Genomic DNA, 115,343 nt, shown 5'->3' with positions numbered 1-115,343 from the left:
ATGACCGATGCCCAGCGCAAGGCGTTGATCGAGCACATCTATGCCGATGTGCTCGACGGGGGGCGGCTGCTTGAGAACAAGTCGGTCTGGCGGCGTTTCGATGCCAGGATCGCCGAGCGCTGGACCGACGGCCGGGCGGTTCTGATCGGCGACGCGCTGCGGGTCGCGCATTTCTCGATCGGCTCGGGCACGCGGCTTGCCATGGACGACGCCGTGGCCCTGCATGACGCGCTCGTCGAGGGCGGCTCCGTGGCCGAGGCCCTGGACCGTTTCGTCGCCGCGCGCAAGCCGGTGCGCGATCTGTTCACCGATGCGACCGCCCGAAGCTATGCGTGGTACGAAGACGTCCGCGGTGCGATGCAGACCGACCTGGTCAGCTTCGTCCATGATTTCCTCACCCGGACCGGCCGGGTCGATGACGAGCGGTTGAAGGCCTATGCGCCGGAATTCTATGCCCGCCACATCGTGCCGCGCCACGCGCACAACATCGCGCTGGGGCTCAGCGCATGACGGCGGCATCCGACGGCTCGCCCGGTCTGCCGCCGCCGCAGGAGGCGGTCGTGTCGATGCGGCCCTTCACGGTGCGCCGTTGCGTCCGCTGGTCGGATTGCGACCCGGCCGGCGTGGTCTATGCCGGGAGGTTTCCGCTCTACATGCTCGATGCCTGCCAGCTCTTCGGGCAGCACGTGGTGCAGCCGGCCCTGCCGGCGGGCGTTCAGCACCGGGCACCGGGAAAAGGGCTTGAGATCGAGTTCCTGAGTCCGCTCTGGCCCGGCGACGTCTTCGACATCGAGATCCATCCGGGCGGGATCGGCACCCGCACGGTGCATCTGCTGGCGGCGGCACGGCGGGTGGATGATGGCCGCCCGGTCTTCATCGGCCGGGTCACTTCCATCCATGTGTCTCCGGACGATCGCACCATTGGCGTGGATGTGGCGCCTGACTTGCGCGCCGCGCTTGAAGATCAGGCCGCGCATTCGGGGCCGCTGCCCCAGATTCTGCACCGGCTTTCCCCCGTCACGCGGTTCGCGAAGGGATAATCTCCATGACCGACCAGACGACCGCCGCCCCCCATGCCGGGGCACCCGTGATCCGGCAGGCGACCACCACCGCCGGCCTGCACGGCACCAAATGGGATCCGGACCGGCTGCCCGCCGGCACCACCATGACCGCCCATGCCCTCACCACGGCCGACGGTGCGCCGGTGACCGGTTTCCTGTTCCGCCGCGGTGGCGAGCGCAGCGTCGTCTGCCTGATGCATCCGCGGGAGATCGGCGTGACCCAGTACATCGTGCCGGACCTGCTGGCGGCCGGGGTCGCGGTCTGGGTGCAAGGGTCGCGCGCGCCCGGCAATGATCTCAGGTTGGAGCACGAGACCGCGCTGCACGACATGGCGGCCGGCCAGGAGTTTCTGCGCCGCACGGCCGGTTTCGGGCAGTCCGTCCTGCTCGGCATTTCAGGCGGCGGACCGCTTGCCGCCTTCTACTGCCAGCAGGCGGCGCTGGAGCCCGCCGCACGGATCGCCCGCTCCCCCGGCGGCCGGCCGACAGGCCTGCACCGGGCGGCGATGCCGGCGCCAGAGGGCGTGATCCTGGTCTCGTCGCATCTGGGCCAGGGGGCCTTGATGCTGGCCTGCATCGACCCGTCGGTCACAGACGAGGACGATCCGTTTTCGAACGACCCGGCGCTCGACCCGTTCTCGGCCGTAAACGGATTTCGCCCGGCCCCCCAACCGGCCAGCTACACGCCAGAATTTCTTGAGCGCTATCGCGCGGCACAGGCGGCGCGGGTGCGTCGCATCGACGAGAAGGCGACGGCGTTGCTGGCCCGCAAGGCCCGGGCACGTGCTGCGGCCAAAGCGGGCGGTGGCCGTGCGGATGAGGTCATGGCCGCGTTCTCGCCGATCTTCCAGGTCTGGCGCACCGATGCCGATCCGCGCTGCTTCGACCTCTCGCTCGATCCGTCGGACCGTGCCTATGGCACGCTGTGGGGGGCGAACCAGACGGTCAGCAATTACGGCTCGATCGGCTTCGGGCGCGTCTGCACCCCCGAAAGCTGGCTGTCGAACTGGTCGGCCTTTTCCACCAAGGCCTCGATGGCGGCATGTGCGCCGGACATCCGCCAGCCGGTGCTGATGGTCGAATACACCGGTGACAACAGTGTGTTCCCTGCCGATGCCGAGCACCTGTTCGGCCTGATCGGCGCTGCGGACAAGTCAAGGCTGCGCGTCCACGGCAACCATCATGGACGCGCCATCGATCCGGACCAGCCCAATGGACAGGTCGTGGCCGGCGATGCCATCGCGGCCTGGCTGTCCGAAAAGGGCTTTGCCTGACCCCGCCCATAAGAGGACCGTTCAGATGACCGCTGATCTCATCCACAAGAAGGCACGTCAGGAGACGGCCTTCTCGACCAACCGCGCATACCGGACCGATGGCATCGATGTCGCGGCCCTGAAGCCTGCTGCCGAAGACGGGGTGCAGCTCCGCCTGCATGGCGTCGATCATACCGCGCGCCCGACGTGGAAACTGCGCGAGACGGTGACCTTCTATCGCGACATTCTGGGCCTGCCGCTGATCCACACCATCAGCGCCCGCGGCTGGGGGCAGCCCGGACATCCCGACTTCCTGCACTTCTTCTTCGATGCCGGCAACGGCGCGACGATTGCCTTCTTCTACTATATCGGCACCGAGCGGCCCGAGAAATACCTGTCCGAGGATCATTACTTCTATGCCGCCACCCATACCGCATGGGGTGTCGAGAACCGCCAGGAGCTGGAGCGGTGGAAGGAGACGCTGGAGGCCCGGGGCATCGCCGTCTCGCCCTATACTCAGCATGAGGGCATCGAGTCGATCTATTTCCTGGACCCCAACGGTTATCCGCTGGAGGTGACGTTGCGGTTGCGCGATGTGGAGCGGATCGACGCGCGGGATGCCGAGTTGACACTGCGTGCCGCCATTGACCTTGAGGACGCGGCCCGTGCCTCCGGCACGCGGATGACCGATATCGATGCCGTGTGGCGGCGCAAGGCCGCGCTGGTCGACGCCTGGCTGGAGGACGCGTGATGCCCCGTCTTTATGTTGTGGATGTGCCCGAATTCAAGCCGCTGGTCGAGACATCGCGCGGCCGCGACGGCTATCGCGTCTCGGACCCCCGCAAGGGGTACTGGATGATCGAGACCGACGGTCCGATGACCTTCGAACGCAAGGCGCTGGGGATGAAGCCGGCCCTCTGGTACGGGATGTTCACCGGCGGGCTCGATGGCGAGGTCGCCGACTGGGGGCGCGACACCGTGACCGTCATCGGCACCAACCGTCCGCTCTGATGTCCGGTCGCCGGCCTGCCTCTCCCCTTACAGGCGGCGATCTGGTCGGACTGGTGCGCCCGGCGGCCTCCCTGCCGGGCGCATCCTTGTCCCCGCCTCGATCCGGTTCCGGCGTGGCCTCATCGCCGGGCGAGGGTCACGCCTCGCCGCGATCGGCTGCCATGAGCAGGGCGAGCTGCTCGACATCCTCCCGCAGTGCCGCAAGTGCCGCCTTCGGGTCCAAGATCTGGCTGCGTCCTGCGCGCGGCGAGATGACGGCCTGCACGGCCATGTCGGCGATCTGGCGCGCAACCGCAGGGATATCGGCGCCGCGGCCCGGCGTATACCAATGCACCGTCCAGTTGACCATGCCGATGATGGCGAGGGCGGCCACACGCTGATCCTGTGCCCTGAACACGCCCTGTTCCATGCCGTCGCGCAGGATGGCGCGGTATTCGGCCAGCACCCGCCGCTTGGCCTCGATATGCCGCTCGGCCATCTCGGGGGGCAATATGGCCTCGGTGACATCGATCATCCGCATCCTGAGCGGGTGCGAGAGGATGCCGCGCACCCGCATATCGACAAAGCTGCGCAGGCGGTCGACCGGATCTTCGGGCGCGGTCTTGCGCCATGCGGCGCTTGCGGCCAGCGGCGCGGCTGTCGCCTCGACCACGATGGCTTCGAGCAGCGCTTCCTTGTTGCGGAAATAATAGTAGATCGCGGCCCGGGTCAGACCGACGGCGTCGGCGACATCGGTCAATGTGGTGCCGTCGAAGCCCTTGCGGGCGAACAGGATGCAGGCCTGTTCCATGATCTGCTTTTCGATCAGTCCCTTGCGCATGTCGCGGGGACTGTCGGCTGCCTCCGTCTCCTGCACCGCCGGCATTCCGATCGTCCCGACCTTCGCCGATCTGGCCATGCGCCTCGCTCTCCTTTGCCGATCACTGCCTCTGTCCTATCACGCCGGCCCGTCTATGCGCATCGCATTCCGGCGACATCGTCAAAAATTATACGATATCGTTGATTATTTGACGCATGTGAATGTAGCCTCGATGCGATCCACAACCGCCGCGATCATCGCCACACGAACCCAGAGGACCACCGATGACCCCCAGGATCCACCGGATCGGGCAGATCGTGCCCAGTTCCAACACCACCATGGAAACCGAGATCCCCGCCTTTCTGAACGCTTGGGCGCGGGCCCGTGAGGATGTCGGCTTCACCTTCCACGCCTCGCGCATGCGCATGAAGCATGTGACGATGGACGAACTGGCGGCGATGGATGCCGACAGCCGGCGCTGTGCCGCCGAGCTGTCGGATGCACCGATCGATGTCGCGGGCTATGCCTGCCTGGTCGCGATCATGGCGATGGGGCAGGGCTATCACCGCCGTTCGGAAGCGGCGCTCGGTGCGATCGCGGCGGAAAATGGCCGGCCGTTTCCGGTCGTCACCTCTGCCGGCGCCCTCTGTGCGGAACTGGCGCAGATGGGGTATCGGCGCGTGTCGCTGCTGATGCCCTATGCCGACGGGCTGGCGAAGATCGTCGCCGACTATGTCGCGGCCGAGGGGATCGAGGTCATCGACTACCGGAATTTCGGCGTGACCGACAATCAGGAAGTGGGCCGCATCCCGGGCGACCGCCTGCTTGCTGCCCTCGACGACCTTGAAACCGACGGTGCCGACTGCGTCGTCATGTCGGCCTGCGTCCAGATGCCGAGTTTCGGCGTGCTGGCGGCGGCCGGCCGCAAGCTGGGCAAGCCGGTGACGTCCACCGCCGAATGCACGGCACGGACCATGTTGCGGCGTCTGGGCTATGAACCCGGCACGCTGACGGCCGGACTGATGACGGCCTGAGGGGCGCGAGCCCCGGTCACCAGACCGGCCGGTTCAGCCGGGCACGGCGGGGATGTCGAGACGCAGATCCGGCTCGGTATGGATGAACGGATGCCTGATCAAACACCGCCGGCATGGTGTGGAACATATCCGTCACTTCGCGGCGGTGCCTTCCGCCGGCAGCGACAGCAGGTCGCTCAACCGGGCGCGATAGAACGCGCGGGCCTCGACGGCGTCATCCGGATCGGGCAGGTCCGGCTTGGCGCTGAGCGTGTTGCCGCCGAACAGGAAGCTGAAATCGGTGCCGCCGAGTTGGGCATTGCCGTGGCAGCCCATGCAGCCGCCCATCTGATAGGTCTTGAAGCTGTTCCCCTCCGGCAGGTAGACGTTCTGGAAGTTCGGCTGGTTGCCGCCTTTGGGATAGTCGGTCGGTGCATTGTCGTCGGCGATGCGGCCGCTGAACTGCTGAAGGGTGTAGTCGGTCTCGACCACGATGTTGGCCTGGTAATAGCTGCCCCGCTGGCGGGTGCTGTTGAAGGTGGTGACGATGTCGGATTTGTTGAACGGCACGGCCTGAACGCTGACCAGCTTGTAGTTCAGCCAGGGCGAGGTGCTGAGGCCATTGCTGGTGTTATAGTCCTGGATCTGCTTCTGGACGATGGTGTTGATCTGCTGGATCTCGTAGGCAATCGGCTCATAGCGTTTGTTGACGCAGATATTGCCGCCGACCGGCGTGCCCTGGACATCGCCCGCCGCTGGAATCTCGTGATAGTACAGGCGGCTGCCGATATTGTCGCAATAGGCATCGTTGGTTCCGACGAACGGATTGTTGGCGCGATCCTGATAGAACAGATACGGCGTGGTGGGCGTGGCCCAGACCGGCTGTTGCACCATGGCGCCCGCAGCGTTTTCGATCGGCGTTCCGTCGGGCTGGACGATGTTGTCGGCCTGCTCGAAGGTCGCGAAGACGAAATAGGGCGCCGATGGCGTCTTCTGGATGATGTGCAGCGCCGCCAGGGCCCATTCCGCCTGCCAGTAGCAGGGCACGCCCGAGGCGTCGGCTTCGTAATAGCGGACCGTGTTGGTGTGATAGCGGCTGGCATCCTCGCCCGGCGCCAGCATGCGCCATGCCGACTTCACTTCGATGGTGCCGGCGGGCAGGGTCACGACGCTGCCCGGATCGGCCGGCACGCCGGCGGAGACGCCGGCCGTCCATGCGTCGATGCGGGTCTGCAGCGGGGTATTCGGACCGGCATACCAAAGGTTCTGGTCGACGACGTAATTGTATTCGGCGCTGTTGGCCTTGGCCAGATAGCGGAATTGCGTCGGCGCGGAGTTGGAGGTGGACGGCGCCACATTGCTCAGCACGCCGGCATACATGTCGGTCAGGCCGATCTCGCTGGTTTCGTCCAGGTTGATCCAGGGCGCCTGGGCCACCACCGGTTGACCGGGGCAGGCATCGACTTGCCCGCCTCTGGGATAGACCGTCGGCGAATAGACATAGACCGGCGGTGCGCTATAGCCATGCGGATCGCCGGGCGTGCCGCTGTTGTAACCATGTGGCGGATCGGATGGCGAATTGCTGCCGGGGAAGATTTCCACTTTATGGCGGAAGGTCTCCCAGACCAGCGGACCGGAACCGGGGCTGCCGAACACCGCCTGCGGATCGGGCTGATCACGAACCACCTGGCCATTCCGTTGCAGCGCCGGCCAGTTCAGGGCGATGAATTCCTGCCAGGCGAAAGCGCTGGCATCCACCAGTCCGGCATTGCCGGCACCGCCCGGAATATCCGTGGGCGGCGTGGGCGATACGCTCAGGTTCAGGCCCTGGAACAAGGCCTGCCGGCTGGCCTCGTCGGGCGGCGCGTCCGCGGCCAGCGCCGGTGTCAGCATGGTTGCAACAACGATCAGGGGCATGGCGCCCGTCCGCAACGGATGGCGTTTCATCGCGCATCTCCTTAAGGGGCCTATTCTAGGACAATCCTCGGTCACAATTACATCATGGGCGCGCATGATGTTCATCCAAAAGTTGATAATTTTGTAATCCGTGCTTCGCTGACGCGTGTTCTATTCCGATCGGGCATCGACCGGATCAGGGGCGTATGATGTGAGGGAGGCAGGTGGCGCGCGCATGCGGCGCAGACATGGCGGTGCAGGGCGATATGACCGGACTTGAACAGATACGCGGCTGGATCATCGACGCGGGGCTTGCGGGGCTGGACGAGCAGAGGCTGCTGTCGGGCGTCGGCACGCGGCTGGTGGCGGCGGGCCTGCCGCTCGCCGGCATCACCCTTGTCTCCGATACGCTGCATCCGATTCTGGAAGGCCACGCCTTCCTGTGGCGGCACGACGAGCCCGATATGGCGCCGATCGCCTATGGTCGCGATTATGATGTCGCCGGCTGGGAGGCCAGCCCTTTCAGCCATCTGGATCGCAGCGGCGACCGGGTCCTGTTGCGGCGCCTGACACCCGCGACGGATACGGAGTTCAATTATCTGTCCGGGCTGCGCGCCGAAGGGCATACCGGCTATCTGGCGGTGATCGAACGCTTCGGCGGCACCGGTCTGGACGGGATCGGCGTGGGCGGCATGGATTGCGTCTACATATCGTGGACGACGCGCGCAGATGGCGGTTTCGACGATCACCAGGTTGCTGCCATCCTGTCGTTGACCCCGTCTCTGGCGCTGGCGATCCGCAGCGCATCACTGGCCGGCATCGGCCATACGATCGCCCGGACCTATCTGGGCCGCGATGCCGGCGCGCAGGTGATGGCCGGGCGGATCATGCGCGGTGTGGCCGATCGGATGGATGCGGTGCTGTGGTTCAGCGATCTGCGCGACTGGACGCGGATCAGCGGCGCCATGCCGCCGGATCAGGTGATCCCGTTCCTGAACGACCATGTCGAGCCGGTGGTTGCCGCGATCCACGCCCAGGGCGGCGACGTGCTGAAGTTCATGGGCGACGGCATCCTGGCGCTGTTCGCGGCCGGCGACCGCCCGTCTGCCGCCGTCCGGGCATTGACTGCCGCGGCCGAGGCATCTGATGGCCTGCAGGGGGTGGCGGCGCGCCGTGGCGCCGAAGGGCTGCCCTCCACCGGGCTCTATCTGGCTCTGCATGCGGGCCCGGTGTTCTATGGCAATATCGGCGGCCCCGACCGGCTGGACTTCACCGCCGTCGGTCCGGCCGTGAACGAGGTTGCCCGCATCGCCGCCATGTGTCGGTCGGTCGACCGGCCAATGCTGTTGTCGGAGGCCTTTGTCGAGACTTTGGACCGCGACCGCCATCCTGTCGCCTCCGTCGGCCGCTTCGCGCTGCGCGGCGTCGACGGCGCCCAGCATCTGTACACCCCCGACACCCGCTGACGCCCAACCCGTCCTTTTGCGATGTCCACCATCGAGGGAGGACCGGGGCAGGCCATCCAACCTCGCGGCTATTGCCACGACAGCGATGGCAGTATCATCTTTATTCACAAGGGTACGTGTTGCAATTGCCCGGCATCCCCGTATATATGATGCTCGTGTGTGGATTATGCCGTGAAACAACACTGATCACGGCGAATTGCCCCTTCACCATCGCCGCCGTCCCCATGGCCGGCTGATCGGTGGTGAGCAGGAGTTCGGGTTATGAGCTTGAGTGTCATTTCCGCCAACCGTCTGACCGATGGTGTCGCCGTCTGGCTGAACGAAGCCGGCGACTGGGTGGAACGGGTCGATGGTGCCGCCGTGTTCGACGATGCGGCGCTCGACGCTGCGCGCCTGCAGGCGGCCGAGGGCGAAAAGCGCCAGATCGTCGTGGCGGTGGCCGAGGCGCCGGTGCGCCTGGACGACCAGACCCGTACACCGCTGACCCGTCGCGAGCATATCCGCACGCTGGGGCCGAGCGTGCGCAGCGACCTTGGCAAGCAGAGCGGCGACCGCCCCGAACCGCCAGTGCCGCCGGTTTCGGCGGCGCCGCATCCGCGCCGCCGGGCCAATGCCGGCATCTATAATTATGACATCGAGGATCGCGATTTCCTGAAGGATCGCGCGGCCGTGTTCCGTCGGCAGGTGGAACGGCGGATCGCCGGCGAACTGACGGAAGAGGAATTCAAGATCTTCCGCCTGATGAACGGGCTCTATCTTCAGCTCCATGGCTATATGCTGCGGGTGGCGGTGCCCTACGGCGTGTTGAGTTCCGATCAGATGCGGCAGTTGGCCTATGTGGCGCGGGTCTACGACAAGGGCTATGGCCATTTCACCACCCGCCAGAACATTCAGTTCAATTGGCCGAAACTGGTCGATACGCCGGATATTCTGGACGTGCTGGCCGATGCCGACATCCACGCCATCCAGACCAGCGGCAACTGCATCCGCAACGTGACCACCGACCAGTTCGCGGGTGCCGCCGCCGACGAGGTGGTCGACCCCAGGGTCTATGCCGAAATCCTGCGCCAGTGGTCGACCGACCATCCGGAATTCACCTTCCTGCCGCGCAAGTTCAAGATCGCGATCACCGGCAGCCCGAACGATCGTGCCGCCGTGCGCCTGCATGACATCGGGGTTCTGGCCCGACGCAACGAGGCGGGCGAGGTCGGCTTCGAGATCCATGCCGGCGGCGGCCTTGGCCGCACGCCGATCGTGGCGACCAAGGTCCGCGACTGGCTGGCGGTGCCGGATTTCCTGCGCTATATGGAAGCGATCCTGCGGGTCTATAACGCCTTGGGCCGCCGGGATAATCTCTACAAGGCCCGGATCAAGATCCTGGTTCGCGAGACCAGGCCCGAGCGTTTCATCGCCATGGTGGAAGAGGAATTCGCCGCCATGGATCCGGACGCCTATCGTCTGGAGCCCGAGGTGGTCGAGGCGATCGCCCGGCGGTTCGTGGCACCCGACTTCCAGAGCCTGCCCGCGGTCTCCGACCGTTTCGAGGCGGCCCGCGCCGGTGATGCCGGTTTCGCTGCCTGGGTGCGCACCAATACCCATCCGCACAAGCAGCCGGGTTACGTCTCGGCCGTGCTGTCGCTGAAGCCGGTGGGCGGCATTCCGGGCGATGCCACCGATGCGCAGATGGATCTGGTTGCGGATCTGGCCGACCGCTATTCCTTCGGTGAAGTGCGGGTGGCTCATGAACAGAACCTGGTTCTGCCCCATGTCCGTCTGGATGACCTGTATGCGCTGTGGCAATCGCTGGCCGGCAGCGGGCTGGAGACGGCCAATATCGGTCTGGTGAGCGACATTATCGCCTGCCCGGGTATGGATTACTGCGCGCTGGCCACCGCACGGTCGATCCCCGTGGCCCAGCGGATCGCCGAACGCTTCGCCGATATGGACCGGCAGCATGACATCGGCAAAGTGACGCTGAACATCTCGGGCTGCATCAATGCCTGCGGTCATCATCACATCGGCAATATCGGCATTCTGGGGCTGGACCGCGCCGGCGTGGAGGCCTATCAGATCACGCTGGGCGGTGCGGCCGACGACCATGCGGCGGTCGGCACAATCATCGGCCCATCGGTGTCTTACGAAGACGTGGTCGATGCGGTGGAAACCATTCTGAACGTCTATGTCGCCCGCCGCGACCCCGGCGAGGCCTTCGTCGACACCTATCGCCGTCTTGGCATCGCACCGTTCAAGGAGGCGCTTTATGCCCCTGGTAAATGACAAGGGACTGCCGATCGCCGACGTCTGGCAGACGGTCGGGGCCGACGAGGTGGTGACGGGCGTGCGAACGATTCTGCCGCTGGCGCGGTTCGTGGCCGCGCGCGGTCCGGCGCCTGAGCTTGCCGGCGACGAGCAGGCACGGGGGGTGGCTCTGGCGTCGAGCGACCGGCTGGACGCCCTGGTTCCGCATCTGACGATGCTCGATCTGGTGGCCATCGATTTCCCCAAATTCCGCGATGGTCGCGGTTTCACGATCGCCCGCAGCCTGCGTGAGCACAGGGGCTTCGACGGCGAGATCCGAGCGACGGGCCACCTGTTGCCCGATCAGTTCTCGATGCTGCTGGAATGCGGCTTCACCACGGTGCAGGCACCTGATGACCGGCCGGTCGCGCGCTGGTCCGAGATCCTGAAGATCCAGCCGCACGGTGCCGCCCCGGCACGCCCGGTTCAGTTGTTCCGGCGGCTGGTGCCACGCGCGGCCGAAGGCTGACGCAGCCGGCGACCTCGCGATTGGTTCCAATGACACACAGGCATGTTGCAGCGCGGATGATTGGGCTATCATCCGCGCTGTCTGCGTCCAACTCCGGTGTGTCCCTGTCCATGACGTCACGATTCATCTGCCATAAGCTTCAGGCCTGTCGCTCGGCCGTCTTCAGCGGCCTCGCCCACACCGGAGGGGCGTCATGACGGCTCTGGCGGGCTATTGGCAGGCCGACGGCAACACCGATGGTGATGACGCCTGCCATCGCATGCTTTCCGCCCAGGCGATGTATGCGCCGGGCATGGCGGACCGCGACTGGGGCGACGATCAGGTGACGCTGGGCATTCGTCTGAACCGGCTGTTGCCGGAAGACGCCCACGACCGTCAGCCGCTGGAGGGCGGCGGCGGGCGGTTCACCCTGATTGCCGATCTGCGGCTGGACAATCGCGAGGATCTGGCCCGGGCGCTGGACATCACCGCCGATCGTCTGCGGATGCTGTCCGATGCGGATGTGCTGCTTGCGGCGTTCGAGCGCTGGGATGTGGAGTGCGTGCACCGACTGCGCGGCGCCTTTGCGATCGCGGTCTGGGATGCGGTGAACCGCCGGCTGGTGCTGGCGCGTGATCATCTGGGGCAGCGGCCGCTGCATTATCATCGTGGCCGCCGCAATGGCCGCGGCTTCTTTGCTGTTGCCAGCATGCCGAAAGGGCTTCTGGCCCTGCCTGACTTGGCGCAGGCCCCCGACATGACCCGTATGACCGGGTTCGTGGCCCTGTTGCCCGAGAACGGCACCGCTTCGTTCTTCGAGGGCGTCGAGCGGGTCGAGGGCGGCCATGTGGTGGTGGTGACGGCCGATGGCCTCACGGCGCGGCGATACTGGAATCCGGCGCCGGAGATATTGAACCTGCCGAGCCATGAGGCCTATGCCGAAGGCCTGCGCCATCATCTGGACCGGGCGACCGCGGCATGCCTGCGGGGTGCTGGTGGCAGCGTGACCTCACATCTGAGCTCCGGCTTCGACAGCGCCGCGGTGACCGCGACGGCGGCGCGGCAGATGGCGGCGCGCAATGGCCGGGTCACGGCATACACGTCGGTGCCAAGGCCCGGCTTCCGCGGCAAGGTGACGCGCGGTCGATATGCCGATGAGGGGCCGTTGGCGGCGAGCGTCGCGGCGCTTTATCCCAACATCGATCATGTTCTGGTTCCCCCCAACGGTACCTCGCCGCTTGATCGGATCGATTTCGGCTTCCAGTTCTGTGATCGCCCCATCTTGAATCCCTGCAACCACGTCTGGATAAACCGGATCAACGATCTGGCGCAGGCTGCGGGCGATCGGATCCTTCTGTCCGGCCAGATGGGCAATATGGGGCTCAGTTATGGTGGTGATACGCTGTATCAGGAACTGCTGTCGCAGCGCCGCTACCTGGCCCTGTTCCGTGAGATGCGCGCGAGTGTCCGTCGTGGGCGCTGGCGCTGGCGTGGCGCGGTGTTTCATGCCTTTGGCCCGGTGATGCCGCGATCGGTCTGGGAGGGGCTGCGTCGTGTTACAGGGCAGGAGGTGGCAATCGATCACGTGACGCTGATCAATCCGGCCAAAATCGAGATGGCCGAGGAGATGGCACGCGGCGCGGATTTCGATCTGGGATATCGTCCATGGGCGGATGGCATCGCCATGCGGATGATGGTCCTGCGGCGTATCGACGGGGGCAATTTCCATAAAGGCGCGCTGGCCGCCTGGGGGCTGGACAGTCGCGACCCGACCAGCGATATCGATCTGCTGGAATATTGTCTGTCAGTGCCGACGGAGCACTTCCAACGCAATGGTGTGGCGCGGCGGCTGGCCCGGACGGCGCTGGCCGACCGCCTGCCGGCGCCGCTGCTGAACGAAGACCGCCGCGGCTATCAGGCAGCAGACTGGTACGAGGCGGTGAAAGCGGATGCCGGCGGTATCGCCGACATGGCCGAGTCGATCAAGCGGACCCCGCTCGCCCGCGAGGTACTGGATGTCGACCGCCTGGACCGGCTGGTGGCGGCACTGCCCACCACGGATCTGGCCACGGCCAGGGGGGCGGTTGCAAGCTATCGCCTCAGCCTGCTGCGCGGCGCCGCCGTCGGGGATTTCGTCCGGCGCGCATCGCGGGTGAACTGACCGTGCGCGGCCACGTCTATGGTATTGATCCATATCAAGGATGAGGTATGGCGGATCGTCCATGCTTCTGTCTTGTCCCGGAGCCGCGGCCATCCGGCCATGACGGGTTCCGGTGGCCCTGGGTGGAGGACAGATCGACATGATCGCAATGCCGTTCCAGACCACAGACAGATCGCAGGCGACGAAGCTGATGCCGCCCGTGTCTTTCGATACCCTGCTCGGTGTTAATCGCGCGGCGTTTGAAAGCTGGATGGTCATGAACCGCGCATTGGCGTCGGCCGCTGGCCGTATGGTTCACGAATATGGTGCCTTCGTGGCGCGCCGGCTGGCCGATGACGTCGACTGCCAGAAGCAACTGGTGGCATGCCGCACACCGGGTGATGTCGTGGATCTGACCGGACGCAGTGCCCAGACCGCAGTGCGCGACTATATGGACGAGGCCACGCGCCTGTCGGTGATCGCCGCCGAGATGGTACAGGCGATCGCCCGGCCTGCCGGCGTGGCGGCACCGGTTGCGGCCGATCCCGAACCGGAGGCACCAGCCCCGGCTGCATGATCGCCGCCATATCCGCCAGATGACGACCTTGACGCAGGGCGCCGGATACCGATCCGGCGCCCGTTTTGTCACGATCGGTCGTCGATTGGCGTGGCCGGGGACAAGTTATGTCCTGCAGAGGCGAGCGGCCGGTGCTATAACCCAAGGCGAAAGCGGCCTGTCCCGGCCGGTCGGGCGGGGCAGGCGGCGGTCGCATCAAAGGGGCCGGGCCGGGCCGCCGGGGCCCTTCGAGCGGCCCCGGATGATGGATGGCCACCAAACGAGCGTTTGCTTTTCAGGCCGATGGCTGGCAGCGCCGCGCCCTGGCCGCCGCCGCCGCCGCATCCGACAGCCCCGGACACGCCCGCTCGTGTTCAACGACTGATACAAGGCCCACGACGTCAACACGGCCCTTGAGACCCGAGGACATCATGTACGGTTACACCGCTCCCATCCGCGACATGCGCTTCGTGATGCGCGAGATCGTCGACATCGAAGGTCTGTCGCAGCTTCCCGGCTGTGATGCCGCGACCCCCGACACCGTGGATGCGATCCTCGAAGAAGCGGGGAAGCTGGCGGGGGGCGTAATCGCGCCGCTGAACCGCACCGGTGATCAGACCGGATCGACGATCGAAAACGGCGTGGTCCGCACCCCTGAGGGTTGGCGCGACGCCTATCGCCAATTCGTCGACGGCGGCTGGAATTCCGTGCCGTTCGAGCCGGAATTCGGCGGCCAGGGCCTGCCGATGGCGGTGGCGTCGGCCTGCGCGGAGATGTGGAATTCGGCCAACATGGCGTGGGGGCTGTGCCCGCTGCTGACCATTGGTGCCGTCGAGGCGCTGACGGCGCATGGCTCCGACGCGCAGAAGCAGACCTATCTTGAGAAGCTGATTTCCGGTGACTGGACCGGCACGATGTGCCTGACCGAGCCGCAGGCCGGTTCCGATCTGGCGCTGCTGCGGTCCAAGGCGGTCAGGCGCGACGACGGCAGCTATGCCATCACGGGCACCAAGATCTTCATCACCTATGGTGAACACGACCTGACCGACAACATCGTCCATCTGGTGCTGGCGCGCACGCCGGATGCACCGGCGGGTGTGAAGGGCATCTCGCTGTTCATCGTGCCCAAATTCCTGGTCAACGCCGATGGCAGCCTTGGACAGCGCAATGATCTGCGCTGCGCCAGCCTTGAACACAAGCTGGGCATCCATGGCAGCCCGACCGCGGTGATGCAGTTCGGTGACAATGACGGCGCCACCGGCTTTCTGATCGGCGAGGAAAACCGCGGCCTGCAATACATGTTCACGATGATGAACAATGCCCGCCTGAATGTGGGTATCCAGGGCTATGCGATTGCCGAGCGCGCCTATCAGCAGGCGCTGGCCTATGCTCAGGACCGCCGCCAGGGCCGCGCGCCCGGCGAGGAGGGCGCCGCGACCCTGATCCATCACCCGGATGTGCGCCGCAATCTGATGCTGATGAAGTCGCAGACCGAGGCGATGCGGGCGCTGGGCCTGTACACGGCCGCGATGATCGACCGGTCGCGCCATGCCCCTGAGGTGGAAGATCGCCGGATCGCCCAGCGTCGCGTCGAGGTGCTGATCCCGATCGTGAAGGGCTGGTCGACCGATCTTGGCTTCGAGCTCGCCTCGACCGGCGTTCAGATCCATGGCGGCATGGGCTATATCGAGGAAACCGGCGCCGCCCAGCACATGCGTGATGCCCGGATCTGTCTGATCTATGAAGGCACCAACGGCATTCAGGCCATGGATCTCGTCGGCCGCAAGCTGTCGATGGATCAGGGCACCTCGATCAAGGCGCTGGTGGCCGAGATCAAGGCCGTGGCCGAGACCATGGCGGCCGCACGTGGTGACGATGCCCAGGTGATCGCGGCGGCGCTGGCCGAGGCGTCGGCCGCCGCCGATGACGCCACCGACTGGCTGATCGCGCAGTCGGGGCAAGATGCCCAGGCCGTGCTGTCGGGCGCCACCGCCTATCTGCGGCTGATGGGCACGGTGTGCGGCGGCTGGATGCTGGCATTGTCGGCTGGTGCGGCGCTGCGCGGGCTGGAAGAGGGCGCCGATGACGCGTCCTTCCTTGAGGCCAAACTGGTCACCGCCCGCTTCTATGCCGAGCAGGTGCTGCCGCAGGCGGCCGGCCTCGCCCGGTCGGTCAAGGCGGGTTCGGCCAGCGTGATGGCGCTGAGCCCCGACCAGTTCGCGGCCTGATCATCCGGGCGGACGGCAAGACGGACCAGATCTGAACGGCGATTCGGACGTCGGACAGTGGCGGCCCCCGGCACGGGGGCCGCCCTGGTCTGATCGGTCAGGATTGCTGATATGTTGACGCAAGCCCCTTCAGGGCGGAGGCTTGCACCACCGGACCAGACGGCGGCCAGTGTCTACGAGCCGCCCGCTCCGGAAGCCAGTCGGCCGGACCACGCGCCCGCAGAGGCGCGGATCCGCCGGCAAGGCATGGCCGCAGGGCCTGCCGATCGTATTCGCAAGAGGGGGAGGTGATGCTAGGAAAGGCAAAATCATGGATCGTGCCGCCGGGATTGTCTATCCCCTCGACACCCGCCCGGAGCCGGGACACAGTCTAGAAGTCGCACCAGGCATCTATTGGGTCCGGATGCCGCTGCCATTTGCGCTCAACCACATCAATCTGTGGCTGGTGGATGAAGGCGAGGACGGCTGGGCCGTCGTCGATACCGGCATCAACACCCGCATGACCACCGATATGTGGGAGCAGGTCTTCGAGGCCACGCTTCAGGGGCGTCCGGTCACCCGGGTCGTGGTCACCCATTTCCATCCCGACCATATGGGACTTGCCGGCTGGATGGTGCGCCGCTGGCCCGGCGCGCGGTTCCATGCCTCGCTTGGCGAATGGCTGATGGCGCGGTCGGTCTGGTACGAGGTCGCCTCGGGCAACCACGACGCCAGGCTTGCCTATTATCAGAAGGCGGGTCTGACGCCTGACGAGATCGAGGGCATTCACGGCCGCACCAGCGGCTATCGCAAGGGTGTGTCTGAACTGCCGCAGAGCTTCACCCGCATGTCGCGTGACGCGCCATTGCGCATGGCCGGCGATGACTGGCAGGTGCTGATCGGCCGGGGCCATGCGGTCGAGCATGTGTCGCTGTATTCGCCGGCGCGCCGGGTGCTGATTTCAGGCGATCAGGTCCTGCCGCGGATCAGCCCCAATATTGCGGTCTGGCCGGCCGAACCCGATGGCGATCCGCTGGCCATGTTCCTGGCCGACATGCCGCAATTCCTGGAGCTTCCCGAAGACACGCTGGTTCTGCCATCGCATGACGCGCCGTTCCATGGTCTGCATTTCCGGGTGAATGCCCTGGCGGCCCATCACCGCGACCGGCTGGATGCCATCCTGACCGCCTGCGGCGAGCGACCGATGACGGTGCGCGACACCTTCCCGCTGCTGTTCGGCAACCGGACGCTGGATGCACAGCAACTGGTTTTCGCCACCGGCGAGGCGCTGGCACATATCAACAACCTGGTTCACCAGGGGGTGATCCGTCGTGAGATCGGGACGGACGGTATCTGGCGGTTCGTGCGGCGCTGATCGGGCGGCGCCGGCACGCGCTTCCGCGCCGCGCCGGCGCCCGAAGATCATGATCATTGATACGTTCGACGGCATGGAAATTTTCTTACCCGTGGGTAAACGGGATTGACGAGGCTGCGACAGTTTCCTAGCCTGAAGACACGGGAGCGGTTCCGAAAATAATAAAGACCGCCCCGTGAGGGAGGGAGACATTACCGGTGAACGATTGCACGCGACGACATGCCGGGGGGCATGCCGCAGGGGCGGGGGAGGTGCGTCCGGCGCATCCGTCCGGCCGCCGGTGCCGATCATGACCGCTGTCCTGGAAGTTGAGGGCATCGGATTGAAATTCGGCGGCGTGGCCGCCCTGACCGATGTATCGCTGACCGTCGAAGAAGGCTCGATCACCACGGTGATCGGCCCCAACGGCGCGGGCAAGACCTCGCTGTTCAACGCGATATCGGGGTTCTACAAGCCCGATATCGGGCGCGTGCGGTATCGCGGGCGCGACATCAGCCGGCTGAAGCCGCCGGCCCGCGCGGCGCTGGGCCTGGCCCGCACCTTCCAGAACATCGCCTTGTTCCGCGGCATGACCGTGCTCGACAACATCAAACTCGGCGCACATGTGCATCTGAAGACCGGGCTGGTGGACGCGCTGATCTATGGCGGTCGCGCCCGCGCCGAGGAAGCACGGCTGCGGCGCGAGGTCGAGGAGCGGATCATCGATTTCCTGGAAATCGACCATATCCGCGGTCTGCCGGTCGGGGCCCTGCCATACGGCCTTCAGAAGCGGGTGGAACTGGCGCGTGCCTTGGCGATGCGGCCATCGGTGCTGATGCTGGACGAGCCGGTTGCGGGCATGAACCGTGAGGAACGCGAGGACATGGCCCGCTTCATTCTGGACGTGAAGGATGAATGGGGTGTCACCGTGCTGATGGTCGAGCACGATATGAGCCTGGTGATGGATATCTCCGATCATGTCGTGGTGCTGAATTTCGGCCGGCAGATCGCGGCCGGGCGCCCCGCCGATGTCCAGGGCGATCCTGAGGTGATCCGTGCCTATCTGGGCGCCGGCGATGTCGGCCTGATGCGGGAACGTTTGATGGCGGGACAGGAAGCGGCCTGATCCGGCGGCGACCCGGCGACCATCGCCATTGGCACAGTGGCGGATTTCCATGCGCGAAGGGGGAGGCGGCCGTTGGATTGGCTGTTCTTCGGGGAGGTCAGCCTTGCAGGGCTGGCGACCGGCGGGCTGTATGCGCTGATCGCGCTCGGGTTCGTGATCATCTACAAGGCGACGCGGGTCATCAATTTCGCCGTGGGCGAGATGATGATGATCTCGGCCTATCTGTTCCTGACCTTCGCCGGCCTGCTGGATTGGCCATGGTATGTGTCGCTGCCGCTGGCGGTGATCGGCGGCTCGCTGCTGGGCGGGGTGATCGAGCGGGTGGCGATCCGTCCGATGCTGGGCGAGAATCCGATTTCGGTGGTGATGGTCACGATCGGCATCGCCAGTGTGCTGATCGGGCTGGCCGAGATGCTGTGGACCGCCGATCCGCAATTGCTGCCCGACTTTCTGCCCGGCGAGCCGCTGTTTATCGGCGAGATGTATGTGGCGCCCAAATCGGCCTGGGCCTTCATCATCGCCGCCTGCGTGATCGCCATCTATCTGCTGTATTTCCGCTTCTCACGCGGGGGCGTGGCGCTCAGGGCCACGGCATCCGATCAGGCGGCGGCCTATTCCATGGGCATCGCGGTGCCCAAGGTGTTCTCGGCGGCCTGGATCGCCGGGGCCTTCGCGGCAGCCATCTCAGGGATACTGGTCGCGGCCAGCGGCGGCCTCAGCCCGCAGATGGGTGTGGTCGGGCTGTCGATCCTGGTGATCGTGATCCTGGGCGGGCTGGACAGCATATTGGGCGCGCTGATCGGCGGTTTGTTCGTCGGCTGGTTCGAAACCATCGCCGGTACCTATCTGGGCGGCGAATATCGCCAGCTCGCCACCTTCTCGCTTCTGGCTCTGATCCTGATCGCGCGCCCCTATGGCCTGTTCGGCACCCGCGAGATCGAACGGCTGTAGAAGCCCACCCCGCGCCACGCCACCGGAGACATGACCCGCGATGCGTATCGGTGACGCCAAGACCAGTTATATCGCCGACGAGCAGATCCTGGACACGCCGGTGCGCCGGGGCTGGTTCATGGGCCTGCTGGTTCTGATCGCGGTGTTCCCGCTGATCGGCAATGACTACACGATCTATCTGGCCTGTCTGGTCGCGATCAACGTGATCAGTGCCACCGGGCTGAACATCCTGACCGGCTTCACCGGCCAGATCTCGCTGGGGCAGGCCGCTTTCATGGGGCTTGGCGGCTATACCGTGGCGGTGCTTGCCAGCCGCTGGGGGGTGCCGTTCATCGCTACCCTGCCGATGGCGGGGCTTGCATCGGCGGCCTTCGGGGTGCTGGTCGGCCTGCCGTCGCTGAGGGTCAAGGGCCTGTATCTGGCGATCGCCACCCTGGCCGCCAGCGTGATCCTGCATTTCGTGTTCGCGCATTGGGATCCGGTCACCGGCGGCATCGGCGGCATCAGCATTCCGCCGGCATCGCTGTTCGGCTATGTGCTCGACAACGACCGGGACATGTACTGGCTGATCATGGCGCTGGCGGTGCTGGCCTGCATGGGCGCGCGCAACCTGTTCCGTACCCGGGTGGGGCGCGCCTTCATCGCCATCCGCGACCGCGACATCTCGGCCGAGGTGCTGGGCATCGATCTGCTGCGCTGGAAGCTCTATGCCTTCGCGCTCAGTTCGTTCTATGCCGGTGTCGCCGGCGGGCTGTTCGCCTATTTCTTCCGGGTGGTGACGCCTGAGAGCTTTCCGCTGACCATGTCGATCTTCTTTCTGGCGGCGATCATCGTCGGCGGCATGGGCACGATCATGGGCGGCATTCTGGGCGCGATCTTCATGACCCTGGTGCCTGAGGCGCTGCGCTTCATCACCTCGGCGGTGACGCCGTTCTATCCGCAGGCGCCGGTGGTGCTGTCGCCGATGCGCGAGGTGGTGTTCGGCCTGCTGATCGTGCTGTTCCTGATCTTCGAACCCCATGGGCTGGCCGAAATGTGGCGCCGGCTCAGACGGTTCTTCCATCTGTGGCCGTTCCGGACCTGATACCGGCCGATGGGGCCACGGCAACGACATGCATGCACGACCGCCGGCACGAACCGGTGGCGCATTGGGAGGAGACATATCATGAGCAGGATCATGAGCACGGTTCAGGGGGCCGCCTCGCGGCGCGACGTGCTGAAATATGGCGGGGCGGCGGCGGCGCTGGGCCTGGCGCTGAAGACCGGCTTCGGCCCCCGGATCGCGCTGGCGGCCGACGAGATCGTGATCGGCGGCTCGCTGCCGATGACCGGCGTGTTCGCCTTCGCCGGCATCGCCGGCCATCAGGGCCTGAACGACTATGTCGAATGGTTGAACGAAAACGGTGGCATCGACGGCCGCAAGGTCCGCTATGTCATGGAGGACACCGGCTATAAGGTCGATGTGTCGGTCGCGGCGTTCAAGAAGATCACCGCCGCCCACAAGCCGCAATTTTATTTCGGCGACAGCACCGGCTTCGAGAAGGCGATTGCCTCGGAACTGAACCAGCTTGGCAGCACGGTGATGTCGGGGGCGAGCTTCGCCTCGGAACTGGCCGATCCGCAGCGCTACCCCTTTCATTTCATTGCCGGCCCCAGCTATGCCGAGCAGGTCGGCATCCTGCTGGAATACATCAAGGCCGAGGCGAGCGGAGGTGCGGCACCCAAGGTCGCGCTGGTTTATAGCGACACCGAATTCGGCCGCGATCCGATCGCGTCGGCCAAGGCGCGGATCAAGACGCTGGGGCTGGAACTGGTCGACGAGATCGTCACCAAGCCGGGCAGCGTGGACGTGTCGGCCGAAGTGCTGAAGCTGCGGCGGTCGCGGCCTGATTATGTGATCTTCCACGGCTATGTGCTGTCGCCGATCAATGAATTCATCGTCCAGATGAAGCAGATGGGCCTGAAGACCAAGTTCATGGGCACCTATTACACCATGGACAAACTGCTGATCGATCAGGTCGGCGAGCCGTCGGATGGCTTCATGGGCGTGATGCCCTACAATTATTTCGACAGCGATGCCAGCGGCCCAAATCTGGATGCCATGCGCGCCTATACCAAGAAGGTCGCGCCGGACGTGACCTATCGGCCGGTGCCCTATGTCGCGAGCTGGTTCACCGGCATGATCTTCGCCGAAATCGCGCGCCGCACCTTGGCTGCCGGCGGCGACATGTCGGCCAAGGCCATGAAGGCGGCGCTGGAGGGTATTGATGGCTGGGATACCGGCGGCATCATGGGCCTGCCGGTGTCGCTGAAGGGCCATTCGGTGCCGGTCGGCCGGATCTATCAGGTCAAATTCTCGGAAAAGCGCTACGTCCCGGCCTCGGACTGGATCGCGCTGACCTGAGCATTGTCATCATCCGCCGGTGGCCCTGGCGCCCGGTTCGGGGCGCGCGAGGCCACCGGCCCCCGATCTGGAAGTCCGCCCGATGACCGTTGCCGCATCCCGTTCAGATCCCGCAGGCAAGGCAGGGGATCACGCGCCGCCGCTGCTCGACATCGAGAATATCGAGGTCGTCTATAATCACACGGTCCAGGTGCTGCGCGGTTTGTCGATCCGGGTCGCACCCGGCGCGATCGTGGCCCTGCTTGGCGCCAACGGGGCCGGCAAGTCGACGACCCTCAAGACCGTGTCCGGCTTGATCCGGCTGGAGAATGGCGGGCTGACCGCGGGCCATATCCGGTTTCGTGGCCACGAGGCCTGGGGGCGGGCGCCCGACAGCCTGGTGCATGATGGCCTGTTCCACGTGATGGAGGGCCGGCGGGTGTTTGAGGATCTGACGGTCGAGGAGAACCTGATCGCCGCGACCTACGCCCGTAAAGGCGGCCGGCGCGCGTCCGGTGCCGATGCGGGCGATCCGATCGAGATGGTTTATGGCTATTTCCCGCGGCTGAAGGAACGCCGCAAGGGGCTGGCCGGCTATCTGTCGGGTGGCGAACAGCAGATGCTGGCCATCGGCCGCGCCCTGGTCGCCGATCCGCAACTGATCATGCTGGACGAGCCGTCGCTGGGTCTGGCGCCGATGGTGGTGGAGGAGATCTTCTCGATCGTGCTGCGGATCAACCGCGAGCGCGGGACGGCCGTGCTGCTGGTGGAGCAGAACGCCGCGATCGCGCTGGCGGTTGCCGATTACGCCTACATCATGGAAAGCGGCCGGGTGGTCATCGACGGTACGCCGGCCGAGCTTGCAGCCAACCAGGACGTCCAGGAATTCTATCTGGGCCATGGCGGCGAGGACGGTGCCGGCCGGTCGTTCCGGGACATCAAGCATTACAAGCGGCGTAAACGGTGGCTGTCATGACCGAACGGGAGCAGGCGCGCAAGCCGGAAACCATGGCGGTGCCGGTTCTGACCATGCCGCAGATGTTGCGTGAGCATGCACGCCATCAGCCGTCGACGCTGGCGATCCGCCAGAAGGATTTCGGCATCTGGCAGCCGATCACCTGGTCGGGCTATTTCGAGCGCGCCCGCGCTTTCGGCCTGGGGCTGGAGGCGCTGGGGGTGACGGCGGGCGGCCATGTCGGCGTGCTGTCGGAAAACCGCGCCGAATGGGTGATCGCCCAGATGGGGGCGGGGATCATCCACGCGGTCACGGTCGGGGTCTATCCGACCAGCCCGGCCAATGAGGTCGCCTATGTGCTGGCCCATGCCGATGTCGACGTGGTGGTGGTGGAGGATCAGGAACAGGCCGACAAGGTGCTGGACTGCCGGGCGGACCTGCCGCGGCTGCGCCGGATCGTGGTCGTCGACATGCGCGGGCTGAAGGCCTATGACCACCCCGACCTGATCCCGTTCGACGAGGTCGAGCGGCTGGGGGCCGAACGCCACGCGGCCGAACCTGAGCGTGCCGACCGGCTGCTGGATGCCCAGACGCTGGATGACACGGCACTGATGATCTACACCTCGGGCTCGACCGGCAAGCCCAAGGGCGCGGTGATCACCTGGCGCAACATCGTTCACGTGGTGCCGGGGCTGATCGCGCGGCTGTCGCTGGGGCCGGCGGCATCGAGCCTGAGCTATCTGCCGCTGTGTCATGTGGCGGAACAGGCGATGACCAATTTCGCGCCGGTCTATCTGGGCAGCCTGATTTCCTTTGGCGAAAGCCTGCGCACGGTGCAGTCGGATCTGCGGGAAGTGGCGCCGACCTTCTTCATGGGGGTGCCGCGGATCTGGGAAAAGTTGCATGCCGCCATCCATATCAAGATGGCCGAAACCGGGGGCTGGCGCAAAGCGCTCTATGACCGCGCGCTTGCCGATGGCATGGCGTTGGCCTACAAGCCGCGCCGGCAGTGGACCCTGGCCGAACGGTTGCGGTTCCAGATCTGGTATCTGCTGGTCTATCGTGCCCTGCTGAATTTCATCGGGCTGCGGCGCACGCAGATCGCGCTGACCGGTGCGGCACCGATTTCAACCGACATCCTGCGGTTCTTCCGGGCGATCGGCGTGCCGCTGGTCGAGGTTTACGGCCAGACCGAAACCGCCGGCGTGGCGCTGGGGCAGTTGCCCGAGGATCCGCGCCCCGGCACGGTCGGCACGGCGGTCGACGGGGTGGAGGTGAAGCTCGATCCGACCACCAGTGAAATCCTGGTGCGCGGCGGATCGGTCTTTGCCGGTTATTACAAGAACGAGGCGGCGACCCGCGATACGATCCGCGACGGCTGGCTGCATACCGGCGATGTCGGCGAGGAGGTCGACGGCCATATCCGCATCGTCGACCGGATCAAGGACATCATGATCACCGCCGGCGGCAAGAACCTGTCGCCGACCGAGATCGAGAACGCGGTCAAATCCAGCCCCTATCTGAAGGAATGCGTGGTCATCGGCGACCGGCGCAAATTCGTCTCGGCGCTGATCCAGATCGATTACGACACGGTCGCGCGCTGGGCCGAGGAACAGGGCATCGCCTATACCACCTTCCGGTCGCTGGCCGAAAATCCGCGCGTGCGGGCGCTGGTGGAGCAGGAGGTGGCTCGCGCCAATGCCGGCCTGGCGCCGGTCTCGCATGTCCGCCGTTTCCATCTGCTGACCAAGGAGCTGGACCACGACGACGACGAGGTCACGGCGACGATGAAAATCCGGCGCAGCAATGTCTATCGGAAATATGCCGACACCATCGAGAGCCTGTACGCCTGATCTGGCAGGTGATGCCGGATAAAAAAACGGCCCCGACGGGGGAGGCGTCGGGGCCGTTCATGCGGGGTCCGGTTGACTTGCGGCGGCGACGCAATGCCCCTGGGGAGGGGGCCGACGGGCGGGCCGAGGGAGGGCGGCCGGGCCGTCGTTCAGAGCATCGCCGGGGGATCGCAAGTGGGGATCAACCGGCTCCGTCGTCTGGTGTCGCGCAGCTCTCGTGCCCCTGAGGGAGGGCAGGGGGCGAGGCGCAGCAGACACCGTCCTGGTGGTGGAGCCCGCCATGCCGAGGGAGGGCGGCGGAGGGCTCCGGTCGTCTGAAGCGGGGGAAGCGCTTCAGTTAGGCGCGTCGTCGGGCCGAGGGAGGGCAGCCGTTCGACGCGAAACTTGTGACGTCCACGATCAGGCAGGCGCGGCGATCAGGCAGCGGGCCGATCGCCGGCCATTCGTCTGATCAGGCGCCGAAGCCCGCAGCCTCATGGCCATGGCGGCCATGCGAGGCGACCGAGCGGATCTCGCCACGCGAGATGCCGATATCGGCCAGCATGCGGTCGTCGAGCGACTTCAGCTCGGCATAGGTCCGACGCTCCAGGCGCCACCGGACCGTCCGGGCGATCAGGTTCTTGAGCGAGATGACGCCGGGAATGAAGGCGGTCATGACTTTAGTCTCCTTGGTTGCGCCGTCATCGTCCGAGTGATGCCTCTCGACCGGTCGCGTGCCGGCGGGGGGCCGGTCGCGGTTGCTGGGGGCTCGGTCGGGGCGCCTCGTCGGCGGCGCGTCGTATCGTTTCGATGAGCTAGAGATACGCCTGATCGACCGGTTCCGGGAGGGGTCTATTTCGCACTGCAACAATGCAGCTTCTGCATGGCACCAGACCCGTGCGCGATCTGCATGGCTCGTCCATCGTGCCTGCGGCGAGTGATCGGGCTTTGGGAGCGGGCATGTGCCGTGCATAATGAGGCCAGCCGGAGCCGGGGAGGCGCGCCGGCATCCGCCATGTGGAGATGGTGACGGGTGCGGGCGTGCATGGTTCATGGCTGTCGGACCGGCGGCATCAAGGGGCTGCGGACACCGCGGCACTCACAGGGTGATGCGCTGTCGGCATGCCGGCCACCCGGTTCCGATCACAATGACGATCGCAACCAAAATACGAGAGATGGGGAAGCGATGAAGCTCAATCCGATCCGGACCGCCACGGCGGCCGTTGCAGCCACGATGATCGTCGCCGCGGCACCGGCCTGGGCGGCCGGGGCCAAGATCGGCGCCCTGATGCCGCTGACCGGCGACCTGCAGGCCTATGGCGTGGCCTCGGTCACCGGTGCCGAACTGGCACTGGAAGAGATCAACAGCCAGGGCGGCCTGCTTGGCGGCAAGCTCGGCCTTGAGGTCGCCGACACCCAGACCAATGCCCAGGCAGGCGTCGATGCCGCCCAGCGGCTGGTGTCGGTGGCGGGTGTGAACGGCCTGGTCGGTGCATTGTCGTCGGGCGTCAGCATTCCGGTGGCGACCACGGTGTCGGCCACCCGGTCGGTGCCGCAGATTTCGCCGGCCTCGACCTCGCCTGTGATCACCTCGCTCGACGACAAGGACTTCATGTTCCGCTCGGTGCCGTCCGATGCCCTTCAGGGTACCGTGATGGGCAAGCTTGCAGCCGATGAGGGCTACAAGACCGTGTCGATCATGTACATCAACAATGATTATGGCCAGGGTCTGGCTGAAGAGTTCACCAAGACCTTCGAGAAGAATGGCGGCAAGATCGCGGCGTCTCTGGCCTTCGAGGCCGGCAGCGCATCCTATCGCGGTGAGCTCAGCAATGCGTCGAAGGATGGTGCCGAGGCCCTGGTGCTGATCGCCTATCCCGAAAACGGCACCACGGTCGTGCGTCAGGCGCTGGAAGAGGGCCTGTTCAGCAAGTTCGTGTTCTCCGACGGCCTGAAGGCACCTGAGATGTCGTCGGCGATCGGCGAGGAATACCTGAAGGACACGGTCGGCATCGCGCCGGAAGCCCTGGCCGACAGCCCGGCCGCCAAGCTGTTCCGTGAAGCCTATGAGGCGAAGTACAAGGAACTGCCGCCGAAGCCCTATATCGACACCACCTATGATGCGGTCTATGTCCTGGCGCTGGCCATGGAGAAGGCCGGTTCGACCGATGGCACCAAGATCCGCGACGCGCTGCGCGAGGTCGCCAATGCGCCGGGCGAGAAGGTGATGCCGGGTGAGTGGGAGAAGGCGGTGAAGCTGCTGAAGGACGGCAAGGACATCGATTATGTCGGCGCATCGGGTTCGCTCGATTTCGATGCCGCGGGCGATGTGTCCGGCACCTTCGCGATCTATGAGTTCAAGAACGGCACGGTCGAGACGCGCGAGATCGTCGAGCCCAAGCTCTGACCTTCCACACGCCGACAAGCCCCGGCATGCCGGTTCCGACATAACGGGGCCTGCGGTCTGACGAAAACGGCAGCCGGTGCGGTCCGGCTGCCGTTTTCGTGCTTTTCGAGGCCGGCTGGCCTACACAGACAGGCATCAGCAATATATCTTAAAGATGCACCGTCTCTTAGAGATGTGCCGTCCCGTTTCGCGCCGGCCCGTCCCGTTTCGCGCCGGCCCGTCGTTGAAGGCTCCGATTGTCATGCGCCTGACCACGTTTTCCGACTATGCGCTGCGCAGCCTGATCTTTGTGGGCGTGGCACCGGGGCCGCTGGTGACCATCGGCCAGATTGCCGAGGCCTATGGCATCTCGCGCAATCATCTGATGAAGGTGGTCCATCAGCTTGGCCGGCTGGGCTATCTGGAGACCGTGCGCGGCAAGGGCGGCGGGCTCAGGCTGGCCCGTCTGCCGGCCGATATCCGCGTGGGTCAGGTTCTGCGCGAGACCGAGCGGGACAGCAGCCTGCTTGAATGTTTCGAGCCGGGCGGTCATTGCGCGATCCTGCCCGCCTGCACCCTGCGCGGCGCGCTGGCCGAGGCGGAGGAGGCGTTCTTTGCCCATATGGACTGCTATACCCTGGCGGATCTGATCCGGCCGCGCTGCGATCTCGCGGCCCTGCTGCGGCTTCAGGTGCCGGCCGACGCCGCCTGAGGCGTGGCAGGGGGCTGGCTCAGCACCGGCCGTCGCCAAAGGCCGTGGCCATTTATGACGCGCCGTCTTCAACGCCCGGCGTGGCAGCCTTGATCGCCGCCCAGCCCAGGCCGAAGCGGGCCAGATATTTGCGCAGCCGGTCGGCGTCGTTGGGCGCGGTCCTGGCGGCGCGGGAGACAGGAAACAGCACGCGGCCGGCGGCGCTCAGGCTCGGTACCGCCCGGCAGACCCGCACCACCTCGGCAAGCTGCACCCGGTCGAACGGGTCGATCATGGCCAGCCGCCCGGCATCGAGCACGGCCGACAGATCATCGGTCGGGGCTGGTGGTGTGGCTGCCCGCCATTGGCTGGCCAGCCGCGCGATTTCCTCGATCACCACCGCTTCGGTGATCCGCCCCGATGGAGCAAGAGTTGCCATGCGGGTGATCGAGGCGCCGAGATCGCGGAAATTGCCCGACCAGACCGCCGCGGGGCTGGTGGCAAAGGTCAGATAGCGCTGCCGCGCCTCACGATTGAACGACACCTGCCGGCCCTCGCGCTCGGCATGGCGGCGCAGCTCGACATCGATGTTCGGGTCGATGTCTTCAGGGCGGGCGCGCAGGGCCGGCAGGTCGAAACTCCACAGATTGATCCGGGCCAGCAGGTCGTCGCGGAAGCGGCCGGCGTGCACCGCCTGGCCAAGATCGCGATTGGTGCCGGCGATCAACTGGAACCGGCTTTCCGCCTCGCGATCACTGCCGACCGGCAGGAAGCGGCGATCTTCGACCGCGCGCAGGATCATGGCCTGTTCATCCAGGCCCAGTTCACCGATTTCGTCCAGAAACAGCACACCGGCATTGGCGGCTTTCAGCAGGCCGGCGCGGTCGGTGACGGCGCCGGTGAAGGCGCCGCGGACATGCCCGAACAGGGCCGACATCGCCGCATCGCCGCGCAGCGTGGCACAGTTCACCTCGACCAGCGGTCCTGCGATCTGCCGGCGGGCCTTCTTCAGCGCATAGATCCGCCGGGCCAGATGCGATTTGCCGGCGCCGGTGGGACCGGTCAGCAGCACGGGTGCCGCCGACCGGATCGCCACCTGTTCGATACGGTCGATCAATTGGTTGAACGCGGCATTTCGCGTCTCGATACCGGCTTTCAGGACCGACACACCCTCGGCCTCTTCGGCGCGGAAGCGCGTGGCGATCCGGTCATAGCGCGACAGATCGATATCGACGATGGTGTGGCTGCCGGGGCTGTCATCCCGGTCACGCGCCTTGGGTGGTGAGATCTGCAACAATCTGGCCGGAATATAGCGGGCTTCGACCAGCAGGAACCAGCAGATCTGCATCACATGCGTGCCGGTGGTGATGTTGATCAGATAGTCTTCCGTCTCGGTATCGAATGGATAGCGGCGCGCGAAATCATGCAGAGCCGCATAAACCTCTTCCAGATCCCACGGGTTGGTCAGCGATATCAGATGCGGGCGTAGCGTCAATGCCGGTGCCACCTCGGCGATGTCACTGGCCAATTGCTGATACAGACCCTGCGAATGGGTGTCATGGATCAGCTCCAGCCGATCGAGCCCGATGGCGGCCGCCTGCTGGCAGAGCGAGATGGTCGGTCGCCAGCGCTTCCAGCGGGCAGGCGTGCGGCCGGCATCCAGCGTGGTGCCGACAAAACCCAGAGCGACACGGCGCTTGGCCATAAGGGCGATCCCACAGGATAAGAAACGAGACAGGTGGATAATTCACGGGCCCGATGCGGGATGCAAGCCCGGCGCATGCGGTTGCTGTTTATAGATGTCGGAACAAGGTGTTATGGCGTGGCGCGCGCGGCCGGGCCTGAACCGGCACGCTTCTGGCAAAGCTGGCCCTGTTGACACCTCTTGAGACGACCACCGGGCAGCCGTCCGACCAGAAGGATCAAAACCATGAGCGGCAGCTATGATCTGTTGAGCCAGGTCTATGAACCCGCGCGCCATGCCGGTGCCGCACCGGTGAAGATGTGGACCCGGGGCGTGCCGGTGGCGGATCTGCCGATGCAGCAACTGCTGAACACGGCCTCGCTGCCCTTCATCTACAAATGGCTGGCGGTGATGCCCGACGTTCATTTCGGCAAGGGATCGACCATCGGATCGGTGATCCCCACCCGGGGCGCGATCATTCCGGCGGCGGTGGGGGTGGATATCGGCTGCGGCATGATGGCGGTGCGCACCTCGCTGACCGCGGCCGATCTGCCGGACACGCTGGCACCGTTGCGCACGGCGCTGGAGCAGGCCGTGCCGCATGGCCGCCATGTCGGGCGGGGCAAGCGCGATACGGGATCCTGGGCCGTTCCGCCTGAGGCCGCCACCCGTGCCTGGGCGGATCTGGCGCCGGATTTCGACCGGATCACCGATCGTCATCCGGCACTCGCCAAGGCCAATGCGCTGGTGCATCTGGGCACGCTCGGCACCGGCAATCACTTTCTGGAAATGTGCCTGGATGAAGCCGACCGGGTCTGGTTCATGCTCCATTCCGGATCGCGCGGCGTGGGCAACATGATCGGCACCCATTTCATCGCGTTGGCCAAGCGTGAGATGGAGCGGTTCTTCATCAACCTGCCCGATGCCGATCTGGCCTATCTGGCCGAGGGCACCGAGCATTTCGACGATTATGTGCAGGCGGTGGACTGGGCGCAGCGTTTCGCGATGGCGAACCGCGCGGTGATGATGACCCACGCGATCGCGGCCGCGCGCCAGGTCTTCGACCGGCCGTTCACGGCGCATCTGGAAGCGGTGAACTGCCACCACAACTATGTGGCGCGCGAGCGGCATTTCGGCCAGGAGGTGCTGGTGACGCGCAAGGGTGCGGTGCGGGCGGCCGAGGGGGTGATGGGCATCATCCCCGGATCGATGGGGGCGAAGTCCTTCATCGTCCGCGGGCGCGGCAATGCCGACAGCTTCTGCTCGTGCGCACATGGTGCCGGTCGGGTGATGTCGCGGACCGAGGCTCACCGTCGCTTCACGCTGGATGACCATCTGCGCGACACCGCCGGCGTCGAATGCCGCAAGGATGCCGGGGTTCTGGACGAAACCCCGCGTGCCTACAAGGATATCGACGCGGTGATGGCGGCTCAGGCCGATCTGGTCGAGATCGTCCACACGCTGAAGCAGGTGGTGTGCGTGAAGGGGTGAGGGCCGCGCCCCGTCAGATCACGCCGATCAGGCGCAGCCACAAGGCCTGTAACGGCCACAGGACCAGGATGGTGATGGCGGCGGTGATCAGGCACAGCCGCGCCACATCCCGCGCCGGCAGCGGCCCGATCAGGATCGCCATCATCAGCGGCGGCGCCTGATAGGGCAGAACGACGGTGGAGAAGCCCGCGACCTGGGCCGCCAGGATGGCGGCGGTGCTGAGCCCGGTGGCGGCGCTGAGATCGCTGGTGAGCGGCGTGAGAACCGCCGGCACGCCGGACAGGGTGGTTGCAAAGGCGATCGCGGTGGCAAGCCCGCTCATCCGGGCGAAATTGCCGATCGCCTCACCCGGCACCAGCCCGGCCGCATCCAGCAGCACGCCGGCCAGCCAGCCGCCGAGCCCGGCATGGACGATCAGCGCGCCAAGGCCGATGATGCCGGCCGCATAGAACACCGGTTCCATGTTCAGCGTCTGCAGGGCACGCGGCGGCAGGAAGCCCGATCGCGGGATCAGGCAGATCACCGCCACCGTCATGCTGATCCAGGCCGGCGAGATGTGGTGCAGCGCGTCGGTCATCCAGAAGCACAGCGCCAGACCCAGCAGGCCCGCCAGCCGGCGCTGCGCGTGCGTCATCGGCGCCGGGGTCGCGGGGCGGCCGGCCATCGCCACCCGGTCGCGGCCATAGAGCGCCAGCAGCACACCGGCCAGCACGACCGTCTTCAACAGCCCGAGCACTGGAAAATTCGTCACCAGATAGGACGAGAAGGTCGGCACCGGCCCCGATGCCGCCTCGATGATGCCGACCATCACATTGTTGGGCACATTCGCGGGCAGGATGGTGAAGGATGGCAGGAAGGTGCCGATCACCCCGGCCAGCATCAAGCCGGTGTGGCGGCGCGTGCCGGCCGTGAAGCCCAGATGTTCGCCCAGAGCGGCCAGAACCGGCAGGATCAGCACGATCCGGCCCATGGCCGAGGGCATCAGGAAGGCCATGACCAGCCCGAAGATCAGGCAGCCGAGCAATGCGCCGCGATAGGTGCCGCCCACCCGCCGGGCCAGATGGCCGGCGATACAGGCGCCGAGCCCGCTCTGGCGCACCGCGACCCCGATCACCAGCCCTGAGAAGATCAGCCAGAAGGCCGAGGAGGTGAGCCCAGAGAACACCACCTCGGGTGGTGCCAACCCGGTGAGCATCGCGATGGTGAAGAAGCCGAGGGCGGTGACCGCTTCAGGCAGCAGCCCGGTCGCCCACAGCCCCAGCGTCGCCACGACAAGCGCCGCGGCGGTGGCCGCCTCCGCCGTCAGCCCGCCGGGATGCAGGCCCAGTTCCGGCAGCGCGCGCACGCTCAACGATGCGATCAACAACAGGCCGGCGATGATGGCGGGCAGACGCGGGCGGCGGGCTGAAACGGCATGCATCGCGGTCTCGATCTGTGGGTGGAACGACGAGACCACAGGATTTCCGGTTCCGCCGCCGCCTGCAAACGCCGGTATGCCATGGCAGGGATGCGCGGCGGTCGGCGCGCATCCCGAAACAGGAACGGGGATGGCACGATCGCCATCCCCGTTCCTGGCTTTCTTGATCAGCGATCCGGTCAGCGCACCATGCGGCGATGCGATTTCGGGTCCGCCTGCGCGGTCCGGCCGCGACGATACAAGCCTTCTTCCGACAGCAGGCCGGCGGGGCGGGTCAGCAGGATCACCTGCAACAGAATGCCGATCAGCAGCAGGCGCAGGGCGCCGGCCTGGGTCGTCAGACCGGCCGGCAGAACCTGACCGATGACGAATTCGCTGCCCGACCACAACACCCAGATCGCGAAGGCGCCAAGGATGGCACCGCGGTTGTTGCCGCTGCCGCCAGCGATCAGCATCACCCAGACCAGGAAGGTGCCGACTTCCGGCATGAAGGCTTCCGAACTGATGAAGCCGATGAAATGAGCATAGAGCCCGCCGGCCAGCCCCATCAGCGCCGCGCCGAACACGAAGGCCTGGATGCGGAAACCGACGACGTTCTTGCCGGCGGCCGCCGCCGTGTCCTCATTCTCGCGGATCGCCCGCAACACCCGGCCCCAGGGCGACAGGCGGGCGCGTTCGATCAGCAGATAGACCACCACCACCAGCACCAGAACCAGTGCCAGATAACCCAGCTCGAAATAGCCGCTGTCGAAGAATGGCCGCGGAATACCGGGCACGCCGCGCACGCCATTGGTCAGCCAGGCCTCGTTCTTCAGGAACAGGCGGACGATCTCGGCGATGCCGATGGTGGCGATGGCCAGATAATCGGCCCGCAGATTGAGACAGATCAGCCCGATGAACAGGCCGAGCAGCCCGGCCACGATCATGCCGCCGATCAGCCCGACCGGCAGGGGCAGCCCGAAGCCGCCCAGATAGGTGCTGCTGGGTGGGCCGGTCAGGATCGCCGAGGTATAGGCGCCCAGCGCATAGAAGGCGACGATGCCGAAATTGAACTGTCCCGACAGCCCCCATTGCACGTTGAGCGCCAGACAGACGATGGCGTAGATACCAACCGAGGTAAGGAAGAAGACCGCATAGGTGGTAAGGCCCCCCATTTCCATCAGACCTTCCTCCCCGAGAACAGGCCGGTCGGGCGGACCAGCAGCATCAGAACCATGATGGCGAAGGCGACCGCCGGCTTATAGGCCGGCGATATGAAGGTGGTCGACCATTCCTGCACGATGCCGATCACCAGCCCGCCGGCGATGGCGCCGTAAGGGCTGCCGATGCCGCCCAGAATGGCGGCCGCGAACACCGGCAGCAGGATGTTCCAGCCCATGGTCGGGTGCAGGCGGGTGTCCATGCCCAGCAGCACGCCGGCGGTGGCCGCCAGCGCGATGCCGATGCCCCAGGTCCAGACCACGATCCGGTCGACCGAGATGCCGGTGACCTGCGCCAGATCGCGGTTGTCGCTCATCGCGCGCATCGCCTTGCCGACCCGGGTCTTCTGCAGAAACAGATGCAGCGCCAGCACCAGGGCCGCGGCAATGCCGACGATCATGAAATGCGCCGGCTTGATCCGGAAGTCGCCGAAGCGATAGGGCATCTGGATGCCCGACTGATAGACCTGGGTTTCCGAGCCGAACACCATCTGCAACAACGCCCGCAGGATCAGAGCGGTGCCGACCGACGAGATCAGCAGGATGACCGGCTGGGTCTTGCGCAACCGGCGATAGATGGTCTGGTCGATGGCGATCGCGAACAACACCGCGCCCGCGGCGCCGAAGGGCAGGGCGATGATCGGCGGTATGCCGAAGGTGGTGACGATGCCTAAAGAGATATAGGCGCCCAGGGTCATGAAGTCGCCATGGGCGAAATGTGGGAAGCGCAGGATGGCATAGATCAGAGACAAGCCAACCGCGCCCAGCGCGAAGATGCTGCCCAGAACAATGCCATAGATGGTGAGCTGAATAAGATCGGTCATTCTGCCTGACCTCCGCCCAGGAACATCTCGGCCACCTCGCGATTGTCGAGCAAGGCCGACCCGGTGTCGGTGAAGCGGTCGCGACCCTGAACCAGAACATAGCCGCGATGCGACATGGCCAGGGCCTGCTTGGCGTTCTGCTCGACCATCAGGATGCCGACGCCCAGTTTGTTGATCTTGATGATGTTCTGAAACATCTGGTCAATGATGGCGGGTGCGAGACCCGCGGTCGGTTCGTCCAGCAGCAGCAGCTTGGGTTCAAGCATCAGCGCCCGGCCCATCGCCACCATCTGGCGTTGACCGCCCGACAGGGAACCCGCCGGCTGGCGGCGCTTTTCGCGCATCACCGGGAACAGGTCATAGATCCGTTCCATGGTCGGGCGGATGTCATCGCGGCGGATGAAGGCGCCCATTTCCAGGTTTTCCTGAACCGTCAGGGTCGGGAAAACATTGTTTTCCTGCGGCACATAGCACATGCCGTGATGGACGATGCGGTCGGGCCGCAGATTGGTGATATCGGTGCCCTGAAAGCGGACATGGCCCTGGCGGATCTTCACCAGACCGAACACCGCCTTCATGGCCGTCGACTTGCCGGCACCGTTGGGGCCGATGATGACGACGATCTCGCCCTCATCCACCCGCATGTTGATGCCGTTCAGGATGTCCACTTCGCCATAGCCGCCGCGGACGCCCTCGACTTCGAGCAGAGCCATTCTGTTCCTCGTTCGACTGCGTGTGCGTCACGCCTTGCGGCGGAAGGCTTCCGGATCACCGGCCGATCCCAGATACGCATCCAGAACCGTCTGGTTGGCGCGGATCTCGGCCATGGTCCCCTGGGTCAGCACGGTGCCCTGCGCCATCACGATCACCGGATCGCACAGTTCAGCCACCAGGTCCATGTCATGCTCGATGATGCAGAAGGTCATGCCGCGCTCGCGGTTGAGCGTGCGGATGACATCGGCCAGCTTGACCAGCAGGGTGCGGTTGACGCCGGCCCCCGGTTCATCCAGCAGCACCAGCTTGCAGTCGTCGACCATCATGGTGCGGCCCAGTTCCAGCAGCTTCTTCTGTCCGCCGGACAGGTTGGCCGCCAGCTCGCCGGCAACATGGGTGATCTCCAGGACGTCGAGCACCTCCATCGCCTTGCGGCGGATGACGGCATCCTGTCGCTTCACCCGGCCCCAGGCGGTCCAGGCGGCGATCAGGCTTTCGCCCGCCTGATTCGGCGGCACCATCATCAGGTTTTCGAGCACCGTCATCCGGCCCAGCTCATGCGGGATCTGGAAGGTGCGCACCACGCCCATGTCGAACAGCCGGTGCGGCTTCATGCCGGTGATGTCGCGGCCTTCCAGCAGCACGCGGCCGCTGGTCGGCGGCAGGGCACCGGCGATGATATTGAACAGCGTGCTCTTGCCGGCACCATTGGGCCCGATCAGGCCGGTCACGGAACCTTTCGGCACGTCGAGCGAGCAGTCATCGACGGCCGCAAGGCCCCCGAAGCGCTTCACGAGGTTTTGTACGGAAATCAAGGCCGACATCGCTTCCATATGTCGAAGTTGGCCGCATGTCGCCGCATCGTCCCGCGGGGGCCGGACGGCGGGCGACGGTTGCCCCTGATGGAATGCTGCGCGCTCAGGTTTCGCGCGTCCAGCCGTTACATGATCGGACAGGCTTGCGGTGCATCATTTCTCCCCCAGCACCGGGCCGATCCATGCCCTCCCTGGAAGGCTTCGGACCTAAGTAACCAAACCGCCGCGCGGTGGCAACACCGAAACCAGCGCGCTGCGTTCGACATCGATTCCGAGGTTTCGGCCGCATGTTTCGCCAATTCAGGCGGCGGTTTGCGTCCTGTTTATTTCAGAGGGACATGTCGCGGTCTGGGCGGCGGATCAGAAACGTGCCGTTGTGCGCCGCAAAAGAAATTTTGTGCGCCGGCAGGCCGTCCTTCGACCTCACTTTGTTCAAGAATTGGTATACCGAAATGCGGCCTGTCATTGCAGCGATCCTGTGGGAGCAGGCAAGGAACCGACCGCCGCATGCGGGGCAGAGCCGGCCTTTCGACCGTCACGTCTACATCCATAACATGAAATATATGTCATGACATGCGACTTAAGATTGCTGTATCGCAGCGAATTCGCCGACATATAATGCAGCGCCTGGGCGCATTCGCTACCGGGTTGCCGGATGCGGCACAGGCCTCCTTCCTGGCAATGATGGGCTGTCATACATGCTGAAGTCGGCATTGAGCCGTTTGACCGGCACCCTGCACCGGCCGGTGCATGTCAATCGACCTTCGCTGCAGGTTTTCCCGTCGCTCGACGTGACCCGTGTCGCGACCGAATTGCGCCTGGAGGCGGAGGGGCGGACACGAGGCGCCGCCGACCAGCCCCCGACCGACAGTCTGGTTCCTGACGACATGGAGGCGCGGGTGGCCGAGGAGGTCAGCGCCCAGAACAACCGCGCTTTTGAGATCTATGAGGAACAGCTTCACACCTATTCCGAGCGGCTGGGCGGGCTGGCCTTCGAGGACCGCTTCAACGAGATCCGGCTGGCCGCGCCGGAATGTCTGTCGGAATTCCGTGCCGAGGCGGCCAAGGGGCTGGACGAGCTTCACGGCCTGCGCCGCCATCTGCGCGAGACCGAGGCTGAGCGCGACGACTTCCGATCCCGCCATGGGTTGAAACGGGTGGCGCGGGTGCACACGCCCCTGCGTCGCGGCCTGTCGATCGCGGTGATCGTGTTGCTGCTGCTGATCGAGACGATCGCCAATGGCAGCTTCCTCGCGGCCGGCAATCAGGCGGGGTTGCTGGGTGGCGCCCTTCAGGCCCTGGTGTTCGCGGCGTTGAACATCGGTGTCGCCTTCTTTCTGGCGTATTGGGGGGTGTCGCGTCTGGCGCATCGCCATGGCGCCGTCAAGATCGTCGGCGTTCTGGCGTTGCTGCTGTATGTGATACTCGCGGCGGTGATCAATCTGGCGCTGGCCCATTACCGAGAAGCGGCGGAGATGCTGACGGATGGCGCCGGACGCGAGGTGATGCGGCGACTGATCGAGGCGCCGTTTGTGATGGGCGACATCCAGTCATGGATCCTGTTCGGCATCGGCCTGCTGTTCTCGATCGCGGCCTTCGCCGACGGCTGGCAGTTCCGCGATCCCTACCCGGGTTATGATGGCGTCCAGACCCGCCTGGATACGGCCCGTGCCGCCTATACCAGCCGCAAGATCGATCTGATCGACGCCCTCGATGATATCCGGAAGGGCTATGGCGAGAGGCTGGGCGAGGTGAGCCGCGACCTGTCGGAGCGGCGCAAGGATTACGACACCATCATCGCCAGCCGCCAGCGTCTGCAAAGCCTGTTCGAGCAATCACAGGTTACCCTGGATGCCGCCGGCACCGCGCTGCTCCGGATCTATCGCACCGCCAATCAGGCGGCGCGCACGACACCGCCACCAGCGCGGTTTGCCGAGGGCTTCGGGCTTCAGCGGATCCCGGCCACGATTTCAAGGTTGGATGAGACCGATCGCGAGGCGTTGAACGCGGCGATCCGCAGCGCCCAGCAGGTGCTGGAGGCGGGCATCGTCGAGATCAACGATGCCTTCACACAGGCGGTGGAGAAGTATCGCCAGCTCGATACCCTGGTGCGGGAGGCCGAAGATGGCACGGCGGCGTAGACGGCGTGGCGCCGCCCGTGATGTCGGCGGCCTGATCGGGCTTGCCGTGGTGACCCTGGCGGTATGCGGAATCCTGGGGGGCGGCGCCTATCTTTGGGCGACCAGCACGCCGCGGCCCGATCTGGACCCGGTGACCCTGTGCCCGGTCGACGGGCCGCGCGCGATCACCGTGATCCTGATCGACAGTTCCGACCCGCTGCCCGACATCACCCGGCGCGAGGTGCTGGTGCATCTGTCGGACATCGCCACCACCGCCCCGGAACATGGCCGGGTGGATCTGCGGGTTCTGGTGCCGGAGGCGGCCGAAAGCCGCTTGCTGTTCAGCCGCTGCAATCCGGGTGACGGCAGTGGTCTGGATGAGTGGACAGCCAATCCGGCGATGGCCCGCAAGCGCTGGGTCGCCGCGTTCGAGACGCCGCTTGCGGCCGCGCTCGACAAGAGCCTGGCGCCGGTGGAGGGTGCTGTGTCGCCGATCATGGCCACCATCCAGCAGATCGCCGTCGACAGCTTCACCGGCCGGGCGGTGAAGGATCTGCCCAAGACCCTGGTCGTGGTGTCGGACATGATCGAGAACACGCCGTCTTATTCACAATATCGCGGCGATCTGTCGTTCAGCCGCTTCGCGGCTTCTCCGGCCCATCGCCGCTATCGCACCGATCTGACCGACGCTGCGGTGACCCTGTTCTATCTGGAGCGGGCGACGGCACGGATCGACAGCGTCGCCCATGTCGAATTCTGGGCCCGATGGGTGACCGAGAATGGCGGCAGTTTCACGCGGGCGCGCAAATTGCAGGGAGCCGGGTGAATGGCGGGGCATCGCACCGAGACCCTGACCGGGCCGGTCGTCTTCGGGTTGTTCGTGATCGCCGGCATGGGCTTCATCGGCACGGCCAAGCTGCTGATGCTGGGGCCGGTTCTGGTGACCGGCCTGCCGGTCGCGATGATGCTGATCTATGCCGGCTGCCTGATCGCGTTCCGGCGGCTGCGGCTGCGCAGCGATCAGGCGGGCGACAACCTGTATTACATGGGCTTCCTGTTCACGCTCACCAGTCTTGGCGTGTCGCTCTATCAGTTCACGGCCGATGGCTCGGCCGATGACATCATCCGCAATTTCGGCATCGCTCTGGGCTCGACCATCGCCGGGGTGCTGCTGCGGGTGATGTTCAACCAGATGCGGCCGGACCCGGTGGAGGTGGAGCATGTGGCGCGCATCGAGATGTCCAACGCCGCCCGCCGGCTGCGCCGCGAACTCGACGACACGGTGCGCGAGTTGTCGCATTTCCGCCGTGCCACCGAACAGGTGATGGCGGAAGGCTTCGACGAGATCCTCACCACCACCCGCACGGTTTCCGAGCGCCTGCTGGCCGAGATTACCGAGACCAGCCAGCGCGTGGCCCAGCCGCTGGAGGCCGCCTCGCAATCGTCGCGCGCCACGCTCGACACGCTGACCACCCGGGTGTCCGACACGCTGGGCGGTGCCGCGCGCAAGCTGGCCGACGATACCGACGGGCTGTCGGCCAATGCCGGGCGGGTGTCGTCGTCGCTTGCCGCGACCGCCGAGCGGCTGACCGCGATGCAGACCCCGGAACAGGTGATCCAGATCCGGCTGGAGCCGGCGGTGGAGGCACTTGCCGCCGCGGCCCGGTCGGTGGGGGCCAGCACGCGCGAGAATACCGAGGCGCTGGCGACGGTTCTGGCGCGCAGCGACGCCCAGACCGCCGCCCGCGATGCGGATGTCGCCCGGCGCGACGAGGACCGCGACGCGCTGATCAGCCGGCTGGAGGCCACATTGGGCCAGACCGCCGCGGCGTTGACCGCCCTGAATACGCAAAGCGAGACCCAGGCCCGCCGCCACGAGGCCGAGGCCGCACGCATCATGGGCGCGGTGTCGGGGCTGGCTGCCACCACAGCCGCCGATCGGGCGCGCGATGCCGCCCGCGACGATGCGCGTGACGCCCTGCTGCGCGAGGTGGCCGCCGTGATGCAGGCGACGTCGCAGCGCGTGGTGGCGCTGGCGGCGCGGGCCGACAGCCAGTCGGCCGAGACGGTCGCCATGTTCGAAACCATCCAGAACGTGCGCGGCCGGTTGGACACCCTGCAGGCCGAAAGGGCGGCCGATGATGCGGCGCAGTAATGCCGGCTTCTCCCATGGTGGCCCATCCGATGGCGGCCCATCCGATGGTGCGGTGCGGAGCAACGCCGCATCCTATCGCCGTGGCATCGTGCTGGGTCTCACCATGGCCGAGATCATGCTGCTGCTGGTGTTCTGTCTGATCATCGTGGCATCGGCGGTGTTCGCGCGCGATGCCCGCACCATTGCCCGGATGCGCGACGATCTGGCCGAGGCGCGGGTCGAGCGCGAGCGTCTGCTGGCCGAGGCGCAGGTGATGACCCAGATGCTGAACACCCGCCCCGAAATCCCGGCCGACTGGCAGGAGGTGACCCGGGCCGCGGCCGCGGCCCGGCAGTTCGCGCAGACCGGGCTGACGGTGAGCGAGGCCGCGCGGGCCGCCCCCTATTGGCAGGCATTGGCGCCGGCGGCAGAGGCCGGCACCAGCCCGGCCGCGATGGTCGGGCAACTGGCCGAGGCCGCGGCCCTCGATGCCGCGCGCGCGGCGCATGACCTTACCGGCATGACACCCGACGAGATGGCGTCACTGGCGGCCGAGGCGCGCGCGGCCCGAACCGCCGCCGCCGAGCGGTCGGGCGACGGCGAACACCGCTGGCCGCCGATCATCAATCTGAGCGAGGCCGGAGGCTATTCCTTCGCGATCGGCAGCGCCCGGATCGCGCCGGACTTCCAGGCGATGCTGCAAGGCGATGTGGTGAAACAGTTGCTCGACCTCACCAGCCGCTATCGGGTGGATGTGATCGAGGTCATCGGTCATACCGACGAACAGACCATGGGCCGGGGCGTCTCGAACCTGGATCGCACGCTGCTGCCGGTCCTGCAGGCGCGCGCGCAGCCGGGCCAGTTGCAGCCCGGCGACAATGCCGGGCTCGGCATGGCGCGCGCGGCATCGGTGGTGGATATCCTGAAGGCCGATCCGCGACTGAAGGGGCTGACCATCCTGCCATTGTCGGCCGGACAGGCGATCATGCCCGGCGATCATCTGGCCGATGGCACCAGCACCGGCGACGTCAAGGAACGCCGCCGTATCGAAATCAGGGTGCGGCGATCGACGGCGATGGAAGGATGACCGGGCGAGGCCGGGGCGGCTGCGTCATCCGGCGCCGAATGCGGCGGCCCGCGCAAGGATGCGCTCAGACCGCTTGAGATGGGGCACGTCGACCATGCGGCCATCGAGCGCCACGACGCCGCTGCCGGGCGCGTTGCGAAACGCATCGACGATCCGGCGCGCCATGGCGATATCCTCGGCAGACGGCGTGAAGCAGCGGTTGATGACCGGCACCTGCGCCGGGTGGATGGCCATCTTGCCGGTGAAGCCATCGCGCTGTGCGGCAAGGCATTCGGCTTCCAGTCCGGCCAGATCGCGGATATCGGTCCAGACCGTGTCGACCGGCTGGACACCGGCGGCAACGGCGCCGGCCAGCATCAGGTTGCGGGCCAGGGCATAGGGGCCGGTCAGCCGGCCGTCGCCGTCACGGGATGTGGCGCTGCCAAGATCGGCCGAAAGGTCTTCGGCACCCCAGGCGAGGCCGGCAAGGGTGTTGCCGAGCCCGCCATAGCTGCCCAGCCCGAACAGGGCGGACGCGGTTTCCGTGGCGATGGCCAGAACCGGCGGGCAGGCCGCGCCCACAGCGTCGGTCAATGTCGCCAGTTGTTGAATGCAGGCCCCGCCCAGCGCCTTGGGCAGAACCAGCCCGTCGGGCCGGCCGGCCATGACGGCGGCGATATCCGCTTCCGCCAGCCCGCTTGTCAGCGCATTGATCCGCACCCACAGCTGAACGCCATCCCGTTCCATGTCGAGCGCCGCGCGGCAGGCATCACGGGCCCCGGGCTTGGCCTCCGGGGCCACGGAATCCTCCAGATCGATGATCACGGCATCGGCGCCGGCGCGGCGCGCTTTCGCGATCATCGACGGCCGGTCCGCCGGTACGAACAGCCATGATCTCATCACATCGCTCCATCGTCGGGTCGCGCGCGCATCAGACCGGTGCGCCGGCAACTGGCAACCAATATGCCATCCTGATTGTAGGCGCGGTGGTCGAAGTCCACGATCCCCTGTCCGGGCCGCGACCGCGAGGGCCGCGCCGAGATGATCGTGGTCTCGACCCGGATCGTGTCGCCGTGAAACAGCGGGTGGGGAAACCGCACATCGGTCATCCCCAGATTGCCCAGCGTGGTGCCGAGCGTGGTCTCGTGCACCGAGATGCCGATCATCATGCCCAAAGTGAGCAGGGAATTGACCAGCGGCCGGCCCCATTCGCTCGCCGCCGCGAAATGGCGGTCTATATGCAGCGGCTGCGGGTTCATGGTCTGCACCGAGAAGCCGACATTGTCGGCCTCGGTGATCGTGCGGGTGATGGCGTGCCGGATGACGGTGCCGGGCACGAACTCTTCAAGCCAGAGGCCGGCCATGGTGTCAGATCTCCGCAATGGTGCTGGCGAGCCGCACGATGCCGCGCGCGGCCAGATCGCGGGTATCGGCGGCAGCATAGCCCAGTTCGGTCATCAGGGCGCCGGTATCCGCGCCCAGTTCCGGCGGTGCCTGGTCTGCGGCCAGGTTTATGCCGCGCATGGTGACGGGCTGGGGGACCGACCGGACGCGGGCTGGGAGCGGGTCGGTCGGCTGGAAGAAACCCACCGCCGCGAGATGCGGGTCGGTCAGCAGATCCTGCAGCGAACTGACCCGCGAATGGGGCACGTCGAGCCGCTGGAAGGTCGCGATCCAGTCGTCGGTGCTGCGCGTGAGCATGGCTGCGGCGAGCACTTCATACATCTGGGCCGCATGGCGGGAGCGGTCGGTCGCATCGGCGAACCAGGGCTGCCGGACGACGTCGTCCTGGCCGAGTTCGGCGAAGGTCCGCCGCCAATGCGCCTCGGTATAGGGCAGCACGGCAAGCCAGCCATCGGCTGTCTGGAACGGCCGGCGCTGCCGGTTCAGCAGGCGCTGATAGCCGGGGGCCGCCGTCTCGGAAAAGCTGGCGGCGGCAAGATGCTCGGTCATGACGAAGGCGCTCAGCACCTCGAACATCGGCACCTCGATCTCGACGCCCCGGCCGCTGTCGCGGCGGCCATACAGCGCCATCGCGATCGCGTTGGCCGCATAGAGGGCGGCGATCTTGTCGGCGATGACCCCGGGGACATAGGCGGGCTCGCCGCCGATATGGACCGGCAGCCCGGCAATGCCGGATGCCGCCTGGATCACGTCGTCATAGGCGGGCCGTGCCGCATAGGGCCCCCGGCTGCCGAAGCCGATCGCCGAGCAATAGATCAGGCGGGGGTTGAGCGCGCACATCTCGGCCGGGCCGAAGCCCAGGCGGTCGATGGCCGCCAGGCGCATATTGTGCAGGAAGACATCGGCCCTGGCCACGAGCCGCCGCAGCACCTCGCGGCCTTCCGCGGTCTTCAGGTCGATGGCGATGCTGCGCTTGTTGCGGTTGCAGTTGACGAACATAGCGCTTTCGCCGGTATCGGCGCGCGGATCGACATAGCGCGCCAGATCGCCTTCAGGTGCCTCGACCTTGACGACCTCGGCACCGAAATCGGCGAGAATCTGACCGGCCATCGGCCCGAGGACGATGGTCGACAGCTCGACCACCCGGACGCCCTTCAGAAGATCCAGCATATCGCCTCCTTGTCAGTGGATCGGCGGCGGCCATGGAGCCGCCGCCGTCCGGGTCAGTTGCCCTGCTTGCGCAGTGCGGCGACTTCGGCACGGAAGTCGGCGAGGATCTCGCTGCCCTTCTTGCCGCGGGCGTCCAGCGCCTTTGCCCAGTGGTCGGCCACGCTGGAGAAGCCGTTGTTCAGACGGGTCTTGTCGTCGGCGCTCAGCGTGAAGACATCGGCGCCGCCGGCGGCGAGCTTGTCGGCCAGTTCACCCTCGGCCTGATCGAAGGCTTTGCAGGCGCTTTCCGTCACCGCGCGCCCGGCCCGGGTCAGCACGTCCTGCATGTCGGCGGGCAGGCTGTCCCACTTCTTCTGCGAGATGGAATAGGTGATGCCGACGGTTCCGAAATTGGCGCCGCGCGTGGCCGAGCCGACAATCTCGTCGAGACCATAGGAATAGGTCGAGGTGAAGGGCAGAAGCGCCCCGTCGATCGTGCCCTTGGTCATGGCATCGAAGATCTCGGGCGGGGTCATCCGCACCGGGACGCCGCCGATCGCCTGCAGCGATAATTCCATCGCGCCGGGGTTGGAGCGGATCTTCTTGCCGGCGATGTCGCCAAGCGACCCCACGCCGGCGCGCTTCGAGAACACCGCCTGATAGGGCGACAGCGCCACGTTATAGAGCACCCGCACGCCGTTGGGCCTGAATTCGAGCGTGTCGAGTTTGCCGCCCGGACGCACGAGTTCGGCAAAGGCCAGCGAGCCCTCGCAGGATGACGCGATCTCGCCCGGAAGCTCGACGACACCGCCAAGCGGCATCTTCTCCGACACATAGGACGGCACGATATAGCCGATATCGGCGATGCCGGCCTGGGTGATGGCCAGCATGTCCTTGGCCTTGGCCAGTTGCTGGGCCGGGTAGTGCTCGAAGGCGATCCGGTCGCCCAGTTCCTGTTTCACCGTCTCGATGAACAGGTTGGTCGTGTTGCGGGTGATGATGTGATCGGCCGGCAGGCTGTCGGCGATCTTCAGCGTCACCTCTTGTGCCAGCGCCGGTGCGGCGGTGACCGTCAGCGCCGCGAGGCAGCCCAGGATGCGGAATGCGGGTGTCATTCTTGTTTGTCCTCCCTTGTGTCGTTCGTTCGGGTGTCTGTCAGCACTCGACCCGGGCGCCCTCGCCATAGGGCGGGCCATAGGCGATCAGCACCCGCACCGGCTCGTCGCCGATGGCGATGAAGGTGTGCGGCATGTCGGCGGGGAAGAAGCACGACTGGCCGGGGCCGATCTCGCGGGTGAACCCGCCGACCTCGACCCGGGCATGGCCGTCGAGCATCCAGCAGAACTGCTCGATCCCCGGGTGGTAATGCGGCGTGGCGCCCTGGCCCGGCTCGATGGTGCCGATCAGCACCTCCAGATGGGTGGCGCCGGTATCCGCCGACACCAGCCGGCGGTTGACGGTGCCGCTATGCCCCCGGGGTGTGTATCCCGCCACCTGTGCTTCCTGCGGGAAGAAGCGGTCGGCGCCTGCATCTGTTGGCGATTGCGTGGCCATGGGGTTCATCCTCTTGTCGATTATTGGATTGTGCCGGGCAGCCACAGAACCAGTCCGGGCAGTGCCACCAGCAGCGCCAGCACGATGAGGTGGGCGATGACATGGGGCATGACGCCGCGAAAGATCTCGGCCAGCGGGCGGTTGGCATAGCGCGCCACGACGAAGATGTTCATGCCGAGCGGCGGGGTGATCATGCCGACCTCGGCCGCCACCACCACCAGCACGCCGAACCAGACCGGATCGAAGCCCAGGCCGACGATGGCCGGCACCATGACCGGCACGGTCAGGATCAGGATCGCCATCTGATCCATGAAGCAGCCGAGCACCAGATAGAACAGGATGATCCCGGCCATCACCACGTAAGGCGAGACGTCGAGCCCGGTGATCCAGGCGACGAAACCGGGCGTGATCTGGCCAAGCGTCAGCACATAGCCGAAGACATGGGCGCCGATGATGATCAGGAAGATCATGCAGGTCGCCCGCACGGCCCGGGTCAGCGCGCCCCAGGTCGTGGACCAGGTGAGCTTGCGGAAGGCGGCGGCGATGACGAAGGCGCCGAAAGCGCCGAGGCCGGCCGCCTCGGTCGGCGTGGCGACGCCCAGATAGATCGATCCGGTAACGCAGAGCAGCAGCACCAGCATCGGCGCGATCTCGCGCATGGCCACCAGCTTGTCGCGCCATGACCAGGATCGTGCCGTGGGTGCGATCGTCGGATCGCGCCACAGCAGCACATAGATCGTGGCGATGATCGCGAGCGTGACCAGTATTCCGGGGATCACCCCGCCGATCAGCAGATCGGCGATATTCACCTCGACGATGATCCCGTAGAGGACCAGGGCGATCGAGGGCGGGATCAGCATCGCCAGCGTTCCCGACACGGCGACCACACCGGCCGAGAATTTCGGCTCATAGCCGGCGCGCTGCATCGCCGGGATGGAGGTTGACGACAGCGCCGCCGCGGCCGCCGTCGATGAGCCGGAGATGGCGCCGAATCCGGCACCGGCGAGCGCGGTGGCAACAGCCAGACCGCCGGGCGTGCGCCCGACCCAGATGGTGATCGCCTGGAACATCCGGTCGGCGATGCCACTGACCACCACGAATTCGGCCATCAGGATGAACAGCGGGACCGCGATCAGTTCATAGCCATTGGTCGTGGACAGCGGGGTTGTCGCCAGAACCGACAGCGCGCTGTCGAAACCGGTGACGGCGCCAAGGCCGAGCAGGCCGGTGAAGGTGAGCGCGAAGCCGACCGGCACGCCGAACAGAAGCAGCACCAGCAGGCCGAGGACGACGAGGATCGAGATCATGCCCGTGCCTCCGGCTCGCCCGGCCGACCAGCGGGCCGGGCGCCGGTCACCATCATCCTGATCGCGTCCGCAAGACGCGCCGCACAGACCAGAACCATGGCGGCCGAGCCCGCCGGCACCAGCAGATAGCTGGCCCATGCCGGCCAGGGCACGATGCTGGCAATGACCTCATCACGCAGAAAGCTCTGCCAGAAGCGATCCCACGAGCACCAGACCAGCAGGGTGAAGACCGCGAGGCCGATCGCGGCCGCCAGCATGTCCGACATCGCCCGCAGCCGCGGGGGCAGCCGAAGCGTCAGAATATCGACGGCGAGATGCTCGTTGCGCGCATAGGTCGGGCCGACGCCGAAGAAAAACACCGCTGGCGTCAAGTAAAGGCCGACCAGATCATGGGCGAAGAAGATCGGCATGCCGAGGCCATAGCGCAGCGTCACATCGGCGACGATCAGCAAGGTCATCGCAGCCAGCGCGGTGGCGGCCACCGCCGAGAAGGCGGTGTCCACCCAATGCGTTATCCGGCGGATCATGCGGTGGCTCCGCCATCGGCGATCTGATCCCGGATGGCGGCGACGCTGGCTTTCAAAGCCGCCGCGATCTCTTCGTGGCGCCCCTGCATCCGGTAATTCGGGCCGGCGACCGACAGGCCCAGGGTCTGGCCGGCAACCTCCAGAAGCACGCCGACGCCCGAGACATCGGGCGTGTATTCGGTGGCGTTCAGAAACCAGCCGCGGGCACGGGCCTCGACGATGGTTTCGAACAATCGTGCCGGGTCGGTGACCGAGGTCGCCGCCGCCCCCGAATAGTCGAGGGTGGTGAGGTCCGCCATCAGGGCGCGGTCGTCCTGTGCCGCCAGGATCGCCTTGCCCGACGAAATCGCATAGATCGGCCGGCGTTCGCCCGGCCGGGCCGAATACCGCACGCCCTTGGTCGATTCCAGCGCGTCCAGATAGATGATCTCGTCGCCATCGCGCGCGGCCAGCAGCACGGTTTCGCCGGTGCGGCTGCGCAGCAGTTCCATGTGCTCGCGCACCAGCCCCAGCACCGGGTCGCCGTCCAGGATGGCCGCGCTGACGTCATGGATGCGGCGGGTGGGATAGAAGCCGCCCCGCCGCCGGACCTCGAACAGATAGCCGCGTGCCCGCAGGGTCGCGATCAGATTGCTGGTGCTCGACAGCGGAAGATCCAGCGTCTCGGCCAGCTGCGTCAACGTCGCCGGCTGCTGCTCCGCTGCAAAATACTCAAAGAATTTCAGAACGTTGTCTGCTTGGCGGACGATCATTGGCTTCTCCTGGATGAGCCGGGCGGCCATCGGCGCGCGGCCGGCCCATCATGCCCTCGTTGCTGGTCGTGGGTGCGGCGTGCGGCCCGTTCTTCATGATCATGAATTATTATTCCTATATATGAAGAAAAATTGCAAGCCATGTGCCGACCAGGTCGGGTCATCCTTGACCAGCGCCCTACTGGAAGGTAGGCTGCGAGATATGAGCACGCCTGCAAACACCTCTGATGACATCATCCGCGTCGCACGCTCCCTGATTGTCGCGGGCGGGTATAATGGCTTCAGCTATGCCGACATCGCCGATGTCGTCGGGATCCGCAAGCCAAGCATCCATCATCATTTCCCGACCAAGGCCGACCTCGTGCGCACGCTGGTCTCCCGTTACCGGGAGGAGGCGCAAACCGGCCTTGAGCATCTTGAACGGCAGTTTTCCGACCCGCTGGCGCAGCTTCGGGCCTATGCGGGTTTCTGGAAGGCCTGCATCACGGACGCCAGCCTGCCGTTCTGCGTCTGCGCTCTTCTGGCAAGTGAGCTTCCGGTCCTCCCGGCCGAGGTCGCGCTTGAGGTCAAAGCCTATTTCCGCTCATTCTCGGCCTGGCTGGCATCAGTGATGGCGCGTGGCCGGAACGAGGGAAAACTGACGCTGACGACGTCTCCGCAGATCGAAGCGGACATCTTCATGGCGACCGTTCATGGGGCGATGCTCTCGGCCCGCGCTTACGACGATCCCGCGATGTTCGGGATCATCATGGACCCGGTGATCGACCGGCTGTCCATTGGGCATTGAGCCGCGATCGACATGGACCGGAGCGGGCTGTGTTCGCCCGGTTCACGACCTGCGATCTGATCTGCTGGTTTGACCTGCATCGTCCTCTGCCGGCTCCGGCATCGCGAGAGCGTCGGTGAACGATATCGAGCCGGGCGACTATGTCGGCATCGCATCGCTGCCGAAGGCGGACGACGGCGACGGGGCTCTGGACGTCCTGATCTTCCCGCCGGCTCTCAAAGGAGATCGGGGAAGGGTGCTACGGATGAAAAATGCCCGCCAGCCCCGATCGTGCAGGGGCTGGCGGGCATGGCTCAGGCGTTCGGCTGACGACAACCCAGGATGACGGGGGCCGTTACCTCTGGTGGGTATGCCGGCCGATCACGAGCAGCCGCTGGTCGAGCCGCAGGTGACGCATTTCAGGCAGGTGCCGTTGCGCACCAGGGTCATGTTGCCGCATTCGCCGCAGGGGTCGCCCTCGAAGCCCTTCATGCGGGCGACGCGGATGGCCTCCATCTGCTCGTCGTAAGGATTGGCCTCGGCCGTCCGGGGCTGGCCCAGGGTGGTCGGGGAGTTGTCCTCATAGGCATGGTGGTGCGGTTCGGCATAGGCGGTGGCGGTGTTGCCACCGGCGCCGCCGCGCAGCACATACAGATTGCTGCGCACGAAACCGGCGCTGGCGAGGCCCATGGCGGCGGCGACCGCCGGGGTGGGGCCGGTCTTGCCCAGACCGCCATCCTCGCGGCTGCCTTCACGCACCCCGCGCCCGACACTGTCGGGCAGCAGATCCGCCGGCTGCACCGGCTGGACATGGGCCAGATCGGTGCGCCCCAGATACGAGATCGCCAGTTCGCGGAACACATAGTCGAGGATCGACGTCGCCATCTTGATCGCGTCATTGCCCTCGACGATGCCCGAGGGCTCGAAGCGGCTGAACACATAGGCGTCGACATATTCCTCAAGCGGCACGCCATATTGCAGGCCGATCGAGATGGCGATGGCGAAGGCGTTCATCAGGCTGCGGAAGGCGGCGCCTTCCTTGTGCATGTCGATGAAGATCTCGCCGATCTTGCCGTCTTCATACTCGCCGGTGCGCAGATACAGCTTGTGGCCACCGACCACCGCCTTCTGGGTATAGCCCTTGCGGCGATGGGGCAGGCGGCGGCGCTCGCTCAGATACTGGGTCACGATCCGCTCGGCGACCACACGGGCCTGTTCGGCCGCGGGCTTGGCCACCAGCTCGGCCACGGCTTCCTCGACATCCGCGACGTCGTCGTCGCCCAGGATCATGGCGTTCAGGGGCTGGGAGAGCTTCGAGCCGTCGCGATACAGCGCATTGGCCTTCAGCGCCAGACGCCAGGACAGCATATAGGCTGCCTTGCATTCCTCGACCGTGGCGCCATTCGGCATGTTGATGGTCTTGGAGATGGCGCCCGAGATGAAGGGCTGGGCCGCCGCCATCATCCGGATATGGGCTTCGGCCGACAGATAACGGGTGCCGGTGCGGCCGCAGGGGTTGGCGCAGTCGAACACCGGCAGATGCTCGTCATCCAGGCCCGGAGCGCCTTCCAAGGTCATCGCGCCGCAGACCCAGATATTGGCGGCGTCGATCTCGTCCTTGGAGAAGCCCAGCCCCTGAAGCATGTCGAAGCTGGGATCGTCGAGCTGCGCATCGGTGAAGCCCAGCCCGTCGCGGCAGAACTCGGCGCCGAGCGTCCACTTGTTGAAGGCGAATTTCAGCTCGAAGGCCTGACCCAGCGACTTCTCAAGCCGCGCGATCGCCTCGTCGTCGAAGCCGCGGGTCTTCAGTGCCGCATGACCGATGGTGGGCGAGCCCTTCAGCGTGCCGCGACCGACCGCATAATCGACGATCTGGCGGATATCGGCCGCGCCATAGCCAAGCTTGGTCAGCGCCTCGGTGACGGTGCGGTTGATGATCTTGAAATAGCCGCCGCCGGCCAGCTTCTTGAACTTCACCAGCGCGAAATCGGGCTCGATGCCGGTGGTGTCGCAATCCATCACCAGCCCGATGGTGCCGGTGGGGGCGATCACGGTCGACTGCGCGTTGCGGAAACCATGGGCCTCGCCCAGTTCCAGCGCGGCATCCCAGGCGCGGCGGGCGGCATCGCCCAGGCGCGGATCGGGAATATTGGCGTGGTCGAGTGCCACCGGCGTGGTCGACAGGCCTTCATAGCCATCGGCCAGACCATGGGCCGCGCGACGATGATTGCGGATCACCCGCAGCATCGCATCGCGGTTGGGGGCGAATTTCGGGAAAGTGCCCAGTTCCGACGCCATCTCGGCCGAGGTGGCATAGGACACGCCGGTCATGATCGCGGTCAGGGCGCCTGAGAGCGCCCGGCCCTCATGGCTGTCATAGCCAAGGCCCGATGCCATCAGCAGGCCGCCCAGATTGGCATAGCCGAGGCCAAGGGTGCGGAAATCGTAAGAGAGCTGCGCGATCGTGGCCGAGGGGTACTGCGCCATCAGCACCGAGATTTCGAGCGTGATGGTCCACAGCCGGACCGCGTGCTCGTAAGCCTCGATGTCGAACGTGCCGTCGGCGGTGCGGAAGGTCATCAGGTTCAGCGACGCCAGATTGCAGGCGGTGTCGTCGAGGAACATGTATTCCGAGCACGGATTGGACGCGTTGATCCGGCCATGGGCGGGGCAGGTGTGCCAGTCATTGATCGTGGTGTCGAACTGGATGCCGGGATCAGCGCTCGCCCAGGCGGCGTTGCCGATCTGCTCCCACAGCTCGCGCGCCTTGATCCGCTTGACCACGACGCCATCGGTGCGCCGGGTCAGCTCCCAGTTGCCGTCGGCGAGCACGGCGTTCAGGAAGGCATCGGTAACGCGCACCGAATTGTTCGAATTCTGGCCCGACACGGTCAGATAGGCTTCCGAATCCCAGTCGGTGTTGAACACCGGCACATGGATCTCGGTATAGCCCTGGCGGGCGAACTGGATGACCCGCTGGATGTAGTTTTCCGGGATCAGCGCCGCGCGGGCCGCCTTCACCGCGCTGCGCAGGGCGCTGTTGCGGCGCGGATCGAACCGGTCATCCTCGGCGACCGTCAGGTCGGAGGCCGCCCGGATCACCGCGTTCATGTGCTTGTTGGCGAGCTTCGAGCCGGTGACCAGCGCCGCCACCTTCTGCTCTTCGATCACCTTCCAGTTGATATAGGCCTCGATATCGGGATGATCGACATCGACCACCACCATCTTGGCGGCGCGGCGCGTGGTGCCGCCCGACTTGATGGCGCCGGCGGCGCGGTCGCCGATCTTCAGGAAGCTCATCAGCCCCGACGAGCGGCCACCGCCCGACAGCGGCTCGCCTTCGCCACGCACCGACGAGAAATTGGTGCCGGTGCCCGAGCCGTATTTGAACAGCCGGGCTTCGCGCACCCACAGGTCCATGATCCCGCCCTCGTTCACCAGATCGTCGGACACCGACTGGATGAAGCAGGCATGGGGCTGGGGATGCTCATAGGCGGTTGCCGACCGGGTCAGTTCACCGGTCTGGAAGTCGACGTAATAATGGCCCTGCGCCGGCCCGTCGACACCATAGGCCCAATGCAGGCCGGTGTTGAACCATTGCGGCGAATTGGGGGCGGCCATCTGGTCGGCCAGCATCCGGCACATTTCGTCGCGATAGGCGGCGGCATCGGCTTCGGTGTCGAAATAGCCGCCCTTCCAGCCCCAATAGGCCCAGGTGCCGGCCATGCGGTCGAAGACCTGGGCGGCGGTCAGCTCGCTGCCATAGCGCTTGTCTTCGGGCAGCCTGGCCAGTGCCGCGTCATCGGGCTCGGACCGCCACAGGAAGTCGGGCACGCCGTCCTCAGGCACGCGCCGGGTGATGGCGGGAATGCCGCGCTTGCGGAAGTACTTCTGCGCGATGATGTCGCTGGCGACCTGCGACCACGAGGCCGGAACCTCGATGTTTTCGAGCTTGAAGACGACCGAGCCGTCGGGATTGCGGATCTCGCTGGTTGCGGTCCGCATCTCGATCCCCGCATAGGGGGACTTGCCTTCGACGGTGAACTTGCGGGCGATCCGCATCGTATCCTGCCTCCATCATGCACACGGGCCACCAAAGGCGACCGGTTGCCGGGAAAAATCTCGTGAGCGGCCACGGGTCATGCACCCGGCACGGAAACACCCCGAAGCCTGGCGCGCGATGCATGGCTCTTGCATCGGGCATGCCCGGGCGGCGGGGTGTGCGGGGGGCGGGTGACGCAGTGGTCGGTTAAAGTTTGTGATCAGGGTGCTGCCAGCACATCCGGCGCAACACGTTCATATCCGGTGCAATGGTTCGTCTCTGGCGCAAAAGCCCCGGCAAAGCATGGCGGCATGCAGTCCATGCCTCTTTGCCACCGGCTCGTCATCCTGGGTGTCTGAGCCGGATCGTAAGCCCGGCCTCGGTCCGCCGCAAGCGTTTTCGTCACAGCCTGCGATCAATATCTAGGGGTATTTCGCCTCAGTTTTATCTATATGGTGTGGTTGCATGTGGATAATCTCCCGGCGCTTCCGTCAGGCCTTTGTGGCCTCCAAATACCCGGAGGGCCTGCGTTTCCGGCTGATCGGGCCGGATTGACCGTCGACTTATCCACAGATGATGTGGGGATAAGAATCTGCCGGCTGTTGACGGAAACCGTCGTGTGTCGTGCGCCCGCGCCCCATATGATGGGCAGCACCAACGGGATGGCCGGGCAACCCTGCCGGGTCATCTTCCGCCAAGGCTTGCGCCCGCCGGCCCCAGCCCCTATCTTTGCCGCGGCCAGCCATCCGGACAGTGGACCCATGACCAATTTCGCTACGCGTCTCTTTACCATGCGCTACGGCACCGCCGTCGGCGAGGACGAGTTCGGGAACCGGTACTTCCGGCACAAGAACAAGCCGTCCAAGCGCTGGGTGACCTATGCCAAGGCGGTCGACCCGACCAGCGTGCCGCCCGAATGGCACCGCTGGCTGCATGGCACGACCGACAAGACCCCCTCGGAAGCGCCTCTGCCGCGCCAGAGCTGGGAAAAGCCGTTCGAGCCGAACCACACCGGCAGCGCCGACGCCTATCTGCCCCAGGGCCATCTGCTGGCCACGGGCGAACGGCCGAAGGCCACCGGCGATTACGAGCCCTGGACCCCGTCCTGAACCGCCCGTCCTGAACCGACAGCCCGGCCACTCGGCCAGAAGGATCAAGAGCTTGCAGCGCAGTGTCGTTGAAACCCTGCTCGGCGCGGCCGTGATTGCGATCGCGGTCGGCTTCGCCGTTCAGGCCTATACCGGCGCCGGACGGGGTGGCAGCGGCGGCGGCTATGCCATCACCGCCGCCTTCGACAGCGTCGATGGCATCGTCGCCGGCTCCGAAGTCCGCATCGGCGGCATCAAGGTCGGCACGGTCACCGATCAGCATCTCAATCCCGAAACCTATCGGGCCGAACTGACCCTGGCGATCAACCCCCAGATCAAACTGCCGGCCGACAGCTCGGCCGAGATCGCAAGCTCCGGCCTGCTCGGCGACAAATATGTCTCGGTGGTGCCGGGTGGCGATGACCGCATGCTCAATCCGGGTCAGGCGATCACCTATACCCAGTCGTCGATCAGCCTGGAATCGCTGATCGGGCGGTATATGTTCTCGTCCGGCGGCAATGAGGCCGAGGGTGAGAAGGCCGGCGGCGGTGCCGCCCCGGCCACCAAGCGTGACCCCTTCGCCGAATGAGCCCGCGCCGCGCCATCGCCGCTCTGGCGGCCGTCGTCTCGCTGGCACTGGCGGCGGCACCCTCGGTGTCGCCCGCGCTGGCGCAGCAGTCGGGCATCCCGGCGATCCCCGGCAAGGTCGCGGTGTTCAATGGCTTGAACAAGGTCACCGCCCGGATCAGCCGGATCGTGGCTCCGGTCGACCAGCCGGTGGAATTCGGCTCGCTGGTCATCACCGCGCGCTATTGCGAAAGCGCCCCCCCGGAAGAGGCGCCCGAGGCCCGGGTCTTCGTCGAGGTCGATCAGACCACGGCCACGGCCCCGACCGAGCGGGTGTTCGATGGCTGGATGTTTGCGTCATCGCCCGGCATCAACGCGCTCGACCATGCGATTTACGACATCTGGCCGGTGAGCTGTTCAGACCAGCCGCCGAAGCCCGAGGCGGAAGAGACCACCGCGGCCAAAGGCTGACCGCGCCGTCGGCTTTCAGATTTCCACCACGATGGCGTCGGCATCGTCATGAGGGCCGCGGGGGCGCCGGACCGGAAGGGCGACCGGGCCGTCGATGGCCGTCAGCACCTGATCGGGCGTGCCCGCTGCCAGGCTGAAGGGCAGGGGCGTGAAGCTGGCCCGGATGCCAAGCGCCGCGCGCAGCCGGTCCTGATACAGCCCGCGGGGAATCTCCATCGCGCCGAAACGCATCAGATGCTCGGTCACGAACTGGGTGTCGAGCAGGCGATAGCCGCCGCGCTTCAGCCGGGCCACCAGATAGGCCAGCGCGATCTTGCTGGCATCGGTGCGGCGGCTGAACATGCTTTCGCCGAAAAAGGCACCGCCCAGCGACACGCCATACAGCCCGCCGACCAGATCGTCACCCTCCCAGGCCTCGATGCTATGGGCATAACCCAGCGTGTGCAGGGTGGTATAAAGCTCTAGAATCTCACCATTGATCCAGGTCCGCGCCCGCCCGGGGGCGGGTGCGGCACAGCCCAGCATCACGCCTTCGAAATCACGGTCGATGGTGATGGTGAAAGGCTGGCGGCGGATGGTCTTGCGCAGCTTGCGCGGCAGATGAAAGCCGTCCAGCGGCAGAACGCCGCGATGTTCGGGGTCGATCCAGTACAGGTCCGGGGACTCGCCCGACTCGGCCATGGGAAAGATGCCGCAGACATAGGCGCGCAGCAGCAGATCGGGCGTGAGGTGCATGATGGCAAGCTGTCTCCCTGACCGCAGGACCGAACCCGCCTTTCCGTCATGAATGTGGGCGCAGACCGCGTCTTTAACAACCATGACCGCCGCAACCGGTTTCCGGCGCCGGGCGTGAAGGATGGCCGCCTATCCGGCCCGCTGGCCCGACAGCATGCGCATCATATCACGCCTGAGATCGGCGGTCCGTGGCCGTGCCACGGCCTGGAACGGCAGCGGGCGGCAGGCCTCGATGGCACCCAGGCCGATACGCGCCGCCACCAGACCGTTGACCACGCCCTGGCCCAGCCGGGCCGAAACCGCCGCGGCGATCCCGCCACCCAGGGCATCGACCGCCATGTCCTGGCCGGCCTCGCCGACACCGGCCATGGCCGCCGCACCCAGGCTGCGGCGCACGATCCTGAGGCTGGCGATCCGCCCCGGCCGCACACCATAGAGGGCCGCGACCTCGCGGACCAGCCGGGCATTGCGCCACAGCACCACGGCGGCATCCAGCAGGGCCGCGGGGCTTGCGGCCGTGGCAAGGGCGGTGTCGCGTGCCGCCAGCAGCACCAGCCGCCGGGCCTCGGCATCGATCGGGGCCAGCAGCAGGCGCTCGGTCAGGGCCAGCGCTTCCTGGGCGTCATGAGCATCGGTCAACTGGCTGGCGAATTCGGCCTGGGCCGTGGTCAGCCCCGGCCGATCGGCATAGAGCGCGGATATCCGTGCGGCCAGGGCGGTCGCATCGGCCGCCGCCGCCGGATCATCGGTGGCGGCGGCAAGGCGGGCCGCCGCGTGGCGCAGGCCGTCGACCTTCGACAACCGGCGCAATGCGCTGATCTCCAGGGCGCCGAGCGTGCCGAGCCCGGCAAGCGCCGCGCCGCCGAGCCCTGCCACGGCCCAGCCCAGCCAGTCGGCCTCGATGAAGGCGCGGTTGACCAGATCCCAGGTCTCGAACCCGATCACCGCCACCACCAGACCGGCGATCCCGCCCAGCAGCAGGCGCCGGCCGGTCCGGCGCAGCGGACCGGCGGTGCCCGCCGCCGGCATCAGCCCGCGTCCCGACACCACCGCCGGCAGATCGTTGCTGTTGTCCTCGGCGAGACGGGCGGTGCGGGCGGCATCGTCGGGCAACTCTCCGGGGCCGGTGGTGGCGGCATCGCGATGGCTTGCGGCCGCCTGCACCGGCTTCACGTCGACAATGCGCGGTTCATCGAAGATGCGCGGGCGATCGCTCATGCCAGACGGTCTCCGATCAGATGATCCAGGGCCTGATCCAGCCGGATATGCGCCAGACCGTGGCCGTCGCGCACCAGACCGGCCGGCGGCACGAAGGGGGGATAGTCGAAACCACGGCCGGCGGCGCGGGCGATCGCCTCGGCCGGATCGGCCGGCAGATCGCCCGGATAGACCACCGATGCCTGGGCGCGCCCGGTCAGCCAGCCGCGCACACAGGCAAGGTTGCGACCATCATGCTCGGCAAACACGCTTTCCGCCGCCTTGACCGCGGCGATCGCAAGCGTGCGGGTCTCGGCGCCGTCGAAGCGGATCGCGCGGGCGGCATCGGCGACCATCGCCTGCATCAGGCCATCGAGCCGGGCATGCTGGCTGGCGGGCACCTGATCGGCCTTGGTGGCGGCGAACAGCACCCGATCGATCCGCACACCCGACAACAGCCGGCCGATCATGCCGCTGCCGCGACCATAGCGGAAGGCGCCGAGCGATTCGGTCAGCGCCAGTTTCAGATCGTCGATCGCCGCCGGCCCGGCACTCAGCGCGCCGGGCAGATCGACCAGCACCACCTGCCGGTCCAGCCGGGCGAAATGGTCGCGAAAGAACCGGCCGACGATGCGCCGACGATATTGATCGAAGCGTTCTTCCGCCACCGCATACAGGCTGCCCGACGGCGCGCGGCCCGCAGGCTCCGGCAGGGGCGAGAAGGCGAGCACCGGCGCGCCCTCCAGATCGCCGGGCACCAGGAAGCGGCCGGGGCCCAGCCGCGAGACCGCAAGCCCGGCCTCGCGGCAGGCGATCAGATGCGCGCTCCAGGCGCGGCCCAGTTCGGCCAGCACCACATCATCGGCGGGGGCCGCGGGGTCGAGGGTCGAGAGCCGGTCGAGGAAAGGTCGCGCCAGTTCGGCACGCGGGCCGCTCCGCGACCGCGACAGGGCCTCGGCGGACCAGTCGGCGAAGCCGCGCTCGATCAACGCCAGATCCAGCAGCCATTCGCCGGGATAATCGATGATGTCGAGGGTGAGGTCGCGCACCGGCCGGATGCGGCGATCGACCAGCCCGGCGGGCTTCCAGCGCAGGCCGATGCGCAATTGCGACAGGGTGCGGGTGGATGCGGGCCAGCCCGGCGCGTCGCCATCGCTGCCGGCGATGCGGGCCAGATGGGTTTCATAGGCGAAGCGTGGAATTTCGGGGTCGCCGGGCCGGCGCAGTTCCGCCCCGATCAGCCGGCCATCGGCGCGGGCCTGCAGAAAGGGCAGCCGGTCGGGAAACAGCAGCGCGCGGGCGATGGCGGTGGTGAACACGGTCTTGCCCGACCGCGCAAGGCCGGTAACCCCCAGCCGGAGCGGCCGGTCGAGAAGCGACGCCGCCTCGTCCGCCAGCATCTCGGGTGAGAAGCGGCGGGCGAGGCGGCGTGCCGTTGAACCCAGGCGGTCGAAGGACGATGCGGACAAGCGGTGGAGTTCCGGTTTCTGTGGGCGCCGAACAGGCTGAGACTGCCCTTCAGATCGGAAGCCCGCGGGCGGGGTTCAACCGGAGGCGGCGAATCATCGCCGTGTCATCGGTTGACGAACGTGCAGGCACCACTCACCAGCCGCCGAAACGCGGCCAGATGACGGGTGTCGCGCCGGCTTTGGCTGGGATGACGTGGAAGGCGTCGAACTGCGCCGCGGTGGCGCAGGCATGATTGGGCAGGATGCGCAGCACTGCGCCGACCGGCAGGTCCGGCAAAGGACCGACGGCCCCCGCGCGCAGGGCGAGGATGCCGTGTTCCTGATTGGCGCCCGTGACGATCAGGTCTGGAATGACCCGGCCTGCGGCATCACAGACCAGCCCATAGCCCTGGTCGACGGTGTGGCCCGCTGTGCCGCGATCGCGGGAGAGCGCCATCCAGCCGGCATCGACCATGATCCAGCCCTGGTCGCTGCGATGGCCGATCACCGTGGTCGCGACCGAAAGTGCTATGTCCTCCACCGCGCAGACGCCGATGCCGGCCATCACCAGATCGAAGAACACATAGACCCCGGCGCGGACTTCGGTCACGCCCGCAAAGTCGCGGGCGGCGAGGGCGGTGGGTGTCGAGCCGACGCTGACCACAGGGCAGGGCAGGCCGGCCAGGCGCAGCCGCTCCGCCGCCGTCACCACGGCCAATCGCTCGCGCTCGGCGAAGGCGGCATGGGCGTCCGTGCCCGAGACGTCGTAGCTGCCGCCCGCATGGGTCATCACGCCGCGCAGCTCCGCACGGCTCTCGTGCAGGATCCGGCCGATCTCGGGGAGTTGCGGGGCGTCGGGGGCGAGGCCGGCGCGCTTGCCGTCGCAGTCGATCTCGATCAGTGCCGGGATCGGCGCGCTCGCGGAGGCCGCCGCCACCGCCCGGGCCTGCTCGACGGAATCGAGGATGACCGCAAGATCGCAGCCGGCGGCCCTGAGGGACTGGACCCGGTGGAGCTTTGCCGGCGCGATGCCGACCGCATAGAGGATGTCGCGCACCCCCGCCGCCGCGAAGACCTCGGCCTCGCGCAGGGTCGAGACAGTGGCGGGGCCGCCGGAATCGGGCAGCATCCGCCGGGCAATGTCGATCGATTTGGCCGTCTTGAGGTGCGGGCGCAGCCCGACCCCGAGCCCCGCGATCCGCGTGTTCATCCGGGTGATGTTCGCCGCCATCCTGGCCTCGTCGACCACGAGGCACGGGGTCTGAAGATCGGGGGAGAGACCGTTCATCGGAGGGCTCCGTGGGAAGATGGCGGGAAAACGGCAACGGGCGGGCCGAACGCATGTCCGGCCCGCCCGTTGCCACGGTGATGGATGGATCAGTTTCAGCCGCGATTGGCGACCAGGGCTTCCAGCCAGCGGATGTCGTAGACGCCGTCGACGAAATCCGGGTGGCGGGCGATGCGCTGATGCAGCGGCAGGGTGGTGTCGATGCCGGCGATCACATATTCGTCCAGCGCCCGGCGCAGCCGCATGATGCATTCATTGCGGTTGCGGCCATGGACCACCAGCTTGGCGATCAGGCTGTCGTAATGCGGCGGCACCCGATAGCCCTGATACAGCCCGCTATCCACCCGCACGCCCAGGCCGCCCGGGGCATGATAGGTATCGACCCGGCCGGGCGAGGGCGCGAAGGTGTCGGAGTTCTCGGCATTGATCCGGCACTCGATGGCATGGCCCTGGATGCGCACGTCGCTCTGCGTGAAGCCCAGCGGCTGGCCGGCCGCGACACGGATCTGCTCGCGGACCAGATCGATCCCGGTGATCGCCTCGGTGATCGGATGTTCGACCTGAAGCCGGGTGTTCATCTCGATGAAGTAGAATTCGCCGTTCTCGTACAGGAATTCCACCGTGCCGACGCCGCGATAGCCCAGCTTGCGCATCGCATCGGCCACGACCTCGCCCATGCGGGTGCGGTCGGCGGCGTCGATCGCCGGCGACGGCGCCTCTTCCAGCACCTTCTGGTGGCGGCGCTGAAGCGAACAGTCGCGCTCGCCCAGATGCACCACCGTGCCGAAGGTGTCGCACAGCACCTGGATCTCGATATGGCGCGGATTGGCCAGATATTTTTCCAGATAGACCGCATCCGAGCCGAAGGCGGCCTTGGCCTCGGCGCGGGCGGTCTGCAGGGCTTCGCGCAGGCCTTCGGGGTTCTCGGCCACCTTCATGCCGCGCCCGCCGCCGCCGGCCGCGGCCTTGACCAGCACCGGAAAGCCGATCTCGATGGCGATCTTCATCGCCTCGCCTTCATCGGTGACCGGCCCGTCGGTGCCGGGCACCAGCGGCAGGCCCAGATCCTTCGCGGCGCGCTTGGCCTCGATCTTGTCGCCCATCAGCCGGATATGGTCGGGCGTCGGGCCGATGAAGGTCAGGCCGTGGGCTTCGACGATGTCGGCGAAATGGGCGTTCTCGGACAGGAAGCCGTAACCCGGATGAACCGCTTCGGCGCCGGTGATCTCGGCGGCGGCGATGATCGCCGGGATGTTGAGATACGAATTGCGCGCGGCCGGCGGGCCGATGCACACGCTCTCATCCGCCAGCCGGACATGCATGGCATCCGCGTCGGCGGTGGAATGGACCGCGACGGTGCGGATGCCCATTTCCCGGCAGGCGCGATGGATGCGCAGGGCAATTTCGCCGCGATTGGCGATCAGCACCTTCTCGAACATGGGGGTCGATCGCTCCAGCGTCACTCGATGATTGCAAGCGGCTCGCCGAACTCGACCGGCTGACCGTTCTTCACCAGCACCTGGGCGACGACGCCGCCGCGCGGGGCACGGATGTGGTTCATGACCTTCATCGCCTCGATGATCAACAGGGTCTGGCCCTCGCGGACCGTCTGCCCCTCGGCGATGAAGGCGGCGGCACCCGGTTCAGGCGACAGATACACCGTGCCGACCATCGGCGACGGCACCGCACCCGGATGGGATGCGGGGTCGCTGACGGCGGCGACCGGGGCCGCGGCTGCGACCACCGCGGCGGCAGCCGGTGCCTGGTACATCATCTGGGGCGCCGCCATCTGCGCCGCCTGCCGCGCGATGCGGATGCGGCTTTCGCCGGCGCCGACCTCGATTTCGGTCAGGCCGGTTTCGTCGAGCAGCAGTGCCAGTTCGCGGATCAGGGCGGTATCGACGGCATGTGCCTTGGTGTCAGACATGCGATTGGTCCTTCGTGGCCGCAAGGGTGCCCGCCTGGCGGAGCAGCCCGGCCATCGCCTCGACCGCCAGCGCATAACCTGTGGCCCCCAGGCCGCAGATCACGCCGACCGCCGCCGTCGACACATAGGAATGATGCCGGAACGGCTCGCGACGATGGATATTCGACAGATGCACCTCGATCACCGGAAGCGCCGTCGCCGACAGCGCGTCGAGCAGGGCGACCGAGGTATGAGTGTACGCGGCGGGATTGATGATGATCCCTGCCGCCGAGATGCGGGCGTCCTGGATCCAGTCCACGAGAACGCCTTCGTGGTTGGTCTGGCGGAAATCCACGGCAAGGCCGACGCCGGCCGCGCGGCTTTCGCACAGGCAGCGGATATCGTCCAGCGTCGTGTGCCCGTAGATAGCGGGCTCGCGGCTGCCGAGCAGGTTCAGATTGGGTCCGTTGAGGACCAGGATGGTCGGCGCCATGCGGGCTGTCTATACCCCGTGGACGGTGATTAGGAGAGGACGCCACGTCAGCCCTGCGTTATAAAGCACCCGTGCCGCGGGGCGCAACGCCGTTCGAACGGCTCCATCCGCCTCATGGCACGCGCCGGTTGCGCCGGCGGGCGCGAACGACCGCCGGATGTCTGCCACCGGAGCATACCGGGATAGGCGACGGCGGGGCCCGCTTCCGCGGCCAGCCTGGCGTTGCGGACCTTATCTGGATGCGGAGACTGCTGGCATGCGACTGATGATCAATGGCGAGCCACGCGAAATCGACGGCACACCGTCGGTGGCGGAGCTGATCGGGCAGTTGGGGCTCGATGTGCGCAAGATCGCCGTCGAACGCAATCTGGAAATCGTGCGCCGCACCGAGTTCGATCAGGTCCGGGTCGCCGATGGTGACCGGCTGGAGATCGTGCATTTCATCGGCGGCGGCAGTGGTGCCGCGGCACCCCAGGCGGCGCCGGCCGATGACGACCCGTTCACGGTCGCAGGCCGGCGCTTCACCTCGCGCCTGCTGGTCGGCACCGGCAAATACAAGGATTTCGAGGAAACCGCCCGCGCGATCGAGGCATCGGGCGCCGAGATCGTGACCGTGGCGGTGCGCCGGGTGAACGTGACCGATCCCAACGCGCCGATGCTGATGGATTATGTCGACCCCAAGCGATACGTCTATCTGCCCAACACGGCCGGCTGTTTCACCGCCGACGATGCCGTGCGCACGCTGCGGCTGGCGCGTGAGGCCGGCGGCTGGAATCTGGTGAAGCTGGAAGTGCTTGGCGACCAGAAGACCCTGTATCCCGACGTGACCGAAACCCTGAAGGCAGCCGAGGCGCTGATCCGCGACGGGTTCGACGTCATGGTCTATACCAGCGATGATCCGATCGTGGCGAAGCGGCTTGAGGATCTGGGCTGCTGCGCGATCATGCCGCTGGCAGCCCCCATCGGCTCGGGTCTCGGCATTCAGAACCCGGTCAACATCCGGATCATCATCGAACAGTCCAGCGTGCCGGTGCTGGTCGATGCCGGCGTCGGCACGCCGTCGGATGCGGCGGTGGCGATGGAACTTGGCTGCGACGGCGTGCTTATGAACACGGCGATCGCCGGTGCCCGCGACCCGATTCTGATGGCGCGGGCGATGAAGGCCGCGATCGAGGCCGGCCGGCTCGGCTATCGGGCCGGGCGGATGCCACGGAAATTCTATGCCGATCCGTCCTCGCCATTGGCCGGCCTGATCTGAATGGATGCCTGATCTGACCGGAGACATGGCCCGCGGACGCGACCCCGGCTCACCGCCTATCGAGGACGCCGAGCGCGATGACCATGGAACTGTATTACTGGCCGGGCCTGCCCGGCCGCGGTGAATATGTCCGGCTGGTGCTGGAAGCCGTGGATGCGCCCTGGCGCGACATGGCGCGGCTGCCGGAACGCCAGGGCGGCGGGATGGCGGGATTGACCGCCATTCTGGGCGATCCGACCGAGCCGTTCACGCCCTTTGCCTGCCCGGTGCTGAAAGTGGGCGACATGCTGATCGCCCAGACGCCCTTGATCTGTGCCTATCTGGGCGAGACCTTCGATCTGGCGCCGGACACAGAGCCCGAGCGGCTGTTCGCCCGTCAGATCGCGCTGACCACCGCCGATCTGGCGGCCGAGGCGCATGATGTCCATCATCCTCTGGGCTCGTGGGCATATTACGACGACCAGAGACCTGAGGCGCAGCGTCGGGCAGCAGGTTTTCGCAGCCAGCGCATTCCGAAGTTTCTCGGCTGGTATGAACGGGTGCTGACCCGCAACCGCCATGGCGCCGACTGGCTGGTGGGCGCGCGGATGAGCTATGCCGATCTGGGCCTGTTCCAGACCGTGGCGGGTCTGCGCTATGCTTTTCCCCGCCGGATGGCGGCATTGGACGGGCAGTTTCCGGCGGTCGCGGCTGTGGTCGGGCGCGTGGCGGCCAGCCCCCGGATCGCCGCCTATCTGGCCAGCGACCGGCGGCTCTCCTTCAATGAAGACGGGTTGTTCCGGCATTATCCGGAACTCGACGGCACCGAGTGACCCGCGCGGCGTGGGGCATGCCATGCCCCGCGCCGCGATCTACCACAGGTTTCGTATCGCGGCCATAAATGCATCGTGGCGATAGACCAACCCCTGATAGAATGATATGGTCCGCGAGAGCTTGATGATCGATGGATCGCGGCGGTATGCCAACGATCCGTTCGCTTTGCCGCCGAGGAACCATGGCCCTGACCGTCGCCTTGCAGATGGATCCGATCGAAAGCATCAATTTCGACGGGGACACCACGCTGATGCTGGGGCTGGAAGCCCTGCGGCGCGGACATGAGCTGTATTACTACCTGCCGTCGGGCATGAGCCTGGCGCCGGATGGCGTCGTTGCCGAGGCCTGGCCGCTGGGCCTTCAGCGCGTGAAATCCGATTACTTCCGCCGTGGCCCGCGTGAGCGGGTGCGGCTGTCGGATATCGACGTGGTGCTGTTGCGCCAGGATCCGCCCTTCGATCTGGCCTATATCACCAGCACCCATCTGCTGGAGCATGTGCGGCCGCAAACGCTGGTGACCAACAATCCGGCCGAGGTGCGCAACGCGCCCGAAAAGCTGTTCATCACCCGTTTCCCCGATCTGATGCCGCCGACCCTGATTTCGTCGTCGAAGGACGAGATCGCGGCATTCCGCGCCGAGCATCGCGACATCATCCTGAAGCCGCTCTATGGCCATGGCGGTCTTGGCGTGTTCCATCTGAAGCCGGATGACGAGAACCTGTCGGCGCTGCTGGAGCTTTATGCCGAACGCGGCCGCGAGCCGCTGGTGGTGCAGAAATATCTGCCGGCGGTGCGCGATGGCGACAAGCGCATCATCCTGATCGATGGCGAGCCGCGCGGCGCCGTGCTGCGTGTGCCGCAATCGGGCGAGGCCCGCGCCAACATGCATGTCGGCGGCCAGCCGGTGAAGACCAGCCTGACCGCGCGTGATCATCTGGTCTGCGAGGCGATCGGGCCGGAACTGCGCGCGCGCGGCCTGACCCTGGTCGGCATCGACATGATCGGCGACCACCTGACCGAGATCAACGTGACCTGCCCGACCGGTATCCAGGAAATCAACCGCCTCGACGATGTCACCCTGGAACGGGATGTCTGGGATGCCATCGAAACGCGGCTTGGGGCCCTGCGCGCCACAGGCTGACGCTGCCGCCGTTACCGACCTTCCACCGACCAGCACGCACCCGATAAGGGGCGGCCAAGAAGAACAATCAGACAATCCGACATGATCGGGGCGGGCCCGGGCCCGGCCGACGGGGGACGATCGCGTCCGGCCCCCGACGGTCGACCTGTGCCTGAACGCGCCCGGACATGACGATGTGGTGTTGTATCTGGAGCTGTTGACGATGGAGCAACATGCCGCGAAAAGCCGCGTGCCCGCACCCATGTCGGGCCGTGACCGCAGTGTCTGCCACCCCCTGCCGGCGCTGGCGCCGCTGAACCGGCCGCTCGCGGCCATCCTGACCGCCACCCTGGCCGCATTGGCCTTCCGTTGGCGGGGCGGCACGCCAGGGGTCGTGATCGATGTCGCCGAATCAGGCGCACCACCGCGACGTGTGACGCTGGATGTGACGGCAGGTCAGACGCTTGCCCGGCTTGCCGATGCGGCGGTGCTGGCGGCAGGCGGGCGGGGCGACGATCAGGGGCGGGGCGACGATCATGGGCGGGGCGACGATCATGGGCCGGACATGGCCGATGTCATGCTCGATCTGGGCGGCGGCTCCCAGCGCCGGATCGCGGCGCCGATCGCCTGCCGCATCGACGCCCTGTACTGGAATGGCGAAGGGGCGGGATTGTCGATCATGATCGATCGCGGCCGCTGCCGGACGCCGCTCGACGAGGCGGATGTCGAGGACATGGCCGATGCCGCCCTGCGCCTGTTGACGGCGGCGCTCGACGATCCGGAGTGTCCGGTGGAACAGGTCGATCTGGTTGGGCCGGCCTTGCGGCATCGCCTGCTGGTCGAGACCAACGGCCCACGCATGCCCTATGCCATCGACACCACCGCCCTGCATCTGTTTCAGGATCAGGCCGTCCGGCATCCCGAGTGGCCGGCCCTGACCCATGACGGTGTGACGGTCAGCTATGGCGCGCTGGATGATGCGGCCGATCTGCTGGCCCGGCAGTTGCAGACCGCCGGTGTCGCCAAGGGCGATCTGGTGGCGATGCTGATGCCCAATGGCCTGGACCTGCCCCTGGCGATGATCGCGCTGATGAAACTTGGTGCCGCCTTCGTGCCGATGGATGACGGCTGGCAGGGACCACGGGTGCGCGACCTGCTGGCGGCGCTGTCGCCGCCGCTGGTGCTGTGCCGCGATCCGGCGCTGGTGCCGGAGGCGTTTCCGGCCGTGCGGGTGGATCTTGCCGATTTGCTGGCATCGCCCGATCTGCACGCGGCCCGGCTGCCCGATCAGGGGGTGGTGGCCGGCGATCTGATCTATGGCTTCTATACCTCGGGCTCGACCGGCCTGCCGAAATGCGCGCTCAACCTGCATCACGGCCTGCTGAACCGTTTCGGGGTGATGACCCGGCGTTTCGCGGCCAATGGCGCGGCGCCGGTGGTGCTTCAGAACAGCCGCCATGTCTTCGACAGCTCGATCTGGCAGTTGCTGTGGCCGCTGACCATCGGCGGCCATGTGGTGATCCCCAAGACCGGCGGCGTGCTCGATCTGGCATCGACCATCGCCACCATCCAGGCGCACCGGATCGAGATGACCGATTTTGTGCCGTCGATCTTCAACGCCATGGTCGATCTGCTGGCCGCCGAGCCCGATCAGGCACCGCGTCTGGCATCGCTGCGCCATCTGCTGATCGGTGGTGAGGAAATCGACCCGCGGGCGGTGCGCCGTTTCCGCCGGATGCTGCCGGGTGTCGGTATCGTCAACACCTATGGCCCGACCGAAGCCTCGATCGGATCGATCTTCCATCATGTCACCGATGAGGATGACCGGGCGATCCCGATCGGCACGCCGATCGACAACACCTTCGCCGTGGTTCGCGACGAACGCGGTCTGCTGGCACCGCCGGGGGCGATCGGCGAGATCCAGATCGGTGGCGATTGTCTGGGCGCCGGCTACCTGGGGGAGCCGGACAAGACCGCGGCGGCGTTCATCGACAACCCGTTCGCGGAGATCCCCGGCCACCAGCTCTATCGCACCGGCGATCTGGGTTTCTGGCGCCGCGACGGCCGGCTGGGCTATGTCGGGCGCCTGGACAATCAGGTCAAGATCGGCGGCGTGCGCATCGAACTCGCCGAAATCGAGCTGGTTCTGGCCGGGCATCCCGATATCCGCGCCACCCGTGTGGTGGTGTTCGATCAGGGCGCCACCCGGGAGCTGGTCGCCTGCGTGGTGCTGCGGGGCGATGCCGCGGGCCGCGACCAGGATGCCATCGCATTGCGCCGCTTCCTGGCCGGCCGGCTGCCGCGTTACTGCGTGCCGCAGCGCGTCCTGTTCCTGGACGCACTGCCGTTGAACCCGAACGGCAAGGTCGATCGCAAAGCTCTGGCGCGGATCGCCGCGGACCGGGTGCAGGATGCGGCCGGTGCGCCGGCATCGCTGGGCGACGACACACTTGCCGCCGTGGCGGGGCGCTGGCGGTCGGCGCTGCATCTGGCACCCACGGCACCGGATGACGGCTTCTTCGACCTGGGCGGCACCAGCCTGACGGCACTGGTCCTGGCCCTGGACCTCAGCCGCCATTTCAGCCTGCGGATCACCGCCGAGGACATCTTCCGGCATCAGACGCTGGGCGCGATGGCGGCGCTGATCGATCACCGCCGGCTGCGGCCGGATGTTGCTCTGGGGCGCGGGGACATGGGCAAGGCATCCGATGCCGGTCAGGTGCCCGATATCGTGCTGGCGCCGGATATCCGGCCGGCGCTGCCGGGGACCCCGCGGGCAGACGGGCGGGTGCGCGTGCTGTTGACCGGCGCCACCGGTTTCGTCGGGGTGCATCTTCTTCAGGCGTTGCTGGCGCGACCGGCGGTGGATGTCGTCTGCCTGATCCGTGCCGGCGATGCGGCGGCGGCGGCGGCCCGGCTGGAGGCGGCGAGCCGTGCCGCCGGCTATGCGTCGCCGCCGGGCGCCGCTCGGGTGCGGGTGCTGGCAGGCGATCTGGCCTCGCCGGCGCTGGGTCTTCCGCCTGCGCCATATCAGGCCCTGGCGGACGAGATCGACGAGATCGTTCATGCCGGTGCGCTGGTCAACATGCTGCACGGCTATGACGCCCATGCGGCGGCCAATGTGGGTGGGGTCGAAACGCTGCTGCGTCTGGCGGGGCAGGGGCGACCGAAGGTGCTGCATCACCTGTCGACCTTGAGCGTCTTTGCCCGCGAGCCCGGCCCCGGGCCGGTCACCGAGGCCATGACCGCCGATCGCCGGGTGTTGCCGCGCGACGGCTACAGCCAGTCGAAATGGGCGGCCGAGCACCTGGTCGATCAGGCCTGCAGGCGCGGCTTCGCCGTCACCCTCTATCGCCTGGGCGAGATGCTGCCCCATGGCACCAGCGGCCATGGCAACCCCCGCGCGGTGCCCGATCTGCTGATGGCGGCCTGCCTGCGGCTGGGGCTGCGTTTTCCGACCGCGCTGCGCTTCGATTACAGCCCGGTCGATATCGCCTGCCGGTTCATCGCCGGCCGGGTGGGCGGCGCAGCCGATATGGCCGATGACGCGGCACGCTTTCACCTGCACGGCCTGTCGACACCGTTCGCGGCCGTGCTGGACGAGGCCGAGGCCCAGGGCTTCCGCCTGTCGCGGGTGAGCTATCCGGTCTTTCACGCCCGGTTGACCGATGCGTTTGAAACCGGACGCGACATCGTGCTGGGGGCGGCGCTGGCGGTGCTGCCGCAGCCGGCGCCGGGTAGCGGTGCGATCGATGACGACGCGGTGGCCGGGCTGATCGTCGACAAGGATCTGATGTTCGGCTGCACGGCGACCCGCGCCGCCATGGCCGATGCCGGTCTGGTCTGGCCGCCGGTGGATCGGGCGCTGCTGGCGCCCTGGTTCGACCGGCAGCGCGATCTGGTGGTGGCGGCAGATGCGGCGTCGGTGGGCGTGCCCTGACAACCGCCACCCATTGACCCATCGACCTTGCAAGGGGCGTGACATGGAGTATCGGAAACTGGGCCGGCTGGGCTGGATGGTCAGCGAGATCGGCTATGGCACCTGGGGGATCGGCGGCGGCGAGGGCGGCTGGACCGGCAATGACGACGACGCCAGTCTGGCGGCCTTGCACGAGGCGGTGGAGCGGGGGGTCAATTTTTTCGACACCGCCTGGATCTATGGCCGTGGCCACAGCGAGGTGCTGCTGGGCCGGCTGCTGCGCGAGTTGGGAGGGCCGCGCGTTTATGTGGCGACCAAGATCCCGCCCAAGGACCGCAACTGGCCCTCGACCCGCCAGTCGCGGCTGGCGGATGTCTATCCGCCCGATCACATCCGTGACTATACCGAGCGCAGCCGCCGCAATCTGGGCGTCGACTGTATCGACCTGATGCAGTTCCACGTCTGGGAGGATAGCTGGACCGACGATCCGTCATGGCAGGACACCATGGCCGATCTGAAGGCGCGGGGGCACATCCACGGCCTTGGCATCAGCATCAACCGCTGGGAGCCGTGGAACGCCCTGAAGGTGCTGCCGACCGGGCTGATCGACGCGGTGCAGGTGATCTACAACATCTTCGATCAGGCGCCGGAGGATGCGTTGCTGCCGCTGTGCCGGTCGCTGGATCTGGGCGTGATCGCGCGGGTGCCGTTCGACGAGGGCACGCTGACCGGCACGCTCTCACGCGACACCACCTGGCCCGAGGGCGATTGGCGCAATTCCTATTTCGTGCCCGAGAACCTTGAGGCGAGCGTCGCGCATGCCGAACGCCTGCGGCCGCTGGTGCCCGAGGGCATGACCATGGCCGAACTGGCCTTGCGCTTCATTCTGGCCAACCGGGATGTGCACACGATCATTCCGGGCATGCGGTCCAGCCATCATGTCCGCAGCAACACCGCCACCAGTGACGGCCGGGCGCTGCCGCCCGATCTTGTGGCCGCCCTGCGTGATCATCGCTGGGACCGGGAACCGACGGCGTGGTCGCAGTGACCAGGATGTCCGTCAAAGACGTGTCGCAGACAGGAGGGAGCGCATGAGCAGTGCTGCAGCCGACCATCCGACCAATGGGCATCCGACCAATGGGCATCCGACCAATGGGCATCCGACCGACGGGATGTTGATCGATCCGGCCGATATCGACCGGCTGATCGCCGATCGCATCGCCGAGGTGGTGACCGACGAGGTTCTGGCCGGGTGGCGGCGACGCTTCCTGGCGGAAGGGCTGGTGGTGGTGTCCGAGATCTGCCCCCCTGAGGTGATGGCCGCCTTGCGCGCCGATGTCGAGGCGCTGATCGACGGCTATGCCGTGCGCCGGCATATCCGGCTGCCGACGACGTCCAACACGCCGCGACGGCTGAGGTCGGTGAAGCGCGGCTATATCGCCGAGCACAGTCTGCTGATCCCGACCCTGTATCGTGCGGCCCCCCTGCTGGCACTGGCCAGCCGGATCGCCGGCGAAGAGGTGGTGCTGTGCCCCTATGACGAGGAACAGTTCGTCATCTCGCGGATGAACCAGCCGGGCGACACCCATGGCTGGCATTGGGACGATTATGCCTATGGCATGGTCTGGGTGCTGGAGGCGCCGGCGGTTCAGGATGGCGGCTTCATTCAATGCGTGCCCGGGACACACTGGGACAAGAACGACCCGCAGTTGTTCGAAACCCTGTGCCGGCACCCGATCCGGTCCTATGGCCTGACATCGGGCGACATCTATTTCCTGCGCTCCGACACCACCCTGCACAGCGTCTATCCGCTGCAGAACCCGACCCAGCGGACCATCGTCAACCTGGCCTGGGCGAGTGTCGCCGACTGGAGCCGCGAGATCGACCACGAGACCACCGAGATGGTCTATACCGATCTGGATGCGGCACCCGGCCTGGATGCGCCGGCCAATGATCTGGCGGCCGATGACGTCGCCGGATCGGAGCGGCAGCCATGACCGACGCGGTGATGCCAGGGGGGAGCGTGGCGGCATCTCATGGCCGCGCCATCGCGGAACCGGCGGGGGCCGAGGCGGGGGCGGCGCTGGCGGAACGGCGACTGGCGCCCGAGCGGCTGCGGATCGCGGCCGATGCCGGTTTCATGCGCATCGACAGCCGGCGGTTCGTCTTGCGGATGCTGGAACAGGGGCTGATCTGGGGGATCGGCGCCTGGGCGGTTCTGGGCAGTGGCCATCTGGCGGTGCAGGTTCTGGGCGCGGTGCTGATCGGCATCGTCTATGCCCGCAATCTGGAATTCGCCCATGAATGCATGCATTTCATCGCCTTCCGCAGCCGGGCGCTGAACCGGCTGGTCGGCACCGCCCTGGCGATCCCGATGCTGACCAGCTTCGAGGAATGGCGGGTCAGCCATGCCCGTCACCATGTCGATGTCCGCGACGAGGCCTTCGCCTATAAGCCCGAGGCGATCCATAGCTGGCTGATCCTGTGGCGCAACCTGCTGTCGATCGACCATTTCCGCGCGGCGCTGGGCAAATGCTGGCGGGCGGTGCGCGGCCCCATGCCCGCGCGCAACCGGTCGGAGCGCCGCATCCGCAGCAGCTTCCGGATCATGAGCGGCTGTCTGGTGGCGGCGGTCGCGATCGATCTGGCGATCGGCCGGCCGGTCTTCCTGTGGCTGTGGTTCATTCCGCTGATCCCGGCGGCGATTCTGAACTTTCATATTCAACTACCGGAGCATTTCGGCTGTATCATGGACAACGGCAGCGCGCTTCTGAACAGCCGCCGCATCGTCACCCATCCGGCGGTCAGCTGGTTCGTCAACGGCAACAACTTTCACAGTTCGCATCACTGGCTGGCCAATGCGCCGATCGCGCGGCTGGCGGCGATCGACCGCATCATCCAGGCCGATGTGATCTATAGCGAGCCATCCTATCGCGCCTTCTTCAGCCGGTATTATCGCGACGTGTTGCGCAACATCAGACAGAAATGATGCGTCCATGAGCCAAGATCGTGCCGCCGCCGACGGCTCGCCCTCCGATATCGCAATGACGCCCGATGCCGACAGCTACCGGCATGCGCGGCCGCTGGTGATGCTGGGGATCGGCGCGATCCTGGCCTATAACGTCACCAGCGCCGCCAAAGAGGTCTATGCCGGCCATGTGCTGCAGACCGCCGATCCTTTCGTGCTGATCACGCTGTGTTTCGGGCTGGTGGTGGTGGTGTTCCAGATCCTGCACCGGCTGGAGCGGGGCGGCAGCCGGGTGCAGCCAGGCCCGGTGCCGGCCGCATCCGTGCTGCGGCTGTTCATCGTGATGAACCTGACCACCACCGGCGCCTGGCTGGGGCTGTATTTCGCCCTGCGTTATCTGGAACCGGCGGTGGCGGGCGGGTTGAGCGGCGGTGTGGGGCCGCTGGCGGTGTTGTTGTGGCGCCGCTGGACCGGCCGCCCGATCGGCGGAGACGAATTGTTGAGCGGGCTCGGCATCCTGGCCGCCTGTCTGTTGCTGGCCTGGAGCGCCACGGCCGGACAGGGGCTGGTGATCGACGCCACGCCCGCCCAGACCCTTGCCGGCCTCGCCTCGGCAACCGCGGGCGGCATCTCCGCCACGCTGGCCAGCGTCTGGGCCAAGAAGCTGTCGGGGGCGGGGATGTCGCCGGTGGGCATCATGGCGCATCGCTTCTATGTGCTGGTGGCCCTGGCGGCGGTGCTGGCTCTGGTGCTGGGCCGCTTCGCCCTGCCGCTGCCCGATCTGGGCGGGGTGGTGATCATCGGCCTGTTCGGTGTTGCAGCCCCGCTTTATGCCTTGCAGGTGGGGATCAAATACTGCCGGATCTTCCATGTGAACATCATCATCGGCCTGTGTCCGTTGTTCACACTGGGCTTCCAGGCGTTCAGCGCCTGGGTGCACTGGTCGGGGCTGACGGTACTTGGGGTGGTGATGCTGGTGGTTTCCGGCTATGTGGGCCTGTTCCGGATCAGGCGCCCGTCGCGCGTGGCGGCGGCGGGGGTGGAGCCATGACCGATGGTGGCACGACCGGTGACGACAGACCGGTGGCGGTGATCGTGGATGGCTATTCCACCGGTGCCGCGCTGGCGCCGGAATTCGCCCGCCGGGGCTGGGCCTGTGTCCATGTGTCGAGCCGGCCCGATATCGATCCGGTCTATCAGGCGGTGCATCGACCTGAGACCTATCGCGCCGGCATCACCCATCGCGGCGATCTGGCCGAGACGCTGGCGGCGCTGGCGCCGTTCCGTCCGCGTGCGGTGCTGCCGGGGGCCGAGATCGGGGTGGAACTGGCCGATGCGCTGGCGGAAGGCCTGGGGCTTGCCGGCAATGGCACGGCACTCAGCGCCGCGCGCCGCGACAAGTTCCTGATGGCGCGGGCGGTGGCGCGGGCGGGGCTTGCCACCGCGCCGCAGTTTCGGACCGGCGATGCCCCGGCCGCGCGCGACTGGGCGCGCGATCAGGGCCGGTGGCCGGTGGTGGTGAAACCGCTGAACAGCGCCGGCACCGATGGCGTCACCATCTGCCAGACCCCGGACCAGTTGGATCAGGCCTTTGCCCGCATCCATGGCAAGCGCAACCGGCTGGGGCTGATCAATGACGACGTGCTGATCCAGGGGTTTCTGCAGGGCCGCCAGTATTTCATCAACACCATCAGCCTGGCCGGCCGCCATCTGGTGGCCGAGATCTGGGTTGAGAGCAAGCGCCAGGTCGCCGAGGCCGCGTTCATCAACGATCTGGAAATGCTGCTGCCGGCCGACGGGCCGGTACAGGCGCTGCTGGCCGATTACACCATGGCGGTTCTCGATGCCCTGGGCATCAGCCACGGGCCGGCACATACCGAGGTGATGCTGACCGATGCGGGGCCGGTGCTGATCGAGACCGCCGCCCGGCTGATGGGCACGGTTGAACAGCGTGCGGTGATGGCGGCACTGGGCGAGACCCAGGTGACGCTGGCCGTGGATGCCTGCACGGATCCTGAGGGGTTCAGCGCCCGACTGGACCGGGCGGCGGCGGACGTGCCCTATCGCATGCAGGGCCATCTTTGGTGCGTGGCGCTGATATCCGGGCAGACCGGCCGGATCACCAGCCATCAGGGCCTGTCGCGGCTGGAGCGGCTTGCATCCTATGTCTCGCGGATCAACATCGCCCCGATCGGCAGCCTGCTTGCGCCGACCGTGGATTTCTTCAGCAGCCCCGGCGTGGTCTATCTGCTGCACGAGGATCAGGCGGTTCTGGCGGCGGATTATGCCTGCATCCGCGCCTGGGAGCGTGACGGCCTGCTGTTCGACGTGGCGCCGGCTGGATGATCAGATCGGGCCGGATCAGTCGTTCAGCCGGCGCACCGCATCGGCCGGCACGGCATGCACCGACAGTGGCTCGGTCCGGCCGCGGACGGTGATTTCATGGCGGGTGGCGTTCAGCGCCTGGGGTGATTTTCCGGCCGCGGTCAGCACGTCATCCGACACCACCAGCAGACAGGCATGGGCCTTGGTCAGCTCTTCCAGCCGCCGGGCGACATGGACCGTGTCGCCAACCGCGGTCAGCATCCGGGTTTCGCCATAGCCCAGCCGCCCCACGACCGCGGCGCCGCCATGGATGCCGATGCCGATCCGCAGCGGCTGGCCCAGATCGCGGGTCAGGCTCTGGTTCAGCACGTCCAGCCGGTGGGCGATTTCGCCGGCGGCACGAAGCGCATGGGCCGCCGCCTCTTCGAAGCTTTCATCGGCGCCGAAGATCGCCATCACCTCGTCGCCGACAAAGGCGTTGGGCGTGCCGCCCGCCGCTTCCACCGCGCCGCCGATGGTTTCGAAATAGCGTTCCAGCAGGAACATGATGTCATAGGGCGGCCGCTGTTCGGCGATCGCCGTCGATCCGCGGATGTCGGTGAACAGGATCACCACCTTCTGCTCCCGCCCGCCATGGACCATCGGATCGGTGGTCAGGCGGTGGCTGGGGGTATGGGCGCGCAGCAGCGGCTGCACCGTCAGGGCGTGATCGGGGCGCAGCCGGCAGGCCAGGCGCACGCCGTCGGGGGCCCGGATCTTCTTCAGCAGGGCGGCTTCATCGGCATCGGCCGGCTTCAGATACTCGCCGCCGCGGGTGACCTCGACCCGGCAGGTGGAACAACGCCCGCGGCCGCCACAGACCGCGGCATGCGAGATCCCGCCGAGGCGGCTGGCTTCCAGAACCGATGTGCCGGGCAGTACCCGCACGCTGCGCCCGCCCGGATACGAGACCGTCACCCGGTCGTGGCGCAGGGATGCCAGATAGACGGCACCCCGCAGGGCGAAGGTCAGCGCCACCATGGCCACCCAGCCATTGACCATCCAGGCCTCGGTTTCGTGAGCGCGGGCAAATGCGCCGGGGCTGAGGCTGGTCAGGCTGGCCGGCAGCACGCCGACCTGGATCAGCGATGCGACGCTGCGCCCGGTATCGATGAAGCCCAGAAGGGCTGTCAGCGGCAACAGCCATGACAGCAATCTCCAGGCATTGATCCACAGCGGCGCTGCGCTGCGCGCCTTCATCCAGAATCCCAGACCGATCATGCCATGGGCCCAGACGATGCCCATCAGGATGATCTGACGCAAGGCGCCGGTCGGCGTCCACAGGATCGCCATGATCCGGGTATAGCTGTCGATGCCGGTCTGTTCGTCCAGCGCCGCCTGCACTCCCACCACATGGGCCGCCAGCAGCAGCGGCATGGCCAGACCCAGAACCAGTTGCAGCATCTCGGTCCACGGCATCCGCAGGCTGCGGCGGCTGTAGAGCGCGTGAAGCCCAAGCGCTGCGTGGACGACGAAGGCGATGGTGAGCAGTTGCGCGCCGGGCGTCCGTGTCCACGGCGCCATGGTGACGTCGAGCATCAACTGGGCGGCGCCGATGCCGAACAACCCGCTGGCATGGGCGATCAGATGGCCGGTCACGAAGACCAGCAGTACCGCGCCGCTGAGACCGCGCAGCCGCCGCAGCAGCCGCCTGTGTCGCAGCCGCGCTGCCGGGATGGTCGGGTGTCCGTGGAGTGTGGTCATCAGGCGCGCGCGATCATCAGGGTGCCGGGCTTCCGGAACGGCCATCACGGCCGGGCCGGCACCGAGGATCGGTTGGGCCGGCCACCCATCTTACGGGAGTGGCCGGCCAAACGGGAGACCGGACGTGTCAAATCCGGATGATGCGCGGCCGGTGTCGGCTGATCCGTCGCCTGATGTCGCCGGATCAGCGCATGCGCTGGACAACAACGCCCATCCAGCCCAGGCCATCATATTCCTGATAGCCGATGGTTTCCGAGAATCCGACGATCGTGTCGCCGGTCATGTATGTGCCCTGCTTGGCGCCATCGGTCGACAGATGGAAGGTCTGGTACAGGCCCTGGCCGTCGGAGGCCGCGATCACCCGCCGGGCACGGTCGAGCAGCAACACCCGCGAATGGGTCCATTCATCCGCCGACAGCGACGGCTCGTCGACCACGATCGACCGGCCCTGACGTTCCCAGTCGAAATAGATGCCGAGCGTGCCGATCACCCGGCCGTCGGTACGCCCGCCCTCGCGGACCGCGGTCGCATAGACCAGAACCGAGCTGTTGTCGTGCAGCGCGTCGGTGCGGACGTCGTCGACGATGTAATCGTCGCCGCTGCGCGTCGCCAGCGCGTCGCGCACCCAGGCTTCCCGCGACAGATCGGCGCCGCGCAGCCGCTGGAACCGCTCGTCGGCCATGGCCACCACCCGGCCATTGGCGTCGGTGAGGACCAGATTGGTATAGACCGTGTAATAGCGATGGATGACCGAGAGCCGGCGGGCCGCGTGGTCGAGCGCCTCTTTCGACGGCTGCTCCAAGGCCTGCCAGAAGGCACTGTCGGTGGCCCACCAGCGCACGTCGCAGGTGCGTTCATACAGGTTGCGCACGATCAACTGCACCAGGGCCTTGGCCAGTTCCTGGCCGCGCTGGGCGACCAGACGCTGGGTCACCGCCTCGCAATCGGCGATCCGGCCGATGATTTCCTGCTGAAACCGCTTGGCGGCGCCATCGGCCTGTTCGGCCAGGCTTTTAACCTCGCCCGCGACCACCGAAAAGCCGCGGCCGGCGGTTCCGGCGCGCGCGGCCTCGATGGCGGCGTTCAGGGCCAGCAGTCGTGTGCGGGCGGCGATTTCCTGATTGCCGGTGGAAAAGCGGCGCACGTCGTCGCTCAACCCCTGCATCAGTCCGCGGACTTTCTGGGCAGAAACGGTACCCGTGCCGACGCCATTGGTGGCGCGCTGGACGGCGATGGGCATCTGGTTGGTCATGGTAAAACCCCCTGTCGTTCCTGGTCGCGGTAAAGCCGCGTATTGCTTGCATCAGACCATCGGTTCCGGCGAGGGATGCGGGGGCTGCATACCATCCTGCCGTGTGCCGGTTCGACGTCCGTATGTTCACCTTTGTTTAACTGTAGGCGAAAATGTGGCGCTGCAACAAGAGCGGATATGCACTGCGGCAGCGAATAAACGCCAGGGTTCGCGAACCGCCCGGGTGCGAAGTGCCTTTACGCGCATGGCTTGTGTGGAACGGTCGTATACTTCGCTCTTGATGGATATTCACCATGAATGCCCAGGATTGTGCGGCGCATTATCGTGCCGGATCATCTTTCGTGCCCGCGACGGTGCGGGATGCCATATCGGTCAGCCGGTCGATCAGCAGCACCAGCGCCTCGCGCTCGGCGGGGGTCAGCTCCGCGATCAGCCGGTCTTCATAATCCAGCGCCAAGGGCGCGATCCGGGCCAGGATGTCGAGCCCGGCCGGCGACAGCCGCAGCAGCACCCGCCGGCGGTCGGCGTCGTCGACCGTCCGCTCGATACGCCCCGCACGCTCCAGCCGTTGCACGGCGCGGCTGACCGTCACCTTGTCCATCTCGGTCGCATCGCAGATCGCGTTGGCGGTGAGCGGCGCGAACCGGCCCAGCACCGCCACCACCCGCCATTCGGGAATGGTCAGGTCGAAGGTGTCGGCATAGGCGCGTGCCAGGGTGGATGAAATCCGGTTGGCCAGCACCGATAGCCGATAGGGCAGAAACCGTTCCAGCCGCAGACTGCGGCCATCCTCACCCCGGGCCGGGTTGGGGAGGCGGGGGATGGCGGGCACTGATGATGGCGATGCATCGGTCGTGGTGGAACGATCCGGGGTCGCGGCGGGTTGCGATGATGCGCGGGAGGTGTCGTCGGGTGTCACGAGGACAGCGTGCTCCACTTGACAAGCCGTGGGTGTGACGGCAACTTAGTTACAAATGAAACTATCAGAAGCCGGCGGCAGCGTCGAGCCTCTGGAACGGTCCGGTCCGCTTGCCCGCCGCCGCCTTGTGCCGGCGTGGCCGCCATGTCCCGTTCAGGGTGCTCTTGGCCGATCCTAGCCGCGGCGTGTCGAGGGGGAAAGCGATGAGCACCGAAACCATGACCAGTGCCGACGGCAGGACCGGTGGCGATACGCCGTTCGGGTTCGAGAACCCGATGGGGACCGACGGCTTCGAATTCGTCGAGTTCGCCAGCACCGACCCGGCCGGGATGGGCGCGCTGTTCGAACGGATGGGCTTTGCCGCCGTCGCCCGCCACCGCAGCAAGAACGTCACCCTCTATCGCCAGGGCGACATCAACTTCATCATCAATGCCGAGCCCGAAAGCTTCGCGCAGTCATTCGCCCGCGTGCATGGGTCGGGGGCCTGTGCGATGGCGTTCCGGGTGAAGGATGCGGGTTTCGCCTATAAGCGCGCGATCGAGCTGGGTGCCAAGCCCCATCAGGGCCAGGTCGGGCCGATGGAGCTGAACATTCCGGCGATCCAGGGCATCGGCGGCAGCGTGATCTATCTGGTCGACCGCTATGGTTCGAAGGGCACGATCTACGACATCGATTTCGAGCCGATCGCCGGCGCCGACCCGAAGGCGGCCGATCAGGGCCTGTCCTATATCGACCACCTGACCCATAACGTCCATCGCGGCCGGATGGATCATTGGGCCGAATTCTATACCAAGCTGTTCAATTTCCGCGAGATCCGCTATTTCGACATCGAAGGCAAGCTGACCGGGCTGCATTCGCGCGCCATGACCAGCCCCTGCGGCCAGATCCGGATTCCGATCAACGAGTCGGCCGACGACAAGTCGCAGATCGAGGAATATCTGAAAGCCTATAACGGCGAGGGCATTCAGCACATCGCGCTGGGTTCCACCGAGATCTTCGCCTCGGTCGAGGGCATGCGCAGCCGTGGCGTCGCCTTCCTGGAAACCCCCGGCAGCTATTACGATATGGTCGACACGCGCGTGCCCGGCCATGGTGAAGACCTGGACCGGATGCGCCGCGAGCATATCCTGATCGACGGCCTGCCCGACAATCATGTCGGCATGCTGTTGCAGATCTTCACTGAAAACGTCATCGGCCCGATCTTCTTCGAGATCATCCAGCGCAAGGGCAATGACGGTTTCGGCGAGGGCAACTTCAAGGCACTGTTCGAGGCCATGGAACTGGACCAGATCAAGCGTGGGGTTCTGACCGCCGATGCGTAACTGGATCAACATTCCGCGCGTCGAAGGCCGCGCCTCGCGTCAGGCCCATGCGGACCTGCCGGATGGCACCTTCGAGCACGAGATCGGTCGCGAGGGCTTCTTCGGTCCCGCGGCCCATATCCACCATGCCCATGCCCCCACCGGCTGGGTGCGGTTCGAGGGGCCGATCCGGCCCCGTGCCTTCGACACCACGAAGTTCGACGCCGTGCCCGACAGCGCCTGGGCCGCCGAGCCGCTGGCCGGCAACCGCCGCTGCACGGTCCGCTTCTGGCGGATCGAGGCGCCGATGGACCATCTGGCGCGCAACGCCGATGGCGACGAGCTGCTGTTCGTCCATGACGGCGCCGGTGACCTGTTCTGCGACTTCGGTCATATGAGCTATACCGAGGGCGATTATCTGCTGCTGCCGCGCGGCACCATGTGGCGCCTGGTGCCGTCGGCGCCGACCCGCATCCTGATGATCGAGGCCACCGACAGCGCCTATAAGCTGCCCGACAAGGGCATCGTCGGGCCGCATGCGATCTTCGATCCGGCGATCCTGGCGGTGCCTGAGATCGATGCGGCCTTCGACGATCAGCGCGCCGAGACCGAAACCCGGGTGGCGGTGAAGCGCTTCGGTCAGGTCTCGACCATGGTGTTCCCGTACAACCCGCTGGATGCGGTGGGCTGGCATGGCGATCTGGCGCCGGTGAAGGTGAACTGGCGCGATATCCGGCCGCTGATGAGCCATCGCTATCATCTGCCGCCCTCGGCGCACACCACCTTCGTTGGCGAACGTTTCGTGGTCTGCACCTTCGTGCCCCGGCCGATCGAAACCGATCCGGGCGCGCTGAAGGTGCCGTTCTTCCATTCGAATGTCGATTATGACGAGTTCATCTTCTATCACCGGGGCTCGTTCTTCAGCCGGGACAACATCCATCCCGGCATGATCAGCCTGCACCCGGCGGGTTTCGCCCATGGCCCGCATCCCAAGGCCTTCGCCACGGGGCAGAAGGCGGCCCGCAAGGAGACCGACGAGGTGGCGGTGATGATCGACACCCGCGACCCTCTGGAGGTTCAGGCCGGGGCGGCGTCGGTGGAATGGACGGGTTATGTCGACAGTTGGCGGACCGCGCCTGCTGCAACCAACGAGGCGGCCGAATAATGAAGCTGGCGACGCTGAAGGACGGCAGCCGCGACGGGCGGCTGGTTGTGGTGTCTCGCGACCTGACGCAATGCGTGCCTGCCGATGGCATTGCCGCGACGCTTCAAGGCGCGCTCGACCGCTGGGCCGAAACCGCGCCGAAGCTTCAGGCCCTGTCCGAGCGGCTGAATGCGGGCGAGGCCGAGGGCGCGCTCGGCTTCGACCCGGTGGCCGCCATGGCGCCGCTGCCGCGCGCCTATCAATGGGCCGACGGTTCGGCCTATGTGAACCATGTCGAGCTGGTCCGCAAGGCGCGCGGCGCTGACATGCCTGAGAATTTCTGGCATGACCCGCTGATGTATCAGGGCGTGTCCGACCGGTTCATCGGCCCGATGGACGATGTGGAATGCCCCGACGAGGCGTTCGGTATCGATTTCGAGGCCGAGGTGGCGGTGGTCACCGACGATGTCGCGATGAGCACCGCCCCCGATCAGGCCGGCGGTCATATCGTGCTGGTGATGCTGGTCAACGATGTCAGCCTGCGCAATCTGATCCCGGGCGAACTCGGCAAGGGGTTCGGTTTCTTTCAGGCCAAGCCGGCATCGAGCTTCTCGCCCGTCGCGGTCACCCCCGACGAGCTTGGCGACGCCTGGGACGGGGCCAAGGTCAATCTGCCGCTCCGGGTCTGGCTGAACGACACGGTGTTCGGTGCGCCGGAAGCCGGCGAGGACATGACCTTCGATTTCCCGCGCCTGATTGCCCATGCCGCCCGCACCCGGCATCTGGGGGCCGGCACCATTATCGGCTCGGGCACGGTCTCAAATCTCGACCGCAGCCGTGGGTCCTGCTGCATCGCCGAGCGGCGCATGCTCGAGTCCATCGATGCCGGTCGGCCCGACACCCCGTTCATGTCGTTCGGCGACCGGGTGCGTATCGAGATGACCGACCGCGCGGGCCATTCGATCTTCGGTGCGATCGACCAGAAGATCGTGAAATGGGGCTGATGCCACTGGCGGATTGAGCGCCGGCAAGGCGTCAGGTCCGGTCATGCCACCAACGGCGCCCCGTTCGAACCGGGGCGCCGTTGCTGTGTGGTCGATCAGAAGGTATAGGTCAGGCCCATCAGTGCGATCGGCTGGGCCTTCTGTTCCACGAACGGGCTGTCGGCGGCATCGCCCAGAAGCTGCGTGGCACCGACCGACCCGACCGCGCGGATGCTGTCGGTGATGCGATAGCTGGCACTGACGCGCAGCGAGATGTCCTTGAAGCCGCTTGTGGGCGTATAGCGGTCGAAACCCGAGGCGGCGGCCTCCGACGCATCCACCCCGAAATAGCTGGTCATGTAGCGGGCATTTGCCCAGGTGGCGCCAAGGCTGGGCGTGATCGTCAGCCGGTCGGTCGCCTGGACCGGATAGCCCAGGCCGGCGCTGATCAGCATGCCCCGGTCGGTCTCGGTGACCGCCTGTGTCACCGCAAGCGTCGCGACCGCGCCCCGATATCGCCCCGACACGAACAGCCGTGCCCCCAGGGCATCATCCACGCCGTTCAGCCCGGCTGGAACGTCGTCCTGGTCATAGCCCTGCATCCAGTTGACAGCAATCCCGGCCGTGAAGCGGGGCGCCCTGATGATGTGGACACCGATTCCGTCGCCGACCTTCGCAAACAACCGCCCGTACTGGACGTCGACCAGCGGCAGGGGCTGGGCCTTGTATTCTTCAGATCCCTGAAACACCGGAACGGCGGCGACGCCGGCGCCCAATGTCCAGTGATCCTCCGCGGGCTTTGCCGGAGCCGGGGCCGACGCCGCCTGTGCGGGCGCCGCCGCGGCCATGGCCAGTCCGCCAAGCGTCAGCCACAGGCCGGCGGCGACCGGCCGCATCAGCGCAAAAGCTCTTGTCACGTCGTCACCCCGTTAATAAGATGCGGTGATGCATCTATAGAATCCGCGGCGCGTGATCGTCAAGATGCAAACGCGCATCTTAATGGGACGGTCATCAAATGAAGGGACGCCGGCGCGGCGCAGATCTCGATGAGGCGCTTCTGGATGCGGCGTGGAGTGAGCTGACCGAGCGTGGTTATGCCGGGATGACCATGGAAGCGGTTGCGGCACGTGCGGGAACCAGCCGCCCGGTGCTTGCCCGCCGCTGGGATGGCAAGGCGCCGCTGGCGATCGCCGCGATCCGGCAGCAGATGGCGAAGGCGCCTCTGCATGTGGAAGATCGCGGCGAGGTGCGCGCCGAACTGCTCGACTATCTGGAGCATGCCTCGCGTCGCGCTCTGGCCATCGCCGCGGCCTTCAGCCTGTTCACGAGCGAATACTTCCACGACACGGCGTCGACGCCGACCGATCTGCGGGCGGCCCTGACATCCGGCGGCCCCGACACGCTGGGTGGCATCCTGGAACGGGCGGTGTCGCGCGGCGATATCGACGCCGAAAAGCTCACGCCACCGGTCAGGACGCTGTTGACCGACCTGTTCCGTTATCATGCGATCATGACGTTTTCGCCGCCGCCACCGGATCTGCGCATGGCCTGGGTCGACCGCATCTTTCTGCCGCTGGTCAGGGCGCGACCAATGCCGTGACCGCGGGCGTCGCGCCCATGCGCCGGCTGCCGTGCGCGGCTCGGGGCGTGGCGCCAGGCTCCGGGCGTGGCGTCAGGCTCTGGATGTGGCGTCGGCCGGGCTGCGCCATCCGGCCCGTGCCGCCCGGGCAAGCGACGAGCGCACCACCGCACGGTGGAACGGGGCAATAACCATGATGTAGCTGCGGCCCAGCAGGTTGTGGCAATGGACCACGGTGGTCAAGGTCACCATTTGCGCTCCTGGCTGCGCCCCGGGCTGCGCGTCGGTGATGCGGACCGACAGGCGGAAATCGAGATGGCGATCATCCTCGCCCATCAGGATCTCGTCGGCATGGATTTCATAGACCTTGAAGATGCCGATCCGCCGGTCGCCGGGGCCGTCGGGCGTCGCGAGCATCGGGGCGGTCTTGAGGCCGAAGGGCGAGACCAGCAGATCGCGCAGCCTCAACAGCCAGGCGACCCAGGCCGCCTGATGGCTGAACAGGGCGCGGGCGATGGCCTCCGGATCACCGCCCAGCCCGCCGGGCAGGGCGATGGCATAACTGTCCGCCAGATCCGCGCCGGCGAAAAGCGGGCGGAGACGCGAGGCGTGCGGCAGCGGCACGGCGGATGGCTGGTCGATGGTCATGCCGCCGAGTATGCGCGCGTCGGGCTGATGCCGACAGAGGGAAGGGGGCGCTGCGTCAGCCGGCCGCAGAGCTTTTGCGGGCCGGGTCGGTTTCCTTCAGCACGTCGATGAAGGCTCTGAGGCCGGCGGGAACATGGCGATGGCCGGGATAATAGAGCACCGCGCCATCAAATGGCGGACACCAGTCGCCAAGCACGATGTCGAGCCGGCCGGCACCCAGATGCGGCCGGGCGACGCTGTCGGAGACGAAGGCGATGCCCAGACCGGCGCAGGCGGCCTCGATCATCGCGGCCGGCGTGTTCAGGGTCAGCCGCCCGGGCACGTCGACCGCCATCTCCTGACCGTGGCGCTCGAACTCCCACCGATACAGCCGGCCGCCGGGCAGGCGGAAGCGGATGCAGTCGTGGCGGGCCAGATCGTCCGGTGTCCGCGGACGGCCTTGGCGGGCGAGATAAGCGGGCGAGGCCACGGCCAGGAACCGGGCCTGGCCGCCGAACGGCACCGCGATCGCGTCCTGCGGCACCGCCTCGCCCAGCCGCACCCCGGCATCGAACCCCTCGGCCACGATGTCGATCAGCCGGCCCTCGACCACCAGATCGAGGTGCATGTCGGGGTGGCGGTCCAGGAAAGCCGGCACGGTATGGTCCAGTAGCAGCCGGGCGGCGCCTTCATTGGCGTTGATCCGCAGCAGCCCGCCGGGCGAGGCGCGATACGCGTTGACCGCGTCGAGCGCGCGATCGAGGTCGCCCAGCAGTGGCGCAAGACGGTTCAGCAGCCGTTCGCCGGCCTCGGTGGTGCTGACGCTGCGGGTGGTGCGGTTGAACAGCCGCACGCCCATGCGGTCTTCCAGCGCCCGGATGATATGGCTGAGCGTCGATGGCGGCAGGCCCAGATCGTCGGCTGCCTGCCGGAAGCTCCGCCGCTGCGCCACAGTGACGAAAGCGGTGAGATCGTCGAGGCGCGGTCGGCTCATTGCTGCGGAAACTCCATCACGGCATGCCGGATTGACCGGATTAATCAATCAATGGCCACGCCCCATTCTCTCGTCAACGGCCGGCCATGCCTTGTCCCGCCGCCGGCCGGTCACGACGAAGGATAACTCTCATGACCAAGACCTGGTTGATCACCGGTACATCCTCGGGCTTTGGCCGGATCATGACCGAAACCCTGCTGGCGCGCGGTGACCGCGTTGCCGCGACCCTCCGGCGCCCCGAGCGGCTTGCCGGTCTGGCGGATGCCTATGGCGACCGGTTGTGGCTGGCCGACCTCGACGTCACCGACACGGCCCGGCTGCGCGCGGTGACCGACGCGGCCTTTGCGCATTTCGGGCGGATCGAGGTGGTGGTCTCGAATGCCGGCTATGGCCTGCTGGGCGCGGCTGAGGAACTCGACGATGCGGCGATCCGCCGTCAGATCGAGACCAATGTCCTGGGCTCGATGCAATTGTTCCGGGCTGTGGTGCCGCATCTGCGCCGACAGGGTGGCGGCCGCTTCCTGCAGCTTTCGTCCATGGGCGGGCAGATGGCGTTTCCCGGCCTCAGCCTCTATCACGCCAGCAAATGGGCGATGGAGGGCTTCTTCGAGGCGGCGGCACCGGAAGTGGCGCCCTTCGGCATCGGCGTGACCCTGATCGAGCCGGGCGCCGCATCGACCGGCTTCGGCAGCACCGGTGCCGACCTTGCAGCACCGTCGGCGGTCTATGCCGATACGCCGGCCGGGGCCATCCGTCGCGCCTTTACCGAGGGCGCGTTCCCGGTGCCGGGCGATCCGGACCGGATGGTCGCGCGGATGATCGAGGTGGCCGAGACGGTTGAGGCACCACGGCGTCTTGCCCTTGGCAGCGATGCTTATGAGCAGATCCGGACGGCGCTTCTGGGGCGGCTGGCGGCGCTGGATGCCCAGGAAGCGGTGGCGCGGTCGACCGATCTTGGCGCCGGCTGACGGCGGCGGCGTGTTGGCGGTGCCCCCCTTGTTGACGGTGGCCGGCTCGCCGGGGCAGGGCGGGGCTGCTATGCTGCGGCCCCGCCCTTTCCGGAGCCCTGCCGATGACCCGACCCGCCCTTATTCTCGACCTCGACGGCACGGTCGTTGATGCCGTTCCCGATTTCGCCGCAGCCATGAACCGGCTGATGGTGGAACTGGGCCTGCGGTCGGTGACGGGCGCCGAAATCGCCGGCTATCTGGGCGACGGCCCCCGCAAACTGGTCGAGCGCGTGCTGGCCGCGCGCGGGCTGCCGATGATTGAGGCGGCCCATGACCGGTTTCTGGCCGATTACACCGCCCATGCGGCCGAATTGACCACGGCCTTCCCCGGCGTCGCCGAAACCCTCGACGCCTTCCGTGCCGCCGGCTGGGCGGTTCTGGTCTGCACCAAGAAACCCGAGGCAGCCACCCGCGCCATGCTCGCGGGCCTGGGCCTGCTCGACCGTTTCGACGGCATCGGCGCCGGCGACAGCTTCGCGGTCTCGAAGCCCGATCCGCGCCACCTGACCATGACGCTTGCGGCTGCGGGGCTGGACCGTGCCCCCGCCGTGATGGTCGGCGACCACGCCAACGACGTCGCCGCCGCCCGCGGCGCCGGTCTGCCCTGCATCTTCGCCGGCTGGGGCCATGGCCCCGCCCGCATGGCCGCAGGCGCCGACCTGGTGGCCACCCGCTTCGCCGAGCTTGTCCGCATGGCGCCGCAGGCACTGGCGGCCCGCGGCGTCAGCGCCCCGATGCCGCAGGTCCGAGCGGGTCAGCCGACGACGCGATCATAGCCCTCAAGGTCACTGTCGAGCGACCAGATCATGACCCGTGCGCGGCGTTCGTCCTCATCGGGTTGGGATTTCACGAACCGTTCCAGTGTCCCGCTGGTCGCCAGATCGCCAAGCGAGCCCTGGGCAATGAGTTCGGGATAGGCGGGCAGATCTTCCAGCCGGACCAGACGGCTGGCGCCGTCTTCGGGATCACGATAGCAGAACACCACATCGGGAATCGCCCGATCCGGCAGGGCATCAAGCAGGGCGGGGTTGTGTGTCGACAGCAGGACGCGCAGCCGGCGGCGTTCCGCGACGCGCCTGATGCACGCCAGCAGATGTCGTGCCCGGCTGGGATGGACGCCGTTATCGATCTCCTCAATGACCACAAGGCTGCCGGCTTCGGCTGAAAGCATGGCGGCTGCGATTGCCAGCACACGCAGCGTTCCATCCGACAGCAGCGAGGCATCATAGGGCCGTTCCACCCCGCCGAAGGTCTCGGTGAGTTTGATCATGACCCCGCCGCGCGGCTCCTGGACGAAGCCGAGTTGCGCAATGTCCTGTTCAGGCAGGCTCCGGATGAAATTCAGCACATCATCCTTTGCCTCATCATCTGAAAGCGGGCCTTCGATCAGGTCGAACAGAATGGAGGATACGTTTTCTCCGCTCCCTCTGAGCCTGCCATCGCCGGAAAAGCTGTAATCCCGCATCCGTGCGGGAACCGGATCCAGAAAGAGTATGGATGAGAGCAGCGCTTCGTAGTGCCGCGTTATCTTCGGAATTTTAGTCTGCGCGTCTTTGTGTCTGGCATCAAAAGCAGTTGGGTTTGTCAGTTGTGTGAAAATAGCTGCCTGGTCACTACAGGTAACATACGGCTTTTTTCCTCCGCGGCTGAAATTGTCATAGGCAACCCGTACATCTGTACCCCGTCCCGTCGACGGCTGATCGAGAACATAGAGCGGCACCCTGGCGCCCTCATGCGTGATGCTCTCATTGGCAATGTGCAGCCCGTCAGCGTGACGTGCGACTGTGACGCTCAGTCGATTGAATTCCGTATCGTTGGTCTCGCACCCGATGCTGAAACTGTCGCCCTGACGGTAGGAGAGATCGTCGACCTTGCCCCGCACGACATGCTCGCCGTCATGGATGGCATAGCGGATGGCCGACAACTTCTGGCCTTGAGCGAGCCAGGAGAGCAGGCGCATCGCCTCGACGGCATTGCTTTTCCCCGAAGCATTGGCGCCGATCAGCACAGTGAGGGGGGCCAGAGGCAGACGCGCGGACCGGTAGCTTTTGAAGGTTTCGAGCGTGATGGCCGTCAGCACTGCCTATGCCCCCCCATAATTGTCTGTCGCTCAACCCTTGGCGTTGTCGACCGCCTGTTCCAGCGCGTCCAGTTCAACAGCGCCGGGCAGAAGCGTGTCGCCGATCACGAAGGCCGGGGTGCCACCGATGCCCAGGCTCTGGGCCAGCGCCATGGTCTCGCGCAGATGGGCTTCGATCTCGGGCGACTGCATGCGATCCTTGATTGCGGCGGCATCTGCTCCGCGATCGCCGACCAGGGCCAGCACCCGGTCTTCGGTGAGATTGCCCTGTGCGGTCATCAATGCCTGATGGATCTCAGGATACAGCGCCGGCGCGATTGCCTGCACCGCCAGGGCGGCGCGGGCGGCAATCAGGGAATCCGGGCCCAGAATCGGGAATTCCTTATAGACCACGCGGATATCGTCGCGCTTGCTGATCAACTGGTCCACCGTCACCATCGCCCGCCGGCAATAGGGGCAGCGATAGTCGAAGAACTGCACCACGGTCACAGGCGCGTCGGCGGGGCCAACCACGGGGTCACGGCCGTCGGATACCAACTGGTCGTGGTTGTCGGCGATCGCTGTGTTCTGTGCCTCAGCCTCGGCGGACTTCTGATCGGCCTGCCAGCGGCGGATGCTGTCGACGACCAGTTCGGGTTCGCGGATCAGGACATCCCGGACCATATCCTCGCCCGCGCGGGCCTGGGCCGCCGGATCGACCGCCAGCACGCGGTCCATCACCAACGTCGTGGCAGCACCGCCGATGGCGCCCATGACCAGGGCCACGACCGGCACGATGAATTTCGACATGGAATTACGCATCTTTCACGTCTGAGGGGCCGGCATGACGGCCCGGACTGTTATCGTCGTCAGCGCTGGGCACGGGCTTCTTCGCGCTGGCGTTTGGCATAGTCGACCAGATCATCCGCGCGTAGCTGTCCGGGCGAGCCGACCGGCAGGTTGTCGCGTGCCCGCGTCGCCTGCACCACCGCTTCCTCCCAGCGATTGACCTGGGCATTGTATTCCGCCAGCGCCAGCGACGCCTGCGGCATGCGCCCGGCGCGGCCATAGGCGATCCCCAGCAGGCGCCAGGCGGTCGCGTTGTCGCGGTCTGCGGCGGTGGCCGCTTCCAGCAGCGACTGCGCTTCCGTATAGGCGGCGTCCTGACCGGTCTCGATCAGCGCCTGCGCCAGCCCGACCGAGATCAGCGGCGCATGGTTCGAGGTCTCGACCGCCAGCCGATAGGGCGCGATCGCATCGCTGACCCGGCCGTTCTCGAACAGGATCTGGCCTTCCAGCTCGTGGAAATACGGGTCATCGGGCTGTTCGGCGATCAGGCCGCGGATCAGGGGCAGGGCGTTGTCCAGATCGGCCTGACGATAATAGGCGATGGCCCGGGCATAGCGGGCCGGCACCGACAGGTCGTCGGCCTTATAGGTCGCCAGCGTGCGGCCCGGCGGGTCCAGAAAGCCTTTCAATTTGGCGATCATCCGGTCATAGGCCATCTGTTCTTCCGGCGTCGCCGTGGCCCGCACGCCGCTTTCCTGCGCCACCACGTTCTCAACCACCCGCACCCGGTCGGCGGCCATGGGATGGGTCGACAGATAGGGGCTCTGGCGGCTGCCGATCAGCAGGCTCTGATTGTCGAGCTTCTGGAAGAATTCCAGCATGCCCTGCGCCGATTCCCCCGCCCGGTGCAGGAAGCGGATGCCGGCCTGATCGGCTGAATTCTCCTGCGCGCGGCTGAAGCTCAACATGCCGCGCTGGGCCATCTGCTGGCCGCCCATGGCGATGGCCATGCCAGCATCGGCGCTGCCGCCGGCGACCCCGATCGCCAGACCCAGCAGTGCCGAGGCGATCGCCTGTGCTGTGGCCATTTCCACGGCCCCGCCGATGCGCGACAGATGGCCGCCGGCGATGTGGCCGGTTTCATGAGCGATGACGCCGGCAAGCTGGTTCGGGTTGTCGCTGGCCATCAGCAGGCCGGTGAAGATGAACAGGTGCATGCCGCCGCCGACGAAGGCGTTGATCGCATTGTCGCGGATCAGATGGATGTCGATCGATGACGCGTCGAGATCGGCGGCCTTGAACAGTGGAGTCGCTATCTGCCGGATGGTATGTTCCACCTCGGCGTCACGGATGAACGACAGCCCTGCCCGTTGCGCCGAGGCCGGTCCTACGGCACTCATCCCCGACACGATCAGGAAGCAGATAAGGACGGCGATGCGGAGGAAGCTTGAGCGCACGATGCAGACCTCGGATGATTCCCTCGAACGTAGGGGCGCAATCCAGGCCCGTCAATCTCGGCATCGGTGGCAATTCCGCGACGCGCCCGGCCTGGCCCGGCCTCTCGCGGTGACACGGCCTCTCGCGGCGACCCGGCCTCTGGCGCTGCTGGCGATCGGCGCGGCGGCGCTCGTGGCTGGCTGCGCTCCCAAGGTCGAAGTCGGCCGCGTGGACGCGGTCACCGGTTTCATTGGTCTGGTCGCGACCGACGAGCCGCGATCGGCGCTGATCGGCCGCGACATTCTGTCGGCCGGTGGCAGTGCCGTCGATGCGGCCGTGGCCATCGCCATCGCCCAGACGGTGACCCTGCCCAGCCGGGTCGGTCTTGGCGGCGGTGGTGCCTGCGTGGTCTATAAGGCGCAGCCGCCGCGGACCAAACAGCCGCAGACGGCGCAGTCCTTCGACTTTATGCCGCGGGCGGCGGTGGCGGGCGAGACCGTCGCCGTGCCCGGTTTCGCCCGTGGCCTGTATGCCATGCAGGCCAAGTATGGCACGCTCCGCTGGCCGCAACTGGTATCGCCCGGCGAACAGTTGGCACGGTTCGGCGCGCCGGTGTCGCCGGCTTTCGCCGCCGATCTTGCCGCCTATCGCGAGGTCATCGGCGCGTCGCCGACCCTGGCCCGCACCTTCGGCAGTCTGATACAGGGCAGCCAGATGCAGCGGCCCGATCTGGCGGCGTCGCTTGGCTCCATCCGCACCGAAGGCCCCGGCACTCTCTATAGCGGGCCGCTCGGGCGTCGGATGATCGACGATTTCGCCCAGGCGGGCGTGACCCTGCGGGCCGACGACCTGCGGCTTTACCAGCCGGTTACAGGCGATGCGCCGTCGCGGCCCTATGGCAATTTCGATCTGGTGACCATCGCGGGCACCGGTGGTGCCGCGGCACTGGACGGGGTGGCCGGGGTGCGCACCGGTGCGGCTCCGGTCGCCGGCGGCGGTGATGCCGTTCACTCCGGGGTTGTGGTGATGGATCGGGTCGGTGTCGCCGTCGCCTGCACCTTCACGCAAGGGGCCGCCTTCGGCACCGGCCGGATGGGCGACGACACCGGCATCATCGCCGCCCGACCTGCCGATGCCGGTGCATTGGCATCGGGTGCCGCGGTGCTGGCGATCAACGAGAATATCCACAAACCCTATATGGCGGCGGCCACCACCGGCACAGGTGCCGTGCCGGCGATGTCAAAGCTGGTCGGTGCCTTCTATGGCGGTGAGGCGCTGGACCAGGCGATTGCCGCCGCCGGTACCGCGGGTGCCGATGTCAGCGCCGCGGCCTGCGCCAACGGCATCCCGTCGAGCGATCAGCGCTGCAATGCGCTGGTGTCGCCGGCCTCGCCAGGCCTTGCCATCCGCTGATCGCCTGCCCTGAGGGGCCATGTCTCCGGCATCAAATATAACCTGTGGTTTTGTTTGATGCGGGAGCATCTGTTTCCTATCATCGCGGACATCATCCCGATGCATCCGTCCGGTCAGCCTGCCATCGATGCCCGGCAGGCGGGCCGGATGTCGTGCCACAGTCCAAGGACAACCGATACATGCCCGTCTCGCGCCGGTCGCAGATCCCGCCATTCCACGCCCTCGAAGTTCTGGCGGAGGCAAATGCGCTGGAAGCCCAGGGTCGCCACATCATCCATATGGAGGTGGGGCAACCATCGACCGGTGCGCCGCGCCCGGCCCTGGATGCCGCCCGTCGCGCCCTCGACGGGCCGGCCTTCGGTTATACCGAAGGCGCCGGTCAGCCGGCGCTGCGGCGGCGGATCGCCGATCATTACCGCGCATGGTATGGGGTCGATCTGCCGATCGAGCGGATCGTCATCACCCATGGCGCCTCCGGCTGTTTCACCATCGCGTTCCTTGCGGCCTTCGATGCCGGCGCGCGGGTGGCGATGGCGGAGCCGGGCTATACCTCATACCGCAACGTTCTGAAGGCGCTGAATATCGAGGTGGTGTCGATCGAGACCGGGCCTGAGAGCCGGTTTCAGCCGACGGTCGCCCATCTGGAGGCGCTGGACAAGCCGATCGACGGCCTGATCGTCGCGAGCCCGTCCAATCCGACCAGCACCACCCTGAAGCCCGAGGAACTGGAAACCCTGGTCCGCTATTGCGAGGCCAAGGGCATCACACTGATCTCCGATGAAATCTATCACGGCCTCACCTATGGCGCGGCCACCCGTTCGGCGCTGAATTACTCGCAGGCGCCGATCGTGGTGAACAGCTTCTCGAAATATTTCGCCATGACCGGATGGCGCATGGGCTGGATGGTGCTGCCGGACGACATGGCGCGCACCGCCGAGAAGCTGGCCCAGAATTTCTTCCTGTCGCCCTCGGCTCTCTCTCAGATCGCGGCGACCGCTGCCTTCGACGGTTATGACGAGGCCGAGATCGCGGTGAAGCGTTATGCCGAGAACCGGCGCGTGCTGCTGGAAGGGCTGCCGGGCGTGGGTTTCACGCGCATCGCACCGATCGACGGCGCCTTCTATGTCTGGACCGACATTTCGGATTACAGCATGGACAGCACCGCCTTCTGCCGTCGGATGCTGCATGAAGCCGGAATCGCGGCCACGCCGGGCGTGGATTTCGACCCGTTCAAGGGCCATCACTATCTGCGCATGGCCTTTGCCGGCAGCACCGACGACATGGTGCAGGTGGTTGACCGGCTGGATGGCTGGATGCGCCGCAGCTTCGGCGTCGGAAAGGTTGCCTGATCGATCAGGCGATGCCGGGGGCGTCCACGAACCCCCGGCGTCTGGATAGGAAAAGGGGGCTGCCGGAGTGATCCGGCAGCCCCCTTTGTTGCGTGCAACGGTTAGGATCTTCGTTGCGTGCAACGGTCAGGATCGCGGCATCAGCCGCGGTCGCGGGCCGCCCACCAGCCACGGCGCGGGCGCGCCGTCGTCTTGGCCGCGGTGTCGACCGGCGGCACAATCGCCGCTTCGGCCACCGGCGCGTCGCCGGCCGGATGCGGGGCTGCCGCCTGCGCGTCGCCAGCCTCGTCGGCATCGCGGTCGCCTTCGGCGGCGGCCTGATCAGGCGACACCTCGGCAGATGCCCCCTCGCCAGACGCAGCCTCGGTGATCTGGCTGTCGGCCGGCGCATGCGCCAGCGGACCATCGATCACCGGGGCGGCACCTTCAGGCGCCTCGACCGCCGGCACCGCGGCATCGGGACCACTGATCACCGTCATCTCGGCGGGCAGGGTCTCGGCCACCACGGCATCGGCGACCTTGCGCCGACGGCGCGGCCTGGCTGCCGCGGCGTCGTCGGTGGCGACGGGCTCGGCAGTTTCGGTGGCCTTGGTGCGGCGGCGGGTGGCCGCCGGTTTGGTGGTGGCCTTCGCCGCGGTCTTGGTGGCATCGGCCTTCGTCGCCCGCTTCCGCTTCGGTGCGGCGGCGGCGGGCGCTTCGGCCTCGGCGGTTTCCACGGCCTCCGCTGCCTTGCGACGACGGCGCGGTGCCGGCGCGACCTCAAGCGCCGCTGCCTCGGCGGCAGCCGGCTCCGCGACCTTGCGGCGACGACGCGGCTTTGGCGGCGCGGCCTCGGCGACCGGCTCAGCTTCAACCGTTTCGGCTTCAACCGGCGCGGCGTCAACCGCTTCGGCGTCAACCACGCCCGGCGCCAGAGCCTCGCTCACCGCCTGGGCGGCATCGTCGGAGACCGCCGCCTCGGCGACAGGTGCCTCGGTTGCCGGTGCCTCGGTTGCCGGTGCCTCGGTTGCCGGTGTCTCGGCAGCCGGCGCCTCATCGGCGACGGCGGCCTCGGCCGGCGCGGATGCCTCCGGTGCGGATGCCTCCGATGCCGGCATCTCCGGCATGGGCACCTCGATCACCGTCACGCCCGTCGGGCGGCTGGTGGCGGCCACGGCACCCACCACCTCGGCTTCCGCATCGGTCACCGCATCGGTGCCCAGCGGACGCCGCCGACGACGGCGACGGCGGTTGCGGCCTTCTTCAGCGCGACCCTCCTCAGCGTGGGCCTCCTCCTCGACACGATCCGGCTCACCAGCCGGGCCATCCGGCGCGGCGGCTTCCATCGCCTCGGTGCTGGCGACCGGCGCCTCGGCCACGGCGGTCTCGGCGACCGCAACCTCGGCTTCGGCGTCAGCGACGGCCGGCGTCACGGCGGTGTCAGCCTCGTCGGCGTCGTCTCCGGCATCCTCGCCAGTATCGGTCGCACGGGCCTCACCATTGGCGGGGCGCCGCCGCCGGCGCCGACGACGACGGCGGTTGCCCTCATCCTCGCCGCGCTGGGCGCGCTCGTCGGCGGTCTCATCGTCGGCAGCACCGGTCCCGCTGCTTTCGGCGGTCTCGGTCTCGGTCTCGGTCTCGACGTCGGCGTCGGCATCCGAGCGGTCGTCGTCCTCGTCCTCGTCGTCGTCATCGGCGCCGGTATCGGCCGACTCGCTGCTGCCGGTCTCGTCGTCACGGCGCTTCCGCCGGCGCGACCGGCGACGGCGCTTGCGGCGCGCCCGCTCGTCGTCGCCATTGGTATCGGCTTCCGCCTCGGGCTCGGCTTCGACGGGCGCGCGGCTTTCGGCCGGTGCCGCGGCTGCGGCTTCCGCTGCGGCATCGGCCGCGGCTTCCGCGGCCTCGATCTCTTCCAGCGCGGCGGCGGCGGCTTCGTCCTCGGCATCCTCGGCGGCGATACGCGCGGCATCGGCTGCGGCGGCGGACGACTGGGCGGTCAGCGGCCGGTCGGGCCGCTCGGCGCGTTCAGGGATCTCGCCTTCCTTGCGCTGTTTGGTGCGCTCCAGCTCATACGGCGTCGGCGGGGTCAGGTTGTCGGCGGCTTCCACCAGCACGCGGAACAGATAGCGGTCCTCGATATCCGCCAGCATCTCACGCTTGTGGTTGAAGATGTACAGGGCCACCTCGGTCGGCACGCGCAGCACCAGTTCGTCGGTGCGCTCGCGGATGCCTTCCTCCTCAACCGCACGCAGGGCGGCGAGGGCGGTGCTTTCGACCGAGCGGACCAGACCGGTGCCACCGCAATGCGGGCACTGCATGGTGCTGGCCTCGATCAGCGACGGCCGCAGGCGCTGGCGCGACAGTTCCAGCAGGCCGAAACCGCTGATCCGGCCGAGCTGGATGCGGGCCCGATCGGCCTTCATCGCATCCTTCAGGCGCCGTTCGACCGCACGGTTGTTCTTGCGGTCGTCCATGTCGATGAAGTCGATGACGATCAGGCCGGCCAGATCGCGCAGACGCAACTGGCGGGCCACCTCTTCGGCGGCTTCCAGGTTGGTCTTCAGCGCGGTCTCTTCGATGTTGCGTTCACGCGTCGACCGGCCCGAATTGACGTCGATCGCGACCAGCGCTTCCGTCTGGTTGATCACCACATAGCCGCCGGCCGGCAGCCGGACGATCGCGCTGTGCATCGATGCAAGCTGGGTTTCGATCTGGAAGCGGTGGAACAGCGGAATCCGGTCGCTGTACAGCTTCACCAGCCGCGCCCGGCTGGGCATCAGCATCCGCATGAATTCCTTGGCGGCGCGATAGCCTTCCGTACCCTCGACCATCAGTTCGTCGATGTCGTTGGTATAGATGTCGCGGATCGACCGCTTGATGATGTCGGCCTCTTCATAGATCAGGGCCGGCGCGCGCGACGACAAAGTGCGTTCGCGGATGTCATCCCACAGCCGCGACAGATATTCATAGTCGCGCTTGATCTCGGTCTTGGTGCGCTCGGCGCCGGCGGTGCGCAGCACCACGCTCATGCCCGATGGCGCGCCCAGCTCGGCCAGGGTCTCGCGCAGCTTCTTGCGGGTGCGGGCGTCGGAAATCTTGCGCGAGATGCCACCACCATTGGCGGTGTTCGGCATCAGCACGCAATAGCGCCCGGCCAGCGAGATATAGCTGGTGAGGGCGGCGCCCTTGGTGCCGCGCTCTTCCTTGGCGACCTGGACCAGGATCAATTGCCGCTTCTTGATGACTTCCTGGATCTTGTACTGGCGATGCGGCTGCATGCGGCGGCGGCTGGCGCCGCCGGCGGCGATGTCGTCGACATCCGATCCGCCGACTTCCTCGATCTCGGGCCCCTCGGCGGCATCGGCCTTGGCGTCGCGCTCGGCATCCTCGCGCGCGGCCTTTTCAACCTCGCGCACCAGCGCCTCGCGGTCGGCGACCGGGATCTGGAAATAATCGGGATGAATTTCGCTGAACGCCAGGAAGCCGTTACGGTTTCCGCCATAATCGACGAACGCTGCCTGAAGCGAGGGTTCGACGCGGGTCACCTTGGCGAGATAGATATTCCCCTTCAACTGCTTCTTGGTCGATGTTTCGAAATCGAATTCTTCAAGCCGATTGCCGTTTGTGACGACCACCCGCATCTCTTCGGGGTGGTTCGCGTCGATCAGCATACGCTTCGTCATCGAGCGTGGAACTCCGGATATGACCACGACGGGCGCCGGCCGGTCTGAGGCGGCGCCGATCCGTCGGGCAGGATGTGGAGGAACGACGCGCAGGCCAGCGGCCGTCTGCGGCCCGGATGCCGGTATCGGCAGCGGCGGCAGGCGGCACGGTCAGGACCGGTGTCGTGAGGATGGGAAACGGCATCAGGACGACGATATCCGTACCGCCGAAAAATCGGCAGCAGGCAAGCCCTCGGGGGCTGGACGACGGGCGCTCAGACAGATGTGGCATCGGGGGACGCCTCGTGGTCCGCGCGGCCGACGCTGTGCGCGAAATCGCGCGCGTCGTTCATGACCGTTCCTTAGTCGTCGGGCCGGGGCCACCGCCAAATTGCGGTTCACCACGGTCCTCCGCCACCTCGTCAGGAAGTCGTGGATCCCGGCCGGCGGTGCCATCCGAAGTTGCGGGCGGGCACGTCAGCGGTTGCCGTCATCCTGGCCTTGCGGCGGGTTCAGCCGTCGGCCGGGGCGCTCATCCAGAGCCTGGGAGGCCTTGGGGATCGCCCATTGGGCGTGACCCGGTCCTCATCCACCAGCCATACGGAATTCCGTCCTGCAGCGCTCCGGATCACAACGCGGGCTCCACACAAAAGCACGGAGCCCGTCGATCACCAGACCGTTCCAGGCGCGCGCACTATAGAACAGGTCGCGGCCCTTCCACAATCGCGCTGTTGCAATCAGGCGACAGGGCAAGCGCATGTCGACCGTCATATGATGCGGCGGCCCCCGTTCAGCCGGCGTGGCCGGTGATCGGATGCCGCGTAACACGCCAGCCACACACTTAATGCCAAGTGCCAACAACGCAGATAAACACATTGAAAGATTGAGCGAGTTGCGCCTATAAGCAAGTGAGTCACCAGCGCTGCCGCCCACCGGATCGCCTATCCGCGGGCGGCTTTTGCGCCGGTCCGTGATATGCCGCCGGACGCCTCGTGGAGCCGTCACATGTCGTCGCCTGCCGTCTGCACACACCTCCTTCGCCCCGCAGCCTCTCCGGCGCGGCCGCCTTGTGCCGGCCGTGGCCGCGCGGATATGGGCCGGATCGTGCGCAGGCTGTTGTCGCTGGTTCTGGTGTCGCTGCTGTGCCTGAGCGGGGTCATCCTGCCCGGCACCGGCGTGGCCGAGGCCGGTGCCGCCGATGTGGCACGGGCGACGGGCCTGCGCTTCGGCCTGCACCCAGACAAGACCCGCCTGGCGATCGATCTGGACCGGCGGGTGGATTTCCGGGCCTTCACCCTGTCCGGTCCCGACCGGGTGGTGATCGATTTCCGCGGCCTCGACTGGCAGATCCTGGACCGCGGCGAGAATGACGGTGCGGGCCTGATCGCGCGGTATCGGGTGGGATTGTTCGAGCCCGGGGTCTATCGCATGGTGCTGGATCTGACCCAGCCGTCGCAGATCGACGCCATGTTCGTGCTGCCGGCCCAGGACGGTATGCCGCCGCGTTTCGTGGTCGACCTGTCGCGCACCACGCCCCAGGCTTTCGCGAAAGCGACGCTGAAGGGCGAGCCCGAGAACCGTTTCGACGGCACCAAGGTTGCGGCGGCCTCACCCTCGGCCGCGTCACAGACCTTGAGCGTAGCACCGGCGCTGCCCGATGCGGTGAAGCCGCGTCAGCGCGCCGACGGCCGCCGGGTGGTCGCCATCGACGCCGGCCATGGCGGCATCGATCCGGGTGCGATCGGCATTTCCGGCGTTCAGGAAAAGTCGATCACGCTCGCCTTCGCCAAGGCACTGGCCGTGGAACTGGAAAAGACCGGCCGCTACAAGCCGGTGCTGACCCGTGACCGCGATATTTTCATCCGCCTGCGCGACCGGGTGTCGATCGCCCGCGCCGCCGATGCCGAGCTGTTCATCTCGATCCATGCGGACTCGGTGGGCAATCCCCGCACCCGGGGCCTCTCGATCTATACCCTGTCCGAGCGCGCCTCGGACGGCGTCGCCGCCGAACTGGCCGACAGCGAGAACAAGGCCGATCTGATCGCCGGCGTCGACCTGTCGACGGAAAGCGCAGAGGTGACCTCGATCCTGATCGATCTTGCGCGGCGCGAGACCATGAACCTCTCCGCCCGCTTTGCCGGCCATATCATCGGTCAGGTTCAACCGCATACGGAATTGCTGCGCAAGCCGGTGCGGTCGGCCGGGTTTGCCGTGCTGAAGGCACCCGACATGCCGTCGGTCCTGATCGAAACCGGCTTCCTGTCGAACCGGCAGGATGAAAAGGTGCTTCAGGATCCGGCGCATCGGTCGCGACTGGTGCGTGGCATGGTGTCGGCCGTCGATCAGTTCTTCGCGGCCGAACAGACCTGGAGCCGGCTCTGATCTGCGGCGCCCGCGCACTGGCTGGGAACCGCCATGCCTGCGATCCTTGCAATGCACAGCACACAGGCCTGCGATTGACGCGGACGCGCATCGTCGCCACACTCCCGGCCAATTGTCGTGGCCGGCCGTTCATCATCGGTCGGCAGTGACCGTCAATCATCTGGGAGCCGCCGGCTGAAGCCTGCGGACATGCGCAGCTCATGAGCCTGATCCGCCTGTTCGGTGTTCTTCTGACCGCTTTTATCCTGCTTCTGGTCGCGGGCGGCGCTGCGCTGTATTACGGCGTGACGATGTATGACGGCGACCTGCCGAATTTCGATCAGTTGGCCGATTATCAGCCCGCGACCGTGACCCGGGTCTATGCCGGTGATGGCCGGCTGCTGGATGAATATGCGCGCGAGAAGCGGGTCTTCGTGCCGATCGAGGCGATCCCCGAGGTGGTGAAGAATGCCTTCATTGCCGCCGAGGATCAGAATTTCTATCAGCATCCCGGTATCGACGTGGTCGCCATCCTCAGGGCGGCGGTCACCAATATCGATAACATCGCCAGCGATCGTCGGCCGATCGGCGCCTCGACCATCACCCAGCAGGTGGCCAAGAATTTCCTGCTGACCAATGAGGTCTCGATCGAACGCAAGGTCAAGGAGGCGCTGCTCTCGCTCAGGATCGAGCGTGCCTTCAGCAAGGATCATATCCTTGAGCTGTATCTGAACGAGATTTATCTGGGCTATGGCGCCTATGGCGTGGGTGCAGCGGCGCTGGAATATTTCGACAAGTCGCTGGACGAGTTGACGCCTGAGGAAGCCGCCTATCTGGCGGCACTGCCCAAGGCGCCGAACAATTATCACCCCATCCGCCGCGCCGATGCCGCCAAGGCCCGGCGGGACTGGGTTCTGGGTCGCATGGCCGAGGATGGCTATCTGACGCCACAGGATGCCGAGATTGCCCGGGCCACGCCGCTGGTCACCCGGCCGCGTGGCGGCGAGGATCTGGCACGCGCCGATTATTTCGTCGAAGAGGTCCGCCGCGATCTTGCCAACCGCTTCGGCACGGATGCGCTCTATGAAGGCGGGCTCAGCGTTCTGACCACGGTCGATCCCAAGATGCAGGCGCTGGCCGATACATCGCTGCGCGACGGTCTGGTGTCCTATGACCGCCGTCATGGCTATCGGGGGGCGGTCGCGACCGTTGATGCCGCCGATGCCGATGCGGTGACCAGGAAGCTGACCGATCTGGGCCGCGACCACCCGCTGGTGCCGGGCTGGCGCTATGCGGCGGTGGTCGAGGCGTCGAAAAGCGCGGCGCGGCTGACTTTTGCCGATGGTTCCGCCGGCACGCTGGATCTCGACGCGGTGAAATGGGCACGGAAATACGTGTCGGTCGACCGGCGCGGCGCGGCGATCCGCGCGGTCGACGAGGTGGTATCGGTGGGCGATGTCGTCGCTGTGGCGCCTGCCAACGACCCGACCGAGATCGCGGCCGAAGCCGAACGTCGTGCCGAAGACGGCGAGGCGCCGGCGCCGAAGCCGGCCGCCACCGCCCTGAAACTGGTCCAGGTGCCCGACGTCTCAGGCGGGATCGTCGCCATGGACCCGCATACCGGACGGGTGCTGGCGATGACCGGCGGCTTCAATTTCGCCGCCAGCGAGTTCAACCGCGTGACCCAGGCGCAGCGCCAGCCGGGATCGTCGTTCAAGCCGTTCGTGTATCTGTCGGCCTTCGAGCATGGCTGGACGCCGGCATCGATCGTGCAGGACGCGCCCCTGGCGCTGGAGCAGGGTGCTGGCCTTGAGACCTGGCGGCCGAAGAATTACAGCGGTCGTTTCTATGGGCCCTCGACCCTGCGGGTGGGCGTTGAACAGTCGCGCAATCTGATGACGGTGCGTCTGGCGCGCGAGCTTGGCGCCGACACCATCGCCGATCTGGCGCGGCGGTTGAACATCGGCGACTGGCCGGCCTATCTGTCGACGGCGCTCGGCGCGGGCGAGACCACGCTGATGCGGCTGTCGACCGCCTATGCCATGGTGGTGAATGGCGGCAGGCGCGTGGAGCCGGCGCTGATCGAACGGGTCCAGGATCGCGAGGGCAAGACGATCTATCGCCGCGATCAGCGTCCTTGCGAGGCCTGTTCTGTCGCAGCCTGGCAGCCTGGATTGCAGGCACCGCGCCTGCCCGATGCGCGTGAGCAGGTTCTGGACCCGCGCGATGCCTATCAGCTGGTGCATGTGATGGAAGGCGTGATCCAGCGCGGCACCGGCCGGCGCGCCGCATCGATCGGCAAGCCGCTGGCGGGCAAGACCGGTACCACCAATGACAGCTTCGATGCCTGGTTCATGGGCTTCAGCCCCGATCTCGTGGTGGGCGTCTATGTCGGCTTCGACACGCCGCGGTCGCTCGGCGACAGGGAGCAGGGTGCATCTGCGGCACTGCCGATCTGGATCGAGTTCATGAAGGGCGCGCTCAGCGATGCGCCGGCCACACCATTCCGCACGCCGAGCGGCATCAGGCTGGTCCGCGTCGATGCCAAGACCGGTCTGCTACCCGGTCCCGGCACCGCCTCGGTGATTACCGAGGCGTTCAAACCCGGCACCGAGCCGACCACGGTTGCCGGCGAGGCGACCTATGATGACTATCTGAACGAGGTGGCACCTGGCGGCGATGGATCGTCGACCGGTCGCCCGCCCAGCCCCTATGGCGGCGCCAACGTCCCGGGCCCCGGCGGTTTGTACTGAACGGCGCCGGCCGCCCTGACCGCATCATGGACATGGCGTGAACATCTTGACGGCCCGGCTCCGGCCGTGGCCTGCCCCATCAACAGGAGGACGTGCACATGCGCGCCGAGATCAAGTCGCTGGCCGACGAGATCGAGCAGACCTTCGGGCTGCTGAGGAGGTATCTTTGACTGGGAGAACGCGCTTATCCGGCTCGACGAGCTGAACGCTCTCTCGGAAGACCCCAAGCTCTGGGATGACCCGGCGCGCGCGCAGAAGGTGATGCGCGAACGCACCCAGCTCGATGGCGCGGTGGAGCGTTATCGCAAGCTGGATCAGGCGTTCCGCGATGATCTGGAACTCGCCGAACTGGGCGAGATGGAAGAAGATGACAGTGTGGTCGACGAGGCGCAGGCTTCGCTTGCCCGGCTGCATCAGGATCTTCTGACCCTGAAGGTCGAAAGCCTGCTCTCGGGCGAGGTCGACGGCAACGACGCCTATCTTGAGGTGCATGCCGGCGCCGGCGGCACCGAAAGCCAGGATTGGGCCCTGATGCTGTTGCGCATGTATACGCGCTGGGCGGAAGGCCATGGCTACAAGACCGAGATCGTTGAAGAAACCGACGGCGAAGAAGCCGGTATCAAGTCGGCGACGCTTCAGATCAAGGGCCAGAACGCCTTCGGCTGGTCGAAGACCGAAACCGGCGTGCATCGTCTGGTGCGGATTTCGCCATTCGACAGCCAGGCGCGCCGCCAGACCAGCTTCGCCGCCGTGCATGTCTATCCGGTGATCGACGACACCATCAATATCGAGATCCTCGACAAGGATCTGCGCATCGATACCTATCGGGCATCGGGTGCTGGTGGCCAGCACGTCAACCGGACCGACAGCGCGATCCGTATCACCCATGTCCCCACCGGCATCGTGGTGCAGTGCCAGCAGGACCGGTCGCAGCACAAGAACCGTGCGACCGCGATGGGCATGCTGAAGGCGCGGCTGTATGAGCGCGAAATCCGCATGCGCGAGGAAAAGGCCCAGGCGGAAGCGGATGCCAAGAGCGATATCGGCTGGGGCCACCAGATCCGCTCCTATGTGCTGCATCCCTATCAGATGGTGAAGGATCTGCGCACCGGGGTTGAAACCGGCAACACCCAGGCGGTGCTGGATGGTGACCTGGACGCCTTCATGCAGGCGGCCTTGTCCGCCCGCGTCGAGGGTCGTTCCGGCGATGTCGGTGATCTGGACTGATGCGGCGCCGGCCCCTCAGGCGGGCAGGTCTTCCGGTCATCACGGCCGTGGCGGCGCTTGCTGCCACGGCCGTGCTGTTTTCGGGCCCCGGCCGCGCGCAGGACGCATCCACCGTTCTGGCGACAGACATGTGCGAACGCGCGATTGCGATCACCGCGTCTCCCGCGCCCGACGCGCCGGAGCTGTTTGGCAGCTTTGCGTTTCCCTGTGCCGCCAGTGCCGATGCGGCCCTGCCCGTGGTGCTGATGCTGGCCGGGTCGGGCCCCACCGACCGCGACGGCAACCAGCCCGGATTTCGCACCGACATGCAGCGCGCGCTGGCCGAGGATCTGGCGGGCCGTGGCATCGCCAGTCTGCGCGTGGACAAGCGGGGCGTGGGCGCCAGCGCCGCCGCCGCCCCGGATGAGGCGGCGATGACGCTCGATATGCTGGCGGGCGATGCCGCGCGCTGGACACGGGCCGCGCGCAGGCTGGCGGCGGGTGCCGCTGTCGTGACCATGGGCCACAGCGAAGGCGGCCTGCTGGCCCTGCTGGCTGCCCGCCGCGTGGCACCGGACGGCGTGATCCTGGCGGCGACGGCCGGAGAGCCTGCCGGGCGCACGCTGGCGCGGCAGATCGATCAGGCGCCGATGGATAACGCCACGCGCAGCCGCGCCCGCCGGATTCTGGCCGAACTGATCGCCGGGCGGCAGGTTGACGGCGTGCCGCTGGATCTGGCGCCGCTGTTCCGGGCCAGCGTGCAACCCTATCTGATCTCGTGGCTGGGCGTCGACCCGGCGGCGATCGTCGAGCGCCTGCGCGGCCCGGTGCTGATCCTTCAGGGCGACCGCGACCTTCAGGTGACCGTGGCCGATGCCCGCCGGCTGGCGGGGGCCCGGCCGCAGGGAACCCGGATCCAGATCCTCGGCGGGCTCAACCACGTCTTCAAACCGGCACCGGTCGACCGCGCGGCGAATATTGCCGCCTATACCGCGCCGGGTGTCCGGCCGGATCCGCGCGTGGCCGGGCTGATCGCTGATTTTGTCAGCGCGGTGGTGCCGCGTGCGGCTGGTGCGGCGCCCCCGGCAGCCGGCCCGCGCCATCCTGAGGACCGTCCAGGTGGTTGAATTCCACCACCAGCATGTCGCGGAAGGCCGGATTGACGCCGTCGGCCGGGGTGATGGGGGTGACGTCGTGATAGGTCAGCGGATCCAGCAGGATGATGAAATCGCCCGGATCGGTCATGGTGCGCTCAAAAACCGGCTGCTTGTCGTTGTCGTGAACGATGCTGTGGCCGCCATCGACATTGATCCGGTTCAGCATCAGCAGCAGTGAATAGCGGGTGCCGTCGCGATGCACGCCTTCGGGCACCGGCTTGCCGATGTCATGCGGCGTGGCGGTGATCCGTGCCTGATGGACGTTCACCTGCCAGCGATCGACCCCGTCGACGACCGCCAGCGCCCGGCCGAAGGCCCGGAGCAGCGCGTCGAGCAGCGGGTTGTGATAGACCGCCGGCACCAGGGGCTCGTAATGGCGATCGATATCGCCGTTCAGGTAGTTGATCGCCGAGGATTGGTTATAGGCGCGGGGCGGTGCTGCCCTCAGCACATTGCCGGCCACGTCGAACTGCAAGCGCGACAGCCGGCGCCGCCGGTAGCGGCCACCATCGCGCATATAGACGTCGAGCGGCAGGTCGTCGCAGCTCTCCCGCAACTGTGCCCAGGCCTCGCCCTCCAGATAGCGGGGGTGGTCGAGCGCGTGCTTCAGGCTGCCGCTGACCAGAAAATCGCGGGCAAGCCCGGTAAGGGCGCCATCGTGCAGCGACAATGCCAGGCGCGGCGCCAGGATATCGGGATCTGCAACCAAAGGTTCTGTCGCAACGGCGAAAGCGTCGCCGCCGGGCGGCGCCACGGCGGCCGGCTGATCGGGGGCAGCGTCGGGGGTGCTGGTCACGGGCCGTGTCTCCATCGGGGTCTGGCTATCCCAGATGACGATCTTTTTCTTAGAGAAAAACAACCCATAATTTTATTCGACGGCAGATGTGGCTGGCGGCGCGGATCTGCATCTGGTCGGCCGCATCACACCGGGCGTGGATCGACCAATGGCTCATAATCCTCGGGCACCATGCCGGCGCGTGCGCGGGCCTCGGCGTTGAACGGCGGCTTCACCCGGCCCGGAAACAGGGTGCGGACCCGGTCGTGGAACACCTGGCGGGGGTCGAGGCCGCGGGCTTCGGCCGCATGCGACAGCCAGCGCAGCCCCGCCGCGACATGGCCGACCTCGTCGGCATAGATCACCCGCAGCGCATCGGCGCTGGCGGTATCGCCGAAGGCATCCAGCCGGCGGATCATCTCGGGCGTCACATCCAGGCCGCGTGCTTCCAGCACCATCGGCACCACCGCCAGCCGGCCCAGCATGTCGTGGGCGGTGGCCATGGCGGCGCTCCACAATCCGTCATGGGCCGGCTGGTCGCCATAGGCGGCACCCAGATCGGCCAGACGGTCGGCGATCAGGCCGAAATGACGGGCTTCGTCATCGGCGATCGTCAGCCAGTCATCGGCGAAGCGCCGCTGGACGACCGGATCGGGGTCGATCACGGCCGAAAACCGTGCCGCCATGTCCACGGCCAGATCGATGGCATTGAACTCGATATGGGCCAGCGCGTGCAGCAGCCGCACGCGGCTGGCGATGCTGCCACCGCGCCCGCGTTTGGGCATACGGGCCGGCGACAGCAGTTCCGGACGATCCGGCCGGGCCGGGCGATCGGGCAGGGCGGCGGCATCTTCCGGCGCCGGGGCCGGAATGCCGCCGCCCTGCCATGCGCTGTGCAGGGCACGCGCCGCCGCCGCCTTGGCGCGTGGCTCGGCGGTCAGCAGAACCGTGCAGGCGGCGGCGGCGAACGAGGCGGCGGCGGCGGGCATATCGGGGCGGCGTGCAGAGGTCACAGGGCCTCGATCGCCGCCTTCACGGCCTCGGCATGGCCATCCACCTTCACCCTGCGCCAGATGCGGCGGATGGTGCCGGTCTCGTCGATCAGGACGGTGGCGCGCTCGATGCCCATCGACTTGCGGCCGTACATGTTTTTCTCGACCCAGACGCCATAGGCCTCGCAGACCGCACCGTCGGTATCTGCGGCCAGGGTGAAGGGCAGTTCATACTTGGCCTTGAACTTGTCATGAGAGGCGGTGGTGTCCTTCGACACCCCGATGACGACGGCATCCAGCGATTGCAGATCGGGATGCATGTCGCGGAAGGCGCAGGCCTCCTTGGTGCAGCCGGGGGTGTCGTCACGGGGATAGAAATACAGCACCACCCGTTTGCCCTTCAGGGCCGCCAGCGAAATCTCGCCGCCGCCATCGGTGGGCATGGTGAACCCCGGGGCCTTGGCACCTTCTTCGATCATGTGTCTGAACCTTTTGACGGATGGGATGGCTGACGGATGGGATGGGCGATCTGTGAACGGGTGATGATGGGCCGGATCAGCCGGCGGCCCTGTCGCCGGTGATCTCCCGGTCGAAATGGGCGCGCACGGCGGCCTGGCAGGTCTGCAACATATGGCTGATGGCCTCGGCATCGGCGGTATCGTCGAGCCCGGCCGCGCGGGCCAGGGCCGAAATCAACCCCGGCGGTGCGGCCTTCGGATCGAAGCGCCCGGTGACCGTCAGGCGCAGCAGGCCCAGCATCCGGCGCTGCAGGCGGACAGCACCTGCGAGCATGGCGCCATCAGCCATCAATCCCTCGGCGCCGGCACGTTCCAGCACCAGGGCGGTATCGCGCAGCAGCAGATCAGGGTGATCGGCGCCATGGATCAGTTGCAGATGCTGGGCCAGGAATTCCAGGTCGACCAGACCGCCGCGGACATGCTTGACCGACCAGCAGTCATTGGTGCCATGTTCCTGCGCGATCCGCCGGCGCATATCCGCGACCTCGGCCGTCACCTTATCGGCGTCGCGCGGCCGCACCAGAACCTCATGGATGATCGCGTCGAGCGCGTCCTTCAATTCGGGCGTGTCGGCGGCGATCACCCGCGCACGGGTCAGGGCCATATGCTCCCAGGTCCAGGCATCCGCGCGGTGATAGCGGCCAAAGGCATCCAGACGGGTGGCCACCGGCCCCGACGATCCGGCCGGCCGCAGACGGGTGTCGATCTCGTAGAGGCGCCCCTCGCCGGTCAGCGCCGAAATGGCCGAGATGAAGCGCTGGGCCAGGCGGGCATAATAATGGGATGGCCCAAGCGGCCGGCCGCCATCGGATGCGGCATCATCGGCGCTATAGATGATCACCAGGTCCAGATCGCTGTCGATCGACATTTCGGCCGAGCCAAGGCGCCCCTGGGCCACCACCGCCATGCGGCCGCCCGGTACATGGCCGTGCGCCTGGGCGAATTCGGCCTGCACCCGTGGCAGCAATGCGGCGATGACCGCATCGGCGATGGCGGTCAGCACCGGGGCCGCGGCGTCGGCATCGGTCAGGCCGCGCAGGATGTGCACGCCCACCTGGAATTTGCGCTCCCCTGCCCAGCGGCGGGCCAGATCGAGGGTGTCTTCATAATCGCGCGCGCGGCTCAGCACCCGTTCCAGATCGGCCGCCAGATCCTCAGGCGCGCCAAGGGTGGTGAAGAAATCCGGGTCGATCACCGCTTCCAGCAGCGACGATCGCCGTGCCAGTTGTTCCGACAGCTTGGGCGCTGTCCCCATCACTTCGGCCACCAGGGCCAGAAGGTCCGGATTGCTGTGGAACAGTGCGAAGATCTGCACGCCGGCCGGAAGCTCGCCGAGGAAGCTGTCGAAGCGCAGGAAGGCGGCATCCGGGTCGCCGGTGCCGCCCAGTCGCGACAGCAGTTCCGGCATGATTTCGGTCAGGATCTGTCGCGACCGGCCGCTGCGGGTGGCGCGTACCCGGCCACGATGCCAGTCGCGCACCCGTGCCACCAGACGCGACGGCTCGCGGAAGCCCATCCTTTCCAGGGTCGCGATGGTATCGGGGTCGTCCTCGGTGCCAGTGAACACCAGATTGCCTTCGGCCGTGCCAAGGCCGGGAGCGTCGTCGAACAGCTCGGCATAGCTCCGCTCGACGCCCTTCAAGGTCTGGATCAGCGTCTCCTTGAAGGCTTGTGTGGTCTCAAAGCCCGAAAACGCCGCGATCCGGTCGAGCGCCGCCTCGTCCTTGGGCAGGCTGTGGGTCTGGGCGTCGTCGACCATCTGCAGGCGGTGCTCGATGGTGCGCAGCAGACGATAGGCATCCTTCAGCCGACGGGCGGTCCCGGCCTCGACGCGATGTTCGGCGACAAGGGCATCCAGAGCAGCGGCGGTGCCGCGGGTGCGCAGGTCGGGGGTGCGGCCGCCGAAGATCAGTTGCTGGGTCTGACAGAAGAATTCGATCTCGCGGATACCGCCACGGCCGAGTTTCAGATTGTGGCCGGGAAGATCCAGCCCGTCACCCGACCGGTGGGCGTTGATCTGGCGCTTGATCGAATGGATATCGGCGATGGCATAGAAATCGAGGCTCTTGCGCCAGACGAATGGCGTCAGGCGGGCGAGGAAGTCGTTGCCGGCATCATGATCGCCAGCCACGACCCGTGCCTTGATCATGGCCGCGCGTTCCCAGTTCTGTCCGACGCTTTCATAATAAGTCTCCGCCGCCTCGGCGGAAAGCGCAAGCGGGGTGGAAGCCGGATCGGGGCGCAGACGCAGATCGGTGCGATAGACATAGCCGTCGGCGGTGCGTGCCTCCATGATCTTGACCAGATCCCGGCCGATGCGGCTGAACACCGGCTGGGGCGGGCGATCATCGGCCATCGGCACCCGTTCGGCGTCGAACAGCAGGATCAGATCGATGTCGGAGGAATAGTTCAGTTCGCAGGCGCCGAGCTTGCCCATGCCGAGTGCAAACAGCCCGCTTTCCGGGCCCGGATTGTCGCGATCACGCAGCGTGATCTCGCCGCGTCGGGCCGCATCGCGCAGCAGATGGGCAAGGGCCGCTTCCAGCGCCAGTTCCGCCGTATCGCTCACCGCCGCCGTCACCGCCTCCAGCGGCCAGACACCCGCCAGATCCGCCACGGCGGCGACCAGGGCCGCGCGCCGCTTCAGGCGCCGCAGGCCGGCCATCACCTGAGCTTCGGTGCCGCCCTGACGGCACAGGTCGATGAAACCCGTGCGGATCTCGTCGAAAGCCGCATCCGGTCCGCGGGCGGCGATGCGGGCAAGGGTGGCTGTCTCGATCGTGGCCAGTTGCGCCAGATAGGGGCTGCCGCACAACATGCCGTCGATCAGCCGCCGGCCGGCGTCGATCTCGATCAGCGATCGCAGGGCGGCGGCATCGGCGGCCGCCGCCTCGTCGCCATCCAGTCCGGCCAGGCGGTCGAGCACGCGTTCCCGCGCGATGGTGGCGCGTGCGGGGTCAACCGGCAATGGCAGGCGATGGCCGGGCACGGTCGGGAAGGCCAGGTCGGCCAAAGGCATCATCTCGTGATTGCGGGGACGGTTTGGCTGGTGCTCGGTCGGGCGGGGCATGCGCGGCGCTTCCGGGGGCGATGAAACTGGCTGACACGTAATGGACACGCAAGGTACGGGGGCCAGACTGGACCTGACACGGTCTTGGCTCTTCGCCCCGCTGTCATTACCTGCTAGACACCGGACCATAACCGGGGCTCGCTCGCAAGGACAGTGCCGCATGATCGTCCGGATCTCGACATGGGTCGCCCGCCTGTTCATCGCGGGTCTTCTGGTCGTGGTTGTGGCACTGGTTCTGGGCGGGCTGCGGCTGGCGGCGGGTCCGGTCGACCTGGGCCCCGCCGGTCCCTGGATCGCCGACCGGCTGGAACTGGCAGACGGCCTGTTCCGGCTGGATGCGGGCGACGCGCGGCTGTCGCTGGATGCCGCCACCAGTTCGCTGACACTGGCCGTGGACGATGTCGCGATCGTCGACCGGTTCGGCCAACCGGTGCTGCGCCTGCCGGGCCTGCGGATCGGCCTGTCGATCGGCGATCTGGTGGCACAGCGCGTCACGCCCACCACTCTGGAACTGACCGGTCTGGAAGTCGCCGTCCAGCGCGATGCCTCGGGCGAGGTTTCGCTGGCCCTGCTGGACGCAAGCCCCCTCGACCGGGTGCGCGGACCCGAGGATGGGCTGCCGATCGATCGTCTGCTGCCGCTGTTCGAACCCGGCGGGGCACCGCCCGAACCGGTGCGCCCCGATCCGGATCTGCGGGCGCCCGACCCCGCGGCGCCACCGGTGCCGGCCAGCCCGCCATCGGATTATGAACGGCTGCGGCAATGGCTGGATGGTATCACCGACCCCGGTGCCTGGGCGCTGGATGTGTCGCAGGTTGTCCTGGTGCGGGTGATGGCGGTGCGGATCGGCTATCAGGATGCCGGTCTCGGCATGTCGGGGCAGGTCAGCGGCCGTGATCTGCGCCTGACCCGGGATGGCGAGCGGGTGAAGGTGGCCGTGGATCTGAACGGCACGTTGTCTGGCGAAACGGTGGGCGCCGCGTTGACCGGGATCATTGAGCCCGAGAACCGGTCGGCCGATCTGTCGCTGGCGGTTCGACCTCTGCGGGTCGATCGGGTGGCGGCGGTGCTGGGCCTGCCTGCACCGTTCGACGGCATCGGCGCCAGTGTCGAGGGGATCATCGACATCGTCATGACCGACCGTCGGGTCGACCGGCTGCGCAGCCGGTTACAGATGTCCGACGGCGTGATCGACTGGCCAGGCTTTCTGGCGCGCCCGATTCCGGTGGCCGATGCCGCTCTGGTCGTCGACGTGACGCAGGATGGCGACCGCGTCGAGATCACCCAGGCCCGGGTCCGGCTGGCCGATGGTGGTGATCTGGGGGGCAGTGTGACCTTCCAGGGCGTAACCGGCGGGGCCGAGACCATGTCGGTGACCGGCGGCCTGATCGGTGGCGGGTTGAAGGTCGACGATATCGACCGCTACTGGCCGCTCGGCCTGCAGGAAAAGGCGCGTGACTGGGTGGTGGCACAGGTCCATGGCGGGCGGGTCGACGGCCTGTCGGTCGCGATCGACATCCGCCCCGGCATGCTGGGCGAGGGGGGGCGTCTGGCGCCGCAGGCGGTACAGGGCGAGTTCGCCTTCACAGGGATCGCCGTCGACTATCAGCCGCCCTTGCCACCGGTCCAGAATCTGACCGGCACCGGCAGTTTCGATCTGCGCGGCATGCGCTATCTTCTGGACCCCGGCGGCAAGGCCGGCGAGACCGGCCTTGCCCTGGGCCGGGCGCGCGTTGCCATCGAGGGTTTCGGCGTCAAGGGTGTGCCCACGCGGGTGACGGTCGCGGTGCCGGTGACGGGGCCGGTCAGCGACGTGCTCGATGTTCTGGCCCTGCCGCCGATCGAGTTCGTCGATCCGGCGTTCTCGGACCCTGAGGGGTTGCAGGGGCAGGCCGCCATCGATCTGTCTCTGGACCTGCCGATCGGCGTCGACAGCCCTGAGGTGATCTATTCCGCCCGCGGCCGGATCGACAAGCTGGCGGTTCAGGCGGCGGTGCTGGGCCTGGATGTCGAGCAGGGCGCCTTCGCCGTCGCGGTCGACAACCGGCTGGCGCGCCTGAACGGCAAGGCCGTGGTGGGGGGCGCGCCGTTCGATATCGACTGGCGGCAGGCGATCGATCCAACGACCGCCTGGGAACGACGGGTCGATGTCAGCGGCCGGGTCGACGATGCCATGCGGTCGCGCCTGGGGCTGGATCTGGCCCCTTTCCTGACCGGACCGGTGGGGCTGGATCTGGCGGTGGAATTGCCGCGCGGCCGACCTGACGAACCGCTCATCGACGTCGATGCCGATCTCACGCCCGCGGTCATGGCCGTCCCCGATCTTGGCTGGCGCAAACCGGCGGGCAGCGCCGGCCGCCTGACCGCCATGGTTCATCCCCATGCGGCGCCGGATGGCGCCGATGAAGTGATCGACATCAAGGATGCCCGCGTCGATGCCGGCGATCTGGTGGTGGCCGGTGACGTGCAGCTTGTCGGCGGCCAGTTGGCGACAGCCGGGCTGGCCCGGGTCGATATCGGCCGCAGCCGGTTACGGGTCGACTATCAGAACGGCGGCAGCAATCCGGACCGGATCACGATCCGGGGCCGGATGCTTGATGCCGAGCCGCTGATCGACAGCACCGCTGCCCGTGACGCCGATGATGGCGACGCCGGCGACGGCGACATGTCAGACTCTGTGACGGTTGATCTGGCGGTGGACAGCCTGCGGATCGACGACGACCGCCGCCTTGAAAAGGTCGAGGCCGCCGCGACCACTGTGAATGGCGCGGTGCGCCGCGCCGCCGTTCAGGCGACGTTGCCTGTCGCCCCCGACACCGGCAGTCAGCGAGGCCCCGGCACCGTCCGCGTCACCATCGATCCGGCGGCCGCGGGGGCCCGCAATCTTCGGCTTGACACCGATCGTATGGACGATCTGATGGCCTTCGCCGGCCTGCGCGGCTATATCGCCGGCGGCAGGCTGGGCATCACCGGGGTGATCGATGACAGGGCCGGGACCATCCATGTCGCCGGCCGTTTCGAAGGGCGTGACTATCGGCTGATGAATGCGCCGGCGATTGCCCGGGCGTTGGCCACCGCGTCGCCAAGCGGCGTGTCGGACCGGATCGGCGGACGTGACGGGGTGGCATTGAGCGTGTTGAGCGGTGACTTCGTCTATGACGACGGTGTGATCACGCTGGAGGACAGCCGCGCCCATGGCAGCGAGATCGGCGTGACGGCAAAGGGCACCATCGATCTCAATCGAGACCGGATCGACCTGGCGGGCACGCTGGTGCCGCTTTACACCATCAACAGCGCGGTCGGCCGGATTCCGCTGATCGGCGATCTTCTGGTGGGTGATGAAGGCAGTGGCGTGTTTGCGGCCACCTATCGTCTGAGGGGGTCCCTCGACGACCCGGAGGCCAGCGTCAATCCGCTGGCGGCATTGGCGCCGGGCTTTCTGCGCAACATCTTCGGCGCCATCGCCGGCGGGCTCGATGGCACCGGGTCCGGCACGCCGCCAACCGGCACCGACCCCCGGCCCGATTTTCCGCAATAACGCCGTTGGCAGCGGCTCGGCTCAGCCGGCGGTGTCGACCCGCACCACCACTGACATGCCCGGCGCCAGACCGGTTGCCTGCGGCTGGCCGGTGTCGAGTTCAACCCGCACCGGCACGCGCTGCGCCACCTTGGTGAAGTTGCCGGTGGCATTGTCGGGCTTCAGCACGCTGAATTCCGAGCCGGTGGCGGGCGAGACATGCTCGATATGACCGCGCAGGCTGGTGCCGGGCATGGCGTCGACCTCGATGATGGCCGCCTGACCCAGCTTCATGTCGTGGATCTGGCCCTCCTTGAAGTTGGCGATGATCCAGCGCCGCTCGGGCACCACGGCGGCAAGCTGGCTGCCGGGCGAGACATACTGGCCGATCCGCGCCCCGATCTGGCCAAGCTGGCCGGCGACGGGCGCGGTGATCCGGGTATTGTCGAGGTCGATCCGGGCGAGTTGCACGGCGGCCTCGGCATTGGCGACCGCCGCCTCCAGCGACCGCCGGCCGACCAGAACACCCTGGCGGTCCTGCACCGCGACTTCGACCGCCGCTTCCGCGCGGGCCACGGCGGCGCGCGCCTGGGCCAGGGTCGCGCGGGCCTCATCGGCGGCGCTGCGGGTGGCGGCGCCCCGGGTCAGCAGCTTATCGACGCGCGCCGCATCGGCCGTGGCCCGCACCAGTGTGGCACGGGCGCCTGCGACTTCGGCCTTCGCCGATGCGATCCTGGCGTCCGCCGAAAGGGCATCCTGTTCGGCATGATCCAGGTTGGCGCGGCTGCCGGCCAGGGCCGCCTCGGCCTGGGCCAGTTTCTGCGCGTAGATACGGTCGTCGATCCGCACCAGCAGATCGCCCGCCTGCACGCGGTCGAAATCCTGTACCGGGATGCTGGTGATATAGCCCGCGAGCTGTGGGCTGATCATCGTCACCTGGCCGCGAACATAGGCATTCTCGGTGGTCTCGACCGTGGTTTCGAACGGCGGCAGCCGCCAGGCATACAGCACCAGCAGGGCACCGGCCGCTCCCGCGACCAGGGCGATCAGGGTTTTGGCGGACAACAGCTTGCGCGCGGAATTGAACATGGTCATGGCACCGATACAGACATCACCGCGCAGCTCCGGCCGGCGTGCTCGAAACCGCCAGCCGGATGCGCTGATAAAGGAGATGAAGGACAAGGCCGGTGAGGGCCATGGCGGCAAGCGCCGCGATCATCAGGAAGACATCGTTATAGGCAAGGATGGTCGCCTCGCGGGCCGCCTGTCGCGACAGCAATGCCAGCCCTTCGGCGTCGCGCAATTGTGGATCGGACAGAACCGGCCCATAGGCGCCGGCCAGTTGCCGAACCCGCGCGACGACCACCGGATCGGTCATCACAACGGTCTCCACCAACTGGCTTGAGTGGAATTTCTCGCGCAGCGTGACGACGGTTCCGAACAGCGCCGATCCCATCAGCCCGCCCAGGCTCTGAGTGAACAGGAACATGGCGATGAAGCTGGTGATGGTGGTCGGCCCCTGCCTCAACGCGTGGCCCAGCCCCGCGAGCAGCGACGGCGGCAGGAACAGCACGCCGCCAAAGGCGATCATCGCCTGGCTCACATACATCTCAGTCGGGCGGGTCAGATTGGTGGCATGGGCATCCATGAAGGCGCCGGCCGCGATCAGGACCAGGGCCAGGGCGTGGATCGGCGCGTCGCGGCCGGGCTTCAGCACCATGGCGCAGGTGATACCGCCGCCGATCGAGGACAGCAGGATCACCACCTGCAGGATCCGGTTCTGTTCATTGAGCAGGCCCAGGGTCTGAAACAGCCCGAAGGCGCCTGAGGTCTGCTCCGACAGCACGATGCGGAACACTAGCAGCACCGCCGCGATATGGAGAATTTCAGGGCTGGTCAGCCAGCGGATATCGATCAGCGGCTGCGCGCGATTGACCTCGATCGCGGCCGTAAGCGCGATGGCCATGGCGGCGAGCGCCAGACAGACACCGATCCAGGGTGCCTCGAACCACCAGTAATAGCGCCCCAGCACCATCGCCACCGCCAGCAGCCCGAAGCCGATCGCGACCAGCGGATAACTGACGAAATCCAGCGAACGCAGCACGCGGGCATGGGGAATGGGGGTCAGCGGCAGCAGATGCACCACTGCCAGCGCGATCAGTGCCAGACCGATTTCCAGCACATACAATCCGTGCCACAGCCCGATATCCAGCAGATCGGGCGAGATGATCCGCGCGACCGGCGCGCCGAGCGTGGTGCAGGTGATCGCCAGGCTCAACCCCCACGACATTTTCAGCGATGCCGGGAAGGCTTCCAGCATGTAGAGGAAGCCCAGCGTCGACATGGGCGAGGCGGCGATACCGGCTA

93 protein-coding genes (2 of these 93 running past the window's edge) are annotated in these 115,343 nt (G+C 66.8%); 52 read left to right on the top strand and 41 right to left on the bottom strand.

The genetic code is table 11. The features are described 5' to 3' along the window. The 5 genes in view from WG924_RS12920 to WG924_RS12900 are tightly spaced (at most 25 nt apart) and all read left to right on the top strand, a layout consistent with a single transcriptional unit that may run on beyond the window. Positions 1–510: the final stretch of an FAD-dependent monooxygenase gene (locus WG924_RS12920; protein ID WP_345933454.1), read on the top strand. The gene continues 648 nt to the left of window position 1, outside the view; only the last 510 of its 1,158 coding nucleotides appear in the window; its start codon lies beyond the left edge, outside the window; the stop codon is at positions 508–510. Then, complete coding sequence (locus WG924_RS12915) at positions 507–1,040, top strand: acyl-CoA thioesterase (RefSeq protein WP_345933453.1); 534 nt, start codon at positions 507–509, stop codon at positions 1,038–1,040. Before WG924_RS12920 ends, WG924_RS12915 begins: the two co-directional genes overlap by 4 nt. 5 nt (positions 1,041–1,045) lie before the next feature. Then, positions 1,046–2,335, top strand: a complete 1,290-nt coding sequence (locus tag WG924_RS12910; protein WP_345933452.1) for an alpha/beta fold hydrolase — start codon at positions 1,046–1,048, stop codon at positions 2,333–2,335. 25 nt (positions 2,336–2,360) lie between these two features. Then, entirely contained in the window at positions 2,361–3,065 is a 705-nt protein-coding gene (locus tag WG924_RS12905; RefSeq protein WP_345933451.1) for a VOC family protein, read from the top strand. After that, positions 3,065–3,325 (top strand): hypothetical protein, encoded by a 261-nt coding sequence (locus tag WG924_RS12900; RefSeq protein ID WP_345933450.1) that lies wholly within the window; start codon positions 3,065–3,067, stop codon positions 3,323–3,325. Before WG924_RS12905 ends, WG924_RS12900 begins: the two co-directional genes overlap by 1 nt. 136 nt (positions 3,326–3,461) lie before the next feature. Here WG924_RS12900 and WG924_RS12895 read toward each other — a convergent pair whose 3' ends face one another. Then, the gene (locus WG924_RS12895) at positions 3,462–4,223 is read right to left on the bottom strand and encodes a TetR/AcrR family transcriptional regulator (RefSeq protein WP_345933449.1); all 762 of its coding nucleotides are present in this window, start codon (positions 4,221–4,223) and stop codon (positions 3,462–3,464) included. A gap of 185 nt (positions 4,224–4,408) precedes the next feature. Here WG924_RS12895 and WG924_RS12890 point away from each other — a divergent pair, with 185 nt between their 5' ends. Further along, on the top strand, positions 4,409–5,158 hold the full coding sequence (locus tag WG924_RS12890; RefSeq protein WP_345933448.1) for a maleate cis-trans isomerase family protein: 750 nt from the start codon (positions 4,409–4,411) through the stop codon (positions 5,156–5,158). 132 nt (positions 5,159–5,290) lie between these two features. Here the strand turns inward: WG924_RS12890 and WG924_RS12885 are convergent, their stop codons facing one another. Beyond that, complete coding sequence (locus tag WG924_RS12885; protein WP_345933447.1) at positions 5,291–7,084, bottom strand: hypothetical protein; 1,794 nt, start codon at positions 7,082–7,084, stop codon at positions 5,291–5,293. Between the two features lie 215 nt (positions 7,085–7,299). Between WG924_RS12885 and WG924_RS12880 the strand changes: the two genes are divergently transcribed. The 13 genes from WG924_RS12880 to WG924_RS12820 all read left to right on the top strand — a co-directional run bounded on the left by WG924_RS12880 (position 7,300) and on the right by WG924_RS12820 (position 24,770). Next, positions 7,300–8,499 carry an adenylate/guanylate cyclase domain-containing protein gene (locus WG924_RS12880; RefSeq protein WP_345933446.1) on the top strand — a complete coding sequence of 400 codons (1,200 nt, stop codon included), beginning with the start codon at positions 7,300–7,302 and terminating at the stop codon, positions 8,497–8,499. A gap of 261 nt (positions 8,500–8,760) precedes the next feature. Next, entirely contained in the window at positions 8,761–10,776 is a 2,016-nt protein-coding gene (locus WG924_RS12875) for a DUF2849 domain-containing protein (RefSeq protein ID WP_345933445.1), read from the top strand. After that, positions 10,760–11,266, top strand: a complete 507-nt coding sequence (locus WG924_RS12870; protein WP_345933444.1) for a DUF934 domain-containing protein — start codon at positions 10,760–10,762, stop codon at positions 11,264–11,266. The genes WG924_RS12875 and WG924_RS12870 overlap by 17 nt, the downstream gene beginning before the upstream one ends. A 193-nt stretch (positions 11,267–11,459) precedes the next feature. Next, complete coding sequence (locus WG924_RS12865; protein WP_345933443.1) at positions 11,460–13,406, top strand: asparagine synthetase B family protein; 1,947 nt, start codon at positions 11,460–11,462, stop codon at positions 13,404–13,406. Between the two features lie 139 nt (positions 13,407–13,545). Next, positions 13,546–13,962: a phasin family protein gene (locus WG924_RS12860; protein WP_345933442.1), complete on the top strand. Its 417-nt coding sequence runs from the start codon at positions 13,546–13,548 to the stop codon at positions 13,960–13,962. A gap of 410 nt (positions 13,963–14,372) precedes the next feature. Then, positions 14,373–16,169 carry an acyl-CoA dehydrogenase gene (locus tag WG924_RS12855; protein WP_345933441.1) on the top strand — a complete coding sequence of 599 codons (1,797 nt, stop codon included), beginning with the start codon at positions 14,373–14,375 and terminating at the stop codon, positions 16,167–16,169. 310 nt (positions 16,170–16,479) lie between these two features. After that, a complete protein-coding gene (locus WG924_RS12850) occupies positions 16,480–17,523 on the top strand; it encodes an MBL fold metallo-hydrolase (RefSeq protein WP_345933440.1) in 1,044 nt (347 codons plus the stop codon). Positions 17,524–17,812: 289 nt separating this feature from the next. Then, positions 17,813–18,628, top strand: a complete 816-nt coding sequence (locus WG924_RS12845; protein WP_345933439.1) for an ABC transporter ATP-binding protein — start codon at positions 17,813–17,815, stop codon at positions 18,626–18,628. 72 nt (positions 18,629–18,700) lie between these two features. Beyond that, positions 18,701–19,579, top strand: coding sequence for a branched-chain amino acid ABC transporter permease (locus WG924_RS12840; RefSeq protein ID WP_188579941.1), 879 nt, complete (start codon positions 18,701–18,703; stop codon positions 19,577–19,579). Positions 19,580–19,619: 40 nt separating this feature from the next. Then, positions 19,620–20,663, top strand: coding sequence for a branched-chain amino acid ABC transporter permease (locus tag WG924_RS12835; protein ID WP_345933438.1), 1,044 nt, complete (start codon positions 19,620–19,622; stop codon positions 20,661–20,663). A gap of 93 nt (positions 20,664–20,756) precedes the next feature. Continuing rightward, positions 20,757–21,983 (top strand): ABC transporter substrate-binding protein, encoded by a 1,227-nt coding sequence (locus WG924_RS12830; protein WP_372045158.1) that lies wholly within the window; start codon positions 20,757–20,759, stop codon positions 21,981–21,983. 82 nt (positions 21,984–22,065) lie between these two features. Then, complete coding sequence (locus tag WG924_RS12825) at positions 22,066–22,938, top strand: ABC transporter ATP-binding protein (RefSeq protein ID WP_345933436.1); 873 nt, start codon at positions 22,066–22,068, stop codon at positions 22,936–22,938. Further along, a complete protein-coding gene (locus tag WG924_RS12820) occupies positions 22,935–24,770 on the top strand; it encodes an AMP-dependent synthetase/ligase (protein ID WP_345933435.1) in 1,836 nt (611 codons plus the stop codon). Before WG924_RS12825 ends, WG924_RS12820 begins: the two co-directional genes overlap by 4 nt. 451 nt (positions 24,771–25,221) lie before the next feature. On the opposite strand, the gene WG924_RS12815 is transcribed toward WG924_RS12820, so the two are convergent. Beyond that, positions 25,222–25,425 (bottom strand): DUF1127 domain-containing protein, encoded by a 204-nt coding sequence (locus tag WG924_RS12815; RefSeq protein ID WP_188579934.1) that lies wholly within the window; start codon positions 25,423–25,425, stop codon positions 25,222–25,224. A gap of 510 nt (positions 25,426–25,935) precedes the next feature. Between WG924_RS12815 and WG924_RS12810 the strand changes: the two genes are divergently transcribed. Continuing rightward, positions 25,936–27,156 (top strand): ABC transporter substrate-binding protein, encoded by a 1,221-nt coding sequence (locus tag WG924_RS12810; protein WP_345933434.1) that lies wholly within the window; start codon positions 25,936–25,938, stop codon positions 27,154–27,156. 241 nt (positions 27,157–27,397) lie between these two features. After that, entirely contained in the window at positions 27,398–27,847 is a 450-nt protein-coding gene (locus WG924_RS12805) for an Rrf2 family transcriptional regulator (protein WP_345933433.1), read from the top strand. Between the two features lie 52 nt (positions 27,848–27,899). Here WG924_RS12805 and rtcR read toward each other — a convergent pair whose 3' ends face one another. Then, entirely contained in the window at positions 27,900–29,531 is a 1,632-nt protein-coding gene (gene rtcR, locus WG924_RS12800) for an RNA repair transcriptional activator RtcR (RefSeq protein ID WP_345933432.1), read from the bottom strand. A 225-nt stretch (positions 29,532–29,756) separates the two neighbouring features. Between rtcR and WG924_RS12795 the strand changes: the two genes are divergently transcribed. Beyond that, the gene (locus WG924_RS12795) at positions 29,757–31,001 is read left to right on the top strand and encodes an RtcB family protein (protein ID WP_345933431.1); all 1,245 of its coding nucleotides are present in this window, start codon (positions 29,757–29,759) and stop codon (positions 30,999–31,001) included. Positions 31,002–31,014: 13 nt separating this feature from the next. Here the strand turns inward: WG924_RS12795 and WG924_RS12790 are convergent, their stop codons facing one another. The 5 genes from WG924_RS12790 to WG924_RS12770 form a co-directional block, all read right to left on the bottom strand. Then, positions 31,015–32,421, bottom strand: coding sequence for an SLC13 family permease (locus tag WG924_RS12790; RefSeq protein WP_345933430.1), 1,407 nt, complete (start codon positions 32,419–32,421; stop codon positions 31,015–31,017). Between the two features lie 176 nt (positions 32,422–32,597). Further along, entirely contained in the window at positions 32,598–33,578 is a 981-nt protein-coding gene (locus WG924_RS12785; protein WP_345933429.1) for a branched-chain amino acid ABC transporter permease, read from the bottom strand. Continuing rightward, positions 33,578–34,441: a branched-chain amino acid ABC transporter permease gene (locus WG924_RS12780; RefSeq protein ID WP_345933428.1), complete on the bottom strand. Its 864-nt coding sequence runs from the start codon at positions 34,439–34,441 to the stop codon at positions 33,578–33,580. The genes WG924_RS12785 and WG924_RS12780 overlap by 1 nt, the downstream gene beginning before the upstream one ends. Continuing rightward, complete coding sequence (locus tag WG924_RS12775; RefSeq protein ID WP_345933427.1) at positions 34,438–35,154, bottom strand: ABC transporter ATP-binding protein; 717 nt, start codon at positions 35,152–35,154, stop codon at positions 34,438–34,440. The genes WG924_RS12780 and WG924_RS12775 overlap by 4 nt, the downstream gene beginning before the upstream one ends. A 27-nt stretch (positions 35,155–35,181) precedes the next feature. Further along, on the bottom strand, positions 35,182–35,970 hold the full coding sequence (locus WG924_RS12770; RefSeq protein WP_345933655.1) for an ABC transporter ATP-binding protein: 789 nt from the start codon (positions 35,968–35,970) through the stop codon (positions 35,182–35,184). Between the two features lie 698 nt (positions 35,971–36,668). Between WG924_RS12770 and WG924_RS12765 the strand changes: the two genes are divergently transcribed. The 4 genes from WG924_RS12765 to WG924_RS12750 are packed head-to-tail and all read left to right on the top strand — an operon-like array spanning position 36,669 to position 41,311. Further along, the gene (locus WG924_RS12765; RefSeq protein ID WP_345933426.1) at positions 36,669–38,111 is read left to right on the top strand and encodes a hypothetical protein; all 1,443 of its coding nucleotides are present in this window, start codon (positions 36,669–36,671) and stop codon (positions 38,109–38,111) included. After that, entirely contained in the window at positions 38,095–38,916 is an 822-nt protein-coding gene (locus tag WG924_RS12760) for a hypothetical protein (protein ID WP_345933425.1), read from the top strand. The genes WG924_RS12765 and WG924_RS12760 overlap by 17 nt, the downstream gene beginning before the upstream one ends. Beyond that, entirely contained in the window at positions 38,917–40,245 is a 1,329-nt protein-coding gene (locus WG924_RS12755) for a coiled-coil domain-containing protein (protein WP_345933424.1), read from the top strand. Beyond that, a complete protein-coding gene (locus WG924_RS12750; RefSeq protein WP_345933423.1) occupies positions 40,229–41,311 on the top strand; it encodes an OmpA family protein in 1,083 nt (360 codons plus the stop codon). The genes WG924_RS12755 and WG924_RS12750 overlap by 17 nt, the downstream gene beginning before the upstream one ends. Positions 41,312–41,335: 24 nt before the next feature. Here the strand turns inward: WG924_RS12750 and WG924_RS12745 are convergent, their stop codons facing one another. The 8 genes from WG924_RS12745 to WG924_RS12710 are packed head-to-tail and all read right to left on the bottom strand — an operon-like array spanning position 41,336 to position 47,983. Continuing rightward, positions 41,336–42,190: an HpcH/HpaI aldolase/citrate lyase family protein gene (locus WG924_RS12745; RefSeq protein ID WP_345933422.1), complete on the bottom strand. Its 855-nt coding sequence runs from the start codon at positions 42,188–42,190 to the stop codon at positions 41,336–41,338. Then, positions 42,190–42,654, bottom strand: coding sequence for a MaoC family dehydratase (locus WG924_RS12740; RefSeq protein ID WP_345933421.1), 465 nt, complete (start codon positions 42,652–42,654; stop codon positions 42,190–42,192). Before WG924_RS12740 ends, WG924_RS12745 begins: the two co-directional genes overlap by 1 nt. Before the next feature lie 4 nt (positions 42,655–42,658). Next, a complete protein-coding gene (locus WG924_RS12735; protein WP_345933420.1) occupies positions 42,659–43,864 on the bottom strand; it encodes a CaiB/BaiF CoA transferase family protein in 1,206 nt (401 codons plus the stop codon). Between the two features lie 53 nt (positions 43,865–43,917). Beyond that, positions 43,918–44,958 (bottom strand): TRAP transporter substrate-binding protein, encoded by a 1,041-nt coding sequence (locus tag WG924_RS12730; protein ID WP_345933419.1) that lies wholly within the window; start codon positions 44,956–44,958, stop codon positions 43,918–43,920. 40 nt (positions 44,959–44,998) lie between these two features. Then, positions 44,999–45,397: a cupin domain-containing protein gene (locus WG924_RS12725; RefSeq protein ID WP_345933418.1), complete on the bottom strand. Its 399-nt coding sequence runs from the start codon at positions 45,395–45,397 to the stop codon at positions 44,999–45,001. 20 nt (positions 45,398–45,417) lie between these two features. After that, positions 45,418–46,704: a TRAP transporter large permease gene (locus tag WG924_RS12720; RefSeq protein WP_345933417.1), complete on the bottom strand. Its 1,287-nt coding sequence runs from the start codon at positions 46,702–46,704 to the stop codon at positions 45,418–45,420. Further along, complete coding sequence (locus tag WG924_RS12715; RefSeq protein WP_345933416.1) at positions 46,701–47,231, bottom strand: TRAP transporter small permease subunit; 531 nt, start codon at positions 47,229–47,231, stop codon at positions 46,701–46,703. Before WG924_RS12715 ends, WG924_RS12720 begins: the two co-directional genes overlap by 4 nt. Beyond that, positions 47,228–47,983 carry an IclR family transcriptional regulator gene (locus WG924_RS12710; protein ID WP_345933415.1) on the bottom strand — a complete coding sequence of 252 codons (756 nt, stop codon included), beginning with the start codon at positions 47,981–47,983 and terminating at the stop codon, positions 47,228–47,230. The genes WG924_RS12715 and WG924_RS12710 overlap by 4 nt, the downstream gene beginning before the upstream one ends. A gap of 202 nt (positions 47,984–48,185) precedes the next feature. Here WG924_RS12710 and WG924_RS12705 point away from each other — a divergent pair, with 202 nt between their 5' ends. Beyond that, the gene (locus WG924_RS12705) at positions 48,186–48,770 is read left to right on the top strand and encodes a TetR/AcrR family transcriptional regulator (protein ID WP_345933414.1); all 585 of its coding nucleotides are present in this window, start codon (positions 48,186–48,188) and stop codon (positions 48,768–48,770) included. Positions 48,771–49,130: 360 nt separating this feature from the next. Here the strand turns inward: WG924_RS12705 and WG924_RS12700 are convergent, their stop codons facing one another. Next, complete coding sequence (locus tag WG924_RS12700; RefSeq protein WP_345933413.1) at positions 49,131–52,811, bottom strand: vitamin B12-dependent ribonucleotide reductase; 3,681 nt, start codon at positions 52,809–52,811, stop codon at positions 49,131–49,133. Between the two features lie 741 nt (positions 52,812–53,552). On the opposite strand from WG924_RS12700, the gene WG924_RS12695 reads away from it, so the two are divergent. The 3 genes from WG924_RS12695 to WG924_RS12685 are packed head-to-tail and all read left to right on the top strand — an operon-like array spanning position 53,553 to position 54,917. After that, positions 53,553–53,900, top strand: coding sequence for an NADH:ubiquinone oxidoreductase subunit NDUFA12 (locus WG924_RS12695; protein WP_188577694.1), 348 nt, complete (start codon positions 53,553–53,555; stop codon positions 53,898–53,900). Between the two features lie 52 nt (positions 53,901–53,952). Further along, positions 53,953–54,468: an outer membrane lipid asymmetry maintenance protein MlaD gene (gene mlaD, locus WG924_RS12690; RefSeq protein WP_345933412.1), complete on the top strand. Its 516-nt coding sequence runs from the start codon at positions 53,953–53,955 to the stop codon at positions 54,466–54,468. Beyond that, positions 54,465–54,917, top strand: coding sequence for a DUF2155 domain-containing protein (locus WG924_RS12685; protein WP_345933411.1), 453 nt, complete (start codon positions 54,465–54,467; stop codon positions 54,915–54,917). Before mlaD ends, WG924_RS12685 begins: the two co-directional genes overlap by 4 nt. A gap of 15 nt (positions 54,918–54,932) precedes the next feature. On the opposite strand, the gene aat is transcribed toward WG924_RS12685, so the two are convergent. The 7 genes from aat to aroQ form a co-directional block, all read right to left on the bottom strand. Continuing rightward, positions 54,933–55,652, bottom strand: a complete 720-nt coding sequence (gene aat / locus WG924_RS12680; protein ID WP_345933410.1) for a leucyl/phenylalanyl-tRNA--protein transferase — start codon at positions 55,650–55,652, stop codon at positions 54,933–54,935. Between the two features lie 129 nt (positions 55,653–55,781). Continuing rightward, a complete protein-coding gene (locus tag WG924_RS12675; RefSeq protein ID WP_345933409.1) occupies positions 55,782–56,870 on the bottom strand; it encodes a TIGR01620 family protein in 1,089 nt (362 codons plus the stop codon). Continuing rightward, on the bottom strand, positions 56,867–58,318 hold the full coding sequence (locus WG924_RS12670) for a YcjX family GTP-binding protein (RefSeq protein WP_345933408.1): 1,452 nt from the start codon (positions 58,316–58,318) through the stop codon (positions 56,867–56,869). Before WG924_RS12670 ends, WG924_RS12675 begins: the two co-directional genes overlap by 4 nt. A gap of 133 nt (positions 58,319–58,451) precedes the next feature. Next, positions 58,452–59,585: an alanine racemase gene (locus tag WG924_RS12665; protein ID WP_345933407.1), complete on the bottom strand. Its 1,134-nt coding sequence runs from the start codon at positions 59,583–59,585 to the stop codon at positions 58,452–58,454. A gap of 95 nt (positions 59,586–59,680) precedes the next feature. Continuing rightward, entirely contained in the window at positions 59,681–61,024 is a 1,344-nt protein-coding gene (gene accC, locus WG924_RS12660; RefSeq protein WP_345933406.1) for an acetyl-CoA carboxylase biotin carboxylase subunit, read from the bottom strand. A 20-nt stretch (positions 61,025–61,044) separates the two neighbouring features. Continuing rightward, on the bottom strand, positions 61,045–61,512 hold the full coding sequence (gene accB / locus WG924_RS12655; protein WP_345933405.1) for an acetyl-CoA carboxylase biotin carboxyl carrier protein: 468 nt from the start codon (positions 61,510–61,512) through the stop codon (positions 61,045–61,047). After that, the gene (gene aroQ, locus WG924_RS12650; RefSeq protein ID WP_188577712.1) at positions 61,505–61,984 is read right to left on the bottom strand and encodes a type II 3-dehydroquinate dehydratase; all 480 of its coding nucleotides are present in this window, start codon (positions 61,982–61,984) and stop codon (positions 61,505–61,507) included. Before aroQ ends, accB begins: the two co-directional genes overlap by 8 nt. A gap of 256 nt (positions 61,985–62,240) precedes the next feature. Between aroQ and thiS the strand changes: the two genes are divergently transcribed. The 9 genes from thiS to WG924_RS12605 all read left to right on the top strand — a co-directional run bounded on the left by thiS (position 62,241) and on the right by WG924_RS12605 (position 74,408). Further along, positions 62,241–63,242 (top strand): sulfur carrier protein ThiS, encoded by a 1,002-nt coding sequence (thiS, locus tag WG924_RS12645; RefSeq protein ID WP_345933404.1) that lies wholly within the window; start codon positions 62,241–62,243, stop codon positions 63,240–63,242. A 77-nt stretch (positions 63,243–63,319) separates the two neighbouring features. Beyond that, on the top strand, positions 63,320–64,054 hold the full coding sequence (locus WG924_RS12640; RefSeq protein ID WP_345933403.1) for a glutathione S-transferase: 735 nt from the start codon (positions 63,320–63,322) through the stop codon (positions 64,052–64,054). 182 nt (positions 64,055–64,236) lie between these two features. Continuing rightward, positions 64,237–65,196 (top strand): glutathione synthase, encoded by a 960-nt coding sequence (gene gshB / locus WG924_RS12635; protein ID WP_345933402.1) that lies wholly within the window; start codon positions 64,237–64,239, stop codon positions 65,194–65,196. 202 nt (positions 65,197–65,398) lie between these two features. Further along, positions 65,399–69,115: an amino acid adenylation domain-containing protein gene (locus tag WG924_RS12630; RefSeq protein ID WP_345933401.1), complete on the top strand. Its 3,717-nt coding sequence runs from the start codon at positions 65,399–65,401 to the stop codon at positions 69,113–69,115. A 43-nt stretch (positions 69,116–69,158) separates the two neighbouring features. After that, positions 69,159–70,142, top strand: coding sequence for an aldo/keto reductase (locus tag WG924_RS12625; RefSeq protein WP_345933400.1), 984 nt, complete (start codon positions 69,159–69,161; stop codon positions 70,140–70,142). 43 nt (positions 70,143–70,185) lie between these two features. Further along, on the top strand, positions 70,186–71,091 hold the full coding sequence (locus tag WG924_RS12620) for a HalD/BesD family halogenase (protein WP_345933399.1): 906 nt from the start codon (positions 70,186–70,188) through the stop codon (positions 71,089–71,091). Further along, a complete protein-coding gene (locus tag WG924_RS12615; RefSeq protein ID WP_345933398.1) occupies positions 71,088–72,083 on the top strand; it encodes a fatty acid desaturase family protein in 996 nt (331 codons plus the stop codon). Before WG924_RS12620 ends, WG924_RS12615 begins: the two co-directional genes overlap by 4 nt. Before the next feature lie 7 nt (positions 72,084–72,090). Beyond that, entirely contained in the window at positions 72,091–73,113 is a 1,023-nt protein-coding gene (locus WG924_RS12610) for a DMT family transporter (protein ID WP_345933397.1), read from the top strand. Beyond that, positions 73,110–74,408 (top strand): ATP-grasp domain-containing protein, encoded by a 1,299-nt coding sequence (locus WG924_RS12605; RefSeq protein WP_345933396.1) that lies wholly within the window; start codon positions 73,110–73,112, stop codon positions 74,406–74,408. Before WG924_RS12610 ends, WG924_RS12605 begins: the two co-directional genes overlap by 4 nt. A 15-nt stretch (positions 74,409–74,423) precedes the next feature. Here WG924_RS12605 and WG924_RS12600 read toward each other — a convergent pair whose 3' ends face one another. The 3 genes from WG924_RS12600 to WG924_RS12590 all read right to left on the bottom strand — a co-directional run bounded on the left by WG924_RS12600 (position 74,424) and on the right by WG924_RS12590 (position 78,301). Then, complete coding sequence (locus WG924_RS12600) at positions 74,424–76,130, bottom strand: adenylate/guanylate cyclase domain-containing protein (RefSeq protein ID WP_345933395.1); 1,707 nt, start codon at positions 76,128–76,130, stop codon at positions 74,424–74,426. Between the two features lie 184 nt (positions 76,131–76,314). After that, positions 76,315–77,370: a methyl-accepting chemotaxis protein gene (locus WG924_RS12595; RefSeq protein ID WP_372045157.1), complete on the bottom strand. Its 1,056-nt coding sequence runs from the start codon at positions 77,368–77,370 to the stop codon at positions 76,315–76,317. Between the two features lie 331 nt (positions 77,371–77,701). Further along, positions 77,702–78,301: a MarR family winged helix-turn-helix transcriptional regulator gene (locus tag WG924_RS12590; RefSeq protein ID WP_345933393.1), complete on the bottom strand. Its 600-nt coding sequence runs from the start codon at positions 78,299–78,301 to the stop codon at positions 77,702–77,704. A 203-nt stretch (positions 78,302–78,504) separates the two neighbouring features. Between WG924_RS12590 and hppD the strand changes: the two genes are divergently transcribed. From hppD to WG924_RS12575, 3 genes are read left to right on the top strand one after another with little or no spacing between them, the layout of a single operon-like run. After that, positions 78,505–79,623 carry a 4-hydroxyphenylpyruvate dioxygenase gene (gene hppD / locus WG924_RS12585; RefSeq protein ID WP_345933392.1) on the top strand — a complete coding sequence of 373 codons (1,119 nt, stop codon included), beginning with the start codon at positions 78,505–78,507 and terminating at the stop codon, positions 79,621–79,623. Next, on the top strand, positions 79,616–80,767 hold the full coding sequence (locus tag WG924_RS12580) for a homogentisate 1,2-dioxygenase (RefSeq protein WP_345933391.1): 1,152 nt from the start codon (positions 79,616–79,618) through the stop codon (positions 80,765–80,767). The genes hppD and WG924_RS12580 overlap by 8 nt, the downstream gene beginning before the upstream one ends. Then, on the top strand, positions 80,767–81,750 hold the full coding sequence (locus WG924_RS12575; protein ID WP_345933390.1) for a fumarylacetoacetate hydrolase family protein: 984 nt from the start codon (positions 80,767–80,769) through the stop codon (positions 81,748–81,750). The genes WG924_RS12580 and WG924_RS12575 overlap by 1 nt, the downstream gene beginning before the upstream one ends. Positions 81,751–81,845: 95 nt before the next feature. On the opposite strand, the gene WG924_RS12570 is transcribed toward WG924_RS12575, so the two are convergent. Then, positions 81,846–82,646, bottom strand: a complete 801-nt coding sequence (locus WG924_RS12570) for a MipA/OmpV family protein (RefSeq protein ID WP_345933389.1) — start codon at positions 82,644–82,646, stop codon at positions 81,846–81,848. A gap of 98 nt (positions 82,647–82,744) precedes the next feature. On the opposite strand from WG924_RS12570, the gene WG924_RS12565 reads away from it, so the two are divergent. Then, positions 82,745–83,329 (top strand): TetR/AcrR family transcriptional regulator, encoded by a 585-nt coding sequence (locus WG924_RS12565; protein WP_345933388.1) that lies wholly within the window; start codon positions 82,745–82,747, stop codon positions 83,327–83,329. Positions 83,330–83,401: 72 nt separating this feature from the next. Here the strand turns inward: WG924_RS12565 and WG924_RS12560 are convergent, their stop codons facing one another. Then, complete coding sequence (locus WG924_RS12560; protein ID WP_345933387.1) at positions 83,402–83,956, bottom strand: DUF2867 domain-containing protein; 555 nt, start codon at positions 83,954–83,956, stop codon at positions 83,402–83,404. 55 nt (positions 83,957–84,011) lie between these two features. After that, entirely contained in the window at positions 84,012–84,929 is a 918-nt protein-coding gene (locus WG924_RS12555) for a LysR family transcriptional regulator (RefSeq protein ID WP_345933386.1), read from the bottom strand. A 131-nt stretch (positions 84,930–85,060) separates the two neighbouring features. Between WG924_RS12555 and WG924_RS12550 the strand changes: the two genes are divergently transcribed. Continuing rightward, positions 85,061–85,897, top strand: a complete 837-nt coding sequence (locus WG924_RS12550) for an SDR family oxidoreductase (protein WP_345933385.1) — start codon at positions 85,061–85,063, stop codon at positions 85,895–85,897. Between the two features lie 104 nt (positions 85,898–86,001). Continuing rightward, positions 86,002–86,715: an HAD hydrolase-like protein gene (locus WG924_RS12545; RefSeq protein ID WP_345933384.1), complete on the top strand. Its 714-nt coding sequence runs from the start codon at positions 86,002–86,004 to the stop codon at positions 86,713–86,715. Here the strand turns inward: WG924_RS12545 and WG924_RS12540 are convergent. The 3 genes from WG924_RS12540 to WG924_RS12530 are packed head-to-tail and all read right to left on the bottom strand — an operon-like array spanning position 86,694 to position 90,187. Then, positions 86,694–88,019 (bottom strand): AAA family ATPase, encoded by a 1,326-nt coding sequence (locus tag WG924_RS12540; protein ID WP_345933383.1) that lies wholly within the window; start codon positions 88,017–88,019, stop codon positions 86,694–86,696. The two genes, WG924_RS12545 and WG924_RS12540, sit on opposite strands and share 22 nt — an antisense overlap. A gap of 30 nt (positions 88,020–88,049) precedes the next feature. Then, positions 88,050–88,808, bottom strand: coding sequence for a DsbA family protein (locus WG924_RS12535; protein ID WP_345933382.1), 759 nt, complete (start codon positions 88,806–88,808; stop codon positions 88,050–88,052). 59 nt (positions 88,809–88,867) lie between these two features. Then, positions 88,868–90,187, bottom strand: a complete 1,320-nt coding sequence (locus tag WG924_RS12530) for a M48 family metalloprotease (protein ID WP_345933381.1) — start codon at positions 90,185–90,187, stop codon at positions 88,868–88,870. 166 nt (positions 90,188–90,353) lie between these two features. On the opposite strand from WG924_RS12530, the gene WG924_RS12525 reads away from it, so the two are divergent. Next, complete coding sequence (locus WG924_RS12525) at positions 90,354–91,637, top strand: gamma-glutamyltransferase (RefSeq protein WP_345933379.1); 1,284 nt, start codon at positions 90,354–90,356, stop codon at positions 91,635–91,637. 179 nt (positions 91,638–91,816) lie between these two features. Continuing rightward, positions 91,817–92,986 (top strand): pyridoxal phosphate-dependent aminotransferase, encoded by a 1,170-nt coding sequence (locus WG924_RS12520; RefSeq protein ID WP_345933378.1) that lies wholly within the window; start codon positions 91,817–91,819, stop codon positions 92,984–92,986. Between the two features lie 140 nt (positions 92,987–93,126). Here WG924_RS12520 and WG924_RS12515 read toward each other — a convergent pair whose 3' ends face one another. Then, positions 93,127–96,648 (bottom strand): ribonuclease E/G, encoded by a 3,522-nt coding sequence (locus tag WG924_RS12515; protein WP_345933377.1) that lies wholly within the window; start codon positions 96,646–96,648, stop codon positions 93,127–93,129. Positions 96,649–97,731: 1,083 nt separating this feature from the next. Between WG924_RS12515 and WG924_RS12510 the strand changes: the two genes are divergently transcribed. From WG924_RS12510 to WG924_RS12495, 4 genes are all read left to right on the top strand, one after another. Beyond that, entirely contained in the window at positions 97,732–99,009 is a 1,278-nt protein-coding gene (locus tag WG924_RS12510) for an N-acetylmuramoyl-L-alanine amidase (RefSeq protein WP_345933376.1), read from the top strand. Between the two features lie 200 nt (positions 99,010–99,209). Further along, a complete protein-coding gene (locus WG924_RS12505) occupies positions 99,210–101,741 on the top strand; it encodes a penicillin-binding protein 1A (protein ID WP_345933375.1) in 2,532 nt (843 codons plus the stop codon). Positions 101,742–101,839: 98 nt separating this feature from the next. Next, a protein-coding gene (gene prfB, locus WG924_RS12500) for a peptide chain release factor 2 (RefSeq protein WP_345933374.1) occupies positions 101,840–102,968 on the top strand; the annotation gives its coding sequence in 2 pieces (ribosomal slippage) (positions 101,840–101,908 and positions 101,910–102,968; 1,128 coding nt in all). Positions 102,969–103,015: 47 nt separating this feature from the next. Then, complete coding sequence (locus tag WG924_RS12495; RefSeq protein WP_345933373.1) at positions 103,016–104,074, top strand: alpha/beta hydrolase; 1,059 nt, start codon at positions 103,016–103,018, stop codon at positions 104,072–104,074. Here the strand turns inward: WG924_RS12495 and WG924_RS12490 are convergent. The 4 genes from WG924_RS12490 to WG924_RS12475 form a co-directional block, all read right to left on the bottom strand. Further along, a complete protein-coding gene (locus WG924_RS12490) occupies positions 103,992–104,900 on the bottom strand; it encodes a 2OG-Fe dioxygenase family protein (RefSeq protein ID WP_345933372.1) in 909 nt (302 codons plus the stop codon). The genes WG924_RS12495 and WG924_RS12490 overlap by 83 nt on opposite strands. Positions 104,901–105,025: 125 nt before the next feature. Further along, positions 105,026–105,868 (bottom strand): ferritin-like domain-containing protein, encoded by an 843-nt coding sequence (locus WG924_RS12485; RefSeq protein ID WP_372045156.1) that lies wholly within the window; start codon positions 105,866–105,868, stop codon positions 105,026–105,028. A gap of 20 nt (positions 105,869–105,888) precedes the next feature. Further along, complete coding sequence (locus WG924_RS12480) at positions 105,889–106,350, bottom strand: peroxiredoxin (protein WP_345933370.1); 462 nt, start codon at positions 106,348–106,350, stop codon at positions 105,889–105,891. Positions 106,351–106,426: 76 nt separating this feature from the next. After that, positions 106,427–109,459, bottom strand: coding sequence for a bifunctional [glutamine synthetase] adenylyltransferase/[glutamine synthetase]-adenylyl-L-tyrosine phosphorylase (locus WG924_RS12475; RefSeq protein WP_345933369.1), 3,033 nt, complete (start codon positions 109,457–109,459; stop codon positions 106,427–106,429). Positions 109,460–109,619: 160 nt separating this feature from the next. Here WG924_RS12475 and WG924_RS12470 point away from each other — a divergent pair, with 160 nt between their 5' ends. Beyond that, a complete protein-coding gene (locus WG924_RS12470) occupies positions 109,620–112,997 on the top strand; it encodes a YhdP family protein (protein WP_345933368.1) in 3,378 nt (1,125 codons plus the stop codon). Between the two features lie 21 nt (positions 112,998–113,018). On the opposite strand, the gene WG924_RS12465 is transcribed toward WG924_RS12470, so the two are convergent. Together WG924_RS12465 and WG924_RS12460 are read right to left on the bottom strand one after the other, a co-directional pair. Continuing rightward, the gene (locus WG924_RS12465) at positions 113,019–114,065 is read right to left on the bottom strand and encodes an HlyD family secretion protein (RefSeq protein ID WP_345933367.1); all 1,047 of its coding nucleotides are present in this window, start codon (positions 114,063–114,065) and stop codon (positions 113,019–113,021) included. Positions 114,066–114,087: 22 nt separating this feature from the next. Continuing rightward, a protein-coding gene (locus WG924_RS12460) for an efflux MFS transporter permease (RefSeq protein WP_345933366.1) crosses the window boundary here: on the bottom strand, positions 114,088–115,343 show its 3' portion. 388 nt of this gene lie beyond the right edge of the window; 1,256 of the gene's 1,644 nt are visible here — the last part of the coding sequence; its start codon lies beyond the right edge, outside the window; the stop codon is at positions 114,088–114,090.

Source organism: Tistrella arctica (assembly GCF_039630945.1).
Taxonomy (GTDB): Bacteria; Pseudomonadota; Alphaproteobacteria; order Tistrellales; family Tistrellaceae; genus Tistrella; species Tistrella bauzanensis.
Note: the sequence above shows the minus strand (reverse complement) of the source record. Positions and strands in the feature narration are given on the sequence as shown.

What these genes read in the sequence shown, in the direction of transcription:
- WG924_RS12520 (WP_345933378.1), top strand. Translation starts at nt 91,817, where the DNA reads ATGCCCGTCTCGCGCCGGTCGCAGATCCCGCCATTCCACGCCCTCGAA.
- WG924_RS12780 (WP_345933428.1), bottom strand. Translation starts at nt 34,441, where the DNA reads ATGACCGATCTTATTCAGCTCACCATCTATGGCATTGTTCTGGGCAGC.
- thiS (WP_345933404.1), top strand. Translation starts at nt 62,241, where the DNA reads ATGCGACTGATGATCAATGGCGAGCCACGCGAAATCGACGGCACACCG.
- WG924_RS12855 (WP_345933441.1), top strand. Translation starts at nt 14,373, where the DNA reads ATGTACGGTTACACCGCTCCCATCCGCGACATGCGCTTCGTGATGCGC.
- WG924_RS12895 (WP_345933449.1), bottom strand. Translation starts at nt 4,223, where the DNA reads ATGGCCAGATCGGCGAAGGTCGGGACGATCGGAATGCCGGCGGTGCAG.
- gshB (WP_345933402.1), top strand. Translation starts at nt 64,237, where the DNA reads ATGGCCCTGACCGTCGCCTTGCAGATGGATCCGATCGAAAGCATCAAT.
- WG924_RS12480 (WP_345933370.1), bottom strand. Translation starts at nt 106,350, where the DNA reads ATGATCGAAGAAGGTGCCAAGGCCCCGGGGTTCACCATGCCCACCGAT.
- WG924_RS12685 (WP_345933411.1), top strand. Translation starts at nt 54,465, where the DNA reads ATGAGCCCGCGCCGCGCCATCGCCGCTCTGGCGGCCGTCGTCTCGCTG.
- WG924_RS12475 (WP_345933369.1), bottom strand. Translation starts at nt 109,459, where the DNA reads ATGCCCCGCCCGACCGAGCACCAGCCAAACCGTCCCCGCAATCACGAG.
- WG924_RS12735 (WP_345933420.1), bottom strand. Translation starts at nt 43,864, where the DNA reads ATGCTGGATCTTCTGAAGGGCGTCCGGGTGGTCGAGCTGTCGACCATC.
- WG924_RS12725 (WP_345933418.1), bottom strand. Translation starts at nt 45,397, where the DNA reads ATGGCCACGCAATCGCCAACAGATGCAGGCGCCGACCGCTTCTTCCCG.
- WG924_RS12505 (WP_345933375.1), top strand. Translation starts at nt 99,210, where the DNA reads ATGAGCCTGATCCGCCTGTTCGGTGTTCTTCTGACCGCTTTTATCCTG.
- WG924_RS12630 (WP_345933401.1), top strand. Translation starts at nt 65,399, where the DNA reads ATGGAGCAACATGCCGCGAAAAGCCGCGTGCCCGCACCCATGTCGGGC.
- aat (WP_345933410.1), bottom strand. Translation starts at nt 55,652, where the DNA reads ATGCACCTCACGCCCGATCTGCTGCTGCGCGCCTATGTCTGCGGCATC.
- WG924_RS12640 (WP_345933403.1), top strand. Translation starts at nt 63,320, where the DNA reads ATGACCATGGAACTGTATTACTGGCCGGGCCTGCCCGGCCGCGGTGAA.
- WG924_RS12765 (WP_345933426.1), top strand. Translation starts at nt 36,669, where the DNA reads ATGCTGAAGTCGGCATTGAGCCGTTTGACCGGCACCCTGCACCGGCCG.
- WG924_RS12675 (WP_345933409.1), bottom strand. Translation starts at nt 56,870, where the DNA reads ATGAGCGATCGCCCGCGCATCTTCGATGAACCGCGCATTGTCGACGTG.
- WG924_RS12810 (WP_345933434.1), top strand. Translation starts at nt 25,936, where the DNA reads ATGAAGCTCAATCCGATCCGGACCGCCACGGCGGCCGTTGCAGCCACG.
- WG924_RS12595 (WP_372045157.1), bottom strand. Translation starts at nt 77,370, where the DNA reads ATGCCCATCGCCGTCCAGCGCGCCACCAATGGCGTCGGCACGGGTACC.
- WG924_RS12785 (WP_345933429.1), bottom strand. Translation starts at nt 33,578, where the DNA reads ATGGAAATGGGGGGCCTTACCACCTATGCGGTCTTCTTCCTTACCTCG.
- WG924_RS12530 (WP_345933381.1), bottom strand. Translation starts at nt 90,187, where the DNA reads ATGAGTGCCGTAGGACCGGCCTCGGCGCAACGGGCAGGGCTGTCGTTC.
- WG924_RS12485 (WP_372045156.1), bottom strand. Translation starts at nt 105,868, where the DNA reads ATGCCCGCCGCCGCCGCCTCGTTCGCCGCCGCCGCCTGCACGGTTCTG.
- WG924_RS12615 (WP_345933398.1), top strand. Translation starts at nt 71,088, where the DNA reads ATGACCGACGCGGTGATGCCAGGGGGGAGCGTGGCGGCATCTCATGGC.
- WG924_RS12850 (WP_345933440.1), top strand. Translation starts at nt 16,480, where the DNA reads ATGGATCGTGCCGCCGGGATTGTCTATCCCCTCGACACCCGCCCGGAG.
- WG924_RS12915 (WP_345933453.1), top strand. Translation starts at nt 507, where the DNA reads ATGACGGCGGCATCCGACGGCTCGCCCGGTCTGCCGCCGCCGCAGGAG.
- WG924_RS12535 (WP_345933382.1), bottom strand. Translation starts at nt 88,808, where the DNA reads ATGTCGAAATTCATCGTGCCGGTCGTGGCCCTGGTCATGGGCGCCATC.
- WG924_RS12885 (WP_345933447.1), bottom strand. Translation starts at nt 7,084, where the DNA reads ATGAAACGCCATCCGTTGCGGACGGGCGCCATGCCCCTGATCGTTGTT.
- WG924_RS12830 (WP_372045158.1), top strand. Translation starts at nt 20,757, where the DNA reads ATGAGCACGGTTCAGGGGGCCGCCTCGCGGCGCGACGTGCTGAAATAT.
- WG924_RS12720 (WP_345933417.1), bottom strand. Translation starts at nt 46,704, where the DNA reads ATGATCTCGATCCTCGTCGTCCTCGGCCTGCTGGTGCTGCTTCTGTTC.
- WG924_RS12465 (WP_345933367.1), bottom strand. Translation starts at nt 114,065, where the DNA reads ATGTTCAATTCCGCGCGCAAGCTGTTGTCCGCCAAAACCCTGATCGCC.
- WG924_RS12730 (WP_345933419.1), bottom strand. Translation starts at nt 44,958, where the DNA reads ATGACACCCGCATTCCGCATCCTGGGCTGCCTCGCGGCGCTGACGGTC.
- WG924_RS12905 (WP_345933451.1), top strand. Translation starts at nt 2,361, where the DNA reads ATGACCGCTGATCTCATCCACAAGAAGGCACGTCAGGAGACGGCCTTC.
- hppD (WP_345933392.1), top strand. Translation starts at nt 78,505, where the DNA reads ATGAGCACCGAAACCATGACCAGTGCCGACGGCAGGACCGGTGGCGAT.
- WG924_RS12565 (WP_345933388.1), top strand. Translation starts at nt 82,745, where the DNA reads ATGAAGGGACGCCGGCGCGGCGCAGATCTCGATGAGGCGCTTCTGGAT.
- WG924_RS12820 (WP_345933435.1), top strand. Translation starts at nt 22,935, where the DNA reads ATGACCGAACGGGAGCAGGCGCGCAAGCCGGAAACCATGGCGGTGCCG.
- WG924_RS12515 (WP_345933377.1), bottom strand. Translation starts at nt 96,648, where the DNA reads ATGACGAAGCGTATGCTGATCGACGCGAACCACCCCGAAGAGATGCGG.
- WG924_RS12860 (WP_345933442.1), top strand. Translation starts at nt 13,546, where the DNA reads ATGATCGCAATGCCGTTCCAGACCACAGACAGATCGCAGGCGACGAAG.
- WG924_RS12875 (WP_345933445.1), top strand. Translation starts at nt 8,761, where the DNA reads ATGAGCTTGAGTGTCATTTCCGCCAACCGTCTGACCGATGGTGTCGCC.
- WG924_RS12750 (WP_345933423.1), top strand. Translation starts at nt 40,229, where the DNA reads ATGATGCGGCGCAGTAATGCCGGCTTCTCCCATGGTGGCCCATCCGAT.
- WG924_RS12805 (WP_345933433.1), top strand. Translation starts at nt 27,398, where the DNA reads ATGCGCCTGACCACGTTTTCCGACTATGCGCTGCGCAGCCTGATCTTT.
- WG924_RS12560 (WP_345933387.1), bottom strand. Translation starts at nt 83,956, where the DNA reads ATGACCATCGACCAGCCATCCGCCGTGCCGCTGCCGCACGCCTCGCGT.
- WG924_RS12825 (WP_345933436.1), top strand. Translation starts at nt 22,066, where the DNA reads ATGACCGTTGCCGCATCCCGTTCAGATCCCGCAGGCAAGGCAGGGGAT.
- WG924_RS12910 (WP_345933452.1), top strand. Translation starts at nt 1,046, where the DNA reads ATGACCGACCAGACGACCGCCGCCCCCCATGCCGGGGCACCCGTGATC.
- WG924_RS12700 (WP_345933413.1), bottom strand. Translation starts at nt 52,811, where the DNA reads ATGCGGATCGCCCGCAAGTTCACCGTCGAAGGCAAGTCCCCCTATGCG.
- WG924_RS12755 (WP_345933424.1), top strand. Translation starts at nt 38,917, where the DNA reads ATGGCGGGGCATCGCACCGAGACCCTGACCGGGCCGGTCGTCTTCGGG.
- WG924_RS12815 (WP_188579934.1), bottom strand. Translation starts at nt 25,425, where the DNA reads ATGACCGCCTTCATTCCCGGCGTCATCTCGCTCAAGAACCTGATCGCC.
- WG924_RS12900 (WP_345933450.1), top strand. Translation starts at nt 3,065, where the DNA reads ATGCCCCGTCTTTATGTTGTGGATGTGCCCGAATTCAAGCCGCTGGTC.
- WG924_RS12575 (WP_345933390.1), top strand. Translation starts at nt 80,767, where the DNA reads ATGAAGCTGGCGACGCTGAAGGACGGCAGCCGCGACGGGCGGCTGGTT.
- WG924_RS12555 (WP_345933386.1), bottom strand. Translation starts at nt 84,929, where the DNA reads ATGAGCCGACCGCGCCTCGACGATCTCACCGCTTTCGTCACTGTGGCG.
- WG924_RS12620 (WP_345933399.1), top strand. Translation starts at nt 70,186, where the DNA reads ATGAGCAGTGCTGCAGCCGACCATCCGACCAATGGGCATCCGACCAAT.
- WG924_RS12715 (WP_345933416.1), bottom strand. Translation starts at nt 47,231, where the DNA reads ATGATCCGCCGGATAACGCATTGGGTGGACACCGCCTTCTCGGCGGTG.
- WG924_RS12695 (WP_188577694.1), top strand. Translation starts at nt 53,553, where the DNA reads ATGACCAATTTCGCTACGCGTCTCTTTACCATGCGCTACGGCACCGCC.
- WG924_RS12600 (WP_345933395.1), bottom strand. Translation starts at nt 76,130, where the DNA reads ATGACCACACTCCACGGACACCCGACCATCCCGGCAGCGCGGCTGCGA.
- WG924_RS12890 (WP_345933448.1), top strand. Translation starts at nt 4,409, where the DNA reads ATGACCCCCAGGATCCACCGGATCGGGCAGATCGTGCCCAGTTCCAAC.
- WG924_RS12835 (WP_345933438.1), top strand. Translation starts at nt 19,620, where the DNA reads ATGCGTATCGGTGACGCCAAGACCAGTTATATCGCCGACGAGCAGATC.
- WG924_RS12845 (WP_345933439.1), top strand. Translation starts at nt 17,813, where the DNA reads ATGACCGCTGTCCTGGAAGTTGAGGGCATCGGATTGAAATTCGGCGGC.
- WG924_RS12795 (WP_345933431.1), top strand. Translation starts at nt 29,757, where the DNA reads ATGAGCGGCAGCTATGATCTGTTGAGCCAGGTCTATGAACCCGCGCGC.
- WG924_RS12610 (WP_345933397.1), top strand. Translation starts at nt 72,091, where the DNA reads ATGAGCCAAGATCGTGCCGCCGCCGACGGCTCGCCCTCCGATATCGCA.
- WG924_RS12880 (WP_345933446.1), top strand. Translation starts at nt 7,300, where the DNA reads ATGACCGGACTTGAACAGATACGCGGCTGGATCATCGACGCGGGGCTT.
- WG924_RS12870 (WP_345933444.1), top strand. Translation starts at nt 10,760, where the DNA reads ATGCCCCTGGTAAATGACAAGGGACTGCCGATCGCCGACGTCTGGCAG.
- WG924_RS12605 (WP_345933396.1), top strand. Translation starts at nt 73,110, where the DNA reads ATGACCGATGGTGGCACGACCGGTGACGACAGACCGGTGGCGGTGATC.
- WG924_RS12580 (WP_345933391.1), top strand. Translation starts at nt 79,616, where the DNA reads ATGCGTAACTGGATCAACATTCCGCGCGTCGAAGGCCGCGCCTCGCGT.
- aroQ (WP_188577712.1), bottom strand. Translation starts at nt 61,984, where the DNA reads ATGGCGCCGACCATCCTGGTCCTCAACGGACCCAATCTGAACCTGCTC.
- WG924_RS12665 (WP_345933407.1), bottom strand. Translation starts at nt 59,585, where the DNA reads ATGAACGGTCTCTCCCCCGATCTTCAGACCCCGTGCCTCGTGGTCGAC.
- WG924_RS12710 (WP_345933415.1), bottom strand. Translation starts at nt 47,983, where the DNA reads ATGATCGTCCGCCAAGCAGACAACGTTCTGAAATTCTTTGAGTATTTT.
- WG924_RS12775 (WP_345933427.1), bottom strand. Translation starts at nt 35,154, where the DNA reads ATGGCTCTGCTCGAAGTCGAGGGCGTCCGCGGCGGCTATGGCGAAGTG.
- WG924_RS12790 (WP_345933430.1), bottom strand. Translation starts at nt 32,421, where the DNA reads ATGCATGCCGTTTCAGCCCGCCGCCCGCGTCTGCCCGCCATCATCGCC.
- WG924_RS12760 (WP_345933425.1), top strand. Translation starts at nt 38,095, where the DNA reads ATGGCACGGCGGCGTAGACGGCGTGGCGCCGCCCGTGATGTCGGCGGC.
- accB (WP_345933405.1), bottom strand. Translation starts at nt 61,512, where the DNA reads ATGTCTGACACCAAGGCACATGCCGTCGATACCGCCCTGATCCGCGAA.
- WG924_RS12470 (WP_345933368.1), top strand. Translation starts at nt 109,620, where the DNA reads ATGATCGTCCGGATCTCGACATGGGTCGCCCGCCTGTTCATCGCGGGT.
- rtcR (WP_345933432.1), bottom strand. Translation starts at nt 29,531, where the DNA reads ATGGCCAAGCGCCGTGTCGCTCTGGGTTTTGTCGGCACCACGCTGGAT.
- WG924_RS12625 (WP_345933400.1), top strand. Translation starts at nt 69,159, where the DNA reads ATGGAGTATCGGAAACTGGGCCGGCTGGGCTGGATGGTCAGCGAGATC.
- WG924_RS12865 (WP_345933443.1), top strand. Translation starts at nt 11,460, where the DNA reads ATGACGGCTCTGGCGGGCTATTGGCAGGCCGACGGCAACACCGATGGT.
- accC (WP_345933406.1), bottom strand. Translation starts at nt 61,024, where the DNA reads ATGTTCGAGAAGGTGCTGATCGCCAATCGCGGCGAAATTGCCCTGCGC.
- WG924_RS12740 (WP_345933421.1), bottom strand. Translation starts at nt 42,654, where the DNA reads ATGGCCGGCCTCTGGCTTGAAGAGTTCGTGCCCGGCACCGTCATCCGG.
- WG924_RS12705 (WP_345933414.1), top strand. Translation starts at nt 48,186, where the DNA reads ATGAGCACGCCTGCAAACACCTCTGATGACATCATCCGCGTCGCACGC.
- WG924_RS12745 (WP_345933422.1), bottom strand. Translation starts at nt 42,190, where the DNA reads ATGAGATCATGGCTGTTCGTACCGGCGGACCGGCCGTCGATGATCGCG.
- WG924_RS12545 (WP_345933384.1), top strand. Translation starts at nt 86,002, where the DNA reads ATGACCCGACCCGCCCTTATTCTCGACCTCGACGGCACGGTCGTTGAT.
- WG924_RS12550 (WP_345933385.1), top strand. Translation starts at nt 85,061, where the DNA reads ATGACCAAGACCTGGTTGATCACCGGTACATCCTCGGGCTTTGGCCGG.